This window comes from Oleomonas cavernae, from assembly GCF_003590945.1.
Taxonomy (GTDB): Bacteria; Pseudomonadota; Alphaproteobacteria; order Zavarziniales; family Zavarziniaceae; genus Zavarzinia; species Zavarzinia cavernae.
Genome location: NZ_QYUK01000011.1, coordinates 2,795,390 through 2,902,812, shown reverse-complemented (window position 1 = coordinate 2,902,812; position 107,423 = coordinate 2,795,390). Strand labels below are relative to the sequence as shown.

The window sequence follows — 107,423 nt, the reverse complement described above, 5'->3', positions numbered from 1 at the left end:
CTTCGGGGCGCTCTATTCCGCGACCAAACACGCCGTCGAAGGTTACTCGGAATCCCTCGACCACGAACTGCGCACCAGGGGCATCCGCGTCTGCGTCATCGAGCCTGCCTACACGAAGACGGCGTTCGACGCGAACTTCGTGGAGCCCGATGCCAAGCTCGACGAATACCGCGAGATCCGCGCTGCGTTGAACAAGCTGGTGCAGGTTCTGATGCCAAAGGCAGACGATCCCGGCGTGGTGGCCGAGGTGGTTCTGCGGGCTGCGAAGGCAGCCCGGCCCAAGCTTCGATACACCGCCGGCGTCACCGCCGGCCGGCTGCGCCTGCTGCACAAATTCGCTCCCGCCGGTCTCCTCGATGCCGGCATCCGGAAGGATTTCCAGCTCGACGTGCCGACGGCATCAGCCGTGCGCAAACCGGCCGCAGCCCGATAGTCCGCCCCCGAAACACGCGAGAAACGACCATGCCCGACGCTTCCTCAATGGAAACCAATCTGCTGGCTCAGCCCCTGCGCCTGCCCAACGGCAGCACCATCCGCAACCGCCTTGCCAAGGCAGCCATGAGCGAGACCCTGGCCAGCTACGCCAACCGGCCGACCCCGAAGCTTATCGGGCTTTACCGGCGCTGGGCCTCGTCCGGCATCGGACTGCTCATCACCGGCAATGTGATGATCGACCGCCGCGCGCTGGGCGAGCCAAGCAACGTCGCGCTCGAGGACGAGGCCGACTTGCCGATGCTGCAGCAATGGGCGCGTGCTGCCACCGACCAGGGCGCGGCGATCTGGATCCAGCTCAATCATCCCGGCAAGCAGGCGACCAAGGGGCTCAACGCCGGCACGCTGGCCCCGTCGGCCGTACCGTTTCGCGAGGACATGGCGGCGCTGTTCGAAACCCCGCGCGAAGCCACCCATGCCGAGATCGAGGACATCATCCAGCGCTTCGGGCGCAGCGCGGCCATTTGCAAGAAGGCAGGCTTCAGCGGCGTGCAGATACACGGCGCGCACGGTTACCTGGTCAGCCAGTTCCTGTCACCGCACCACAACCGGCGCAATGACCAGTGGGGTGGCACCCCGGAAAACAGGCGCCGCTTCGTGCTGGCCGTTTATGCCGAAATCCGCCGGCAGGTCGGCAGCGACTTCACCGTCGCCATCAAGCTCAATTCCGCCGATTTCCAGCGCGGCGGCTTCACCGAAGAGGAATCGCTGGCCACGATGCAAGCACTCGTCGACGCCGGCATCGACCTGATCGAGATTTCGGGCGGCACCTACGAGGCCCCGGCCATGTCGGGCGCGATCCAGCAGCCACAGAAAGCCTCCACCGTGGCGCGCGAGGCCTACTTCCTCGAATTCGCTGAGAAGGCGCGTGCCTCGCTGAAGGTGCCGCTGATGGTTACCGGCGGCTTCCGCAGTGTCGCCGGCATGAACGCCGCGCTGCGTTCCGGGGCGCTCGACGTGATCGGCCTCGCACGGCTTCTAGCCATCGATCCGGACGCCCCGGCGACCTTGCTGCGGGGACACGACAGCCCTGTGCGCGTGCGCCCGATCAAGACGGGCATCCCGATGGTGGACCGCGCGGGGATCATGGAAATCTTCTGGTACACGCTGCAACTCGGTCGGATTGCCGGCGGCGGCGATCCGCGTCCCAACGAAAGCGGGCTTTGGGCGTTCCTGAAAGCAGCGACGAAGAGCGGCTGGGGCACCTTCCGGACCCGGCGCCAGCGCGCAAGGGCCTAGAGATTCTTGTCTCGGGGCGATGCCCCCCCTTGCCTTACAGGAGAGCCAAATGAAATGGAAAGATGTACCGACCCGCTCGATCAGCGTTGGCGGGGTACCTTTCGCTTATCGAGAACTCGGCCCCGATTCCGGCGTGCCGGTAATCTTCCTCCATCACCTGATGGCGGTGCTCGATGACTGGGATCCGCATGTAATCGATGGCATTGCTAAACAGCGTCGCGTGATAGCGTTCGACAACCGTGGGGTCGGTGCGTCGGGGGGATCGGTGCCGGACACGGTCGAGGAGATGGGACGCGATGCCATCGCCTTCATTCGTGCCTTGGGACTCAAGAAGGTCGACCTTCTCGGTTTCTCGTTGGGCGGCGGCGTAGCGCAAATGGTCGCGTTACAGGCCCCCGACCTTGTGCGCCGGATGATCCTTGCCGGAACGGGGCCCAGGGGCGGCGGCGGTATCGAGAAGATCACCCGGGTCGCTGTCATGGCCTACCTCAAAGCGGCGCTCACCCTGAGTGACGCGAGGAACTTCCTGTTCTTCCCCCGCACCCCGGACGGCAAGCGCGCCGCACGGGCCTACTTCGCCCGACTGAAGGAGCGCACCACGAACCGTGACACGCCCATTTCGCTGCAGGCTCGGCGTGCTCAGCTGAAGGCCATCAGAGCGGCTGGCTTGAGTGCTCCCGACGACCTCTCGGTCATCACTCAACCCGTCTTCGTGGCGAACGGCGACCGCGACCTCATGGTGGACAGCAGCCATTCAGCAGACATGGCGCGCCGCCTGCCGAATGCCAAGCTCACGATCTATCCAAATTCCGGGCACGGCGGCGTCTTCCAGTACCACGAGGCCTTCGTGACCGAGGTCCTGGACTTCCTCGCCGACTGATCGCAAGGGGATATCCTTATGAAGCAGGGGTGACATTGTTGTTGGAGAAATAACGACGTTATGGCATGACGTTGGCTATGGCAAAGCATCCCGCAGACTCTGATCTTCGCAGCCGGCTGATCGATACCGCCATCGGCCTGCTCGCCGAGCAAGGCCCATCGGCCATTCAAGCCCGCTCCATCGCCAAGGCGGCGCAAGTCTCGACGATGGCTGTCTACAGCAGCTTCGGCGGCATGCCCGAGTTGCTGGGTGCGGTGGCCGATCATGGCTTCCGGGTGTTGGTCGCGGCTTTCGAAAGCGCACCGAAAACGGGTGATTCCGTCACGGATATCTTCACCTTGGCGCTGACTCACCGGGCCGTCGCCAAGCGGAATCCGCATCTCTACGATCTCATGTTCGGCCTATCGACCAGGGGGGCCTACCGGGCAATCGAGCTTGAAACCCCGGCAGGTTCCGATACCCGGTCGGCCGCATTTCAGGCTACCTATGGCCACCTCATCGAGGCGTCCAGACGCCTGGTCGAGGCCGGCCGCGTTCGCAAGGACAATCCGGCTGTCATTGCCGCGCAGCTATGGAGCTTTGTCCACGGGTTCATCAGCCTCGAACTGGCCGGGCACCTGATCCAGTTCGACGACTGTGTTCGCGACGTCCTGCTGCCGCTGGGCATCAACATGGTCGTCGGACTTGGTGACCGTCCAGAACTCGCCCGCAAGTCGATCCTCGCGGCCGCCAGTGCGACGAGGTCAGCGGAGCGCGGCCAGGCAGCCGCGCGCTAACGGTCGCGGCCGCGCCTGGTACTTGCATTCAATGAGGTTGGGCGGCCATCGACAGACCCTTGCGGGCAGATAATAACGATGTTATAGGAGAAATAACGACGTTATAAATAGGAACCAGCATCGCTGCCGCGGTTGCCTGCGGCCGATACATCGGGGGCAAGGGGGATGAGCGCACATGGCACTGATTCCTGACATCGCACTGCGGATCCTGTTGTCATTCCTTGGGCACGGCCTCGCCCTGGGCTCGATCGCCGTGCCCTCGATCCGCTCGCAGATCAGCCGGAGTTTCACCTTCGAAATACGGGCGGGTACGCGGGTTGCGCGGCACTGGCGCTTCGATGCGCCCTCGCGGCGGATCAGTACCCATGCCGGTCCCGCGAAGGTCGTCGATCACGGGCTCGTGTACGCCAGCAGCGCCCGCGCGCTGCGTGCGCTGATTTCCCCGCGCGCCGTGGATCTGATCGTGCACGACGTCCTTCATGGGAAAGCCCAACTGTTGGGAAGCGCGTTCGTCCTGCTGTGGTTCTACGGGCTGACGCGCAAGCTGATCGCGATCGGTCGGGAGCAGTGCCCCAAGACGGCGATACCAGGGGCGTATCTGGCCCCGGATCCCGGCTCGACCGGCGCCGAGAAGATCGTCGTCCTGCCCGCCGTCAATGAACTGGATCCCAAGTGGTCGAACGCCTGGAACGCGCGCGCCACGCTTTGGGTGATCCGCGCCGCCACAGGCGAACCGATGCCGGAGCCATGATGGACATGCATTCTCAAGGCCTCAATGACCGCGCACTGGGCTGGTTTCGCTTCATGTGGGACAAGGCGACGACGGTCGATGACTGGAGCGATCAAGGCGAGCCGCATGCCTGGTGGGACCGCTACAGCGAGCCGCCGATGTGTGCGTTTCCGCGCTTCGACCTAGCGGAGATGGGGTATGTGCTGCCGTTGATGCTGGAGGCGACTCCCGCGTGGCGTGAAGCCTATACGCGCATCCTGGACGAACTGGCCCAACGATATACCTCGTTCTGGGGCGGGATCGACTGGAACACGCTGATCGGCCCCGATCCCAACGTCGATCGGTATCCCCCGAATGGCTGTGCATGATTCCCGAAAAGCTGCGGGGACGGTACGCGATGCCGGGGTGGACAGCCAACGGCGTGGAACCCTGGGGTCTTCAGCCAGACCCGATCGGTTGTGACGGCAACTTGTTCTACCGGGGTTGGCTCAACCTGCTGCTGGGGATGCGGCGCTACGTCTCCGGGGAACATCGCGAGCAGACGAGTTTCGAGGTCAGCGGCTACCAGAATCGCCGGTTCTCCTGGACGCACGAGCGTATGGCGAATTTCCTCTCCGCCCAGTTTGCGGCCAGGCCGCAGGGCCCCCATTGCGAAAACACCAAGATCTGGCCCTTTTGCATCAGCGCGGCCGGGTTGGGTCTGAAGCTTTATGATGGCTTGCTCGGCACGGCGCTGAACGACCCGTTTCTTGGATGGATCGAGTTCGCCAAAAAACACTACATGGGGCGCAACCGGCACGGTGCCATCGATTGGTTCGCGATGTACTACGACCCGATCGCGAAGGCGACCCTCACGCTTCCCGGGCCGCTCAACGCTTACAGCGGAATCTGTGTTCTCCACTACCTCTACCCGCAGGATCCTCAACTCTGCATCGAACTCTACGAGATGGCCATGCGGCAGCTCGGGTGGAGCAACCCCAAGGTCCCCCTCGTCCAACTGGCCGATGATCCGCAGATGCTGTCCACGGCGCTGTGGATGGCCCGAGAGCTGGGCGACGACATCACCGAGGGACGCATCCGCGAGGTCACCGAGACGCAATTCGAGCCGCGTTTCTTCGGCGACGAAAACAGCCGTTTCGCCTTCTGGCTCGGGCTGGAAATGCAATGGCCTCGTGGCCAGATCAACGCAACGATGATGATGACGGAGTGCTCTGAGCCGGGGGCATGGTCACGGGTATTCACCCGTCCAAACGTCGCGATGCACAGCGAACCCTCGGTGCGCAACGTCGACTATCCGAACCTGGGCCTTCGCCTGGCTCGCAACCACATGGACCGGCGCGAACTCGAGATCGTTACCACAGCGGTAACGCCATCGAAGAAAGGAACGCCGACCGAGTTCACCGTCGACCGGCTACCGTCCGGCAAGGTGAAAGTGATCATCGACGGACATGAAACGCCACACTGGCGGGAAGTCGGCACCGATGCGATTGCCATCAGCATCGATATAGACACCCATCACATCCGCGTTGCTTTTTGACCCGGCTTCATTATCGCAAAGAGGTAACGCTCCATGTCTAGAATTGCCGCATTGTCCCAGGATCTTGCCGAGCTTCTCGGGCTCGAGCATCCGCCCGTTGGCGTCTCGCTCTCGAAGACCCTTGTCACGATGCCGGCCGCTGCCGTCGCCGCTCAGCCGGCCGGATGCTGCTTCTGGGCGCCCGCGGAAACCCTGAAACTCCAGACTACCCCTCATGATCACGCGCATTGCAGCGTCGGCAGCTTTACCCACGGTCTGATCAGCCTGCACGCCGCAGCTTCGGCGCAGGATACCGCTGCCTTGGTCGCAAGCGGATGGGTGACCGCCGCCGACCTCGAAAGCACGCCGAGCCTGCCCTTCGCGCCCGCGACAATTACCTACGAGCCGCTGGCACAGGCAGAGGCCCCCGACGTGGTATTGATCCGCCTCACGCCACTGTCGCTGATGACGCTCCAAGCGGCTTGTCCGCGCCTGAGCCTGGTGGCGAAGCCGCAGTGCCAGATCGTCCCGCGGGCGTTTGGCGGCAGGGTGTCGGTCAGCCCCGGCTGCGCCGTGAGCCGTGTTCGCGCCGACCTCCCCGCAGGTGAACTCACCTGCGCCTTGCCTGCCTCCATGCTGGCCTCGATCGTGGACCGGCTCCGGCGCACCACCGGGGCCGACCGCGCCGTGGCCGCATACGCGGCGGCCGACCGGGCGTCGTTCACGGCCGAGCAAGCCTGAATCGGCGGCGACACAGACAGGCTTGCGCTTCAATAATAACGATGTTATTTTCATTATAACGATGTTATTGAAACGTCCTGAAGCATCGAGAGATCACCGATGGAGATCGTGTCCGCTCTCCATGCCCGCCAGCGGAGGAACTGAGAGATGACGAAAAAGCGCGTGTCAGTCGGGCGCATCGATGTGGAAATTCGCGGCCCTGTACTGATTGCACGGTTGGATGGCGGCCCTCTCGCGGAACTGGGCCCCGATATCGCCAGCGGGCTTACCTCACTGGTAGACAGGGTGGAATCCGACCGCAGCATCAAGGCGGTCGTCCTGACGGGAACGCATCCTGGGCGGTTCATCGGCCATGCCGAGCTTCGCTGGCTGCAGGAGGGTGGAAAGGCCACCCCATCCGTCGGGCGCGGCGCCGCATCAGCCATCGTCCGGACCGCCTCCGTTGCCCGCCGGACGCCGGGACTGTCGACCGTGGCGTCCTTGACCCCGCTGGGTGGGGCGATGCAACTCGACCGGCTGCACAACACCTTTGTCCGGATGAATTGCAGTGGCGCCATTTTCATCGCCGCCCTGAACGGGTCTGCGTTGGGCATCGGCAGCGAACTGGCACAGGCCTGCGATGTCCGCCTGATGGCGGATGGGGATTTCTTCATCGGCCAGCCCGAGGTGCTTTTGGGATTCAACCCCGGCGGCGGCGGCACCCAGCGTCTGACGCGGCTGGTCGGCGCCCATCGCGCCCTCATGATCATGCTCGAAGGGCGGCCGTTGCCGCCCAAGAAGGCGCTCGAGATCGGCTATATCGACGAGGTGGTGCCGCCCGAAGAACTGCTCGATCGCGCCATTGCCATGGGCAAGTACCTGGGCGCGCGGTCCCGGGATGCCATCGAGGCCATCAAGCGATCCGTGTACATCGGCGGCTCGATGTCACTGGAGGAGGGGCTGCGCGTGGAAAGCACCGAATTCCTCAAGGTGCTGCCGACCAGGCAGGCGCAGGAACTGATGCTCGGGTACATGGCGCGTACGGACCGCGACGGCGACCTGCCACTGTACGACCCGCGGCCTATGCCGAGGCCCTCGAGCGCGGCTACGTCCCCTCGCAGGGTAACGGGCCTGGGAAGTAGGGGCCATGTCGAAGCCACCCTACAAGTTCACGCGCCGGGATGTTCGCTTCGATTCAGGCGATACCTACTGCTCGGCCTGGCTCTACCTGCCGGTCGGGGTAAAGCGCCCCCCGATCGTGGTCCTGGGACACGGGCTCGGGGCTGTTCGCGAGATGCGCCTGGACGCTTTTTCGGAGCGCTTTGCCGCAGCGGGAATCGCGACCCTGGCGTTTACCTATCGCTTCTTCGGCGACAGCGGCGGAACGCCCAGGCAGCTGATGTCCGTGACACGCCAGCTAGCGGATTGGGAAGCGGCCCTGGATTTCGCTAAAGGCTGTCCCGATGTCGACGGTCGCCGCATCGCCGTCTGGGGCAGTTCGTTTGGCGGTGGCCATGCGATCACGGTGGCCAGCCGCCATCCGGAATTGGCTGCTGCTGTCAGCCAGTGCCCATTCACCGATGGCCTTGCCTCCGCGTCCGCGCTGGGGGTGAGGGAAACGATGCGCATGGTCCCGGTCGTCCTGCGCGACTTCGCGGCCAAGTTTCTCGGCCGCGCGCCGGTGATGGTGCCCATCGCGGCGGCGCCTGGCCAGCCGGCCCTGATGAACGCCCATGATGCCTTGCCAGGCTACCAGGCCTTGGTGCCGAAGGGGGTAAAGTTCGTCAACCATGTAACGGCGAGGGTGATCCCGGAGATCGCCACTTATCGCCCCGGACGCGCGGCCGCCAAAGTCGCGATCCCGATCCTGTTTTGTGTCAGCACCACGGACACCGTGACGCCACCGGATCAGACCATCGCCCTGGCGCGCCGGGCCCCGCGCGGTGAGATCAAACTCTATGCCGCAGGACACTTCGACTTCTACCTGGGCGAAGCCTTCGAACAACTCGTGGCGGATCAGACGCAGTTCCTGTCAAGGCATCTGCTGGGACCCGCCGGCGTCATGGCCTGAACCGGCCCGGTCACTGCATCCAGAGAGTGCCACGATGGGATTTTCAACGCTTCCGGATATGCGCGCGGCATCGGCACCCCACGCGCCGTGCATCGCTGATGCCGCGGCCGCCCTGTCCAACGGCGAGTTTCATTCCAAGGTCCTGGCGGCGGCGGGCGTCTTCGTGGACCTGGGCATCGGCGCCGGTGACGTCGTCGCCATCATGCTGCCCAATCAGGTGGAATTCGTCGTGACGATGTTTGCCGCCTGGCGCCTGGGGGCGGCGGTAACGCCGATCAATCCCAATCTGACCCTCAACGAGGCGACACATCAGATCGAGGATTCCAAGGCCAGGCTGATCGTCAACACCACCGGCGAATCGGTTGTGCCGGCGGTTCGGTCCCTGCCGGCCGGGAAGCTGAGGGAAGGGGCCCGCCATGCCGGCGCGCCTATCGATGACCCGGCCGCACTGGCGCTGCTGATTTACACGAGCGGAACCACCGGCGTGCCTAAGGGGGTGATGCTCGATCACGCCAATCTCGATGCCATGTCAGACATGGGGCGAATGTCACTGAAGATCACGGCGGCGGACCATTGCCTGCTGGTGCTGCCGCTGTTTCACGTCAACGGCATCGTGGTCAGCATCCTGGTGCCATTGTCGGCCGGCGGCCAGGTCACGATCCGCAAGCGGTTCGACATCAACACCTTCTTCGACGATACCGCACGGCTTCGTCCGACCTACTTCTCGGCCGTGCCGACGATTTACGCGATGCTCAACGCCTTGCCGGACTCGGTCCGGCCCGACACGTCGAGTCTGCGCTATGCCATCTGCGGCGCGGCCCCCGCCTCGGCGGAACTGCTGAAAAGCTTCGAGGCGCGCTACGGCTTTCCGCTGGTCGAGGGCTACGGCCTGTCAGAAGGCACCTGCGCATCGACCATCAATCCCATCGATGGCCTGCGCAAGGCCGGAACCGTCGGCCTGCCCTTCGAAGGGCAGCGCATTGCGATCGCCGATCCGCAAGGGGTGCACCTGCCCCAGGGCGAGACCGGCGAAGTGCTGGTTCAGGGGCCCAACGTCATGCGCGGTTACCTGGGCAGGCCCGAGGAGACGGCCAAGACCATCGTCGACGGCTGGCTGCGCACCGGCGATACCGGCCGCATCGATGCGGACGGCTACCTGTCAATCGTCGGGCGGCTGAAGGAAATGATCATCCGTGGCGGCGAGAACATCTATCCCAAGGAAATCGAGGACGTGTTGTGCGCCTACCCGGGCGTCCTCGAGGCGGCGGTAATAGGCGCCCCGGACGAGACGTTTGGCGAGATCGTTATCGCCTATGTCGCATTCCGCGCTGGCAGCACGGCCGTGCCGGCCGCGCTGGACGAGCACTGTGCGGAGCGGCTGACCCGCTTCAAGCGGCCGGTGGCGATCAATGTCGTCGACAGCCTGCCCAAGAATGCCGTCGGCAAGATCGACAAGCTGAAGCTGCGTACTATGCCGAGATCGCAGGGGGCATGAGTTGGAGATGAGAGCTGCTTCAACACAGGGCCGGCCGGCCATCTTCGTGACCGGTGCCGCTTCCGGGATCGGGCGCGCCTGCGCCGAGCTCTTTGCACGGCGCGGCTGGTTCGTCGGGCTCTATGACATCAACGCCCCGGGCGCCGACGCAGTTGCTGCCTCCCTGGGGCAGGGCAATGCGGTCTCGGGCGGTCTCGACGTGAGCGACCCCGCGGCCTGGCAGAGCGCATTGGCGGCCTTTTGGGAACGCAGCGGAAACCGCCTCGACGTCCTGCTCAACAATGCTGGCATCCTCTCGACGGGGTCATTCGAAGCCGTGCCCCTGTCCCGGCACGATGCCATGCTGGCCGTGAACGTCCGCGGGATGATCACCGGCTGCCACAGCGCTTTTCCCTACCTGCAGCGCACCCCGCGTGCCCAGGTGATCAACATGGCTTCCGCCACGGCCATCTACGGCCAGCCTGAGCTTGCGACTTATTCGGCGACCAAGTTTGCCGTCCGCGGCTTCACCGAGGGGCTGGACCTCGAATGGAACCGCTTCGGCATCCGCGTCAGTGCGGTCTGGCCAAGCTTTGTCAGGACGGCGATGGCCGACGACTTCAGGCATATTTCCAGTGCCAGGTCGCTGGGCATCCGCCTGACGCCGGCCGACGTGGCCTCGACGGTGTGGACTTGCGCGACGACGACGCGGCGCCTTCGCAAGACGCACTGGATGGTCGGCCTGCAGGCTGCCGTTCTGTCGCTTGCGACGCGCTTCGCCCCTTCGGCGCTTACCCGCTGGGTTGTTCGGCTTATCGCCAAGTAATTTGCGTAATTACCTGTCAACACCCGCCCGACATCACAGGAGCCGGTCATGGTCGATGCCTTCTACATCCGAAAGTATGGCGGACCCAAAGTACTGGAACGCGGGCAGGTGCCGGCATTGGCACTCGGCCCGCGGGACGTTCGAATCCGGGTCCACGCGGCCAGCGTCAACCCGCTGGATCTCAGGATCCGCCAGGGCGACCTCAAAGTCCTGCTGCCCTACCGCTTCCCGCTGGTGATGGGCAACGACTGCTCCGGCGTCGTGACCGAGGTGGGACAGGAGGTCGGTCGCTTCCGGGTGGGCGATGCCGTATACACCCGGCTTCCGGAAAGCCGGATCGGGACCTTTGCCGAGGAAACCGTGGCCGACGAGGCCGCGGTCGCGCCCAAGCCCACGGCGCTGTCCCATGTCGAGGCCGCCTCCCTGCCGCTGGTCATTCTCACTGCGCAGCAGTTCCTGACCGAGGCAGCGGCGCTCAAGCGCGGGCAGTCGGTCCTGATCCATGCCGGCGCCGGCGCCGTGGGCAGTGTCGCGATCCAGTTGGCAAAACACATGGGCCTGCACGTCGTCACGACAGTCAGCGGCCGGAATGTCTCGTTCGTCCAGGGGGTGGGGGCCGACACGGTGATCGACCGTCAGGCCCGGCGTTTCGAGGACGTGGTGCGGGGCATGGATGCCGTGCTCGATTCGGTCGGCATGGCCAACCTCCTGCGCAGTTTCAACTGCGTGAAGCCCGGGGCCACGGTGGTCTCGATCGCCGACGGGCCCGATGTGGCGCTCGCCAAAAAGCTCCATGTGAGCGCGCTGCTCTGGCCCGTGTTCTGGGCCATGAGCGCACGGCCGAATGCCGCCGCACGGCGGGCCGGCGCGCGTTACCGTTATTTGTTCATGCGCGCCGATGGCCGGCAGCTCGAAAGCCTCAATTCCTTGATCGAGAACGGTTCGGTCCGGCCGCATGTGGACTCGGTTTTTCCGTTCGAGGAAACACCCCAGGCGATCGCCCGCGTGGAAGAGGGTAAGGCCAACGGCAAGGTCGTCATCCGGATGTGCGCGGACTGATCGCGGCCGGCCACCGCAGCGGCGGGCAGGGAGGATTCCAATTGACCAAGGTGCCTTTCGATTTCGACTGGCTGGTGATCGGCTCGGGCTTCGGCGGCAGCGTCTCGGCGCTGCGCCTGGCGGAGAAGGGCCACCGCGTCGGCGTGATCGAGCGCGGCCGGCGCTATCGCGATGAGGACCTGCCCCGGTCTACCTGGCAGTTCCGCAAATACTTCTGGGCCCCGGCGCTGGGCCTGAAAGGCATCATGCGCATGCGGCTGTTCCGCCACGTATTCACGCCCAACCAGATTGCGGTGGGCGGCGGCAGTGTCGTTTACGGCGGTGTGCTTCTTCGCGCCAAGCCGGAATTCTTTGCCGACCCGCAGTGGCGCGCACTTGGCGCCTGGGATCAGGTGCTTCAGCCTCACTATGTCACTGCCGAGCGCATGCTCGGCGTTGCAACGGTACCCTTCGATTCGCCGGGTCAGCAGCTTGCCCGCGACATGGCGCGGCACTTCGGGGGTGAGAACAGGTTCTCACGCCCGCCCATTGGGGTGTTCTTCGGCGAGCCGGGCAGGACCGTCACGGATCCCTATTTCGGCGGTAACGGGCCCGACCGCACCGGCTGTACCCGTTGCGGGGCCTGCCTGGTGGGATGTCGTGTTGGGGCCGTGAACACGTTGTCGAAAAACTATCTCTGGTTTGCCGAGAAACGCGGCGTGGCAATCCTGGCCGAACGCGAAGTAATCGATGTGAAGCCGCTCGGTGCACCCGACGGCAGCGACGGTTACCGCGTCATCACGCAGCGCCCTGGCGCTTGGTTCGCCCGCAGCCGGCAGACGCTCTCCGCGCGCGGCATCGTCTTTGCCGGCGGGGCCCTGGGCACCAACGAGCTGCTCGCCAACTGCAAGCACGGCGGATCGTTGCCGCGGATTAGCGACCGCCTGGGTGAACTGGTGCGCACCAACAGCGAATCCGTGCTGACCGTGCGACTGCCCGAGGACCGCGGAACCTGGAACGACGTCACCACCAGCAGCAGCGTGCATGTCGATCAGGACACGCACATCGAATTCCTCACCTACGGCCAGCGTGCCGACGTCCTGAGCCTGCTCTACACGGTGCTGGTCGGCGACGGCAACCGGGTGACCCGGCCGCTCAAATGGCTGGCGAGCATCGTGCGGCATCCGGCGCAGTGGCTGAAAACGCTGTGGCCGGTCGGTTGGAGCCGGCGCACGGTCATGCTCCTGGTGATGCAGACTCTGGACAACGCGATCGCGCTCAGCGCCCGCAAGCGCTGGTTCGCCCGCGGCTATCGCCTAGTCACCCGCCAGAACCGCGACAAGCCCAACCCGACCTATATCGAGATCGGCAACCAGGCGGCCCAGTGGTTGGCCCGGCACACGGGTGGCATCGCGCAAAGCAATGTGCTCGAGGCGCTGGGCAATATCCCGACGACCGCGCATGTGCTGGGCGGCGCCGTCATCGGCGCCGACACCGCGAGCGGCGTGATCGATCAGCACCTGCAAGTTTTTGGCTACCGCAACATGCTGGTATGCGATGGCGCCGCCATGCCCGCCAATCCCGGCGTCAACCCGGCATTGACGATCACGGCGCTGGCCGAATATGCCATGGCACAGGTTCCGCTTGCTGCTCCTATGTGACGACAGGGACTCTTACTCGCAGGCGGCGTCATAGGGATTGCAGGAACCCGATCAGTGCTCTATTGGCGGCGACTGGTTGCTCCTGCTGGATCCAGTGTCCGCAATTGGGAATGATAACTGTTCCACGGAGGTCGGTGATCACTTCGGCCGCTCGGACAATCGCCTCCTGGCTCCAGATGGTGACGATGTCGCGGTCGCCCCCGATGAACAGGGCGGGTACGGTAAGGGGCTTTCCTTGATACTGCCCCAGGATCTCCCAGTCCCGATCCCCGTTCTTGTAGTAGTTCAAGGGCCCCGCAAGCCCGCCGTATTCAAATTCGGCCACGAAGTAATCGAGCGCATCTTTGTCGAGCCAAGTCGGCAATGTCTCAGGCAGTTCCAGCAGACTGCGCATCCCCTGTGTCCGCGGCACGGACATCGCGGCGCCTACGAATTCGCGGAGCATGGCCTCGGGCAACTTCGTCAGGTCCACACCCGCAAGTTCGGGGGGCGCTGGACGGTCCGCCGACAGGGTGTAGAACGCGCTGGTGAGCCAGCTCCGCAGGTCGCGATCCGCCTCCTCCGCAGCCTGTTCGCTGTGGAGCCCGAAATACTCATGGTAGAACATTCTGTCCGGACCGGCGAGTTGTGCCGCTGCTTCACTCGGCCTGATCTCGCCGAAGGGGCTGCCGGGAAGGCAGCCCAAGCCGCGCGCACCGAAAGGCACGCTCATCCCGACCACCGCCGTGAAAACTTCCGGCCGGGTCCAGGCTGCTGTCCAGGCGACCGGGGCGCCGAAGTCATGCCCGACGATCACCGCGGTCGACTCGCCCAGGGCTTCCACCGTGCCTACACAAGTGGCAACCAGTTCGGTCATCCCATAGGCGGCTGGATCCGATGGCTTCGACGACCGGCCATAGCCGACCATGTCCATCGCCACGGCGCGGTAGCCAGCCGCGGCGAGCGCGGCGAGTTGGTGTCGCCATGAGTACCAGGATTCGGGAAACCCATGGCAGAGGAGCACCAACGGGCCGGAGGTCCCAGCAATCGTTAGATTGATGCGTTGCCCGTTCGCATGAACGGTTCGGCGTTCCCAGACAGGATCTGTCATAACCATCTCCCACCACCAATGCTTCAGGGGCGCCCCCCAGCGCCCAACCGACGACAGTTCAGCTTTCTGATCGATGCATCCTTCGGCACGGCGGCGCGCGCGACTGCAGGGGCAACCGTCGACACGCCGCCGGACACGGCTCGATCGGGAAGTGCTACTTGTCGGTGGTGTATCTCACGGAGCCACCTTGCAGGTAGCGGACCTCGGCGATCCCCTGCCGCTCCGAGCACATTTTGACCAGGTTCTGGACGGTGATGGCGTCAAGGACCGAATGAAACTTTCCCGTTTCGTCGAAGCTGACGTTGGCGCCGAAAACGACGAACAGGACAACCGTCTCCTCGGTGTTCGTTTCCGGAACGCAGAACGTGTGCACGGACGATGCCGGTTCATACAGGTAGGATCCCGGCGTCTGAAGCTGGTCGGGGTATTCCTTGTAGAACCAACTGCCCTTCAGCGTGTAGCCATGCACAGCCCCGGTATGCAGATGGGCGGGCACGTGGGCGCCGGGCGCGAATCTGGTTATCGCAACCAGGAGGCCGGCCTCCGGGTCGGCCAGCAGGGGTTGGAAATTGACCCCTGGCCCGAGCGCATCCTTCATCACCGGAATATCGTCGACATTGAGCGTGAGAAGCCGGTCCTGCGGCAACGAGAAGACAGGCAGCTTCATGAGAGTTTGGTCGTTCATGGGTTCCTCCTTTGAACTTCTTTTCTGGAGTGGTCATCGCCGGGCAAGCAGCTGGCGCCGCTACATGGATCTATGGAACGATGATAACTTTCGCGTCCCGTTCGGGGTCAGCCAGCCGCGCGAAGGCATCGGGGACACCCTCGAGCCCGACATGACCCGTGATGAGCGCCCCGATGTGCACCTCGCCCGCGGCGATATGGGCGAAGGCCTGCGCGAATTCCTCGACCGTGTAGGCGATGCAGAAGCTCATGTCGACTTCCTTGAAGATGCCGAATGCGGGCTGGAAACTGTCGTGTTCCATGCAGAGCCCGGCGACGACGATTTTCGCGCAAGGCGGAGCGCCGGCCAGAACCTGCTGGATGATGCCCGGGACACCGACGCATTCGAAGATCGCAGAGGGTCGGTAGGCGAACTGGGGAAACATGGGCGTCTGGCGGCCGTGACGCGCCGGGTCCGGCGCGGCGGCGACCGACCGCCAGGAATCGTAGGGTGAAGTCTCGCGCGGATCGACCACCAGGTCGGCGCCGAGCCTGGTCGCCATTGCCCGCCGCGACGGCGAGAAATCCGCGGCGACGATGGGGCCGATGCCGCGCATCTTCAGGATGGCGATCACGGTGAGGCCGATCGGGCCGCAGCCGATCACGAGGGGCACGTCATCCGGGCCCAGTTTGCCGCGGTTGACCGCATGCAGCGCGACCGCCAGCGGCTCCGCCAGGGTGGCGATATCGTTGGGCACGTTGTCCGGCACGGGGATCAGAAGGTCTTCCGACAGCACCATGTACTCGGCAAAGCCGCCGGGCGTGTCGAAGCCCCCAAAGCCGATGGTGACGGGCTGGGGCCGCAGCAGGAACGGCACCGAGACGACTCGCATGCCAACGGGATGTGCAACCCGCGTACCGGGGCCGTGCTCGACAACCTGCGCACAGAATTCGTGGCCCAGGATGACGGGCTCCTTGGGATCATAGATATCGACCCCGGTTACGGCACGCGCGCTCGCCAGCAGGCGGTCGCCATGCGCCACGCAGTGCAGGTCGCTGCCGCATATACCTGTGGCCAGCGTCTTGACCAATACCTCGCCGGGGCCTGGCCTGGGGATCGGCGCCGTGGCCAGTTCCAGGGCACCGTTGCGCATGACGACCGCACGCATGGTCATCGCCCGTTTCTCCCCCGCTTTGGGCGCGGAACACGGCAAGATGACCGCCAGCAAGCATGTTCACGACCCCGCTCCGCCGATGAACCGCGCGACTGCTTCCAAACGGGTTGATCGTCATGGTTTCGTTTCTCTCCCTACGGGACTGATGCCCCGCTTGTCATCTTCGCCTTCAGTGTGGCGAGTAACAGCAGAGAAGACTTGACTTTAGGAACACGCGTTTTGTCATTTGACGACTGCGATGGCTTATCCAGGCCTGAATGCAAGGCCGGTTCCAGGGCCCGCTAGCGGTCGACGACCTGGCTGCGGCTTGAGTCTCTTCGGCAACGTGCAATCAGTTGCCGCGGCGATTCGCTGTACCAGCGCCAACAGGCGCGCGTATAGCTGCTCTGTTCGGCATAGCCGAGCATCGCCGCGATTTGCGACACGGGCATTCCTGTCGCCGACAAATGCCGGGCCAGGTCGCGGCGTGCGACGTCGAGAATTCCCTCGAATGACGAGCCGGCTTCGGCCAGGCGCCGTTGGAGTACCCGCGGGTGTATATCCATCGCCTGCGCGATCGAGACCAGATTGGCCCGATTGACCTTGAACATCTGATGGATCAGTTCGCGCACATGCTCGACAAGCGGAAGTGCGGGGCCGATTTGGGCGAGATGGCTTTCCGCCAAAGCCAGCACCGCCGGATCTCGCCCGCGAATGGGCTGGCACAGCGCGTCGGCAGGGAGATGCACGGAGTTCAGTTCGCACCCGAACTCCACCGGTCGGCCGAAATATTTGCGGTAGGTTCCCGGTGGAGAGATGCGGCGATGCTGCATCGTAACGCGCAGCGGCACGAAAGCCTCGCCGAGCATGAGCCGGAACGCTTCCATCGCTATCACCAGTCCTTTCTCGATCCACTGCTCCCGGTAGGCAAGTTGCCGCCGTGCCACCTCAAGGGTGAACACCGCCGATTGCGGGCCCCGCTTCAGTTTCGCAATGTCGGGAGGTGCACAATGGTAGAGAAACCGCGAAACCCCATCTATGGCATCGGCGACGGTCTCCGAATGGCGAATAAGCAAGGCCACGGGGCCCAGGATCTGAATCCCTTGCCATTTGGCGAGCCGCATCCCGAAGTCCGGGCAGTTCAATTCCGCCGCCGCCGAACCGACGAGCGCGGCGGCGGTGGAGAAGCTCATGAGCCGATCGGGATCGCCGACCGAGGTTGGGTCCACGCCGCGCGCGCGGATCAGCGCCTCGGGATCGCCGCCAAGACTTGATACTAGGCTTGCATAGTGGAGGAGCGATGTGCCCCCGATCATGTCCGTCATCGTCGTCGATCGCCAATCAGCAATCCCGCAAAGGCAAATCCGATTGCGCCGCTTGGAAAGGCGGCGGGCCGGCCCTGGAAGGCTCGGCGCGCTTATGCCGCCGCGCAACCGAATATGGTTACCGCCAGCGCGTCAACCTGATGGCGGCAGCCGTTGTCGCGCCGAAAGCCGCCATACCGGCGGCGACCGCGACGAGTACGCCGGCGAGGCCCACATCGAGCCAATGTGTCAGCAAAAACCCGCCGCCGACCGCAATCGCCAGCCGGAGCAGGCCGGCGATGACCGGCCATAACACCCGCCCTGCACCCTGACTGGCGAAGTAGAGTGCCAAGCCGAGCGCGAAGAAGGCGTAGAACGGTGCAACGATCCTGAAGTAGAGACGACCGGCGTCCAACGCCGCCGCATCCGCCGCGTTCAGGAAGCCACCCAGCCACAGGTCGGGGAAGACGGCGAAGGTGATGCCAATGGCGCCCACGATCGTGGCCGCGGCGAGCGACCCGGTCCAGGCGACCGCGAGCGCGCGCTCGTGCTGCCCGGCGCCAATGTTCGCACCGACCATGGCGGTCATCGCGGCGCCGATGCCGAAGACGATGGGAATCATCAGGAATTCGAGCCGCGCGCCAATACCGTAACCCGCCAGTGCGCCTTCGCCGAACTGTCCGACCAGCCCGACCATCACGATGACGGTGAGGACCGTCTGGAGCGATGAAACCGAGGCGGTCAGGCCGACCCCGAGGATATCCCGGAACAGGGCGCCCTCGAGCCGAGACCAGGCGCCACTCCATCCAAGCCCGATCCGGCCGGCGGCGATATAGCCGAGTGCTGTGACCGCCCCGAGCCCGTAAGGGATTACCAAGCCCGCGGCGAGGCCAGCCATGCCAAAGGCTGGAAACACGCCCCACCCAAGCGCGAGCGCGCCCGACAGCGGGATCGCGCTGAGTGTCACGGCGAACAGCACCGTCGAGGGGGCCGCCATGTCGCCCGTGCCACGAACGATACAGAGCGTCGAGTTGCAGAGCCATATTGCGATGCAGCCGGGAAAGAACACGCCGGCGTAAGCAGCGGCGGCGGCCAGCACTTGGCCGCGACCGCCGAGCAGTTCGAGCAGGCCGCGGCCGAACAAGGAAAACAGGATGGCAGAGGCCATAGCGGCGACAATGGAGATTACGACGACATGCAGCATCAGCCTTTCGGCCCGCCCCATGTCGCCCTTGCCGAGCGCGCGCGCAATGGCGGCAGAAATCGCGCCGCCGATCGAGCCGCCGGACAGCATTTGCGTGAGCATCACGAACGGGAATACGAGGGCCAGGCCGGCCAACGCTTCAACGCCCAGCATGCCGGCGTATGCGGCTTCGGCGATGCCGCCTGCCGCCGTCACCAACATCGCGAGTATGTTGGGGACCGCAAGCCGCGCCAGAGTCGAGCCGATCGGGCGTTCCAGCAGGGCTAGAGTCTTCGCGGTGCGCGTCGCAACGGCTACCGGGGGATGCAGTGCGGCTTGGCCGGGTGAGGGCGCGATGGTCGCCACGCCCGCGGCGGAACGAGAGGACCGGCTGTCAGGCATGAAAGATTCTCCCCGGGGGTCGCAGCCTATGCAATTTTGATCACGACCTTGCCCTTTGAACGCCCGGTCTCGACATACGCCAGGGCATCCGCGATCGCAGTGAAGGGGAAGACCCGATCCATAACCGGACGGATTACGCCGGATTCGATGAGGAAGGTGATCTTGCCCAACTGCTGGCCGTCGGCCCTCATGAACAGGAACGAATAGCCGACACGATGGCTTTTGGCCTTGCGCCTGATGCGCGAACTCAGAAGCCGCATGACCTGCCCTACCAGCCAGTTCGCCCCGATGATTTTGGCAAAATCCGGGTCCGGCGGGCCGGAGATCGAAATGAGCTTTCCGCCGGCCTTCAACACGCCCAAGGATTTTTCGAGCGTGTCCGTGCCCAAGCTGTTCAAAACGAGATCGTAACCACTGAGGATGTTCTCGAACTTGTCCTTTTTGTAATCGATAACGACATCGGCGCCGAGACGTTTTACGAGCTCAACATTCGCCGTGCTCGTCGTCGTCGCCACGGTCGCGCCGAGATATTTGGCCAATTGAATGGTGAATGTTCCCACCCCGCCGGAGCCCGCGTGGATCAGGACCTTCTGCCCCTTTCCGAGGTTCGCCTTCTCGATCAGCGCCTGCCAGGCGGTCAGGCCGACCAAGGGTATGGATGCCGCCTCCTCCATCGTCAGATTCTTCGGCTTCAGGGCGACGTCGCGTTCATTCATCGCGATCAATTCCGCAAAGGCTCCGATCCGATTGTGGTGTGGTCTCGCGTAGACTTCGTCGCCGAGCTCGACTCGCTGCACCCGAGGCCCGACCTGGACCACGACACCGGCCACGTCATTACCCAGGATGAGGGGCAGGTGATAGGGCAGGATGAGCTTGAATTCGCCGTCCCTGATCTTGGAGTCCAGCGGGTTCACGCCGGCGGCCTGAACCTGAACCAGGACGTCGTCGTCCCGCAGCAACGGGTCCGGCATGTCGCCGAGCCGCGCGGCATTCCTGGTCTTGTATCGATCGATGATGAATGCCTTCATAGCATTTGTGTCCTTGAGCTTGTCGCCGCGTGCCGCGCTGGCCAAGCGGGGCGATTGCCCTGGCGGTTACGCATTGACGCCGACGACCGTGCGCCCCTGTATCTTCCCTTCGAGGATTCGGCCGGCGACGGCGGGAACCTCTGCGAGGCCGACCATTTGCGTTGTCCGGCCGAGTTTGCGTAGGTCGAGGTCGCGCGCCAGACGCGACCACGCCTGGAGCCGGGTGACCTGCGGGGCATTGACCGAGTCGATGCCTGCAAGGGTGACGTTGCGCAGGATGAAGGGCAGGACCGACCCGGGCAGGTCCATGCCTTGGGCCAAGCCACAGGCTGCCACCACCCCACGGTACTGCGTCTGCGCCAGCACATTTGCAAGCGTGTGGCTGCCGACGGAGTCGATCGCGCCTGCCCATTTCTCGCTGGCGATGGGCGCGCCCGGCGTCGAGAGGACCCGCCGGTCTATGATCTCCGCCGCCCCGAGATCACGCAGATAGTCGGCCTCCTCGGGGCGTCCCGTCGAGGCGACGACGCGGTATCCAAGGCCGGACAGGATTACAATGGCGATCGAGCCCACCCCACCGTTGGCGCCGGTCACGAGGATGTCGCCACGCTCCGGGGTCACGCCGCCGTTTTCGAGCGCCAGGACACTGAGCATGGCCGTATAGCCGGCGGTGCCAATGGCCATGGCATCCTTGGTCGAGAAAGTCTGTGGCAGCTTGACCAGCCACTCGCCGCTCAATCGTGCCTTCTGCGCAAACCCGCCGTGATGGGTCTGGCTCAGCCCCCAGCCGTTGGCGACGACCCGGTCTCCCGCCGCAATGCCTGGATAGGAAGATGCCTCGACCGTGCCCGCCAGATCGATGCCCGGGATCAAAGGAAACCGGCGGATGACATCCGCGCGCCCGGTAAGGGCGAGCGCATCCTTGAAGTTCACTGTCGAATAGTCGACAGCGACGGTGACATCCCCCGGCATGAGATCTTGCTCGTTCATCTCGACCACGCTGGCCGAGACCGATTTCTCTGCCTTTGTTGCGAGCAGTGCCTTGAATGCCATTGCGCGCTCCTCTTCTATTGGTGTGGCGCAACCAGTGCGCGCGCCGCATCCGCCGCCGCGGCCAGGATCCGATCCGACAGTTCTGTCCCTTCCACGGCGCGGGCGAGTTGCAGCGCACCAACGAGGGTCGCCTGAACAGCAAGCGCAATTCCCTGTGCATTCGGGGTCTGCGGCGGCAACGCCGCCGCTATGCGGTCGACCATGGCCGACAGGCGCTCGGCATAGAAGCTGCGGGCCTCAGGTGGCTGACGCGCAAGTTCCGGTAGGAGTGCTGCAAGAGTGCAGCCTGTGCCGGGATTGTCCCGATGTGCTGCGGACAGATAAGTGTCAATGGCGGCCTCAGGGCCGCCGCTGGCGAGGGTTTCCTGCAGTTGCCGGGACTGTTCCGCCAGCGCCGTCCCGACGCTCTCGCGAACAAGTTCCGCCTTCGACTGAAAGTGCGGATAGAGGGCCCCGTTCGTCAGGCCGGCGTCGCTCATGATGGCGGCGACACCGGATGCCGCGATGCCGTCACCCCGAAACCGCGCGGCGGCGGCTTCGACGATCCGACGACGCGATTCATCCTTTCGACCTTTCTCGTAGCGCATTGCCTCTCCCGTGCAGCCGCGTTAAATTATGATCATAATATCATTGAATGATCGTAATGCAATGGGGCGGCACGGTAGTGCTGTGGCGGTCCACGCAGTGGCCGCTAAACAGCCGTTTGGCGGGCAAGCATCAATCTGTCCGCAAACGATGCCGGCGATGACATTCCGGACAAGTTGATTGTCGGACGGGTTTTTGGACGCAGTTCAGCGCTGGCATGGCGGAGGGTCTGACAGTTCGCGCTGCGTCCGACCTAATAAAGGTGGCAAGGCAGATGCGGCGGCGGCGGTCTTCATCATTCGAGGGGTTGCCCAGCCTTTACGCGCAGCGCCCCAGCAAGCTTGCCAATGATGGAGATGCTGGGGTACCTGGCCTCGCGCTCGAGGTCGCCGACAGAGGTCCGGTGCAGCCCGGCCTCATACGCACATTCTTCCAATGACCAGCCTTTGGCTTGCGAAGGCGTCGGAGGCTGCGGGCGAGACGGACCTTGATATCCACCCGCGAGGTCACCCGCCTGTCGACCATCGGTATACAGACGATCAGTGACAGTCGCCTTGATTGCCGGCCCACAGCGAGGGGTCCATTTAAGCCCTGATCATCGACAGGGAGTGCGGGTAACGGCGCTCCGTTGCCGGCCGGCGGACATGGCTCCAAACTGGAAGGTCCCGCACAGGTACAAACACTTCTACGCTGTCTTCGTCCACAGGGCCGACGGCCTTAGACGCCGCGGTTACTCCTTAGGAGCTTCGTCATCCGTCTTTCCCTCGATCGGCTCTGTCAGAGGCTCAAGCCCAAGTTCTTTCCACAGCGCTTTATCGGCCGGGCGTCCATGCCCATCCGACTCAATGAACCGGATTTGTATGCTCGAGGGCAGATCGCTTGCCACCAGCAGGTTCGGCGCGTAGTCCTTCAAGAACTTCAGGAGTTCCGCCATCTCCCGAGGTGACCCGTCCATCGATTTCAGGATGAACTGCCGCGTGTAAGCCTCGATCAAACGGACGTGCCGCACCTGCCCGTTCTGCTTGATCATGACGGCCTCCTGAAGCACCTTTTCCAGGATCGCTGCGATATCCGTCCGCCCCCTGGGCCGGCCCTTGGGGTTGCCTGACTGGCCCTTCTTGAACCGGGTATCTTTGGGCGGCTTCCTGTAGCCGACCTCATAGCTGCGTGACATCTCTGTTCCTCCTACTCCAGTTCGGCCAAGGTCAGGCCGCTATCCGCATGCGCCGGCTCGATGCCGGTCTGGTCACGGAACCGCTTCAGGGTCACGTCGACATAGCCGGGATCGAGTTCGAGGCCGAAGCTGCGCCGGCCTGCACGTTCCGCTGCAATCAACGTCGTGCCCGACCCTGAGAAAGCGTCGAGCACGATGTCGCCCCGCCGCGAACAGTCGAGGATCGCATCCTCGACCAGGGCGACCGGCTTCACCGTGGGGTGCATGGCCAGCGCAGCCTCCCGGTCCTTGCCGAAGGCGTTGACCCCGGGGTAGTCCCAGACATTGGTGCGATAACGCCCATGGGCGCCCAGCGCGACATTGTTGACGTGCGCCGCACGCCCCACCTTGAATACGCCGACCAGCTCATGCTTCGAGCGATAGAGCGATCCCATGCCGCCGTTGGTCTTGTTCCAGACGCACAGGTTCTGAAGGGCGCCGTATACCCGCCGCCCGGCCTTGAGCAGCTCGAAGAGATGGCGCCAATCCATGCAGACGAAGTGAATCGCCCCGTCAGCACTGTGTGATGCCAGCTGCCCCAGCACGGTTTCGAGGAATGCCGTGAACTCGGCCTCCGACATCTCGCCCGACGCCATGGCAAACTCGGCATGCTTCACCGAACCCAGGCCGCAAACATGACCGTCGATGGGCACGTTATAAGGCGGGTCGGTGAACACCATCTGTGCCTGTTCGCCTGCCATCAGCCGCGTATAGGATGTGGCCTGGGTCGCATCGGCGCACAGCAGGCGATGGCGGCCCAGCAGCCACAGATCGCCTATTTGCGTGATCGGCTGTCCGCCGATCGGCGGCAGATTGTCCGCTTCATCCTCGTCGCCGGCGTCGTTCAGACCGAGGATGAGCATGTCGATCTCGGCGGTCTCGAACCCGGTGATCTCGATATTGAAGTCGAGATCGATCTCAAGCAGCCCCTGCAACTCGATCGCCAGGAGATTGTCATCCCAGCCGGCGAGTTCGGCCAGCCTGTTGTCGGCAATGATGTAGGTGCGCTTCCGGGCCTCGGTCATGTTTGCGAGGCGGATGATTGGCACGCGCTCGATACCGAGCTGCTTTGCCGCTTCCAGGCGGCCGTAGCCGGCGATCACCCCGTCCTCGCCATCGACCAGTATCGGATTGGTCCAGCCGAAGGTCCGGATCGACTCCGCGATCTGGCGGATTTGTTTCTTGGTGTGGGTCCGCGGATTGCGCGCATAGGGGCGGAGCGATGAGACGGGAACCATCTCGATCAAAGGATCCGCCGTGGGCGCGGGCATGTCGTCCTCCTGGCTGGTAATCAGCCGGGACGAAGGTAGGCCCGTGCCGCCGCAGGCTCATTCACAACAATTCGAGCGCTATTTCCGGGAAGAGGCGATGTTTTGGACCTGATGCCATGAGGCCTCGCCATTGAGGAACCGCCGGGCCACCAAGCGGGCGGCCAGTTCGGCGGGGGATAATCGAGACTCGTCCAACCGGCCGGATGGCCGTAGCGACGCGCCCGCGCGGCCAGCCAGCCGAGATAACGGTGGTAGAGGTCGGCGATGATCATGTCGCGCTTGCGGCGATCCAGCTCGGGCAAAGGTCTGCGGCCCTTCGGCTTACTGATGGAGCCTTCAAGAAACCGGCACAGGTAGTCGAGCACTGCATCGGGAATGGGCCGGGATCCGTGCTGGCGGAGCACCGCCGCGAGGTCTGGGCCGTCGATCATATCGCCCGCTGCGATACGCTGTTCGAGCCGCGCCATGTGGTTGACCTCCACGACGAACCGGCTGCGCCCTTGGCTGCCTTCCTGGCTGTCGTTCTGCATCAACCTTTGCTCTTGTCCGGCAGGTCTTCCAGCAGGCGCCAGGTGGGCACCTTCAGCGCCATTGCGATCTCCTCCAGGATGACCACGGTCGGGTTGCGGATGCCGCGCTCGACGCCGCTGATATAGGTCCGGTGGATCCCGCACTCGAAGGCGAGCCCCTCCTGCGAGAGCCCGCGCTCCTTGCGAAATCTCCGCACATTGAGGCCGACCCGCTGCTGCACACCCATGCCGCAACAAGGTGCGGCGTGATGATTTTTGGTCTACAGACTATGAGTCTCATTTCTGTGGACTTGGCGTGGAATGGAAGCCATCACTGTCCCCACTCACCGACCCGCAGATGCTCGACAGGGGGATAAGACCATGAACACCGCCACCCATTCTCTCGACTCCGGCCTGCGCGAGAAAATCATCGAGCACCTGTTTGTGGGTGACCTGCTGCGGTGCCTGTGGCGGCGGGGCGTGCGGGACATCGAGGTGCTGCGGGCCGAGGTCGACCGGGCCGGCTACGACATCGTTCTGGCAGTTGGGGACGTCACGCGACATGTCCAGTTCAAGGCGAGCTATCGCGATGCCAAGACCGCGAGGGTTGGGATCCACACGGGCCTCGCCCAAAAAGCCGGTGGCTGCGTGATCTGGATCTGGTTTGATCCTGATACGCTGCAGCTTGGCCCCTTCCGATGGTTCGGCGGCCGGCCCGGCGAGCCGCTGCCGCCGCTCGGGGACCGAATAGCCAAGCACACGAAGGGAAACAGTGCGGGGGTCAAGACCGAACGTCCCAACATTCGCATCGTGGAAAAGGGCCGGTTCTCCTCCGTTCCGACGATAGACGACATCGTCAGGGCGTTATTCGGCGCGGCCGCCGAGCAGGAGATCAATTTGGGTTCTGGCAAAGAGCATGCGGTGCAGAATGGCGTCGCCCTCGATGAGTAGCTGCTGTCATTCGGCTTGGGCGCGCGCTATCAGCTACGCCGGATCCGTGATGAACAGAATCCGCTGCACAAGGGGGCGTGTGTCGTGAAGGGGTATGTCACCTTGGTGGGGCTCTTGCTGGTCCTGGCAGCGTCGCCAGGCCATGCCGACGATCGGGGTCGGCTGGTGGTGCGGGATGCCCGCGGCCGGGTCGTGGAACGCGTGTCGCCGGGTACCGGCGACACGCTGATCCGGCGCGATGCCGAGGGGCGGAGGCTGGGCACCGTCAAACCGGGGGCCGGAGATCGGCTGAGGCTCTATGACCGTGATGGCTGACGTATCGGGACCGTTGAAGAGGGGCCTGGCGGCCGCCAGATCGTGCGCGACGCCGGCGGCCGGCGGACTTACTCCATCAGCCCCGGTATTACCGGTGAGCGCGTGATCCGCGATTCCTATGGGCGCCGGGTCGGCACAATCGAGGAAGAGGACTGATCGCCACTCGCCGATGTATGGCGATGGCCGCAGCTGATCGTGCCTTGGTTTCATCACGGGTGGTGAAACCAAAGCCTGCCTGTTCAACGGGCGTGCTTTCACTGATCAAGGCCAAAAAATTCCCTGTTATGGTTTTTGAAATTCCCTGCAGGTTGACCGCCCGCAACGCCGGGGAAATCCGCTAACTCCCTGAAGATACCGGAGAATTCCTGCCTCGCCCCGAGGTCCGAGGCGGTTTTGGGTGGCAAATTCTCTGATAAATCCCTGTTGATAGGGAATTTGGCCAGAAGCAGGGTTCGCAGGCGACTGCGCACACCGCCACTTCCCGGGCTGGTCGGACCAGCGCCGCGCGGCCTCGCAGCGTGCAGCCTCGCCGAGGGGTGGTCGACAGCCATGCTTACAGGCTCTTGTCATTGCGGCGCCAGTCACTGGACCCTCGTGGGCGATCCCGGATCGGTCACCGCGTGCAACTGCACGCTATGCCGTCGCTACGGCGCGCTGTGGGCCTATGACTACGAGAACGAGCGCATCCCGCGTCTCGGGGCCGAGCACTGCCTACACCCGCGCGGGCAAGGCCGATCCGGCGCTCGAGATCCACTTCTGCCCCACCTGCGGCTGTGTGCTGTGCTGGCGCGGCCGCCGCCTCGATCCGGACGGCCGCCGCCGTATCGCGGTCAATGTCAGGCTCGCGCCGCCGCAAGCGGTGGCGGACCTCCTGATCGACCATTTCGACGGCCTCGACAGCTTCGACGACCTGCCGCGCGACGGCCGCTGCGTGCGCGATCTCTGGTTCTAGCTGGCCCCTATTCGTGAAGGCTCATGCCACCGCCCGCGCCACGGCCAAGACGCCCGAAGGCAGCACGAAATTGTAGGTCACGTCGAAGTACGGCTTGTCCAGGTTGTGCGCCGCGAGATCCTCGTCGCGCTCATGGCGGATCAATTCGGCGATCAGGCCGTCGCGCACGGCATTGGCGCTGTCACTCTCCAGGTAACGGCCGCCTTTGAAATAGATCTGCGAGGTCATTTCACCGACGTCGGGATGACGGATTTTCACGTGCAGGTGGGCCGGCCGGAAGCAGTGACGGCCCAAGGCATCGAGCACCCGGCCGGTCGGGCCACATTTGGGAATCTCGTAGGATTGGGGAACGATCGTCCGCACCTTGTAGCGGCCTTCGGCATCCGTGCGGAAACGCCCGCGCAGATTCCAGGCGGGAACGGACGGGTCGATGTTCGAGTAGCGGCCATCGGCGTCCGCGTGCCACAGGTCGATTTCGGCATCGGCCAGCGGCCTGCCGGCCGTGTCGGTGACGCGCCCCATGAAAAGCAGGACGTCTCCCTTCTCGTCAGCCCGTTGCGTCAGCATGAAGGGGGCTTCGAGTTCAGGCGCGCCGGGCAAATAGAATGGCCCCTCGATGGCTTCCGGGCTGCCATCGCGGCCAGTATTGGCGATATCGGTTACCTCGGCTTCAAAAAAGATATCGTACAAGAGAGACTGTTCACCCGCCTGGATGGTCTCCGCCAGCAGATCGGTGGCCACCCGATATTCGTCATGCGTGACCTTGTGTTCACGCATGAATTCGAAAATGGTCTTCTGCAGGCCTTCCACAAGCTCCTGCGCGCGCGCGTTTGGCATTTTCCCCCTCCTTTTTCTGTCGGTCGCTGAACGCTGAAGAGAACCGACCAGGTCCGTTCTGGACCATTTCGGCCAAGTCAAGCTCGGCCATTCCCCTACGTTAGCATTTGATGCATCGAATGTGAATCGATGCTGCAGGGTGGTGCAGACTCAACTTTGATGAAATCTAGGGGAGATCGGGGTCAAACCCCTATTGGCTCGCCGTGGGGCGAGCGCCACTGCCGAACGATATTTTCGTATGTCGTTTGTACCAGGCCATCTGCATCCTCACTCGCGCAATTCAGGATCCCGAGCGCTGTGTAGAGATCCCGATATTCTGCGACCCTATGCATCCAATCGATGACCTCCTGTACTGGCAACTCCCTCCCTTCGATCATCGCCTCGGCGACACCCACCATCATTTCCAGGAGGGGATGATCGAAGCTTCCGCGCCAGTGGGCCAGAATTTGACGAAGCTTGGTGGGCGTGACGCGCGCCAGATTTGGCGGCCGGCAGATCTCATGGAGGACCATGAAAGCTGCATTGGGCGAAATCCTGACGCCGCGAGCGATGAGCTCGGTCCAACGCGCCTCGTCATTGTAGGGGAAGCAGCAATCGATCTCGTTGATGAACTCGATTTCCGCATCACCGCTCATCGACGTAAATCCGGGTCAGACTGCAGTTGAATAGGCCTTGGACACTCACTTCGTTATTCCAAGGTCGGCGCGCATCGCTTCCTTCATGTCGCGATCGGCTGCCATCCGCAACGGGCGGTCATCGTTGGTTTCGACGATACGGCGGATCGCCTCTCGCACGGCTTCAGGCGCCACCAACTCACATCGCATCTGCCAGTAAGCAAATAGCTTCGACGTTTCGTCTGTCCCTTCAACGGCGGCGCGATGGTAGGTTTCCAACAGGCCGATGTATGCCGTTTGCCTTTCTTGAAAGCGGCGATCGTTGTGCTTTGAGCGCTGGGCCAACCACGATTGGATTAGCGCGGTTGCGATCGATCCAAGACCAAATGCGGTCAAAAGCGGGATAAGTTCGGTCATGCATACATTGTAGCGGCGACTACTGTTGGTTTCATCCCCATTCCCGCTCGACTTGCAATCAGGTTGCGAAGGGCCACGGAACTTATCAGCATCTCGATTTGGAAAAGGTCGGGCGAGAAATCGGATGAAGTTGGAGCGAACCCCCGTAAAATCGCGGAGATTTGGGTCAGACCCTATTCGCTAATTTTTACCGGATTGTTCGAAGGTTGGGGTATGCACGCTACGCTAGCGGTAGCCCACTTCCGTGTGCTAATGCTCGTCATTGCTCTTTTCCGATCCAGGGAGAGTTGAATGCCAGGTAAGATCGGGCGATCAAGCGAGCACGACATCTCGGTTGCAGTGTTGCGCTATCTCTCCACTCTTCCAAAGGGTGAATCTACCACCGGCGTGATTAAGCAGAGTGTCCCTGAGTTTATCAATTTAACGGCTGGCGATCATGAGCCATCGGAGACCCGTCCAAATGAAGAGATGTGGGTTCAGGTGGTTGGAAATATTGTTAGTCACAGAAAGGACTCTCCCGAGAATTTTGTGAATCTCGGCCTACTTTCGTATCGGAAGGGTCATCTGGCCATTACCGACGCTGGCCGTGCTTATCTTAAGCGCAAAGGATTCTAGCTGTAGCGAGCCTTATAGCCTGGCTGGAGCCATTTGAGTTCTGTCTGACTTGGAGCGTCTTTGTCCCAGACGAACCAAGCATATGCTGTTGTGCCAGTGCCTTTTTGCACAGCACCCGCGGGATAGAACGTAATGCGCTCGCTGAACACCCATACACGCGACGGTGGCGCCTCCGTAAATATCGTCCGTTGCCGATTTGCGCCTTCAAGAAAGGCCAATCGCAGCAAGAGTGCAAATTTTCGCTCAGCGGCTTTGAGCCCAGATTGCACGAAACCTTCAGCCGCATTGTATGGCGGATTAGTGACGATATTGGCGGCGCGACGCTTCGGGCGTAGGAAGTCGACCCCAGGCTCACCGTAACCGCGATTGTATAAGTCTGAACTCGTGATTTTCTGGCTCGCGAGTTCAAGAACTTTCGACATCGCGCCATCCCCACATGCGCTTTCCCAGATGTCTCCCTTAAACGGTTCATTGTCGATGAGGGCATGGGTAGCCCAAGCCGGGGTCGGGAAGAAGTCGGGGCCATCAAGATCGGCAAACCGCTTCATGGTCGGCTTAAACCCGCCGTTTAGGTGGTATGTCGTGTCCATGGAGAAAGATTAACAGAATCAGTAGGTTAGTCAAATTTTGCTAAGTGATTCTAATGACTCGTAAATTTGCCTGTTTGGAAAAATTGAGTATCGATTTGCTGGCGCATAGGCATCGAGTTGACCCTAAGCGACAGGCCCTCTTGCTGGTGGGTGGCGACAAGTCGGGGGTGAACGAGAAGCGGTTCTACAAGACGCTGATCGTCAAGGCCGATGCCAGGTTCGACGCGCATCTGGCCGCGCTGGAGAAGGAGAAGAAGCGGTGAAAATACTCAAGGATGTGGTCGCCGGCCTGCCTGTCGCCGAGCGGCGGGCGGTCGAGGCCCGCACCGCCGACCTGATCGCCGAGGAAATGACGCTGCGCGATCTGCGCCGTGCGCTTGCGGTTACACAAGAGCAACTGGCGAGATCCCTGAAGGTGAAACAGGCGAATATTTCCCAGCTCGAGAAGCGCGCCGACCTGCTGATTTCGACGCTGCGCGAGACCGTCGCGGCGATGGGCGGCACGCTCGAACTCGTGGCGACTTTTCCCGATCGGCCGCCGGTCAAGCTCGCTGGACTTGGCGAACTCGACGCCGAGGACTCCGCTGCTTGAACAAGCGGTGATATCAGCCCCTGTTGCCCGCCGGCGCCCCATCGCGCGCGGTGCGGCGGTGGGCGGCGATCGCTATCGCGAGTGCCACGACGATCAGCGCCGCCGCGACGGCGAAGGTCATGTGCATGCCCCAGGCAACCGCCTGCGGCGGGGCCGTGCCCATATCCGTCGCGCCCGCGGCCGCGGCGAACACGGCACCCATCACTGAGGCGCCGGTGACGAGGCCCAGGTTGCGCGACAGGCTGAGCATGCCGGAGACGGTGCCGCGCCGGTCGGGGTGAACATCCCGCATGACGGCCGTGTTGTTGGCCGCCTGGAACAGCGCATAGCCGGGGGTGAGAACGGCGATGGCGCCAATGTAACCGGCAACGCCGAAACCGGCCGGGATCACGGAAAGCGCCAAGGCGCCGGCCGCCATGGCGACGAGCCCGGCGACGACCATGAAGGCCGCGCCGAAACGGTCGACAAGGCGGCCCGCCGGCAGGCCGATCAGGGCGGAGATCACCGGGCCGATCGACATGACCAGCCCGACCAGGGCCGCGTCGAGCCCCAGCGCACGCGAGAGGTGGAACGGGCCGACCACCAGCGTCGCCATCATCACGGTGGAGACCAGCGCGTTCGTGCCCAGGCTGCCGCTCAACGCCCGCTCGCGGAACACCGCCAGGGCGATCAAGGGCGAGGCCACCCGCGCCTCGACCAGCACGAAGAGGCTGCCGCCGACGGCCGCGGCCAGGAGCAGGGCCAGGTTGACCCCGTCGAAGCGGCCGCCCCCCACGGTCATGGCGAGGGCATAGGCCGCGAGCGTGAGGCCCAGCAACAGGGTGCCCGGATGGTCGAAGCCGCTACGCTGGCGCGTCGCCTGTGGTCCGGGCATGCCTTGTCCGGGCGCGGGCAGGGTGCGCCGGGCGAGCAGCAAATTCAGGAGGCCCAGCGGCACCATGACGAGAAAGATCGCGCGCCAGCCGGGGCCGGCGATCAGCACCCCGCCCAGCGAGGGGCCGAGCGCGGTGCCGATCGCCGACATGGTGCCGAGCAGTCCCATGGCGCTGCCGGTCCGTGCCTTGGGCACGATCTCGCCCGCCAGGGCGATGGCGAGGGCCATCATGATGGCCGCGCCCAGGCCCTGCACCGCCCGGGCGGCGATCAGCCAGCCGAGCGTGGGGGCCGCGCCGCACAGGATGGAGGCCGCGGTGAACAGGGCGAGCCCGGCCAACAGCAGCCGCCGGCGACCGATGATGTCGCCAAGCCGCCCGACGCTGACGATCAGGGTGGTGATGGCCAGGAGATAGGCCAGCACGACCCACTGGACCGCCTGGAAGGAGGCGTCGAACGCCTGCGCCAGGGTCGGCAGGCCGACATTGGCGCTGCTGGTGCCGAGCGAGGCCAGCAACATGGCGAGCGAAAGGCCGGCGAGCGCCCATCGCGCCGCCGGTGCCTGCCCCGCCGCTGCGGCGGCCTGGTCTCGCCCGGCAATGATCGGATTCAAGGTGAACTCCTGTTCAGGCGGCACCCGAACCGGTGTCGCCATGAACCATGGTCCTTTGGTCGACATGGCGGAAGATGCATCATTTGCAGTCTATTCGTGCGTCTGGCGCCACATGACGGGCAAACAATGCTAGGCTCGGTCCATGTCCACACCCGATCTCAACCTGCTGGTCACCCTCGACGTGCTGCTTGCCGAAGGCAGCGTCGCGCGCGCCGCCCGGCGCTTGCGGCTGAGCCCGTCGGCAATGAGCCGGGCCCTGGCGCGGCTGCGGGAGACGGTGGGCGATCCGCTGCTGGTCAGGGCCGGGCGCGGCCTGGTGCCCACCCCTCGGGCGCTCGAACTGCGCGAGCGGGCCGGCCAGCTCGTGGAGGATGCCAGGGCGGTCCTGCGCCCGGCGGAAAAGCCCGACTTCAAGCAACTGGTTCGAACCTTCACGCTGCGGACCCGCGAAGGCTTTGTCGAGAACTTCGGCCTGGCCCTCATCGCGCGCGTCCGGGCGCAGGCGCCGGGCGTGCGGCTGCGCTTCGTGCAGAAGTCGAACAAGGACAGCGCACCGCTGCGCGAGGGGGAGGTCGATCTGGAAACCGGTGTCGTGGGCAAGACGACAGGACCGGAGGTGCGGACGCAGGCCTTGTTCCAGGATCGCTTCGTCGGCGTCGTGCGCCTGGAACATCCGCTGAGCCAGGGCAAGATCACGCCTGCCCGCTACGCCGCCGGCGCACATATCTGCGTCTCGCGGCGGGGCCTCGACAAGGGGCCGATCGATGAAGCGCTGGAGCCGTTCGGGCTGAGCCGGGACATCGTCACCATCGTCGGCGGCTTTTCGACCGCGCTGGCGCTGGCCCGGGCCGCCGACCTGATCGCCACGGTTCCCGAGCGCTATACCGGCAACCTGCGCGTCGGCATGCACAGCTTCGCCCTGCCGCTCTCCCTGCCCGAGGTCACGATTTCCCTGCTCTGGCATCCGCGGCTGGATGCCGATCCGGCGCATCGCTGGCTGCGCGGCTGCGTGCGGGAGGTCTGCGCCGGCGCCGGCTGAACGGGGGCGGCATCGAACTGCCGATTTGCGCAGGGTTTGCTATGGTGGCGGCAGGTCACTTCCACTGATCCGCGCGAAAACGGGGCCATGCGACCGGTCGAGACTCGATATGCGAGAAGCGGCGAGACCAGAATCGCCTACCAGGTGATCGGCCAGGGCTCGCTCGACCTCGTGCTGGTGCCGGGTTTCCTGTCCAACCTCGACATTCTCTGGGAGGATCCGGGCTATGCCCGCCTGGTCCGGCGCCTGTCGAGATTCAGCCGGCTGATCCTGTTCGACAAGCGCGGGACGGGATTGAGCGACCCGGTCCCCATGGCGGCCCTGCCCGATCTGTCGGCGCGCAGTGACGATATCCGCGCCGTCATGGACGCTACAGGCAGCACCCGCGCCGCCCTGCTCGGCGCCTCGGAAGGTGCTGCGATGGCCATCGTCTTCGCGGCGACCTGGCCGGCGCGGGTGCGGAATCTCGTGCTCTACGGCGGCTATGCCCGGTTCGACGGGTCGGTCATGGATGCCAGGCGGCGCCGGGCCTTCCTCGACTCGATTGAAACATCCTGGGGCGGCAGCGCAACCCTGGCCCATTTCGCGCCCGGCCGCGCCGACGACCGCCGCTTCGCCGAATGGTGGGCCCGCTTCGAGCGCCTGTCGGCCAGCCCGACCTGCGCGCTCGCGCTGGCCCGGATGAACGGCGCGATCGACCTGGGCGGCCTGCCGTCGGGCGTCAAGGCGCCGACGCTCCTCATCCACCGCACCGATGACGCCTATGCGGACTCCAAGGGCAGCCGAGACCTCGCCCGTGCCATCGAAGGCGCGCGCCTCGTCGAGCTTCCAGGCCGCGAACACCCGATCTGGATGGGCGATGTCGACCAGGTGGCCGCCCTTGTCGAGGAGTTCCTGACCGGGATGCGACCGGTGGCCGACAGCGACCGCGTGCTCGCCATCCTGCTGGTGGCGCGGCTGGCCGAGCTGCCGGGCCGCCCGGTGTCCCGCCCCGGGGCAGCGCACCCGGGCGAACGCTCGGCGCTGTTCCACGAGGCGGTGCCCAAGGTGATGGAACGCTACAGCGGCCATGCCGAATGGCTCGGCGCCGACAGGATCGCCGCGCGCTTCGACGGGCCGGCCCGGGCCGTCGGCGCGGCCGTCGCCCTGCGCGAGGCAGCCGTCGCGCTGGGGCTTGCGATCGCCCAGGGCATTCATGTCGGCGAGATCGACCTGTCGCTTTCGCCGCTGGCCGGCGCCCCGGTCGACATCGCCGAGAGGATCGCGGCGTCCGCCCGGGCGCCCGACATCCTGCTGTCGCGGCTGGCGAGCGATCTGGTGTCCGGCGCCGGCATGCAGTTCATCGACCGCGGCCCTCTCGCGGGCGAGGAGGGGCACGATCCCCTGCGGGTGGTGGCGCTGGCGACGGAGCGGCACCTCGAGCCGGTCGGCCGCAAGCCTCGCGCACCCGATCCCGGCATTCTCACCCCGCGCGAACGGGAAGTGCTGGCCCTGGTGGCGGAGGGGTCGAGCAACACCCACATCGCCTTGCAGCTCGGCCTCAGCGAGCACACGGTCAAGCGTCACGTCGCCAACATCCTCCTGAAACTCGATCTGCCCACCCGGACGGCCGCCGCCGGGCTGGTCGCCCGCCAGCCGGCACCCTGAGCCGGCGCTGGCTCGAACGGGCCATTGCCGGCGTGGTGCTTTCGAGGGAAGCGCCCGTCCGCACCACCGCGCTAGGTTGCTTCCGTCATTGCGCACCGCCGACAGACCGGAAGAATGGGGAGGCTTCGATGCAAAAGCTCAGGGGAACCATCGCGACGCTCGCATTCGTCGCCGGATTCGGCACACTCGTCTGCGGCATGCCCGCCGCTCTGGCCGAGGATGCGTCGGCCGAGGCGACGTACAAGGATATCGAGCAGACGCTCGGTTCCGTGCCCGGCATGTTCAAGGTCTTCCCGGAGATCGGCATCGCCGGCGCCTGGGCGGAATTCAAGTCCGTCCAGCTCAACCCCGGGACCGCGCTCGACGGCAAGACCAAGGAGTTGCTGGGGCTTGCCGTCGCGGCGCAGATCCCGTGCGAGTACTGCGTCTATTTCCATACCGCGGCGGCGAAGCTGAACGGCGCGACCGACGAGGAGATCCGCGAAGCCGTCGCCATGGCCGCCATCGTCCGGCACTGGTCGACGGTGCTGAACGGCATGCAGGTCGATCCTGCGACGTTCAGGCAGGAGACCGACGCTGTACTCGCGCGCGCCGCGGAAACGGCCAAGGCCAGCGCCAAGTAACGGCGGGGCCGGGCGAACAGGAGGGGGCATGATTACCAAGACGAAACCAGTGACGGGCGCTGCGATCAAGCGCGCCATCGAGACGCGCGACGGCCAGGCGCTCGCCGGCTTCTATGCCGATCATGCGGTGACGCGCATCGTCGACCGCAACAATCCCCCTAGCAGGCCCCGGGAGATCAAGGGGCGGGCGGCGATTGCGGCGTTCTGGGGCGACATCTGCGGCCGCGCGATGACGCATCGCGTGGACACCACCCTCGCCGACGGCGACCGCGTGGCCTTCACCCAGGCCTGCGTCTATCCCGACGGCGCCAAGGTCTTCTGCATCGCCCTGCTCGAATTGAAGGACGGGCTGATCGTCGACCAGACGATCGTCCAGGCCTGGGACGAATAGCATTACAGCGCCGAACTGTTCGGCAACCGGTCACGGCCAGGAGGAGAATATCGATGTCCGACAGCACCCTCTACCACGACGGCAACCGCGCCTTGCAGGACCGCTTCGAGAGCCGGCGCATCGCCGACCGTCTGGAACAGCTTGCGCGGCCAGCCTTCACCGACGAAGACAAGAGCTTCATCGAGAGCGCCATCTACTTCTTCCTCGCCACGGCGGATGACGAGGGGCGCCCGGATTGCTCGTTCAAGGGCGGCCCGGCGGGCTTCGTCCGCGTCACCGGGCCGTCCGAACTGGCCTTCCCCGATTACGACGGCAACGGCATGTTCAAGAGTCTCGGCAATCTCGCGCTCAACCCCAACGTCGCCCTGCTGTTCATCGCCCTGCACGGGACGCCGCGGCGCCTCAGGGTGAATGGCACGGCGCGCATCGACCGGGCCGACCCGTTGCTGAACCAGACCGTCGGGGCGCAGATGATCGTGCGGGTGGAGGCGCGCGTCATCTTCCCCAATTGCCCGCGCTACATCCCGACCATGCAACTCGTCGATCCGTCGCCCTACACGCCCCGGCCGGGCGAGGAGCCCATCGAGCCGGCCTGGAAGAGCTTCGACGTCTTCAAGGACGACATCCACCCCCGCCAGCCGACGTGGAAGGGCTGAGTAGGCCTGGGACTTTTCCCTAATTCAGCTTCATGCTCGATGCTTGATCGATCGTGGAGGGGCGGCATGAGCGGGGTAGGGACGCTGGCCTGGGCGCGCGAGACGGGCGGGCGGATCGATTTCAAGGATCGTCTGGCGCTGACCAGGCTCGCCGCCGTCTCCTTGTTTGCCGAACTGCCGGACATGGCGCTGTACCGGTTGGGGCTGAAGCGGCGGTTTCCGGCGGCGGTGGGTTTTGCGGCGCTGAAGGCGCCGGACACCGCGGCGGCGCGCGCGGCCGAGACCCTGCTCGGCGAGCTGACGCCGCCGTTCATGGTGAACCATTCCCTGCGCACCTACTGGTTCAGCCGGCTCATCGGCTTGGCCGCCGGCCTCCCGTTCGATGACGAGATCCTGTACCTGGCCAGCCTCACCCACGATCTGGGCTTCTATGGGCCTTACGCCGCAGCGACGCCGGATGCCGCCTGCTTCACGATCCGCAGTGCCCGCTGCGCCTGCGACATCGCCCACCAGGCCGGCTGGGATGCAGCGCGCAAGCACCGGGTGGCCGAGGCCGTCATCCTCAACACCAATGGCCACGTGCCGCAGGCTCAAGGGGTGGAGGCCCATCTGATGATGCGGGGCGTGCTGATCGATGCCACCGGCATGCACGCCTGGCGCCTCAACCCGGCCGAGCTATCGGCGGTGTTCGAGCGCCTGCCCCTGCTCGACCAGCAGGAGCAATTGTGGCCGACCTTCAGTGCCGAGGCGGATCGTCAGCCCCGCTGCCGCGGCCATTTCGCCAAGCGCTATCTCCAGTTCGGCCTGATGGTGAAGCTCTCGCCCTGGAATCGCTAGGCCCGGCCGCGCCGTCACGAGCGCGTATCGATGGATAAACGTCGAGCCGGCGGCATGAAACCAGGCGTGTTACCTGATTCCACGCCCCGAAAGCCGCCCGGCCCGATGTGCCGGCACGGTCGGGCGGGCGCTACCGGGTGGTGTTGCGTTCGACCGCGCCCAGCTTGTGGCGGGCGTCGAGCGTGTTCTGCTCGATCGCCCCCAGCTTGTCGCGGATTTCCAACTGGGCCACCAGCACCTCGGCGGCCAGGCGCAGAACCACGAAGCCGCCCAGCAACACACCGAGGTCTTGCAGCAGGGACATGACGGGATCGCGGGCGACCTCAGGGGGGGCGATGCTACCAGCTGAGCATAGAGATCATGCACAACATAGGCGGCGAGCAGGGCAAGGCCGGCCAGATAGAACAGCCGGACGATCATGATGCCCATGGGCTTGGTCAACAGAAACAGTCGTCCCATCAGTGACCCCCAGAAAGCAATACAGTTGTGCTGCGGTGCAAAAAAATTGCCTGCGATCGACCTGTGAGTCAAGGCGCTCCGAGCATCCCCAGCCAGCCGGAGAAGTTTTGATTCTCAGGGCCGACACTCGGCCGGCCGTATCTTCTCGCATCTGCGGGACTATTGTGCGTTGCCGCACGCTTTGCGCGAGGCTGCCTGAAGCAATTCACGTTTTGTAAGGAAATTCGTGTCACGCTTTGTTCATGAAGCGGACGGACGTGAGTGATTCTCAGGAATCGACTTGTCAACAAGATCCGCTCTGGACGCGGAAGGAACGGGTATGTTTGGCTTGATCGTCCTGGGCTTTGTCGCCACGGTCGGCGTCTTCGTCGTCGGTATCGCCGCTGGTTCCCGCCTCACGCGCGGTTCCGCCCAGATCACCGAGAGCGAACACGACCCCTACTGATCGCGGCCCGGTCGCCCCGACCGTGCCGCGCCAGCATCGCCGTCCTTACACCGGCGGCGGATTCAGCCGGGCGAATCCCGCCTGGCGGCGATAGGGGAAATAGGGATAGGCGGCGGTAACAGTGCTGGCGTCATCGAGCCGGGCGATCTGGTCGGCAGCAAGCGACCAGCCCACGGCACCCAGGTTGTCCCGCAGTTGCGCCTCGTTGCGGGCGCCGATGATCACCGAAGAAACCGTCGGCCGTGCCAGGAGCCAGTTCAAGGCGACCTGGGGGATGGTCCTGCCCGTTTCGCGGGCGATCTCGTCTAGCGCGTCGACCACACGATAGAGCTGCTCGTCATCGACCGGCGGGCCGAAATCCGCGGTCTCGTGAAGCCGGCTCTGCGTCGGCAGGGGTTGGCCGCGCCGCAGCTTGCCCGTCAGCCGGCCCCAGCCCAGCGGGCTCCACACCAAGGCCCCCACGCCCTGGTCGAGGCCCAGCGGCATCAATTCCCATTCATAGTCGCGGCCCACCAGCGAGTAATAGGCCTGGTGCGCGATATAGCGCGGGTAGCCGTGCCTATCGGCGATCCCGAGCGACTTCATCAGTTGCCAGCCGGAGAAATTGGACACGCCGACATAGCGCACCTTGCCGGCGCGCACGAGCGCGTCGAGCGTCGACAACACCTCCTCGATCGGCGTGGCGGCGTCGAAGGCGTGTAACTGGAGAAGATCGATATAGTCGGTGCCCAGGCGGCGCAGGGCATCCTCGGTCGCCTTGATCAGGCGGCTGCGCGAGGTGCCGGCGTCGCCCGGACCATCGCCCATCGGCAGCCCGGTCTTGGTCGAGAGCAGCACCTGGTCGCGGCGGCCCTTGATGGCCGCGCCCAACACCTCCTCCGAGGCGCCGCCTGAATAGACGTCGGCGGTGTCGAAGAGGGTGACGCCGGCCTCCAGGCAGATGTCGACGAGGCGGCGCGCCTCGGCCGCATCGCTGTTGCCCCAGGCGCTGAACAGCGGTCCCCGGCCGCCGAAAGTGCCGGCGCCGAAGCTCAAGGCGGGCACCTTCAGGCCCGATGCGCCAAGCGGTCTGTAGTCCATGGTCGTGCTCCCGTCTGCGATCACCACAAGGTGGAGGCGGGCAGGCTCATGACTAGACTGTGCGGAGACAATTCATTGATGAATTAAATGCACGAGCGGCCTCAGGCCAGCGCCGACAGGTTCGTCGGCAGCATGCGCTTGCGCAGGGTTCCGTGCCTCCGGGGGCGCCAGGGTGGTGATCGCATGGCCTATACGAGATAGTCTCGTGGTGGCTGCCACGACCGTTCCGATCAACGGCGGCACCGACTAGAGCGGCGCTTGGAGGGCCTGACCGTGACCCAGTCCATCATCACGACCCTGCTGTGGTTTTCCGCCCTGGGCTGCGGCCTGCTGGCCGGGCTCTATTTCGCCTTCTCGACCTTCATCATGACGGCACTGGGGCAGATCGGGCAGGCGCCCGGCATTTCGGCCATGAACGCGATCAACGCGGTGATCCAGCGCTCGCTGTTCATGCCGTTCTTCTTCGGCACGACGCTGGTCAGCCTGGCGCTCGCGGTCCTGGCGCTGTTTCGCTGGGGCGAGCCCGGCACAGCACTGATGCTCGCCGCCGGGGTCGTCTATGTCCTGGGCATGTTCGTATGCACGGTGATCTTCAACGTGCCGCTCAACAATGCGCTCGACGCCGTCGATCCGGCCAGTGCCCAGGCCGCACCCGTCTGGGCGCGCTACCTGCAGGACTGGACTTTGTGGAACCATGTGCGCACGGCGGCGTGCCTTGCCGCCAGTGCGCTCTATATCGCCGCCATCGCGGCCCGATAGCTTCAGAGCGGTTCCAGCACCTTGCGGTAGAGGTGCCAGGTGGCATGGCCCAGCACGGGCAGGACGACGACCAGGCCGATGAACACGGGGATCGAGCCCAGCACGAGGCTGCCGGCGACGATCAGGCCCCAGGCCGCCATCGGCACAGGGTTCGCGGCCACGGCCCGGATCGAGGTCCAGGCGGCCGTGTCGGCCCGGACCTTGCGCTCCAGCAGCATGGGGAACGAGACCACGCTGATCGCCAGCACGACCACGGCGAACACAAAGCCCACCCCGGTGCCCACGCCGATCATGGTCCAGCCGGCGCTGGTGGTGAGCAGGGCGCTGATAAAGGCTTCGATCGACACGGGCGGCAGCGGCCCCAGGGTCTGGTCGTAGATCACCTGGGCCAGGTACAGCCACAGGGCAAACAGCGCCACGAGTGTCGCGCCCAGGAGGGCGATCGCGGCAAAGGATGGCGAGCGCAGCACGGCGAAGGCCTGGAGCCAGTTCACCGTGGCGCCGTGTTCGCGTTGCCGGCTCATTTCATAGAGGCCGACGCCGGCCAGGGGGCCGATCAGGGCGAAGCCCGAGGCCAGGGGGAAGACCAGCGGCAGCATGTTCTGCGTCACCGCCGCCCGGCCCAGGACCAGGCCGATGATGGGGTAGACGACGCACAGAAAGATGACATCGGTGCGGTAGGCGCCGAAATCCGCAAAGCCCTTGCGCAAGGCGTCGCGCAGATCGGCGAGACCGATTTTCCGGATCGCCGGGGCGGCCAGGTTCGCGTCTTCCTCGTCGTGATAGATGGCGTGACTCGCCGAGCCGACGGCACGCGACGTCTGGGTAAACAGATCCGCCCCCCACTCGACCGGATTTCGGATGGTCATGACTTCGTCCTCCCGAACAAGGTTACGGGGGCACGGGCCAGTCGTGGCGGTAAGCCCAGTACGACCGCCAGCCACGAGAGAGCCGCGACCCGCCGGGACCGAGCATAACGCCTTTGGGGTGCGGCGTCCTGTCGCATCTTCTGCCGCCCATACCAAATCCGGCGGTCGGTCATGCGTCCGCGCGCGCTTGACCGTTGTTGGCGGAGGTGGCCACGCTGCCATCTCGTCCTGGGGTACGCGAGGTAGTACAGTTATGGCGCGTCAATTACGCTTGGGCGCCTTCATGCGCCCGACCACCATCCACACCGGCGCCTGGCGCTATCCGGGCGCCTGGCCGGACGCCAATTTCAACTTCGAGCATCTCAAGCGCCTGGCCCAGACCCTGGAGCGCGGGCGCTTCGACGCCTTCTTCATGGCCGATCACCTGGCCGTGCTGAACATGCCGATCGACGCCCTGAAGCGCAGCCACACGGTGACCTCCTTCGATCCGCTCACCCTGCTGCCGGCGCTGGCCACGGTGACGCAGCACCTGGGCCTGATCGCCACCGGTTCCACCACCTACGACCTGCCTTATCACGTGGCGCGGAAATTCTCGTCGCTGGATCATATCAGCGGCGGGCGCGCCGGCTGGAACATCGTCACCACGTCGAACCCCGACGCGGCGGCGAATTTCGGCCACGACGAGCACATGGAACATGACGAGCGCTATGTCCGGGCGCGGGAGTTCTATGACGTCGTCACCGGCCTGTGGGATAGCTGGGCCGACGATGCCTTCATCCGCGATGTCGACGGCGGCATCTATTTCGATCCCGCCAAGCTGCATGTCCTCGACCACAAGGGCAAGTACCTGTCGGTGCGGGGCCCGCTGAACATCGCCCGGCCGGTCCAGGGCTGGCCGGTGATCGTGCAGGCCGGCGCGTCGGAGGCGGGCCGGCAACTGGCCGCCGAAACCGCCGAGGTCATCTTCGGTGCGGCGCCGAATTTGAGCGAAGGCCAGCGCTTCTACGCCGACGTGAAGGGGCGGATGGAAAGACTGGGCCGCGACCGCGACCACATGAAGATCCTGCCGGCCGCCTTCGTGGTGGTGGGCGATACGGTCGAACAGGCCCGGGCCAAGCGCGCCCATCTCGACAGCCTGGTGCATTACGAAAGCGCCATCGCCTCGCTCTCGGTCTGGCTGGGCCACGATGCCTCGGGCTTCGATCCCGACGCCCCGCTGCCCGAAATCCCCCTGACCAACCAGAGCCGCAGCGCCCAGGAACGGGTGATCGCCCTGGCCCGGCGCGACAACCTCACGGTGCGTCAACTGGCCCAGCGCCTGGGCGGTTACGCCGGCCTCGCCTTCGTCGGCACGCCCCAGACGATCGCCGACGAAATGGCCGAATGGCTGGAAACCGAGGCCAGCGACGGCTTCAACATCATGTTCCCCTATGTCCCCGAGGGCCTGGACGATTTCGTCGACAAGGTGGTGCCCGAGTTGCAGCGCCGCGGCCTGTTCCGCCGGGCGTACGAGGGCAAGACCCTGCGCGAGAACTTAGGGTTGCCGCGGCCGGATAACCGCTTTTTCGCTTGAAGGGTGGGAAAGGCTTGGCCTGCCGCGGGCAGGCGCTTAACTTCCGAACTCTCAGGGATTTTTCGATTCTGCACGGTGAACCATGGCTGGAGGCCATCTGCTCGGCGGCATCATCAAATGGGCCCAGCGAGAGGAGTGGCGCGAAGCGCTGGCCGAGGCGCTCGAGCGGCATCTCGGTGATGCCTGCGCCGAAAACGAGGTCGATTTCGAGGAGCTTCCCGAGCTTGTCGGCGAGCATTTCGTCGCGACTCTCTGGGGCTGCGCCTTCGAGGATTTTCTGACCGTCGAGTTCGACGACGGTGCCAACATCGTCGACGATTATCTCAAACGCCGCGGCTGGAAGGAGACCGCGCGCATCCGCGACTATCTCGCCGCCTTGCGCCGCTCGGTGATGAGCCTCTATGAAGTCAGCGACATCCTGCCCGGTCAATCCTTCCTCGCCCGCGATCTGGTACGCGGCGGCGAGCCGGTACGCGTTTCCGAAGTCTCGGCAACCAAGGCCATGCGTCAATGGGATCGACTCGCGGCCCGCTTGGTGACGGTCGGTGGCAAAACGATCATGGGCGGCGGTGCCCTTCGGTTCGAACATCGAACGGCGACGGAGGTTCTGGATGCGCTGGCCCAGCTAAGGCGCCAAGCACAGGAATACATCAAGAATCTGGCCGAGGAGGAGGGCGTGGCACCCCAATCGGCCGCGCTTGGCGAACTGCTGTCGGGTGATGCGTCGCTCGCCGCTGCGGCATCGCTGTTTACCAATATCTGGTTGGGTGCCCTGCTCGACAAAGTGCTGGGCGATGCCGAGCCGCAACTGAGCAATACCGATGGCGATCCGCTGGAATTTACCATCGTGCGCTTTCCCCTGGCTGAGGGAGTGTCGGTAGTCGAGATTGGCGATCGGCTCGACGACCTGCCTGGGCTCCAGCCCGCGGGCGACCAGATCTGGGACTGGTTCGATGTCGGCCCAGTGCCTTCCCCCGCGATCCAAGGGGTTCGATATCTTTCGCTGAACGATAGTGGGGCCACCCTGCACGGCAGCATCGAACTGACAGGGCAAACCCTGACCCTGCGCGTCAATTCCATACGGCGCAGCGATGCCGGGCGGCTGATGCTCGAACAGGCATTGCCTGGCCTGCTGGGACAGGCAGTGACCGCGCCCGACGTACCGGACCCGGCATCGCCCGGCCGGCCAGTGACAACCGGCCTCTCGCCCGAGGCCGAGCGGGAGATCATCTGGCAAACGCTGGATGCGCACTACCGGAGCGTGATGGACCAGCCGGTCGCGATGATCGGCAATGAGGCGCCACGCGAGGCAGTGCAGACGGCCGAGGGGCGCGAGCGCGTCGTGGCGTGGCTCAAGTATCTCGAGAACCAGTCGGCAGCGCACCCCAAGGGGGAGCCGCTGGCCGACTACGATTTCACCTGGCTGTGGCAGGAACTGGGATTGCTCGCCTCTCGCCGATGATGCCCGGACAACCGGTTCTTCGCCTGAGAGGCAGACATAACTTACCTCGTCATCCCGGCGAAGGCCGGGATCCACTGTTGTGGCTACGTCTAGCGGCAGATCATCGGCACGATCGAGCGGGCGAAGGCCTTGAGCTCGTCGGGTGGGCTCCCTAAGCGGGCACGGATCGCCAGGGTGTCGAACATGGCGCTCCCTAAGCGGGCGCGGATCGCGGGCGAGGGCTCGGCCGAGAGTTCGCCCGCCGCCACTGCCCGGGTGAAGGCGCCGGCCAGGGCGGCCTCGAAACTGCCCAGGATCTCGGCGGCCGCGGCGGCGATCGCCGGGCGGGTGGGGGCTTCGACCGCGGCGGTGCCGATGATCATGCAGCCGGTCGCCGGGTGCGGCGTGCAATAGGCGTCGATCGCCAGTGCGTAAAGCAGGCCCAGCCGCTCGGCGATCGGCCCCGTGCCGGCGCCCAGGACCGCGTCGATCGCCGCGGCCGCCTGCGTCCCGTAATCGCGCAGGGCAGCGAGGTAGAGCTGTTCCTTGTTGCCGAAGGCGGCATAGAGGCTGGGGCGGTTGAGCCCGGTCGCGGCGGCCAGGTCGTCGAGCGAGGTGGCGGAGAAGCCGCTCATCATGAAGACGCGGCGCACACGGTTCAGGATCTCGGCCTTGTCGAAGCCGCGGGGGCGCCCGGGCGCGCGCTTCGTTGATTCTGTACTGTTCCGCATAATATCCGTTGACACGCCGCCTTTCGTCTATTTCTGTACTGTATCGCATAAAACCTGGGAGGGTGTCATGGAACTTTACGCTTCGCCGATGGCCTGTTCGCTGGCCTCGCACATCACCGCGCTCGAAGCCGGCCTGCCGGTCACCGTGCATTACGTCGAAGGGGCCAAGACCGCCGATGGCCGCGACTACCGCGAGATCGCGCCCAACGGCTATGTCCCGGCCCTGGTGCTGGCCTCGGGCCAGGTGCTGAACGAAGGCCCGTCGGTGCTGCAATACCTGGCGGACCAGAAGCCCGAACTGGGCCTGGCGCCGGCCTGGGGCACGACCGAGCGCTACCTGCTGATCGACACGCTCAACTATCTCTCGACCGAGGTGCACAAGCGCCTGTTCCAGCCGATCTTCTCGGGCACGGCGGCAGAGCCGACCAAGGCCGCGGCGATGGCGGCGTTGGAGCCGACCCTCGACTACCTGTCGCGCCGGCTGGGCGAGCGCGCCTATCTGGTTGCCGACGGATTCACGGTGGCGGATGCGTATTTTGTCACCCTGTTGAACTGGTTCCGCTTCATCGGCACCGACATTGCGCGCTGGCCCAACATCAATGCCTATTACCAGGCCCACCTGGCGCGGCCCGCGGTTGCCCAGGCCATGGCCGAGGAGATGAGCGAGCGGGCCAGGCGCGCGGCCTGAATCGTGGCAACCGCGGACGGGCCGGCAATTTTCCGCCGGCCCGTCTGTCGGTTCCCGCTCAAGCGGCCACTGCCGCCTTTCCTGGACAGTTTCCCGCGCTAGACTGCGGCCCATGTTTGATCTCGACGACAAGGTGGCGCTGGTCACCGGTGCTGCCCGGGGGCTGGGCCTGGAAATCGCCAAGGCGCTGGCCGCTGCCGGGGCCCATGTTCTGGTGCATGGCCGGGACGGGGCGACGGTGGGTGCGGCGGTCGAGCTGATTCGCGCGGCCGACGGGGAGGCTTCGCCGCTCGTCTTCGACCTGACAGATGCGGCGGCGGTCGATGCCGCGATCGAGGATGTCCGCGCCCGCCACGGCCGGCTCGACATCCTGGTGAACAATGCCGCCAGGCGTGATCGCCGGGGTCTCGACGCGATCGACCTGGCCGCCGTGCGCGACCTGCTCGAGGTCTCGCTGGTGGCGCCCCTGCATCTGGCGCGGCGGGCGGCGGCGCTGATGCCGGCGGGCGGGCGCATCATCAACATCACCTCGATCGCCGGGCCGATCGCCCGTTCCGGCGATCCCGCCTATACCGCGGCCAAGGGCGGGCTGGACGCCCTGACCCGGGCGCTGGCCGCGGAACTGGGCGTGCGGGGCATCACCGTCAACGCGGTGGCGCCGGGCTATTTCGCCACGCAGGCGAATGCCGAGATGGTCGCCGATAAGGAAGTGGGCGCCTGGCTCGCCCGGCGCACCTCACTGGCGCGCTGGGGCGCCCCGCACGAGATCGCCGGCGCCGTGGTGTTCTTCGCCAGCCCCAGTGCCTCCTATGTCACCGGCCAGACCCTGGCGGTCGACGGCGGCTACCTCGCCCATTTCTAGTGGACGGGCTCTGACGCCCTGTCCCCGTGAAGGCACCAGGATTATCGCGTCATTCCGGCGAAGGCCGGAATCCATTGCGACGTCGCGCGCTGCCCCGGAATGGATCCCGGCCTCCGCCGGGATGACGATGGGGGTGAGATCCACAGGCTCACAAACAGGGGGCCATCGGTAACATTCTATCCGCTAGGCCGACTTGAACCGCCGGAAGCCTTCGGCGCGCAGCAGGCAGGCCGGGCAGGTGCCGCAGCCGTAACCCCAAGGGTGGCGCATCTCGCGGGTGCCCAGGTAGCAGGTGTGGCTGTCCTCGACGATCAGGTCGACCAGCGCGTCGCCGCCCAGGGAGCGGGCCAGGGCCCAGGTCTGCGCCTTATCGATCCACATCAGCGGCGTGTGCAGCACGAAGCGGCTGTCCATCCCTAAGTTCAGGGCCACTTGCAGGGCCTTGATCGTGTCGTCGCGGCAATCGGGATAGCCCGAGAAATCGGTCTCGCACATGCCGCCGACGATGTGGCGCAGGCCCCGGCGATAGGCCAGCGCCGCGGCGAAGGTCAGGAAGACGATGTTGCGGCCGGGCACGAAGGTGTTGGGCAGGCCACCCTGGGTCATCTCGATGGCGACGTCACGGGTCAGCGCGGTGTTGGAGACCTCGCCCAGGGCACTCAGGCCGATGGTGTGGTCGTCGCCCAGCTTCGCTGCCCAGTCGGGCCGCATCCGCCCAAGGCCCGCGCGCAGGGTGGCGCGGCAGGCGAGTTCGACCCGGTGGCGCTGGCCGTAATCGAAGCCGACCGTCTCCACCCGCTCGAAGCGGTCCAGCGCCCAGGCCAGGCAGGTGGCCGAATCCTGGCCGCCGGAAAACAGCACCAGGGCGCCGCCGTCAGCCATGATCGGGCCCGAAGTAACTGCAGGCATCGCCCAGGGAGTCGCGGTAGATCGTGACCCGGGCCAGTTGCGGGGCATCGGCCGCCAGCCGGCGCCAGATCCAGGCCGAGAGGTTCTCCATGGTCGCCGGCCCCAGGTCGGGCAATTCGTCGAGCAGGCGGTGGTCCAGGGCATCGCGCACCATCGCCAGCGAACGCTCGAACAGCCCTAAGTCGATCACCATGCCGGTGACCGGGTCGGCCGGGCCGCGCAGGATCACCTCGGCGCGGTAGGAATGGCCGTGAATGCGCCGGCTGGGCTCGGCATCGACCGCGCGGTGCAGGGTGTGGGCCGCCTCGAAGCGAAACTGCTTGGAGAGTTCGAACATCAGGGAATTCCGATAAGCTTGTGCGTCTGCAGGCTCAGGCGCCAACGCGGATGATCCAGGCAATAGGCGACGGCGGCGGCGGTATTGGCGAGGCGGTCGGGGCCGTCCATGGGCTGGAGCCAGAAATGCTCGAAGGCCAGGTCGGCAACCTGCGCCGGGTCCAGCCCCGCCTGGGGGTAGACCAGCTTCATCTCGTCGCCCTGGTCGAGCTTCAGGGGCGCGCCGGCCTTGGGGCTGACGCAGACCCAGTCCAGCCCCGCGGGCGCTTCCTGCGTGCCGTTGGTCTCGACCGCGGCGGCAAAGCCGCGGGCATGAACGGCCTCCAGCAGCGCTTCGTCGAGCTGCAGCAGCGGCTCGCCGCCGGTGAAGACGATATAGCGGCGCTCGTGCGACGCGTCCGCCCAGGCCCGCTCGATCGCCGCGGCCAGGTCCTGCGCCGTCTCGAAGCGGCCGCCGCCGTCGCCGTCCATGCCGACGAAATCGGTATCGCAGAAGGTGCAGACCGCGTCCGCGCGGTCCGCCTCGCGGCCCGACCACAGGTTGCAGCCGGCAAAACGGCAGAACACGGCCGCCCGGCCGGCCTGGGCGCCTTCGCCTTGCAGCGTCTTGAAGATCTCTTTCACGGCATAGCCCATGGCCAAGCCTAATCCCGTTCAAACCGCCGGCCCCAGGCCGGCAAAGCGGCACAAGATGTACGCAAAGCCGGCTTTGACCAGCAAAATTTCAGCAAGGCTGCACAGCACGATGTCGCAGAAGGTCCGGAACCCCTTGCAGCGACGCCCTTGATCTTGGGCCAATAGGCGCGGATCGTCAGGGAAATGGTTCAAGGGCGATCATGACCGATCCGATGATTCCGCCGGTCGAACCCGGCAGCACAAGCCCCATCGCCCGCCAGTTTCGCGAGATCCTGATCTGGCCGGTGCAACTGATGCCGCTGCCGGGCGGCGGCGCCATCCAGAACCATTGGGAAAAGCTGGGCGGCGACAATTGCGCCTGGACCGAACTGACCGACGAATTCACGGCCGACTGCCAGGAATTCAAGGAACGCCATTACGTCGAATTCGTCGCCTTCATGCCCCATGTCCAGCGCTTCCTCTATGGCGAGGGCACCACGGACCCCAAGCGCGCGGGCTACGGCGCCTCGCCGATCAAGGTCTATCGCCGCAAGGATGTGGCGCAGGCCCGGGTCCAGGGCCGGGCCGACGGGCCGGTGATCGGCTTCGAGATCGCCCATGTCGACCTTTATTTCTTCTACGATATCGACGTCGCCTTCCTGGTGATCGAGCTTTATGCCGACGATCTTCCCCTGGCCGAAGTCCAGGATGTGCTGTTCCGTTTCGGCCGCGCCTATCCGACCTCGTGGAATCCCGACGGCAGCGCCGTCTACTGCTGCCACAAGATCGAATGGCTGGGCCACGACGGTACGGTGCTCGCCGCGTCGGACTACGAGCGGCGCGCGCAGTACATGGAATTCGTCTGCACCAACAAGGCGCCCTATATCGCCGCCCACTGGGCCTATCTGCTGCGCCCCATGGTGTTGCATCATTCGGGCGAGGCGGGGGCGATCCGCTACCGCCAGCTCGAATACCAGCGCATGCCGCTGCTCGCCTATCTCGCGGTCGACGATCCCGCGTCGCTGTCGCGCAGCGACTGGATGCGCATCGGCCTGGCCTCGCCGCCGGGGCCGCCCGGGCAATTGCCGTTCTCGCGCCGCTTCATGGCCGATTTCGAGGCCCGCTTCTGCTACGACCGCTTCTGGGACGAGTTGGGCGGGCACGACGGCACGCCCCTGCGCATCATCTGCTCGCGCCATTCGGTGACCATCGTCGGCAATGTCGCCGATCCCCATTACACCGACCCGGAAGTGGGCGGGCTCAGCCTGTTTCGCCATCAATACTTCCTGATCGGCCTGATCGCCCACCTGCACCGGGCGGCCCTGCTCATGTTTTCCGACCGGCTGGTGACGGCGATCAGCGACCTCGACGTCTCGGATGTCGACTCGATCAAGCGCTTCAAGCGCGACATCCGGCGCATCCGCGAGAACTTCCTGCGCTTCACGCACCGCTACTGGTTCCACGAAGTCTCGAACCAGTTGGCCGCCGCCGACCTGTTCCGCCGCACCAGCGACCATCTCGACACCGATCGCCTGTTCGAGGAGGTGCGCGCCGAGGTCGAGGACATGAGCAACTACCTCGATTCCGACAGCCAGCGGCGCCAGTCGAATTCGGTGCTGCGCCTCACCGTGGTCACCATCTTCGGCCTGGTCGGCACGCTGGCCACCGGCTTCCTGGGCATGAACCTGATCGCGGCGGCGGACGAGCCGATCTGGATGCAGGTCTTCTACTTCCTGATCGTCTTCCTGCCCACGGTCTGGCTGATCCTGTTCACCATCATGAAGTCGCGCAAACTCTCGGATTTCCTGGAATCCCTGTCCGACGAGCGGCTGCCCATCCGCCACAAATTCGCCGGCCTCTTGCGCAATAAAGACAAGGCCGGTTGAACCGGCGAGGAGCCTGATTTGGACGGCAATACCGAAACCGCGGCGGGCGCCAAACCGAGGCTGGAAGCGGGTGTGGTCGCCGCCGGGGTCTATGCCGGCGGCCGGCGGATCAACGACATCGCGATCGACGAGGCCGGCCAGTGGGCGAGCCGCCCCGATCACGTCGTCTGGATCGGCCTGTTCGAGCCGAGCCAAGCCCTGCTGCGCCGGGTCCAGGCCCAGTTCCACCTGCACGACCTGGCGATCGAAGACGCGGGCAAGGCCCACCAGGCCCCCAAGCTGGAGCAATATGGCGACGGGATCTTCGTGGTCGCGCGCACGGCGCAGATGGTGGACGGGCAGATCGCCTTCGGCGAGACCCACCTGTTCCTGGGCCGGGGTTACGTCGTCTCGGTGCGCCACGGCGCCTCGGTCTCCTATTCGGCCGTGCGCGAGCATACCGAAGCCTGTCCCAAGGTCCTGGCCCATGGCGAGGACTACATCCTCTATGCGATCCTCGATTTCATCGCCGACAATTACCAGCCGGTGCTGGCCGCGATCCACGCCGAGGTGGAGGGGATCGAGGACACGGTCTTCGGCACGCCGCCCGGGCAGACCGACGTTCACCGCCTCTACCTGCTGCGCCGCGACCTGCTGCGCCTGCGCAATGCCGCGGTGCCGCTGATCGATGTCTGCAGCCGCCTCGAGCATGCCGAGGTCGTCGCCATCGACGCGGCCATGCAGCCCCTGTTCCGCGATGTCGGCGATCACCTGAAGCGCGCGCGCGAGGATATCGACGCCCTGCGCGAGGTGCTGGCCTTCGCCTTCGAGGCCAGCCTGATGACCGGCCAGGCCGAGCAGAACGTGATCACCCGCCGGCTGGCCGCCTGGGCCGGGATACTGGCGGTGCCCACGGCCATCGCCGGCATCTACGGCATGAATTTCGAGCACATGCCTGAACTCGGCTGGAAATACGGCTATTTCCTCGTGCTGGGCCTCATCGCCGGGGTCTGCGGTGCGCTTTACTACCGCTTCCGCAAGGCTGGGTGGCTTTGACCGAATGGCTTTGATGGGGCGGCTTGTGGCAGGGTGGCCGCGATTTCCAACCGCGGCTGTTTTCCGATGACCACCGACCTGCACCTTCTCGGCCACCACGCCAATCTGCCGGCCTCGCCAGGCGAGGCGGTGCTGGAGCGCATTGCCAACCCGCACCCCGAGACCGACTATCTGGTGCGCTTCGTCTGTCCGGAATTCACCTCGCTGTGCCCAGTCACCGGCCAGCCGGATTTTGCTCATCTGGTCATCGACTACGTGCCCGACGGCTGGCTGGTCGAGAGCAAGGCGCTGAAACTCTACATGGGCAGTTTCCGCAACCACGGTGCCTTCCACGAGGATTGCACCGTGGGCATCGGCAAGCGGCTGGTCGCGGAACTGGCGCCCAAGTGGCTCAGGATCGGCGGCTACTGGTATCCGCGCGGCGGCATCCCCATTGATGTCTTCTATGCGACCGGCCCGGCGCCCCAGGGGCTGTGGCTGCCCGACCAGGGGGTTGCCCCCTATCGCGGGCGCGGTTAGGCAGATCGGAAGGAGCGTTGAGGTGAGGCGGTTGGGACAAGCGAGCGCCCTGGCCCTGGGCCTGGCAATGGCCGGGTGCGGTACGATATATGTGGCGGCGCGGCCGGCCGGTGCCGGGCTTGCCGGCGTCGACTGGGTGGCCGACGAGATGACGCTGGGCCCGATCGTCAAGGGCCGGGCGCCGACCATGACGATTGCCGCCGACGGCCGCGTCTCGGGCCAGGCGGGCTGCAACAGCTATGGCGGCACGGCGCGGGTCGAGGGCGAGACGATCGATTTCGATCAGGTCTTCGCCACGCGCATGTTCTGCGAGGATGCCATGGCCCAAGAGACGGCCTTCCTGCAAAGCCTTGAGCAGGCGACGCGCTATGCCTTCGATGGCGACAGGCTGCTGCTGCTGGACGCGCGCGGCGGCAGGCTTGTGGTGTTCCACCGGAAGACACCCTGACGGGCGCCGCCTCAGCGGCGGTCGGCCGGGCGCACGACAGTGACCGTGCAGGGCGCTTCGGCCGCCACCTCGGCGGAGACGCTGCCCAGCAGGCTGCGCATCAGCGAACGGGTGCGTGCGCCCATCACGATGTGATCGACCTGGTTGGCGCGGGCATAGTCCAGCAGGGCGGCGGCCGGCGAGGTCGCCTCGAGCACGTGGAAGGTGATCTTGTCGGCCGGCAGTTCCAGGGGCCGCGCCCAGTGGCGCAGTTCGACCAGGCGCTGGACGTGCTTGCTCTCGCCCTCGTCGTCCAGGGTCGTGTCGAGGCCGATGCGACGTGTCTTCAGGATGTTGACGCAGGCGAGGCGGGCGGCGGGAACGGCATCGATCATCCGCCGGATCATCGCGCGCATGGCATCGGCCAGCAGATCGGTGCTGTCGCCCAGGTCGATCGCGGCGACGACGATGGGCGCCGCCTGGCCCGCGGCGGGCGGGGCGGTGTCGCCGGCCATCCCGGCGAGGGGATCGAAGCGGCGTTTCAGCACGGTCCAGAAGCCGTCCCGCCGCATCCGCGCCGCCCGTGCCGTCAGGGCCACCTGGTCGGGATTGCGCAGATCGAAGGCCAGTTGCGCCGCGGTCGGATGACGCCGCGACGGATCGACCTCCAGGCAGCGCAGGATCACCTCCTGCAGCCAGGGGGGCAATCGGGCCTCTTGGCGCGCGGCGGCACCGGATCGCGCCACAACCGGCGTTTCAGCCCCTTCAAGCCTTGCGGATCGCCGAAGGGGCGCTGGCCGGTGACGAAGAAATACAGCAAGACGCCCAGGGCAAAGAGGTCGCTGCGCGGGTCGTCGCGGCGGCCCAGGACCTGTTCGGGGGCCATGTAGGGGGCGGTGCCGTAGGGCAGCCTGAATTCCTCGTCGAGCAGGTCGGGTAACTGCAGGTGTCGCGACAGGCCGAAATCGATCAGCACGATCTCGCCGGGCTTGCGCCACATCAGATTCGAGGGCTTGACGTCCAGGTGGACGACATGCTGCCGGTGCAGCGCGTCCAGCGCGGTCGCCACCGCCGCGCCGATGCCGGCGACCTCGGCCGGGTCCAGCGGCAGGTCGGGCAGGCGGGCGTGCAGGGCCGGCCCGGCGATGCGCTCCATGACGATATGGGGCTGGGCGGCGAAATCGCCGGCGGCGATGAACCTGGGCACATGCGGGCCGCTCAGGCGCGGCAGGATCATCTGCTCCATCTCGAAGCCCACGATGGCGGCCGGGTCTTCGCCTTCGCTCAGCCGGGGCACTTTCATCGCCAGCGGCAGGTCGATATCGGGACGGGTTACCGACCACAGGACCGCCATGCCGCCCATGTGGATCCGCTCGCCCATCAGAAAACCGTCGATGACCTTGCCCGTGGCGATACGCGGCTCGCCCATGATCGCCGCTCAGCGCCCGCGATAGAGGCGTGCCGCCAGCGCTTCCGGCAGGCCGGCCTCGCGGATCTTCCTGGCCGTGCGGTCGATGTCATAGGCGACGCGGTGACAGGTAAGCTCGGCACGGTCGGGATCGTAGGTGGCGTAGCAGGCGGCCGGATCGCCGTCGCGCGGTTGCCCGACCGAGCCGATCACCGCCAGCCAGCGCCGCTGGACCAGCAGGGGAACGGCGATGCCGGGCTGCGGCTTGAAGGGCGTCAGCTTGCCCAGGCCCGAGAGGCCGTAGATGCCGGGGACATGGACATGGCCGCAGAAGGTCAGCCGCGTGTGGGTCGCTTCCAGGCTGTGGCGGGCGGCTTCGCCGTCGCTGACGTAGAGCCAGCGCTCGGGCTGGGACGCGTCGGCGTGGACATAGAGGCGGTCGTCTTCCTCGACCGTCATGGGCAGGGTGTCGAGCCAGCGGCGGGTTTCCGGGGGCAAGCGGCCGCGCGTCCATTCGACGGCAACGGCGGCGTCGCTGTTCATCGTGCCGCTGTGATGCGACACCGCCTCGTCATGATTGCCGCGGATGGCGATGGCACCCCGGGAGATGAGCTCGGCCAGGGTCTCGACGGTCCATTCCGGGTCAGCGCCATAGCCGACGTAGTCGCCCAGGAAGACGAAGCGGTCGACGCCCTGGGCCCGGGCATGGGCGAGGCAGGCGCTGAACGCCTCGCGGTTGGAATGAATGTCGGCCATCAATGCGATCGGCAAGGCGCTCTTCCTGGCTGCGGGCCATGCCCGTTCTGCTTGGGCTGACCCTAGCGGCCGAACGCCGGGCGGGGCAACACCGGCTTTGGTCGTAGCAGGCGGCGCCGGCCCCGTCACCCTGGCATCCGCCTGGGCGCTGGGCCATGATCCACCGCCCAACCCGCCCCTGACCGGAACGATCGTGGACAATTCCATCGCCAAGCACATCATCACCGCCGGGCCGTGGACGGCGACGATCGCCGCCCGCGGCGCCGAGTTGTGCTCGCTCACCCTCGATGGCCAGGGCGAACTGATCTGGCAGGCGGGGGCGGTATGGCCGCGCCATGCGCCCAACCTGTTTCCCATCGTCGGGCGCCTGGCGGGCGATGCCCTGGTCCACCGCGGGCGATCCTACCCCTGTCGCAGCACGGTTTCGCCCGCGACCTCGATTTTGCCTGGGTGGAACTGGGGGCAGGCTTCTGCCGCGCGGTCCTGACCGACAGCGCGGCGACCCGGGAACACTATCCCTTCGCCTTCAACCTGGAGGTCATCTACCGGCTGGATGCCCAGGCGGGGCTGAGCCAGACCTATCGCCTGCGCAATGGCGGGCACGAACCGCTGCCCGCCAGTATCGGCGCGCACCCTGCGTTTCGCTGGCCGCTGGACCTCGACGCCCCCAAGACCGCCCATTGGCTGCGCTTCGACCGGCCGAGCCGGCCCCGGCCCGCCGCCTGAAAGGCGGCCTGCTGGCGCCCGAGGTGGTTGAAAGCCCGATCGAGGGCGATCTGCTGGCGCTGGATGATGCCTTGTTCGACGCGGATGCACTCATCCTGGACCGGGTGGCGAGCCGGGGGCTGGTCTACGGCGGGCCGGCCTTCGCCCTGCGGATCGGCTGGGAGGGCTTCGATCAACTGGGCCTGTGGTCCAAGGGCGGGGGCGAATTCCTGTGCATCGAGCCCTGGTCCGGCTTTGCCAGCCCGGCGGGTTTTACCGGGGAATTCAAGGACAAGCCGGGTGTCTTCAACCTGGAACCCGGCGCCGTGCGCCAGTTCACGCTAAGGGTGGGGGCGGTGTCCTAGCGGCACCTATGCAGCCGTTTCCAGGGGCTATGGCGCAGGCCGCCCTTGCGGAAGCGGGCGGGCGAGCCGATAAAGGCGCCAATTAACCGTTTCCCTGAGAATACAGTCATGTCCACTACCGCCGCCGCGATCAAGGCCGCTCCCAAAGTCGGCCTGGTCAGCCTGGGCTGTCCCAAGGCCCTGGTCGATTCCGAACAGATCGTCACCCAGCTCAAGGCCGAAGGCTACGAGATCAGCCCGGACTATGCCGGGGCGGATGTGGTCGTGGTCAATACTTGCGGTTTCCTGGATTCGGCCCGCGCGGAATCGCTCGAGGCGATCGGCGAGGCCCTGGCCGAGAACGGCAAGGTCATCGTCACCGGCTGCCTGGGGGCGACGCCGGACCTGATCATGGACAAATATCCCAGCGTCCTGGCGGTGACCGGCCCGCATCGCTACGAGCAGGTGATGACCGCCGTGCACAAGGTCGTCGCGCCCCGGCACGACCCCTTCCTGCACCTGGTGCCGCCGGCCGGCGTTAAGCTCACCCCCCGGCATTACGCCTATCTGAAGATCTCGGAGGGCTGTAATCATCGCTGTTCCTTCTGCATCATCCCGCAGTTGCGCGGCGACCTGGTCTCGCGCCCGGTGGACGAGGTGCTGCGCGAGGCGGAAAACCTGGTCAAGGCCGGGGTACGCGAGCTCCTGGTAATCAGCCAGGATACCTCGGCCTATGGTGTCGACGTGCGCCATGCCGCAGCGCCCTGGCGCGGCCGCGACCGCCGCGCCCACATGACCGACCTGGCGGCCAGCTTAGGCGAACTGGGCGCCTGGGTGCGCCTGCACTATGTCTATCCCTACCCGCATGTCGACGACGTCATCCCGCTGATGGCGGAAGGCAAGATCCTTCCCTACCTGGACATCCCGTTCCAGCATTCGGCGCCCAAGGTCCTGAAGGCCATGCGCCGCCCGGCCAACCAGGAGAAGGTGCTGCACCGCCTGGCCGCCTGGCGCCGCGACGTACCCGATATCGCCATCCGCTCCACCTTCATCGTCGGCTTCCCCGGCGAGACGGACGAGGATTTCGAGCATCTCCTCGGCTGGCTGAAGGAGGCCCGGCTCGACCGGGTCGGCTGCTTCCGCTACGAGCCGGTGGACGGTGCCCCGGCCAATGCGCTGGACGGCGCGGTGCCCGAGGCGGTGAAGGACGAGCGCTGGAACCGCCTGATGGCAGTTCAGCAGGAAATCAGCGCGCAGAAGCTGGACGAGAAGGTCGGCCGGGTGATGGATGTCATCGTCGACGAGATCGACGCCGAAGAGGGGGCCATCTGCCGCTCCTATGCCGATGCGCCCGAGATCGACGGCAATGTCATCATCGAGGCGCCCGGCCGCCTGCGCCCCGGCCAGATGGTAAAGGTCAGGATCGACGCCGCCGGCGACTACGACCTGTGGGGCATCCCGGTCGAGGGCTGACGCCGCCTCCCTTGCCCCCGCGGGCGCAAGCGTGCAGCCTGCGGGTCGAAGCCGTGCGACGGGGAGACCATGATGCGGGCGCCGTACCTATTTGCCCTGGCGATGGCCACCGCCGTGCCGGCCCTGGCGCAGGAAACGACGCCGGCCCCGGCGGCCGACGCGCCGACCGCGCAGGTCCTGCCAGCGGATGCGCCGGCGCCACCCGCCGCCGGTGCGGCGCCGGCCGAATGGTATGTCGAGGATCCCGCCACGCCCCGGCCCAGGAGAGCCAGCCCGCCGAGCGGCCGGCCCTGCATGATGTGCTGCGCGGCAAGGCGGTCGGCGCCCGCTACCCGCAGCCGCTCGAGTTCGTCGTCGATCTGCACCGCCAGCCGGGCTACGAGCCCGACCGCTTCGATGTCTCGGGCTGGATCGCCTCGCTGGCGCCGACGGTCGGCTTCGGCGGGCTCAGCGGCAGTTGCCTGGCCACCCTGTGCGTGATCACCGCCGATCTTAGCGATCGCGGCCGCCTGACCCTGCGGCTCGATTTCGCCGGCGCCGCGGTCAAGGGCACCTTTACCGTGGCGCCGGACACCTGGTCGGCGGCCGATGTCGAGGGCACGGTCGAGTTGACCGCCCTGGCCGGCGAGGACGTCGACCTCGGCCTGGCCGGCAAGCTCGACGCGGCCGGCCTGGGTCAGGCCTTGTCCCTGGCCGGGTTCATCCCGGATCAATATGCCGAGGAAGGCACGCCGCCCTCCGCCTCTGAACGGACGGCCTTCGCCGCCTGGCAGCGGGCCCACGACAAGCACCCCACCGGCCTGGTCGCCGCCGCCGACTGGGCCCTGCTGCAGCAGGAGGCGGACACCGCCGCCCAGGCTGCCGGCTGGACCACGCTGGCCGACGACAAGGCCGGCTGGTCGCTGTCCTATCCCGCCAACGTCCTGACCGAGAGCGCCAAGATCAAGGGCGGGCGCCGCCTGCTCGGGCCAACGGCTTCTTCAGCCTGGAGATCACGGTCAAGCCGCCGCTGGGCGACGAGGCCTTCGACGTGATGTGGGAAAGCCTCAAGGCCGAGACCAAGACCCGCTCGGTCGGCAGCTACAGCCGCAGCAACCAGGATCTGTGGCTCCAGGCCGAGGAGAAGGGTCAGCGCGAGACGGTGGTGGTTCACGGCCGGCCGGGCGGCCTGTTGCGGCTGACCATCCGCTATCCCGCCGACCGGGTGGACGAGTTCACCCTGTACGAGGAACTGATCCGCGCCAGCATCAAGGTCAGCGACGACCTGAAGCCCTGAGTGCTGGATATGCGACGCCGGCATGCCTGGCCGGTGCTTCCCGCGCAATGGCAAGCGTGGGTTTGATCTTATATTAATAATCATTCGCAACTAAGATGCAGGGATTATCATGACCCGTGATCTGTTGAAGACGGCCACTTTCGCGGCGCTGCATTTCACCGTCGGCTTTGCTGTCACCTATGCCTTCACCGGCTCGGTCTCGATCGCGACCGGTGTGGCCCTGGTGGAGCCGGCCGTGAACACCGTGGTGTTCTTCTTCCACGAGCGGGCCTGGCGCCGGGGCGGTGCTGCCGTTGTGTCCGGCCACTTGCACGCGGCATGAGAAGTCATTTCTAAAGATTTTTATCGTCATCCCGGACGAAGCGCAGCGCAGATCCGGGATCTTTTGACCAGTGTTTCCGGCGTGTGAGCGTCACAAGATCCCGGCTCAAGGCCGGGATGACGAGTTTTGAGATGGTCTCTATGCCGACCTACCAGGTCGGCGAGGGCGCCGCGCCCGTCAGATGCTCGTCGAGGCGGCGCCTTGTGGCGGCGGTCGTGCCCTCGGGCAGGGCAGCCAGGGGAAAGAAATCGACGGCGACAATTTCGTGGTTGGGCTTGGGCAGCGCCGGCAGCGTCCAGTCGGTCACATGGTAGAGCGCGATATGGTCGCGCGCGGCCATTTCGCGATTGAAGAACAGGCCGGCCAGCACGGGCGTGCCGGTCACCGTGAGGTTTGCCTCCTCGAGCAATTCCCGGCGGATGGCGTCGACCGCGGACTCGCGGGGTTCCACCGCGCCGCCGGGCAGGTACCAGCCCGGCACATAGGAATGGCGGACCAGCAGCACGCGGTCACCGTCGAGCACCAGGCCGCGCACCCCGAAGGTGATGCCCTTGGACAGCCGCCCCATCACCGACAGGGTGGCAACGACCAGCGGCTTGGTCCGGTGCAACAAGGACATGCGACTCTCCCGCCTGGGCCAGGCGGGGTCACTATACGCCGGGCGGCACCAGGGGCCAGCTACGCCGGCGCGGCGCTCGCAGCAGCAGCCACATCGCCCGGACCCCGATGAAGCTGAGCAGGCTGAACGCCACCGCCACGATCGTGATGATCGTGGCGCCTTCGTTCGGCGGGTTCTCGCTCAGCACGTCGACATCGTCGAAAATGTCGTTGACGGCAAACATCTCGCCGATGGTCGCGGCCAGCGATCCGGCGCTCTCGACCAGGCGCAGGGCAGTCTCGTCGGCGGTGGCGGCCGGCGCCTCGACCGTGGCGAAGGCCAGCGCCATCCCGGCGATGTTGACCAGGGCGGTGACCTTCAATTGGGCCGGCGTCATGCTCGCCTGGATGAAGTAACGCGGCGCTTCGATCAGCAGGGCCGGTTCGCCGCTGCCGGGGGTGGCGGCGATCTCGGCGGCGGAATGCCGGGGCAGGCGCTCCTTGACCCCGTCGATATAGCCGCTGCCCCAGGCCCCCTTCATGCTGTCGACTGCCACGTCGGGCAGGCCCAGCCAGCCGACACGGCCGAACCGGGCCGGGCCGCCGGCACGCCAGGCTTCCAGGGCCTGGCAATCGACGAAGGTGAGAAAGGGCCGCCCCGGCACGGCGTGGTCCCGGGCGATCGATTGGGTCAGGGCCGCCTCGCGCGGGATGGCCGGGTCCAGCCGACAGAAGCCCTGCGGCACCGACAACTCCAGCGGGCGGCCCAGGACGACGATGGTCTCGGCCCGGGCCGATCCACCCCACCCGGCCACCAGCAACAGGCAGCAAAGCACCGCCAGGCACCAGTTGCGCCCGCCGTGGCCCGGCCCATGCCCTCGCTTGCGTTCTCGCACCGTCCAACCCCGGTCTTGCCGCCCCCAAAGCCTGCGGCTCGGCGGTATAGCGACACAAATCCAACCGCTCCTCCTGGGAAAGAGTCTCCAGATTGGTTGTATCCTCGGGGTCATCGGCGATGAGTCGCACTCTTGCAACAGGGCACCGACCTGCCATCCTGGGGCCAACAAGGGAGGATCAATGGCGCTGACGATGCCGCTGCCGGACCGCGCCGTGCTCGATCGGCGCGACGATCTGGTCGCCGCGCTGCGTGCGCTGTTGCCCGCCGACGCGGTCATCTCGGCGCCCACGGCGCTGGGCGCCTATGAATGCGATGCCCTGACCGCCTATGCCCAGCGGCCGCTGGCGGTGCTGCTGCCGCGCGATACGGCGCAAGTCTCGAAAATCCTGGCAGAGTGCCATCACCGGCGGGTGAAGGTGGTGCCCCGCGGCGCCGGCACCTCGCTCTCGGGCGGGGCGCTACCGCTGGTCGACGGCGTGGTGCTCAGCCTCGCCCGCTTCAACAGGATCCTGGACATCGACCTTCCCAACCGCTGCATGGTCGTGCAGCCCGGCGTGACCAATCTGGGCCTGACCAAGGCGGTGGAGGCCGACGACTTCTTCTATGCCCCCGACCCGTCGAGCCAGATCGCCTGCACCATCGGCGGCAACATCGCCGAGAATTCGGGCGGCGTGCATTGCCTGAAATACGGCCTCACCACCCACAATGTCCTGGCGCTCGAGCTGGTCCTGATGGACGGCACGGTGGTTCGCGTGGGCGGTGGCAAGGCGCTGGACGGGCCGGGCTACGACCTGATGGGGGTCGTCACCGGCTCGGAAGGCCTGCTGGGCGTGGTCACCGAGGTAACGGTGCGCATCACGCCAAAGCCCCAGGCGGCGGGTGCCCTGCTGGCCGGCTTCGGCACGGTCGAGGCGGGCGGCGCGGCGGTGGCCGCGATCATCGCCGCCGGCATCGTGCCGGGCGGGATCGAGATGATGGACAATCTCGCGATCAATGCCGCGGAAGCCTTCTGCGCGCCCGGCTATCCTTGCGATGCCGCGGCCCTGCTGATCGTCGAACTGGACGGCCCGGCCGGCGAGGTCGAGGCGCAGATGGACCGGGTCGCCGGCATCCTGACCCAGGGCGGCGCCACCAGCCTGCGCCGCACCCGCGACGAGGCCGAGCGCCTGGGCTTCTGGGCCGGGCGCAAGGCGGCCTTCCCGCGGTCGGCCGCATCTCGCCCGACTATCTGTGCATGGACGGCACGATCCCGCGCGGCCGCCTGGCCGAGGTGCTGACCCACATCACCGAACTGTCGGCCCGATACGGCCTGCGCTGCGCCAATGTCTTCCATGCCGGCGACGGCAACCTGCACCCGCTGATCCTCTATGATGCCAACCGGCCCGGCGAATTGGAGCGGGCGGAGGCTTTCGGCGCCGATATCCTGCGCCAATGCGTGGCCGTGGGCGGTGTCTTGACCGGCGAGCATGGCGTGGGCATCGAGAAGCGCGACCTGATGGGGACGATGTTCGACGACACCGATCTGGCCGTGCAGCAGCGCCTGAAATGCGCCTTCGACCCCGCCGGCCTGCTCAACCCCGGCAAGGTCTTCCCCACGCTCCATGCCTGTGCCGAACTGGGCCGTGTCCATGTCTCTGGGGGAAAATTGCGCTTCCCCGACCTGCCGAGGTTCTGATGGAACGCCTGGCGCCGTACACGCTTCCCGATCTGGCCGCCCTTGTGGGCGAGGCCGCCGCGCACAAACGCCGGCTGCACCTGGTCGGCCGGGGCACCAAGGCGGGCCTGGGCCATGTGGTGCAGGCGGACGCCGTGCTCGACCTGTCGGGCTTTGCCGGTATCGAGGTCTACGAGCCCGACGAGCAGATCATTACGCTGGGCGCCGGCACGCCGCTTGCCACGCTGGAGGCGGTGCTGGCCCGGCACAACCAGCGCCTGGCCTTCGAGCCGCCGGACCTGGGGCCGCTCTACGGCGAACCGGCCGGCCTCGGCACCATCGGCGGGGTGATCGCGGCCAACCTCTCGGGCCCGCCCCGCCCGCGTGCCGGGGCGGCGCGCGATCACCTGCTGGGGGTCGACGGGGTGACCGGGCGGGGCGAAATCTTCAAGGCCGGTGGCCGGGTGGTGAAGAATGTGACCGGCTACGACCTGCCCAAGCTGGTCGCCGGATCCTATGGCACGCTGTTCGCGGTCACCCGCCTCACCCTGCGGCTGGCCGGACAGGCGACGGCGTCGGTCTCGGTCCTGCTGCTCGATCTGGATCCGCTCGCGGCGGGCGGGCTGATGCAGGAAATCGCCGGCAGCGCGCTCGAGCCGGTGGCCATCGCCTATCTGCCGGCGGATGTCGCGGTCCATGCCGGCCATCCGCAGGCCGCGGCCACGGTGCTGGTGCGCTTCGACGGGCCGCCCGACGCGCTGGACGAGCGCATCGCCGATCTCGAGGCCCTGGTGGGCGCGCGGGCGCCGGTCGAACTGGTGGAGGATCCGGTCTCGGCCGAGTTGTGGAAATCCGTGCGCGATGTCGCCGATCTGCTGAACGGCAACGAGCGGGCGATCTGGCGCCTGGTGGTGCCGCCTGCCGCCGGCACGCCGCTGGCGGCGGACTTGTGCGGCAAGCTGCATGGCTGCCACTGGTTTGCCGATTGGGCCGGCGGCCGCCTGTGGCTGGCAGTGCCGCCCACCGGTGACGCCGGTGCCGCCGCGATCCGGGCCGCCACCGCCCGGGCGGGTGGGCACAGTACCTTGATGCGGGGGCCGGCGGCGCTGCGCCAGCAGGTGCCGGTGTTCGAGCCGCTGTCGCCGGCCCGCGCCGCGCTGGATGCCCGGGTGCGCGAAGCCTTCGATCCGGCGGGCGTCTTCAACCCGGGCAAGCTCGGCTGATGCGGACCAGTTTTTCGCTCGCGCGCCTGGCCGATCCGGCAATTGCCGAGATCGACTCGATCCTGCGCAAGTGCGTCCATTGCGGCTTCTGCACCGCGACCTGTCCCACCTATCTTCTGACCGGCGACGAACTCGACGGGCCGCGGGGCCGCATCTACCTGATGAAGGAGATGTTCGAGGCCGATGTGCCCGCCGACGAGACCGTGCGCGACCACCTGGACCGTTGCCTGGGCTGCCTCAACTGCATGACCACCTGCCCCTCGGGCGTCGACTACGGCCGCCTGGTGGAACATGGCAAGGCCCATGTCGAGGCGACGGCGCCGCGTGGGGCGGTCGACCGCCTGATGCGCACGGCCATCGCCCGGCTGCTGCCCGGCCGGCGCCGCTTCCGCCTGGCCCTGCTGGCGGGTGTCGCCTTCGGCGCCATCGCCCGTCGCCTGCCCGGGCGCCTGGGCGCGCTGGGCGCCCTGGTGCCGCACCGCCTGCCGCCCCCGGCCACGATCAAGGCGGGCCAGGTGTACCCGGCGCAAGGGCAGCGGCGGGCCCGGGTGGCCCTGGTCATCGGCTGCATCCAGCCGGTGCTGCGGCCCCAGGTCGATGCCGCGGCCGTGCGCCTGCTGACCCGCCACGGGGTCGAGGTGGTGGTGCCGCCGGCGGCCGGCTGTTGCGGGGCCCTGCCCCTGCACATGGGCAAGGAGGCACAGGCCCAGGCCATGGCCGCGAACCTGGTGGACGCGCTGGCGCCCTATCTCGACACGCTGGATGCGATCATTGTCACCGCGTCGGGCTGCGGCACCACGCTGAAGGACTACGGGCACCTGTTGAAGGACGATCCGGCGCGGGCGTCGGCGGCGGCGCGGCTGGGCACGCTGGCCCGCGACGTCAGCGAGGTGCTGGACGGCCTGGCCCTGAAACCGGCGCGCGACGTCTCGGGCGTCTCGGTCGCCTATCACGATGCCTGTTCGCTGCGCCACGGCCAGCGGGTCACCGCGCCCAAGCGCCTGCTGGCCCAACTGGGCTTCACCGTGACCGAGCCCAAGGATGCGCACCTGTGCTGCGGCTCGGCCGGCACCTACAACATGCTCCAGCCCGCACTTTCGGCACCGTTGGGCCGCAACAAGGCGGCGGCCCTGGCGGCGACCGGCGGCACCGTCATCGCCGCCGGCAACATCGGCTGCCTGACCCAGATCGAGACCCATGGCGACCTGCCGGTGGTGCACAGCGTGGAACTGCTGGACTGGGCCACCGGCGGGCCGGCACCGGCAGGGATGTCTATCAACTCGGTCGTGTAATTCCTAGAGTGCTATGATCTCGTCATCCCGGCGCAGGCCGGGATCCATTTCGATGCAACGCAGGACATATCTCGTTTGGATCTCGCCTGTCGGAGCAATGGATCCCGGCCTGCGCCGGGATGACGATTGGAGGAGATGGCGTTGGGCCCTATCGCTTCTTCAGATGGTAGGTCAGGGCGAGTGCGATGCAGTGACGCAGCGGCACTTCCGGGACTGCCCGCTTCACATCGAAGAGCAATGCGCGGTTGGCGCCGAAGCTGAAGTCATCGGGATAGAGGTGGCGGAAGGTTTCCACCAGGTCGGTCTGGCAATGGAAATACATCGCATATTGCCCGGGCAGCGCCTTCACCTGGTCGATGCGCACCGTGCTGCCGCTCTTTGACGGGGTGAGGTAGCTGGGCTGGCCCATTTCAGGGTTTCGTCCAACGGCCCCACGCCAGCGGTGGCAGCGGCGGTTTCCAGGATCAGCCGGCGCAAGGATAGCAGCCGCAGGCGAAGCGCTGTCGGGTAGGTCTCGAACACCGCCTGGACGGCGGCAGGGGTGGCGGCACGGCCTTCATGTGCCCCGCCGGGCGACCATGATGCCGGCCAGGATCAGCAGGCCGCCGGTGGCTTCGACCAGCCCCAGCGCTTCGTCCAGCACCAGCCAGCCCAGGATCGCCGCGGCCACCGGTTCGACCAGGATCACCAGCGACGAGAAGCCGGCGGGCAGGTGGCCCATGCCCTCGGCGATCAGGCCCTGGCCGGCGGCCTGGCTGACCCAGGCTAGGGCGACCAGCACGGCCAGGCCGTGCCAGGAGGTGGGCAGGATGGTCTCGCCGGCGGCCAGGGCAATCGGCAGCAGGGCGATGGCGGTGACCAGGCTCGACCACAGCATGATGCGCGGGGCGTCGACCCGGTCGCGCAGATCCTTGATCGCCAGCAGATAGGCACCGAAGAACACGGCGGTGACCAGGCCCAGGCCGTCCCCAGGGCATGGTCGGCGCTGATGGTGAAGCTGCTGCCGATCAGGCTGGCGGCGCCCAGCACGGTCAGCGCCAGGCCCGCCAGGAAGACCGGCTTGGGCTTGTCGCCGAACAGGGCCCAGGCGCCGAAGACGACGAAGACCGGGGCGAAATTGGCGAACAGGGTCGAATTGGCGACGCTGGTCAGGTGGATCGACCAGTGCCAGGTGGCGAGATCGCCGGTGAACAGCAGGCCGGCCAGAATCAGGCGCCGGCGCGAACCCGGCGGCAGGGGCTGCGGGGCCCTGGCGCGGCGGGCCGAAACCGCGGCCCAGGCCCAGAACAGCGGCAGGGCCAGGGCCAGGCGCCAGAAGGCGGTGGCGATCGGCCCCAGTTCCGACAGGCGCACGAAGATCGGCGAACAGCCGATGGCCGCTGCCCCGAGAATCAGGGCGGGCAAGGCCCAGGTGGGGGCGGCGGGCTTGGGGCTGGCGAGGGCGGGCGCGGTCATGATCCGCTTATAGCCGAGGGGCGTGCCCGCCAGACAGGCACAAATCGGAAATGCGGACTTGTGCCGGGCGCCGGCCTCGCTACCCTCTGCGCCGGTGTTCCTGCGGGGAGAGTGGCGTGACGACGGCCCTGGCGACGGCGGCGGCCCCGGCCGGTGTATGGTGCCTGACCGAGGGCCATGCCGGCATGGAGACGCAGGTGGTGGGCCTGGCCGAGGCGCTGGGCCTTGCCTATACGCTGAAGCGCGTGCGCGTCCGCCTGCCCTGGGACTGGCTGCCCGGCCGCCTGTGGCCCTGGCCCCTGCGCGCGCCTACCGCCGACAGCGACCCCCTGGTGCCGCCCTGGCCCGACTTGATCATCTCGACCGGCAATGTCGCTGCCCCTTTGGCCGTGGCGATCAAGCGCGCCAGCGGGGCAGGACCCGGCTGGTCCATCTCCAGAACCCCAAGATGAACCTGGGCCTGTTCGATGCGGTCATCGCGCCCCGTCACGACCGCCTGGCCGGCCCCAGCGTGATCGAGACCCGGGCCGGCCTGCACCGGGTGACGGTACAGAAGATCGCCGCCGGGGCCGATGCCTGGGCCGACCGCCTGGCCCATCTGCCCCGGCCCTTGGTGGCGCTGCTGCTCGGCGGCTCCAACCGGCGCTATCGCCTCGACGGCAAGGTCGGCGCGGCGCTGGGTGCCGAGGTCGCGGCAGCGGTCCGGGCGCTGGACGGCGGCCTGGCGGTGACGCCGTCGCGGCGCACGGCGCCGGCCACGCTGGAGAGGCTGCGCACGGCCCTGGGCGATGTGCCGCGTTTCATCTGGGATGGCAAGGGTGACAACCCCTATTTCGGCCTGCTGGGGCTGGCGGCGCACCTGGTGATCACCGCCGACTCGGTGTCGATGATTTCCGAGGCGCTGATGACTGGCCGGCCGGTTCACGTGGTGCGCCTGCCCGGACGCTCCCGCCGTCTCGGCCGCTTCGTCGACGACCTGGTCGCCGATGGTTATGTCCGCTGGTTCGACGGCCGCTTCGACACCTGGTCCTACCCGCCGCTTGATGAGATGCCACGGATTGCAGAACAAGTCCGCCGCCGGCTGACGGCGAATAGTGGCGGAAGTTGCATGCATTGCGCGAATTCGCCGCCGGCAATGCCCCCGGAATGACCCTATCGCCTGCTGCCCGCCCCCGGTGAATCTGGTAATACTTCTGTGAAGTTTGCGTAGCCGTTCGCTCTGCCCCGGGGGGGAATCATGGCGATCATCTACGGCACGAACGGTTCCGACAATTTCGTCGGCACCGCGAACTCCGACGAACTCTACGGCAACGCCGAAGGCACCGACCCGGCGCTCGATACGGGCGTCGACACGATCTCGGGCCTCGATGGCAACGATACGATCGCCGGCTACGGCGGCACCGACACGCTGACCGGCGGGGCGGGCGACGACCTGATCTATGGCGGCGACGGCAACGACACGATCGACACGGGGCTGGGCAGCCCGACCGCCTATTTCTTCGGGCCCCATCTCGCGGAATACGCCTACGGCGATGCCGGCAACGATGTGCTGACCGGCGGCGATGGCGGCCAGCTACTGGAAGGCGGTGACGGCGACGACACGCTGAATGGCGGACTCGGCGACGATATCCTGCTGTCGGGCTTCGGCGTCGATCACCTCGACGGCGGTGCCGGCTACGATTTCGGTACGCTCGACCGCAGCAACCTGACGACGACCTTCATCTTCGACATCCTGGCCGGGCCGGCCAACGACGGCACCACGGTGGCCGGGATCGAGAATCTCACCGTCCAGGGCGGCAGCGGGGCGGACCAGATCACGGCACTGGAGACGGCGGACGAGATACGCGGCAATGACGGCGACGATACCCTGAACGGCCTGGGCGGCGGCGACTCCATCTACGGCGGCGACGGCACCGACACGATTGATGGCGGCGCGGGCGGCGACTATCTGGATGGCAGCAGTGGCGACGACACGCTGAGTGGCGGGGATGGCGACGACACGATTTACGCCGGCACGGGCCTGGGCGACCGGATCGACGGCGGCGACGGCTTCGACTACGGCAATTTCGAGCGTGGCGACATGGTTGCCGGCTTTGCCTTGGATGCAACCGACGGCATTGCGGTGCTGGGGATCGAGGAACTCTTCGTGGGTGGCGGCAGCGGTGCCGACCACGTCACCGGCGGCGGTGAAATCGACCGTTTCTATGGCCTGGACGGCAATGACGTGCTGCGCGGTGGCGGCGGTGGCGACGAACTGCGCGGCGAGGTCGGCAACGACGTCATCGAAGGCGGTGTGGGCGACGACCTCCTGGTGGGTGGCGACGGCAACGACCGCCTCTATGGCGGTGACGGCAACGACACCATGCTCACCGAGTACGGCGCCAGCGACCGGATCGACGGCGGCGACGGCGTCGACTACGGCACTTTCGACCGGTCGGCCAGGGTTTCCGCCTTCACGCTCGATGCAACTGATGGCATTACGGTAGTGGGAGTCGAGGATCTGACCGTCGATGCCGGCGCGCGCGGGGACCATGTTATTGGTGGCGGGGAAGTCGATCGGTTTTATGGCCGCGACGGCAACGACACGCTCGAAGGCGGCGCCGGCGGTGACGAGTTGCACGGCGATGCCGGCAACGACACGCTGGACGGGGGCGCCGGCGACGACTTCTTGGAGGGCGGCGCCGGCGACGATGTCTTTGTTGTCGACTCGACCGGCGATGCCGCGTACGAGAACGATGGGGAAGGGACCGAACTCGTCCGCGCCAGCGCGTCCTGGGTGCTGGGCAGCTTCTTCGAGAACCTGACCTTGACCGGGCTTGCCGACATCGACGGCACCGGCAACGACCTTGCCAACATCGTCATCGGCAATGACGGCGCCAATGTTTTGAGCGGCGGGGCCGAGAATGACACGATCGCCGGCGGTGCCGGAGCCGATACGATCAACGGCGGCGATGGCGACGACCTGCTGTCGACAGGCGGCGGCGCCACGGAAGGCACCACCGGGCTCAACACGGTCGACGGCGGCGACGGCACGGACACGCTCGACTACACCGACGCCTCGACCGGCGTGACCGCAAATCTGGCGACGGGCAATGTGCTTCTGGGCATCACGGCGATCGCCAATGTTAGCAACGTCGAATTCCTGGTCGGCTCCGCCTTCGGCGACAGCCTGACGGGCAATGACGGGGCCAATACGCTGAAGGGGCTCGACGGCAACGACACGCTGGACGGCGGCCTGGGCGACGACCGGCTGGAGGGCGGCAAGGGCGATGACACCTTCGTCGTCAATGCTGCCGGCGACGTGACCGTGGAGGCTGGCCGGGCCGGCACGGATACGGTTCTCACCGTTCTGGGCAGTTTCACCCTGGGCAGTAACTTCGAGAACCTCGGCTATCTCGGCGGTGGCGATTTCGTCGGCACCGGCAACACGGCGGCCAATGCGATTGCCGGCGGCGGTGGCAACGACACGCTGACCGGCGCCTCGCGCAACGACACGCTGACCGGCAATGGCGGCGACGACACACTGCTGGGCGGGCGCGGCGCCGACGTGATGCGCGGTGGAACCGGCAACGATACCTACATGGTCGACCACCTGAGCGACGTGGTCGACGAGGCCGGCGGCAGCGGCACCGACTTGGTGCAGACGAGCGCCACCCACACCCTGTCGGCCGGGGTCGAGAATCTGCAGCAACTGGGCAGCGCCACCACCACAGGCACGGGCAACGGCCTCGACAACGCCATGACCGGCAACAATGCGATCAACCGCCTCTACGGCATGGCCGGCAATGACACGATCGGCGGCGGAAACGGCGGCGATACATTGGATGGCGGCGACAACAACGACACGCTGAGCGGCAATGCCGACGACGACACCCTGCTGGGTGGGGCCGGCAACGACAGTCTGGACGGTGGCGCCGGCAACGACGATCTGCGCGGCGGTACCGGTGACGATACCTATATTGTGGATGCGGCAGGCGACACGGTCAGCGAGGCGGGCGGCGGCGGCATCGATACGGTGCGCAGCGCCGTCGCCTTCACCCTGGCCAACGGTTTCGAGAATCTGGTGATCACTACCAGCGTCGCGGTTGCCGGCACCGGCAATGCCTCGGCCAACACCATAATCGGCGGCGGCGGGGCCAACGTCTTATCGGGGCTGGGCGGCAACGACACGCTGAGCGGCCTGGGCGGCGGCGACACGCTGAATGGCGGCGCTGGGGTGGATAGCCTGACGGGCGGCGGCGGCAACGACATCTTTGTCTTTGCCGCGGGGCAGGCCCAGGGCGATACGGTGGGCGATTTTACCGGCAACGGCGCATCGGCAGGCGATCGCTTCAACTTCAGCGGCTATGGTACGGCGGCGGCAGGGGCCACGTTCGTCCAGGTCGATGCCACCCACTGGCAGATCAACTCGGCCGACGGCACGATCCACAATACGATTATCCTGGCCAACGCCGCCGCCGTTCACGCCAGCGACTACGCTTTCATCTGAACGCTGGCGGTGCCGTGTTCCTCGGCCAGAAGGTCGAGGCGGCGCAGGGTTGCCGCCACCATAGCGTCATAGGACTCCAGCCGCTCGGCAAGCGCCGCGCCGTTGAGGGCCCCGGCCCCGTCGATGCGGATGGTGCGCGCGATGTCGGCGACGCCCCGGGCGCCCAGCTCCGCCGCCATGCCCTGGATCGCATGGGCGGCCTCGCGCACTTCCCGGGCCGCCTGGCCGGCGGCGGCGGCATGCAGTTTTGCGCCCTCGTTGGCCAGGGTGGCGCGGAACGCGGCGATAAGATCGACCATGCCACCGTCGCCCATCACCTGGCGCAGGCGCGCAATCGTCTGGGTGTCCACTTGCGAGTCGACGGCCTGGCCGGGCGGGCGCGGCGGCAGGACCGGCGCCTTCGGCCGGCTGCCGCCGTCTTCGAGGAAGCGGCGGATGGTGAGGTCCAGGCTGTCCCAGTCGATCGGCTTGGTGTGCAGGGCATCGATTCCCGACCGTAGGTAGCGCTGGGCGTCGTCGCGCATGGCATCGGCGGTCAAGGCGATGATCGGGACGTTGCAGGCGGGTGGCGGCAGGGCGCGGATGCGCTTGGTCGCAGTCGGGCCGTCCATCACCGGCATGCGCATGTCGAGCAGGACGATGTCGAACGCCTGTGCCCGGTGGGCTTCGACCGCGGCCCAGCCGTGTTCGACCATGGTGACGTCATAGCCTCGCCGGCGCAGATGCTCCTCGATCAGGAAACGGTTCACGTCGTTATCCTCGGCCACCAGCAGGCGGCCGCCCGCGGGCCGGGCTTGCGCCGGCGGCGGCGTGGCGCGCTCGGGATCGGCCTCCTCGGCCAGGGAAGAGTCGACCGCCGCCTCCAGGCCGGGTTCCGTCGTGATCGTGAACCAGAAACAACTGCCCAGGCCGATGGCGCTGGTCAGGCCGATGCGCCCGCCCATGGCCGCGGCGAGGCGCGAGCAGATGGCAAGGCCGAGGCCGGTGCCGCCGAAGCGGCGCGAGGTATGGGCGTCGGCCTGGACGAAGGGCTGGAACAGGGCAGCCTGCTTCTCGCTGGAGATCCCGACGCCGGTGTCCTGGATTTCGAAGCGCAGGCGCAGGGGCGATTCCCCGGTTTTGACGACGCGCACATCCACCTGGCCCGAATCGGTGAACTTCACCGCGTTGCCGATCAGGTTGGTGAGGATCTGGCGCAGGCGGGTGGGATCGCTCCTGATGACCGGCGGCACGTCGGTCGCGATTTCGCCGACAAGCCGGATCCCTTTGCGCTCCGCCTGGGCGCGGAACAGGTTGAGGGTGGCGCCGAGGCTGTCGCACAGGCGGAAATCGAGCGTCTCGATCTGCAGCATCCCGGCTTCGATCTTGGAGAAGTCGAGGATGTCGTTGAGGACGGTGAGCAGGGCGGTCGAGGACCCGGCCAGGGTTTCGGTCAGGCGCCGTTGCGCCGGGGTGAGCGAGGTTTCCCGCAGCAGGTCGAGCGTACCGATCATCCCCGTCATCGGGGTGCGCAACTCGTGGCTCATGACCGCCAGAAACTGGGATTTGGCGCGGTTGGCCTCGTTGGCCTGGGCGCCGGCGCGGGTCAGGGCCTGGCGCCGCCGTTCGATTTCGCCCATATGGTGATGGACGGACAGGGCCCCGAGGACGATCACGGCGGCCGCGGCCAGGCCAAACGCCAGGGCCATCTGGAGATCGAAGAACAGGTCGACGATCAGCAGGGCGAAGGCCATCAGGAAGCCGGCCATCGGCCACAGCAGCGCCCGCAGGCGCCCGGGCACATTGTCCTCGCCTTCCTGTGCTCTCGCCACTGCCCGGTCACGGCGCGTCGCCTCGGCGGGCGGCGGCTGGACAGGGTCGACCGTTCTGGTCATGCCTGTTCCTCGTGGATTAACGCCTGCATTCTGCGGCCAGAAGCGTTAATCAACCTTGAGCATCGGCCGGCAAGGGAGACCAAAAATGGACGAGGAAACCAGAACAAAGCTCGAATCAGCCGCCTTTCGCCGGCTGCTGGACCACTTGCGCGAGCGCCATGACGTGCAAAACATCGATCTGATGAATCTGGCGGGCTTTTGCCGCAACTGCCTGTCCAACTGGCTGAAGGACGCGGCGGATGCCCAGGGCGTGCCCCTGACCAAGGACGGTGCGCGCGAGCAGGTCTACGGCATGCCCTATGACGACTGGAAGGCGCTGCACCAGAAGGAGGCCAACCCCGACCAACTGGCCAAATTCGCGGCCGCGCCCAAGGCCTGATTTCTTATTCGCCGATGCGATTGCCAGCGCTGCCGTGCCCGGCTAACGTCCGCCCCCGCATTCAATCTCAGTAAAGGGTCGGATCATGGCCGAAGTGGTCGGCATCGCCGGCGAACAGCTCCGTCAGTTCGTTGCGCGTATCGAGCGTCTGGAAGAAGAAAAGGCGGCCCTGACCGCCGATATCCGCGAAGTCTATGCCGAGGCCAAGGGCAATGGCTTCGACACCAAGGTGCTGCGCCAGGTGATCAAGCTGCGCAAGATCGACAAGGCCGAGCGCCAGGAAATGGACGCGATTCTCGAGCTTTATCTCGAGGCGCTGGGCATGATGGCCGGCGGCGGCGGCGAGGAGTAGTCGCCGGCGGACGACGTCCCTTCGGGCGGGCGTCGTCCGGTGGACGGCGCGGGCCTGTCAGGCCGCTTCTTCGAGCGTCGCGATCGGGTCGCCGATTTCCTTGGCAACGACCGTCGCCTCGTCGCGGTAGTCCGCCAGGGTCTGCTCAACGAAGGCCGTCTGTTCCTTCAAGACGGCGGTGGCATCCCCGCTGCCCGCCAGCAGGGCCAAATGATCGGCCTGGGCGCGCAGGCGCCTGGCGCTGAAGCGCAGGCCCTCGATGGCGATGGTCAGCGGAAGATTGGTCGCTTGACGCCAGAACTCGATGATCTGTTGCGAGGCCTCAAAGGCATCGAACGGCGGCGTGAACTCGGTGTTTGGTTCATCGATCATTGTGGCCTCCCTCGGCATGGGACGGCGGGCAACCGCCTGCAAGTCCGACTGCCATCTGCGCCCGGGCGGGTTCCCGTGTCATTGCGTCAGGTCAAAAAACCCGCCGCGGCCGATGGTTGCGAAGCGGGGGCGGTTCGGGCACAAGGCAAAAGGCCCGAAACAGCCTTTCGGCCTCGCCAGGATATCGATTGGCGGCGGACCGCCGTCGCCCCATATGATCGCAGACATGAGTTTCCAAGGAAGGTCTCGATGAGCGAAGCCAAGCGCAGTGACGAACTGGGGCGCCTGCCCGAATGGGACCTGAGCGACCTCTACCCCGGCCCCGATTCGCCCGAACTGGCCGCCGCCTTCGAGACCGCCACCGCGCAAGCCAAGGCCTTTGCCGCGGCCTATGAGGGCAAGCTCGAGGCGCTGCCGGGCGAGGCGCTGGGCGAGGCGCTGGAGAGCTACGAGAGGATCCAGGACCTGCTGGGGCGCATCGGCTCCTACTCAGGCCTGGTCTATTCGGCCGACATGGCCGACCCCAAGATCTCGCAGTTCAACCAGACCGCGACCGAGCGGCTGACCGATATTTCCAGCATCATGCTGTTCTTCACGCTGGAGCTGAACAAGCTGGAAGACGCCGTGCTGGAAGCCAAGCTGGCGCAGTCGCCGCGCTTTGCCCATTACCGGCCGTGGCTGCGCGACCTGCGCGCCTTCCGCCCGCACCAGTTGCCTGACGAGATCGAGAAGCTGCTGCACGAGAAATATGTCGCCGGCCGCGCCGCCTGGACGCGCCTGTTCGATGAGACCTTTGCCGGCCTGCGCTTCACCATCGACGGCAAGGAGGTGACCAGCGCCGAGGCTCTGCACCTGCTGTCAGACCGCCAGAGCGCGGTCAGGGCCAAGGCCGCCGCCGCCCTGTCCGACGTCTTCGCCAGGAACATCCGCCTGTTCGCCCTGATCACCAACACGCTGGCCAAGGACAAGGAGATTGAGGATCGCTGGCGCAAGTACCCGACCCCCGCGTCGTCGCGCCATCTCTCGAACGCGGTCGAGGCGCCGGTGGTCGATGCCCTGGTCACGGCCGTGCGTGCAGCCTACCCTAAGCTCAGCCATCGCTATTACGCCCTGAAGGCCAAGTGGTTCGGCGTCGAGGCGCTGGATTTCTGGGACCGCAACGCGCCGCTGCCCGACGACGGCGACCGGGCGATTTCCTGGGACGAGGCGCGGGAAACCGTGCTGGGCGCCTATGGCGACTTCTCGCCGGAACTCGCCGCCATCGGCAAGCGCTTCTTCGACCAGGCCTGGATCGATGCGCCGGTGCGCCCGGGCAAGTCGCCGGGCGCCTTCGCCCATCCGACCGTGCCCTCGGCCCATCCCTATCTGCTGCTGAACTACCAGGGCAAGACCCGGGATGTGATGACGCTGGCCCACGAGCTGGGCCACGGCGTGCACCAGGTGCTGGCTGCGGGCCAGGGTGCCCTGATGGCGGATACCCCGCTGACCCTGGCCGAGACCGCCAGCGTGTTCGGCGAGATGCTCACCTTCCAGGCCCTGCTGCGCAAGGAGGTTGACCCCAAGCGCCGCAAGGTCCTCCTCGCCTCCAAGGTCGAGGACATGATCAACACGGTGGTGCGCCAGACCGCCTTCTACGAGTTCGAGCGCCGCGTCCATGACGAGCGCCGCCAGAGCGAGCTGACGGCCGAGCGCATTGGCGAAATCTGGCTGGACATCCAGCGCGAGAGTTTAGGGCCGGCGATCCGCCTGGGACCGGGGTACGAGACCTATTGGTGCTACATCCCGCACTTCATCCATTCACCCTTCTACGTTTACGCCTATGCCTTCGGCGACTGCCTGGTAAACTCGCTCTACGCCGTCTACCAGGGCGCCGAGGCGGGCTTCCAGCAGAAGTATTTCGACATGCTGAAGGCCGGCGGCACCCTGCGCCACAAGGAGCTGCTGGCGCCGTTCAACCTCGACGCCTCGGACCCGACCTTCTGGTCCAAGGGCCTGGGCGTGGTCTCGGGCTTCATCGACCAGCTCGAGGCGATGTAATCTGATGAGTGACGAGCCGGACGCGGAAGGCAATCGACTTGGCCGCCGCGTCCGGCGTTACGCGCAGGTCTCGGGCGCCGTCGGCGGCGTCGCCCTGCGCGAGGCCGGCCGGCGGCTGATCGGCGGCGCCGTCGACAATGCCCAGATGGCGGGCGAGATGCGCCGCATCCTGGGCGGCCTCAAGGGGCCCTTGATGAAGGTCGCCCAGATGCTGGCGACCATTCCCGAAGCGGTGCCCGAGGAATTTGCCAAGGAACTGGCGACGTTGCAAGCCAACGCCCCGCCCATGGGCTGGCCCTTCGTGCGCCGGCGCATGAGCGCCGAACTGGGCCCCGACTGGCTCGGCCGCTTCGCCGAATTCGGCCACGAGGCGGTGGGTGCCGCCTCGCTGGGCCAGGTCCACCGGGCGACGGGCCACGACGGCGCGGCCCTGGCGGTCAAGCTGCAATATCCCGACATGCTCTCGGCGATCGAGGCGGATCTCAAGCAGTTGAAGCTGCTGCTCTCCCTGCACAAGCGCATGGACGGGGTGATCGACACCAGCGAGATCTATGACGAGGTCGCCGCCCGCCTGCGCGAGGAACTCGACTACGGCCGCGAGGCGGCGCACATGCGCCTCTACCACACGGTGCTGGGCGACCAGGCCGGGATCCGCGTGCCGCAGCCGGTGATGGACCTGTCCAGCCGGCGCCTGCTGACCATGACCTGGTTGGACGGCACCCCGATCCTGGACTGGAAGAGTGCGGCGCCCGAGGTCCGCAACCATCTGGGCGCCACCCTGTTCCGGGCCTGGTGGCTGCCTTTCACCCGCATCGCCGTGATCCATGGCGACCCGCACCTGGGCAATTACACGGTGCGGGCCGGCGGCGAGGGCATCAACCTGCTCGACTACGGCTGCGTGCGCATCTTCCCGCCGCGCTTCGTCGCCGGCGTGGTCGACCTGTACCGGGCGCTGGAGACGGGCGATGAGGCCCGCGCGGTCCATGCCTACGAGACCTGGGGCTTCAAGAACCTCAGCCAGGAACTGATCGACACGCTCAACATCTGGGCGCGCTTCATCTATGGCCCGCTGCTCGACGACCGGGTGCGCTCGATCGCCGACGGCATCAGCCCGGCCAAATACGGCCGCAAGGAAATGGCGCTGGTCCACGGCCGCCTGAAGGCCCTGGGCCCGATCCGCCCGCCGCGCGAATTCGTCTTCATGGACCGCGCCGCGATCGGCCTGGGCGCCGTCTTCCTGCATCTCGACGCCCAGCAGAACTGGTACCGCCTGTTCAACGACGCCCTGGCCGACTTCTCGGTCGACCGCATCGGCCCGGCCCAGGCGGCGGCGTTGGCGGCGGCGGGGGTACCGCCCGGATAACACTCCCCTTCTTGCGTCATCCCGGCCGAAGCGCAGCGCAGAGCCGGGATCTTGTGACAATCATGCACCGAGAACCCTGGTGGAGAGATCCCGGCTCAGGGCCGGGATGACGAATCTAGAGTGGCAAAAAAATGGCACTTAAAGATATCAAAGGGTTACCGACCCATATGTCGAAGAAAGTGGATTTTTTCGACACGTTTTCGGGACATGCTTAAGACGTCAACATATCGCCCGATTTGAAACGGGATGAACTCGCCCGAAGGGGCATGAGCATAGGCATGAGCAATCTCATGAGCAGTGATTCCCTAGCCGACGCCGACATCCCCGAAGGCTTCCGCCGCCTGAAATGGCGCAGCGGCTACGGCGCCACGGTGGGGCCTCTGTACGAACGCGATACGCCCGACGGCGGCTTCGTGCGGGCGTTCAAGGTGGGCGAGCACCAGACCAACATGCTGAAGAACTGCCACGGCGGCATGCTGATGGGCTTTGCCGACATGACCTTCGGCCATGTCATCTCCCACGGCAACCGGCGCAACTGGATCACCGTGCGCCTGCTGGTCGATTTCATCGCCGGCGCCAGCCTCGGCGAATGGGTCGAAGGGACCGGCAAAGTGACGGGCATCGACGGCTCGTTCTACACCGTCCAGGGCCGCATCTGGGTCGGCGAGCGCACCGTGGCCACCGGTTCGGGCGTCTTCAAGGTGCTCGAACAGCGCTGACCCTGCGCGCGCGGCGCAACGGCTGCTCCTCGGTGAAGATGTTGTGGTTGCGGAACTCGGCCGGGCTGGCCCAGGCGAGATAATTCTTCATGCCCGGGCTGTCGACGGTGGTCGTGAACCAGGGCTCGACGAGACGGCGCGAAGGGTGGGCGATCCAGGCAGGGACGGTGGCCAGGCAAAGCTGGCGGGCCAGGTATTCGGCGATCGCCGCCGCCAGGGCATTGAGCCGTTCGTCGCCTGTCATCGGCGGCTCGTCCACGATCATCGCCAGGCGGGCATCGTCCGATGCCGCGCCGTAGAGCGCATCCAGGAAGCCGGCGAACACGAGGTCGCGCGCCTCGCCGGCAGCGATGCGCTCAATCGCCTGCGACAGGGTAGCGGGCGGCATCGGTCTCCTCATCTGCCGTCAACGACGGCCAAATATGGCGCAGCAAAAATCGCTGCTTGTCGGCATCGGCGGCGCTGCGCGGGAAGTATCGCCCCAGCACGGCCACCGCGTCATCCACCGATGCGACGTTGGCTGCCCGCAAGAGGTGGCGGATGTCATCGATCTCGACCGGGCCCTTGACCGGGTCAGACACCCGCATGGCCTTCAGTTTCAGCGCCAGCATGTAGTCGGCGCTGGGCACGAAAACACGCAAGCCCGGGGTGCCCCGCCCCGCGGGAATGTGCCAAGGGCCACGTGGTCCTGCGCCAGCGTCGCGAGCGGGCTCAGATGAAACTGTACCGCTTCGTTCAGCCATGCCGCGCCCCAGCCATTGGCGTTGGCGATCCTGGCGACAGCGTCGCTCAGCCAATCCGGCCAGGGAGAACCGATTTCGGCGATATCGACATCTTCGGAACTGAAACGGAAGCGGCTGGCGAGCATCAGCGCCGCGCCGCCATAGACCGCGATGTCCAGGCAGGTCTGCGCCGCGACGGCGGCGCGGCCGATTTCATCGAACGCGGCACGAAGTTCTTGGGTCGTGAAGGCGGCGGACATGGCTCATTGATGCCTCGGCCCGGCGATGCCGGCAAGCGGGTTGCCGGGATTGAAGCGCAAGATCGGGGCAGTACGGCCCCGGCCCGTCCGGCATCCTCGGTTGCAACACAGGAGATGCGAGCCATGTATGCTGTTGCCATGAAAGCCCTTGCCCCGCCCCGATGACGCTGGACGCCGATGCCTGCTGGGCGCGGCTGGTCGAGCCGGCCCTGGAGGGGCCCGATTTCATCGTCGGCGTGGTCACCACGGGGATCGCCTGCCGCGTCGGCTGCCCGTCGCGGCGGCCCAAGCGGAAGAATGTCCGCTTTTTCGCCGAACTGGCGGATGCGCTGGCCGCCGGTTTCCGGCCGTGCAAGCGCTGCCGCCCCGACCAGGCCCAGATGGCCGCCGCCGGCCGCGCCCGCAAGGCGGTGGAGAAGGCCTGCGCCCTGATCGAGCAGGCCCTGGCTGACGGCGAGGCGCCGCCCACCCTGCCGGGCCTGGCCAGCGCGGTGAACCTGTCGCCCTTCCACTTCCAGCGCCTGTTCAAGCGCCTGACCGGGGTTTCCCCGCGCGACTATGCCGCCGGCCTGAAGCAGGGGCGGCTGGTGGCCGCCCTGGCCCAGGGCGACGGCGTCGCCGGTGCCTTGTACGAAGCCGGCTTCGGGGCGCCCAGCCACGCCTACAAGGCCGTGAAGAGCGCCACCGGCACCACGCCGGCCCGCCTGAAGGCGAGTGATGTCGAAATCACTTACGGCGTCGTCGAGACGATTCTGGGCCGCACCCTGGTCGCCGCGACCGCCCAGGGCATCGCCGCCCTGCTGATGGGCGACGAGGACGGGCCGATGGTGGGCGACCTGGCCCGCCGCTTCCCCCGGGCCCGAATCGTCCGTGACGATGCCCGTCTGGCGCCGATCCTGGCGGCGGTGGCGGCCAGGGCGGCGACCCCGGCGGCGGGCGGCGAGTTGTCCCTGGACCTGCGGGGGACGGCGTTCGAAATCGCCGTGTGGAATGCCCTGCGCGATATTCCGGTGGGCGAAACCAGGACCTACGGCGCCCTGGCAGCCGCGATCGGCAAGCCGGGCGCGGCGCGGGCGGTGGGCCGGGCCTGCGGCGCCAATCCCGTTTCGATCCTGGTGCCCTGCCACCGGGCGGTGGGGGCCGACGGTGCCCTGACCGGCTATCGCTGGGGCACCCAGCGCAAACGCCGGCTGCTGGAGCTGGAAGCGGACGCGACCGGCTGACGCAGGGGCCGGCAAAGCCGCCGGTTCCGGCAACTTTCCCCAAGCGCCCAACCGCGCCGCGCAACGAGACAATGCTTGTTTGACCGTTTCCCTTTTGTAATAGTGCGCGCGCAATAAGGGGTCGGGTGTGGTTGGTGGGGTATCCCCGCCCGTCGTGCCGGGCACCCAAGAAATCGTAAACTTGGATCTGCTGCCGGTGGTCCCTTTCCGGGCCAAAATGGAAAGAGGATCGCCGGGGCCTCGGGACTTACGCACATGATGGACATTACCGAACAGCGGAAGACTTACGGCCTGTTCATGAGCCTCACCAAATGGGGCATCATCGGCACGATCGGCCTGGTCATCCTGATGGCGATCTTCCTGCTTTAATTTTCGATCGGGCTCCTGCCGTCGGCGCTGGCGGCCGGGGCCTGTTCATTCTCTAGTGTCAAGTCTGGGGGCCAGATGAGGATTGCCATTCCAAAGGAGCGGCGGTCGAACGAGAAGCGCGTCGCCGCATCTCCTGAAACCGTCAAGAAGCTGATCGCCTTGGGTGCCGAAGTGGTGGTCGAGGCCGGTGCCGGCCTCAGTGCCGCCGTCACCGACGAGGCCTTCGCGGGTGCCGGCGCGACCATCGCGCCGGATCTTGCCAGCACCTTGTCGGGCGCCGACGTGGTCTTCCACGTGCAGCGTCCCGTGGCCGAAGAACTGCCGCTGATGAAGCGTGGCGCCGTTCTGATCGCCGGCCTCAATCCTTATGCGGACCGCGACAGCGTGAAGGCCTATGCCGATGCCGGCATCGATGCCTTCGCCATGGAATTCGTGCCGCGCATCACCCGCGCCCAGTCGATGGACATCCTCTCCAGCCAGGCCAACCTCGCCGGCTACCGGGCGGTCATCGACGGGGCCGCGGAATATGCCCGCGCCATCCCGATGATGATGACCGCGGCCGGCACCGTGGCCCCGGCCCGCGTCCTGATCATGGGCGTCGGCGTCGCCGGCCTGCAGGCCATCGCCACGGCCAAGCGCCTGGGCGCCATCGTCTCGGCCACCGACGTGCGCCCGGCGACCAAGGAACAGGTCGAGTCCCTGGGCGGCACCTTCATCGCGGTCATGGACGAGGAGTTCAAGAACGCGCAGACGGCCGGCGGCTATGCCAAGGAAATGTCCAAGGAGTATCAGGCCAAGCAGCAGGCGCTGACGGCCGATACCATCAAGAAGCAGGACATCGTCATCACCACCGCCCTGATCCCGGGCCGGCCGGCACCGGTGCTGGTCACCCCGGAAATGGTGGCGAGCATGAAGCCGGGGTCGATCATCGTCGACCTGGCGGTCGAGCAGGGCGGCAACTGCCCCCTGTCCAGGCCGGGCGAGATCGTCGTGACGGCCAATGGCGTGAAGATCGTCGGGCACCTCAACGTGCCCAGCCGCACCGCGGTTGACAGTTCGCAGCTCTACGCCAAGAACCTGCTCAATTTCATCACGCCGCTGGTCTCCAAGGAGACCAAGCAGCTCGCGATCGATTGGGAAGACGAGATCATCAAGGCATCGATCCTGACCAAGGGCGGTGCGGTGGTCCATCCCGCCTTCGCTTCGGCCTGAGGAGACAACCATGGTCGATGATTTCGTTTTCTTCCTCTCGATCTTCGTGCTGGCCGTCTTCGTCGGCTACTACGTGGTCTGGAGCGTCACCCCCGCCCTGCATACGCCGCTGATGGCCGTCACCAACGCCATCTCGAGCGTGATCATCGTCGGCGCCGTCATCGCGGTCGCCGTGCCGGCGATCACGGCCGAGAACTGGTTCTCGAAGGTGCTGGGCTTCGTTGCGGTGGTCTTTGCATCGGTGAACATCTTCGGCGGGTTCCTGGTAACCAGCCGAATGCTCGCCATGTACAAGAAAAAAGAGAAGAAGTGAGGGGCGGGCGATGACTGATATGGCCTTGAACCCGAATATCGCGGCGCTTCTCTATCTCGTCTCGGGTATTCTCTTCATCCTGGCGCTGCGCGGCCTCTCGTCGCCGGCGACCTCGCGCACCGGCAACCGCTACGGCATGATCGGCATGGCCATCGCGGTGGTGACCACCCTGGTCTCGCCGTCGGTCCTGCCCGGCCTCGACCCGGTCACCGTCGCCATGATCCTGGTGGCGATCGCGATCGGCGGCGGCATCGGCGCGGTGATCGCCCGCCGCGTCGCCATGACCGCGATGCCCCAGCTCGTCGCAGCCTTCCACAGCCTGGTCGGCATGGCGGCGGTGCTGGTCGCCTTCGGTGCGCTCTATTCGCCCGACAACTACGGCATCGGCACGGCCGGCCACCTGCATGCGCAGAGCCTGGTCGAGATGGGCATCGGCGTGGTGATCGGCGCGATCACCTTCTCGGGCTCGATCATCGCCTTCGCCAAGCTGAACGGCAACATGTCGGGCGCGCCGATCATGCTGCCCGCCCGGCACCTGCTGAACATCGCGCTCATTGCCGCGATCGTCGGCCTGATCGCCTTCTTCATCGTCACCGGCGGCGAGGCCCTGTGGGCGTTCTGGGTGGCGACGGGGCTGGCCTTCGTGATCGGCATCACCCTGATCATCCCGATCGGCGGCGCCGACATGCCGGTGGTCGTCTCGATGCTGAACAGCTACTCTGGCTGGGCGGCGGCGGGCATCGGCTTCACCCTGCAGAACACGGCGCTGATCATCACCGGCTCGCTGGTGGGTTCGTCGGGTGCGATCCTGTCCTACATCATGTGCAAGGGCATGAACCGCTCGTTCATCAGCGTCATCCTGGGCGGCTTCGGCGGCGATTCGGCGGCTGCTGCCGCCGGCGGCACCAAGGAAGCGCGGCCGGTGAAGCAGGGTTCGGCCGACGATGCGTCCTTCATCATGAAGAACGCCGGCTCGGTCATCATCGTGCCGGGCTACGGCATGGCGGTGTCCCAGGCCCAGCATGCGCTGCGCGAAATGGCCGACCTCCTGAAGGAGGAAGGCGTGAAGGTGTCCTACGCCATTCACCCGGTGGCGGGGCGCATGCCCGGCCACATGAACGTGCTCCTGGCCGAGGCCAACGTGCCCTATGACGAGGTCTTCGAGCTCGAAGACATCAACTCGGCCTTCCCCCAGGCCGACGTCGCCTTCGTCATCGGCGCCAACGACGTCACCAACCCGGCGGCCAAGACCGACAAGGCCTCGCCCATCTACGGCATGCCGATCCTCGAGGTCGACAAGGCCAAGACGGTGCTGTTCGTCAAGCGCGGCATGGCGTCCGGCTACGCCGGCGTCGAGAACGAGCTGTTCTTCCGCGACAACACCATGATGCTGTTCGGCGACGGCAAGAAGATGGTGGAGGAGATCGTCAAGGGCCTCGGCCACTGATCCTTTGACGCCGGACTGAACAAAGCCGCGCAGGTAACCCTGCGCGGCTTTTTCTTTATCGGGGCTCAACGGCCCGGGCAGTAGGCGGCAAGTTCGCCCGCGTCGAGCTTGCCGTCGTGATCGCGGTCGAGGCGGGCAAAGCGCTCGGCGACCTTGGCCGCCAGTTCGTCCGGGCTTACGCGGAAGTCGAGGTTGCCGTCGGCGGCCATGATCGGATCAGGCTCGCCGCGCAGGCCGACGTCATGGGTGGCCGGCAGCGTCTTCTTTTTCTGGCTGTCGCTGTCGGCGGTGTTGTGGCTGGCCAGCGAAACCGCCCGGTCCGCATAGGCGGCCGGGGCCACCCTGTCGCGATAGGCGGCCAGCTCGCTGGGGCTCAGGAAACGATCGCCGTTGCGATCCAGCAGGGCGAAGAGGCGGGCGGCATCGGCCTGCGCCTCGTCCAGTTCCAGCAGGCCATCGCCATTGCCGTCGGCGCTGCTCGACCATTGCGCCATGAGGGTGGGGCAATCGCCCTCGTGGCCGGCATTGAGGAGGTCGCCGGCCAGCGTGGTCGCCGGCGCCGTGGGCAGGGCGGCAAGGGCCACCATGCCGGCGGGCCGGCCGTCACCGCAGGCGCCGAGCGCCGAGATCAGACATGTTGCAAGGAGCAGAGAACCCGGCCGGGTGTCGAGCCGCCGAAGTGTGGGCATGGAGATGCGACCTCGATAGTGATCTGCCCTCACTATTCGGGTGGACAGTAGGCCGCGAGTTCCGCGCTGTCGAGCGCACCGTCCTGGTTGGTGTCCAGCTTGGCAACCCGGCTCTTCACGCGGTCGGCCAGTTCTTCCGGGGTCACCCGGAAGTCCAGATTGGTGTCGGCGGCCATGACCGGGTCGGGCTGGGCCAGCAGGCCGCTGTCCCGCCGTTCCGTCCGGCTGCCGGGTGGCGGGGCGCTGCCCGGGCTCGGCGGCTGGTCGGCGGTCATCGGCGAGTCGCCCGCGCTGCGGCGGGCCGGGGGCGCCGGCTGATCGCGATAGGCGCTGGGCGCTGCGGCCTCGCGGTAGGCGGTCAGTTCGCTCGACGTCAGGGCATGATCGCCGTTGGCGTCGATCCTGGCGAAGAAGCGGGCGCTGTCGGCCTGTATCTCGGGCAGTTCCAGCTTGCCGTTGCCATTGGTGTCCGTTGCCTTGAACCAGGCATGGGTGGCGGGCCAGCAGGCAACGTCAGGCGTCGAATCGAGCACCTCGCCGGCCAGGCTGACCGGCGGCGGCCGCAGCGGTGGCGGCGACAGCACGGTCCTGGGCGGTCCGTGGCGGGTGGAAGAGGGGGAGTCGCCCCCGCAGGCCGTCAGGCCCCCGAGTGTCAGGAAGCCGGCGAGCAGCGCGCCGGCAACCGTCGAGGACCTGATGGTCATGATAAGAAACACCCCGCGATCGAACCTGCACATCAAAATACGAAAAAGGCCGCCCCGTCACCTTAAGGACGGGGCGGCGCGTGGCCAAGGGATCAGGGCAATGCCGGGGGTGGGAGTGGCGTGGGTGCCCCGCCGGGGCCGCGACTGGAGTCGCCGTGGCGGTCGTGCTGCTCGAAGCGGGCGCGGGTCATCCCGCCATGGCGGCCGTGCCGAGGTGGCTGGTCGATGATTTCCTGCTGCTTGGCAGTCAGCGTCGGGTAGAGCGCGGCCAGGGCCGGCTGGGTCGCCTTCAGATTGGCCAGCTCGGCTTCCAGCCGCTGGATCTTCATGGTTTCACGGTCGACGATCGTAGTCTTGTCCTCGGCCTCCGCCTTGGCGGGGACCGCGGCGACGCAGTCGTCCCGGGTCTTGGCGTCGGCTGTCGCGGCTGCCGTCTTATAGGCATCCCACAGCGGCTTTTGCGCCGGGGTCAGGTCCAGCCGCGCCTCGAGGAAGGCGAGCCGGCCGGCCTCGAAGGCAAAGCGGGTCTGGCAGCGGTCGGCCATGCGGTCGGGATCTTGCGCCCGCATGGCATGGGCGGGCTTGCCGCCTGCCGCGGGCGGGGTGGTTTCAGCAGCGCTGATGCCGGCGCCCAGGGCAACGGCGCCAACCGTCGCCAGCAGGCCGAGGGTCGCAAGAAAAGGCGTCTTCATCGGGGTCGTGTTCCTTCACGTTCATGTTCCAGCTACAGGCATGAACGTGCGACCCCTGAGGCTTCCTGCGATGCGGTCAGCTCACAGCGCGCCAGAGCACCAGGAAGATGATGGCGCCCAGCACCGAAATGCCGATCGAGCGCAGGTCCAGCGCGGTCGCCTCGCCCCAGCCGACCTGGGTGCCGATGTAGCCGCCGATGAAGGCGCCGACGATGCCGACCACGGTGGTCCAGATCAGGCCGCCGCCGTCATAGCCGGGGACCAGGAACTTGGCGATCAGGCCGGAAATCAGGCCGAGCACGATCCACGAGAGCCAACCCATCGCTTTCACTCCTCCGTCGGTGGCGCCGTCTGTCCGCGGCCCCTCGTTCCAACGCCAGCATAGTCCCACGGTTCCGCGACAGAACAAGCATCGGCCCATCAAGACGGTTGCTTAGGGAGCGGGCTGCGCCATATTCGGGCCATGAGCATCCGCCCGATCCTGCGCATGGGGCATCCCGTGCTGGCCCGCGTGGCCGATCCGGTTCCCGATCCTCGGGCGCCGGACATCCGTGCCCTGGTCGACGACATGGGCGAAACCATGCGCGCCGCCGGCGGCCGCGGCATTGCCGCGCCCCAGGTCGGCGTGCCGCTGCGCCTGGTGATCTTCCATGCCCCGCTGGAAGACGAGGAGTCCCGCAGCCTCGACGGCGCACCACTGACCGTGCTGGTCAACCCGGTGGTCGAGGTGGTCGACCCGGCCATGACCACCGACTGGGAGGGCTGCCTGTCGCTGCCCGGCCTCAAGGGCGCGGTGCCGCGGCCCGTGGCCGTGCGCTATCGCGGGCTCGACCTCGATGGCCAGCCGATCGACCGGGTGGCCCGCGGCTTCCATGCCCGGGTGGTGCAGCACGAGTGCGACCATCTGGACGGTATTCTCTATCCGCAGCGTATGGCCGATCTGTCGACCCTGGCGTATCTAGAGAACGAGCCCTTCGAGGACTGATCATCATGGCCGACACCGCCACCGACGACCTGCGCGACCGCCTGCTGGACGCCATGCTGCCCAACGTGCCCTTCGATGGCTGGTCGGTGAACTGCATCAACCATGCCGCCAAGGCGCTGGAGATCGATCCGGCGCTCGCCCGCAATGCCCTGCCCCGCGGCGCGATCGACGCCATCGCCCTGCATTCGACCCGCGCCGACCAGCGCATGGTCGAAGCCCTGGCAGCCAGGGGCTGAGCGACATGAAGATCCGCGACCGCATCACGCTGGCCGTGCGCCTGCGCCTGGAGCAGAACGAGGGCGAACGCGAGGCGGTGCGCCGGGCGGTGCAGTTCCTGGCCCTGCCGCCGGGCGGGCCGCTGGCGGCCAAGCTGATCTACAAGACGGTCGACGCCGTCTGGCACGGCATCGGCGATACCTCGACCGATTTCAGCTTCTATACCAAGCGGGCGATCCTGGCCGGCGTCTATTCGGCGACCCTGGCCTTCTGGCTCCAGGACGACAGCGAAGGCCGGGCCAAGACCTGGGAATTCCTCGACCGGCGGATCGGCGATGTCATGAACATCTACAAGGTCCGCGCCCGGGTGGAGCCGTTGCTCAAATCGGTGCCGTCGCCCTTCGCCGCCCTGATGCGCCTGCGCGACGCCGTCAGCAACCGCAAGGGGTAAGGCTGGCACAATTGCCGTGCGTCCTTCGAGACGGCCCTTCGGGCCTCCTCAGGATGAGGAAAATCTTTTTGGCACAAAGACTTACCTCATCCTGAGGAGCCACGGCACGTGGCGTCTCGAAGGACGCACAATGCCTGTCCAAAGCGAGCCTATTCCCCGTCCACAGCCCGGCGCAGAACGGCGATGGCGTTCTCGCTCACGGTGCTGCCCAGAGGCAGGATCCGGGTGACATGGCCCATCTTGCGGCCCGGCCGCGCTTGCGCCTTGCCGTAGAGGTGCAGATGGGCGCCTTCGGCCAGCAGCAGGCGGGCCCAGGCGCGGACATCGTCGCCGATCAGGTTCAGCATCACCGCATCGCCCCGCCGCAGGGGACAGCCCAGCGGCAGGCCCAAGGCGGCGCGCGCGGTCTGCTCGAACTGGCTGGTCTCGGCGCCCTCGATGGTCCAGTGGCCGGAATTGTGGACGCGGGGCGCCATCTCGTTGACCAGCAGGCGGCCGTCGCGGGTCACGAACAGTTCGATCGTCAGCACGCCCACATAGTCGAGCGCGATGAGGAAATCATGGGCGATGGTCTGGGCCTGCAGGGCCAGGGCCGGATCGAGGCCCGGCGCCGGGGCCAGGGTCACGTCCAGGATATGATGGCGGTGGCGGTTCTCGACCACGTCGAACACCGCGACATCCCCGGCCACGCCGCGCGCCGCGATCACCGAGACCTCTGCGACGAAATCGACGAAGCCTTCCAGGATGGCCGGCGCGCCCTTCATGGCGGCGAGCGCGGCGTCGACATCGGCCGCCGTGCGGATGGTCGCCTGGCCCTTGCCGTCATAGCCCAGGCGCCTGGTCTTCAGCACCGCGGGCAAGCCGACGGCGGTGATGGCGGCGTCGAGGTCGGCGCGGCTGTCGACCGCCCGGAAGGGTGCGGTGCCGGCGCCGTTGGCCTTGGCGAAGGTCTTTTCCGCAACCCGGTCCTGGGCGACCGCCAGGGCCTTGGACCCCGGGCGGACCGGCCGGCGCGCCTCGAGAAAGGCGACGGCCGCCGCCGGGACATTCTCGAACTCGTAGGTAATGGCATCGACCGACTCGGCGAAGACCGCCAGGGCGGCCTCGTCCTCGTAGGGCGCGATGGTGGTGGCCGCGGCGACCAGGCCGGCCGGCGGGTCGGCCTCGGGACCGAAGATATGGCAGCGATAGCCGAGGTTGGCCGCGGCCAGGGCGATCATGCGACCCAGTTGCCCGCCGCCCAGGATGCCCAGCGTGCTGCCGGGAGGCAGGGCGTCGTCGGTAACGGGGGCGGGGCGGAGCGTGCCCGTCATTCCGCCGTCTCCGGCACGTCGGCCGTCTGCTTGGCGCGGAAAGCGGTCAGGCGGGCATCGAGTGCCAAATCGCCCAGGGCCAGGATGGCGGCCGCCAGGATCGCGGCATTGATGGCGCCGGGCTTGCCGATGGCCAGGGTGCCGACGGGAATGCCCCCGGCATCTGCACGATCGACAGCAGCGAGTCCTGGCCCTTGAGCGACTGGCTCTCCACCGGCACGCCCAGTACCGGCAGGGTGGTGAGCGAGGCGGTCATGCCCGGCAGGTGGGCGGCCCCGCCGGCACCGGCGATGATCACCTTGATGCCCCGGCCCTTGGCCGCCTTGGCATAGTCGAACATGCGTTCGGGCGTGCGATGGGCCGAGACCACCTTGACCTCGTGGGGCACCTCCAGGCGGGTCAGGATCTCGGCGGCGTGTCCCATGGTCGGCCAGTCGGATCGGCTACCCATGATGATGCCGACGAGCGGCGAAGAATTTGCCATGAAACGTAAGCCTTTACGCCCTGTCAGGCGATGATGTCGGGCAACAGCTGGCTGTTGATCTTCAAGATCAGGTCCTTGAGCTGCAGTTTGCGCTTTTTCAGGCGCTGCACCTGGATCTGGTCGAAGGGCGGCTGGGTGGAGAGAGCGTCGATGGCGGCATCGAGATCGCGGTGTTCTTGTGTCAATTCCTTCAGCTTCCGCTGCAGCTCGTCCTCGTCCACCATGCCCGCCGACATCCCCACACGCAAAAGAGGGGTTTTTATAGCACGACTGTCCGTGCCGATGAATTCTAACTGACGCACAGATGCAGCAGATTCGCCAGCCGGGCGATCGGATTTTGCGCATCCCGCTACCGCAGTGCCGTGACCGGTCTCGCACCTGCCGAATCGATTCACTGCACTGCATGACAGATTGAAGGCTGACGTGTCCCTTCCTACATGTTTTACTGTCAACCCCAAGCAAGGGAGGATTGTGCGAATGAGCCTTGAAGCACGTAGCGCCAGCCTATCCCAACGCCACGCTTCGATCGATCGAGAGCTCGAAGCCGAGGCCCATCGGCCTCAACCCGACCCGGCCGTCATCGCCAAACTGAAGCGTGAGAAATTGCGCATCAAAGACGAGCTGAAGCGTCTCAGACCCCACTGAACTACGTAACTTGATAACGCCCGGCGTATCGCCAGGCTGATCGTCGTCGTCCAGGGCCGCCATGATCGGGCATTGTCCCGGCCATGGCGCTCTGTGACCTCAGCGGTTGCCGGAGCGCTCCAGCTCGATGAAGGGCAAGGCCCCGCCGGGGACCATGGTGCCGGGCAGCTTGCCGTCCCAGCGTTCGGCCCTGATCAGGTCGATCAGTTGCGGGTTGGTGTTCATCGCCTCGGCCTTGGCCTTGATCGAGGCCGCTTCCGCCTCGCCTTTCAGGCGCAGGGCGTCGGCCTCCGCCTTGGCTTGAAGGGCGCGCGATTCGGCCTCGGCGCGGGCCTGGACGACAGTGGAATCCGCCTGGCCTTGGGCGGCGGTGCGGCGAATCTCGGCCTGCACCTTCTCGCGTTCCAGGTTCTGCTTCAGGCGGGTCACCTCGACCTCCGCCTGCATGCGCTGTTCGATCGCCTGCTCGAAGGCGTCGGAGAAGTCGATATTCTCGATCTGCACGCTTTCGATGATGATGCCGTTGTCGGCCACCGCCTGGCGGATCGAATCGGTGATCTCGGCGACCAGGCGCGTCCGCTCGCTGATGATGGTCGGCGCGTTGAAATGGCCGAATACCGCCTTGGTGCGGTCGAGCAGGGTGGGGAGGAGCACGCGGTCGGCGAAATTCACGCCCAGGGTCGCGTAGATCTCCTTGGCACTGCCCGCGACGATGCGGTAGTTGACCGACATGTAGAGTTCGGCTGCCTGAATATCCTGCGAATAGGCGGCAACCTGCGGCAGGTCCAGTTTCTCGGTCCGGGTGGACATGGTAACGACGTCGTCGATGAGCGGCGTCTTGAAGTGCAGGCCGGGGCCGGCAACATCCTGCACCGCGCCGTTGCGCAGCACCACGCCCACTTCGCCCTCATCGATCGTGTACCAACTCGACAGCACCACGATGAGGCCGAAGAATATCACCAGACCAACACCGATGCGCCGCAGGACGCGGCCCGGCCCGCGCGATTGATCAACCATGGACATTGCTTCCCCTCCCCCGTTACGAAAGGGCATGGGCGGCGAGGGCGGCTCTTGGCGCCCCTCTCCGATGCGACGTGGTCGCTTTTTCCCCATGCCCCCGCCCCGTCACCGAAATGACCGGGGCAAAGGCTACTGTAGTGATCGGGTTCGATGGAGCGAAAAATGACAATGGCTGCATTTGATCTCGCGATCGTCGGGGCCGGCATTGTCGGCCTGGCCCATGCCCTGGCCGCCGCCCGGGCGGGCAAGCGGGTGATCGTGATCGATCGCGACGCCCAGGCCAACGGCGCCTCGATCCGCAATTTCGGCTTCGTCACGGTGACCGGCCAGCAGGCCGGCACGGTCTGGAACCGGGCCATGCGCAGCCGCGACATCTGGGCCGAGGTGGCGCCCAAGGCCGGCATTCCGGTGGTTCACCGCGGCACCGCCGTGCTGGCCCACCGGGTGGAAGCCGCGGCCGTGATCGAAGCCTTCCTGGCGACGGACATGGGCGAGCAATGCTCGATGCTGACCCCGGCGGAGATCGCCGCCCGCCTGCCGCTGCTGCGCCACGAGGATGCCAAGGCCTGCCTGTGGAGCCCGCATGAATTGCGCATCGAGCCGCGCCTGGCCATCCCGCGCCTGGCCGCCTTCCTGGAGGAGGCGCTGGATGTGGTCTTTCTCCGCGGCACGCTGGTGAAATCCATCGATCTGCCGGTGCTGGAGACCACGGCGGGCCGGATCGAGGCGGGGCAGGTGGTGGTCTGTCCCGGCGCCGATTTCCTGACCCTGTTCCCCGAACTGTGGGCAGGGCGGGGGCTCGACCTGTGCAAGCTGCACATGCTGCGCCTGGGGCCGCAGGGGCCGGGCTGGGTCCTGCCCGGGTCGGTCATGTCCGATCTGTCGCTGGGGCGCTACCTGGGCTTTGCCGAACTGGCGGCGGCCGAACCCTTGAAGGCGCTGCTGGCGCGGGAGGAGGCGCCCAGCCTGCGCCACGGCATCCACCTGATCGTGGTGCAGTCGGCCGACGGCTCGCTGGTGGTGGGCGATTCCCATCATTATGGCGCAACACCCGATCCCTTCGCGCCCGAGGACGTCGACGGCCTGATCCTGGGCCACGCCAAACGCGCCCTGAAACTGGGCAACGAGACGGTGGTCGAGCGCTGGATCGGGATCTATCCCCACTCCGCCACCGACACGGCGCTGATCGAGGAGCCCGTGCCGGGGGTGCGGGCGGTGATGGTGACCAGCGGCACCGGCATGTCGACCGCCTTTGCCCTGGCCGAGGATGCCCTGGCCGGCTGGCTGGCCTGAGCGATTTTTTGGTGGCATGAGCCGGCCCGGCAGCCTATGTGATTAGCGCTGGCGATCAATCGGTTGCGGTCGTTCGGCGAAGAATTCTAAAAATCTCACCGACGCAGGCGTTCCGCCGCTCACGAGAGGAAAGCGATATGGCCTTCAAGCTTCCTGCATTGAAATTCGACCCGGGTGCTCTGGCGCCGGCCCTTTCGGCCGAAAGCTTCTCCTTCCATCACGGCAAGCACCACCAGGCCTACATCACCGTCGCCAACGAGATCGTCGCCGCGACCCCCGCCCTGCAGGGCAAGTCGATCGAGGAAGTGACCAAGATCGCCGCCGCCGATCCGGCCCAGAAGAAGCTGTTCAACAACGCCGGCCAGCATTTCAACCATTCGCTCTACTGGCTGTCGCTGGCCAATCCCGGTACGGTCAAGCCGTCGGCCGCGATCGCCAAGCTGATCGATGCCTCGTTCGGCGACTTCGCCGGCTTCAAGACCGCCTTCGTCAATGCCGGCATCGGCCAGTTCGGCTCGGGCTGGGTCTGGCTGGTGGCCGACGGCGACAAGCTGGCGATCACCACCACCGGCAATGCCGAAACCCCGTTGACCGCGGGCAAGAACACGCTGGCGGTGTGCGACGTGTGGGAACACGCCTACTACATCGACTACCGCAATAACCGCAAGGGTTTCATCGAGACCTTCGTCGACCAGCTGATCGACTGGAGCTTCGTCGAGCAGCGCCTGGAAGCCCCCGGCCAGTCGCTCGACACCGGCGCCTGATTCGCAAGCGCCCCCTCTCCGCCGGATGCGGCGGAGAGGGGCTTGCATAGAGGGCGTGCGTCCTTCGACAGGCTCAGGATGAGGCGTGTCTTTGTGGCAAAAAGACTTTCCTCATGGTGAGCTTGTCGAACCACGCAACCAAGGCGGTCCCGGCCATCGGGCCGAAATAACCCATCACTTCCGCGGTCTGCTGGTGCTGCCGCCCAGGGCCAGGAACGCCGCCATCTCGGCCGGCATCGGCCCGTCTTCCGACAATCTGCTGCCCAGTTCGGAACCCGACAGGATGCGGGTGAGCTGCGCGCGCGCGCGCGACACCCGGCTCTTGATCGTGCCGACGGCGCAATTGCAGATCTCGGCCGCCTCCTCGTAGGAGACGCCGCTCGCGCCCACCAGGATCAGCACTTCGCGCTGCTCCTCGGTCAGGCGCCAGAAGGCGCGGCGGAAATCGTCGAACTCCAGCCCGGCTTCCTGGGTCGGCCCCATGGCGTGCTGGTTCGCGGTGACATCGTCCAGCGGATCCAGCTTCACCTTGGTCTTGCGCCCTTCGTTGTAGAACAGGTTGCGCAGGATGGTGAACATCCAGGCCTTGAAATTGGTCCCCGGCTGGAACTGGTGCGCGGCGGTCAGGGCCCGCACCACGGCATCCTGTACGAGGTCGTCGGCGCGTTCGCGGTGACCGGTCAGGAAGCGGGCGAAGGCGCGCAGATGGGGCATCACCGCGATGACTTCGACGCGAATGTCGAACTTGGCGGCCGCGGCGGCGTCGACGGGCAACGGATTGGCCCCGCCGGCGGAGGATTTGGGTGCGCTCACGACTATTTGCCCCCGCGGGAGGGATCGTCGAGATCGATCTTGTTCAACAGGTCCAGCAGATCCTGGGGCAGGGGCTCGGCCGCGATATCGTCGTAGAGCTGGCGCAGCTTGTCGTCCACCCACCGATCGGGCGTCGCCTTCGGCGCCTCGGCGCCGGCCTGACGCGGCTTCGACCCCTTCGGGTTGTTGGTCCCTTTGCTTTTTTCCGGCATGACTCGTCCTAGCTGCGGCCCCTACACGCTACCGGCCATGGAACCAACGGTGAAGGGGCGACATTGGTTCCTTGGGGCTTTTGTGGCACGGTGCGCCGCATCACGCGGCCGAATGACTGGTTCGAGGGAAAATTCAATGACCGACTGGAAGCAGGAGATCGCCCGCCACCTGCCGTTTCTGCGCCGCTATGCCCGGGCCCTGACCGGTTCCCAGGCCGCCGGCGACGGCGTCATTCGGGCCGGGTTGCAGGCCCTGGCGAGCGGGGGCGCCAGGCTGGACACGGGCAAGAACCTGAAGATCCAGCTCTATGCCCTGGTTCACGCGGCCGCCGACGCGGTGCCGGCCTCCGCCGGCGCCGCAGCGGATGCCGAGGCCAAGCTGCAGGCCCGGCTGGGCAGGCTGCCTTCGGCCGCGCGGCGGGCCCTGCTGCTCTCGTCCCTCGAGGGCCTGACCTATGCCGAGATTGCCGGCGTGCTGGCAATCGACGACGGCGCGGTCGATGGCCTGATCACCCAGGCGCGCGATGAACTGCGTCGCCAGGGGGCGGCTCGCGTCCTGGTGATCGAGGACGAGCCGGTCATCGCCCTGCACATCGCCGAGATCGTGCGCGAGGCCGGGCACGAGGTCGTCGGCATCGCCACCCGCAAGAGCGAGGCGGTGGAACTGGCCGCCCTTCACCGGCCCGGCCTGGTGCTGGCCGACATCCAGCTCGACGACGGCTCGACCGGCATCGAGGCGGCGCAGGAGATCCTCAAGTCGCTGGACGTTCCGGTGATTTTCGTCACCGCCTTCCCCGAGCGGTTGCTGACCGGCGAGCGCATGGAGCCGACCTATCTGATCTCCAAGCCGTTCGAGCCGGAGACGCTGGTGGTGACCATGGCACAAGCCCTGTTCCATCACCCGGGGCGCGACTGAGCGATCGTGGCGCAGGGGCCGACAGCCATGCCTGACGGCGCGCCGGTGGCCGGCCGGCGCGGCTGGCTGGCCCGCCGGATCGGCCCCTTGCAGGCGCGCCTGACCCTGCTGATGCTGCTGGTGCTGGCCGCCCCGACCGCCGGCGGCGTGGTGGTCGCGATCCAGGCCTATGACGAGCAGACCGAGCGGGCCGAGACCCTGGTCCACCAGTTCGCGGCGCTGGCCGCCAGCCACGAACGCGACTTCTTCTCCGATACCTGGCGCCTGCTGGTGGGGCTTGCCACCGACCTGCGCCTGCCCGAACCCGGCGGCCGCTGCCCGCGCCTGTTCGGCGCCTTCCTCGGCATCTATCCCGAATACGGCAGCCTGGCCCTGGTCGATCCGCAGGGTGTCCAGGTCTGTACCACCGACAAGGAAGCGGCGGGACGTCCGGGTTCAGTCAAGTTCGACGAGACCGACTGGTTCCGCCGGGTCTCGGCCCTGCGCGACTTCACCTTGTCGGATCAGGTCGTGGGCCCGGCGGACAGCAACCCCACCATGATCGCCGCCATGCCCATCATCGGCGACAATGACACCTTGCTGGGCGTCATCGCGGTGTCGATCAAGCTGGACCGGCTGGAACAGGTCGCGCGCGATGCCGGCCTGCCGGCGGACGGGGTGGTCTATGTCCTCGACCGCCGGGGCGAGGTGCTGACCCGGCGCACGGAAGGCACGGCGGGCGACGGCGGCCTGCCCCAGCCCGACATCGTGGCCAAGGTGGTGGCGGACGAGGTGCTGGAATTCCGTGCCGACAGCCTCGACGGGCGCGAACGGGCCTATTCCGTGGTGGTCCTGCAGGGCGGTGCCGTCCACGTGCTGTTCGGCCTGCCGGTCGCCGACACCTTCAAATGGATCGAGCGGGATCTCACCTCGCGCCTGATCATGATCGGCCTGACCATCCTGGCGGCATTGATCGCCGCCTTCGTGGGCGGGCACTACCTGGTTACCCGCTGGGTGCGCAGCCTGCGCCGTCTCGCGGGCGACTACACGGCCGGACACCTGGACGCGCGGCCGGACCTGCACGGTGCCCCGGCCGAACTGCGCGAACTGGGCGACGGCTTCGCCACCATGGCCCGGCGTGTCGCCCTGCGCGAGGCAGATTTGAAGCGCACCATCGGCGAGAAGGACATCCTGATCCGGGAAATCCACCACCGCGTGAAGAACAACCTCCAGACCGTCCTCTCCATGCTGTCGCTGCGCCTGCGGGGCGCCCGGGAGCCGGCCGCGCGCCAGGCCCTGGGCGACATGGAGATGCGGGTCCGCGCCCTGGCCCTGGTGCAGCGGCACCTCTATCTCGACGATGCTTCGAGCCTGGTCGACGTTGCCGCCCTGCTGGCGGAATTGGCGCAAAGCCTGGTGACGGCGGTGCCGGGGGCTGCCGAGCGGATTCAACTGGCGCTGGAACTGCCGCCCCTGGCGATCGAGCAGGACCGGGCGACCCCGCTGGCCCTGCTGGTAACTGAACTGATTACCAATGCCATGCGCCACGGCTTTGCCGATGGCCGGCGCGGCAGGCTGATCCTGCAGGGGCGGCGCGACGGCGACATGGTCACCGTGGAAGTGGCCGATGATGGCGCTGGCTTCGATCCGGCGATCACCGGCGGCCTGGGCCTTGCCCTGGTGCCGGGCCTGGTCAAGCAACTGGGAGGAGAGAGTACGCTGGAAACAGCGCCGGGCAGGGGAACGATCTGGCGTCTCAGGTTCCGGGCGGGGGCGCCGCCGCCGGCATGAGGAAGGCCAGGCGGCGCTCGAGGATGCGGAAATTCAGCGGCGGTTCGACATAGCGGATTTCGCCGTCGATGGCGATGCGCAGGCGCCGGCGGCGCGAGGCGACGGTCAGCGAGCGGCAGGCGATGAAGTGCAGCCCGGGGGCGCTTTCCCAGCGACCGGCCGCCACCGCGATGGCGATGCGCAGCAGGGCCATGGGGCCGGCCGCCTCGGCGACATAGACCGCCAGTTCCCCATCCATCAGGCTGGCCTTGCTCGGCACCGGCCCGGTCCCCTCGGCGAAGCGATTGTTGGCGACCACCAGCAGGGGGGTGCGCATGCGTGAAACCTCGCCGGTGTCGGTGTCCAGCGCCAGCTCGACCTCGATCTCGTGACGGCGGAACAGGGCGCGCCAGCCGGCCCTGGCCATCGCAGCCCATTTCGGCAGGCCCTTGCGCCGCTGCGCCCGCTCCCGGTCCATGACCATCCAGGGATAGAAGCCAAGCACCGCGGCATTGAGGAAGCGGATGTCGCCCAGGGCGGCGATGTCGACTTGGCCGATCGTGCCGGCGCCAGCGCCTTGGCGGCCTCGACCGGGTCGATTGGCATGCCGACATCGCGGGCGGTCAGATTCATGGTGCCCAGGGGCAGGATGCCCAGGGCCATGTTGGTATCGCCGATCTGGTTGATCGTGTTGTACAAGGTGCCGTCGCCGCCGCCCACGACCAGCGCCTCGGGCGGGCGTTCACGCCGCGGCGAATCGCCCCCTCCATCTCGCTCGGGCGCACCAAGGTAACGGTCACCGTATGGCCGGCGTGCGCAAAGGCCGTCCGCACAGCCGACGCGACCGCATGGGGGTCACGATTCGCCAGCGTGCCGGCCTTCTCGTTCATCACGACGACGACGCGCATCGGCATTACCTCTTCCTTGCAAACCCAAATGGTCGGCAAGGGAACGCGCCGTGGCAAGCTGGGATCCCCAGTGATTGAATTATCCGCCACGCCGCCATCCCGGCAGGGACCGGGAATGGCGGAAAGCGGGGCCTATTCGGCCGCGGCGGCCTTTGGCGTGACCAGGCGGGGCAGGCGGGCGATGACCGCTTCGGCTTCCGCCACCGTGCGGCGGACGATTTCGCCGGCCGGCAGGATCTCGTGAATGCCGCCCGCACCCTGGCCGGCGGCGAGGCACGAACGGTCGGCGTCGATGTCCTGGGTCACGCCCATCAAGGTCAGGTTGGCACCGACCTGGGCCGAGACCATGGCCTGGATCGGGAAGGGCTGGATCTGGTCCTGCTTGCTCTCCCATTCCGTGGTGTAGCTGTTCTTGATCGCGCGCAGGGTCTTGCCGGTGAAGCACCTGGTGATCAGCGTATCCTCGTCGCGGGCGCCCAGGATCGCGTTCTTGTAACCTGGCGCGGCATTGGCCTCGACCGAGGCGATGAAGCGCGTGCCCATCCATACGCCCACGGCACCGAAGGCCAGGGCGGCGGCCAGGCCGCGGCCGTCGATGATCGAGCCGGCGGCGACCACCGGGATGTCCAGGGCGTCGACCATCTGCGGGATCAGGGCCATGCCGGCGACCTTGCCGGTGTGACCGCCGCCCTCTGTCCCTTGCGCGATGACCGCGTCGCAGCCGGCATCCTGCGCCTTGCGGCCGTGGTTGACCGTGCCGCACACCGCCATGACCTTCAAGCCGGCGTCTTTCAGCTTCTTCATGATCGGCGCAGGCACGCCCAGGCCGGCGACGAAGGCGCTGGCGCCTTCGTCGATGATGATGTCGACGGCGTTGAGCAGGGTCTCGGGCAGGGCGGTCAGCAGGTCGACCGCGAAGGGCTTGCCGGTCAGCGCCTTCACCTTGCGCATTTCGTCGCGGATCTGCTCGGGCGGCAGCGCGGCCATGCCCAGGCAGCCGTAGCCGCCGGCCTCCGACACGGCGGCACAGACTTGGGCAAAGGCGACGCCGCCCATGCCGGCCAGCAGCACCGGATGCTCGATACCCAGAAGATCACAGATGGGTGTGTGAAGGGCCATGTCTCTCTCCCTGACTTCTTCTTTTTCGTCATCCCGGACTTGATCCGGGATCCATCGATGGGGCGGGCGGGCGTTACTCCCCGGTCCAGTTGGGCTTGCGCTTCTCGGCGAAGGCGCGGGGACCTTCGCGGAAATTCTTGGACCGGAACATGTTGCCGATCTCCTTGTAATTGCCCAGCATCGCTTCCTCGACGCCAGCCTTGTCCAGGCCCTTCATCACCGATTCCTTGGTCGCCTTGATCGAGGACGGGGCGCATTCCAGGATCAGGTTGGCCCAGCGTTTCGCCGCTGCCAGCAGCTCGGCCTGCGGCACCACCTCGTTGACGAAGCCCAGTTCCTTGCCCTCGGTGGCGGAGACGCGGCGGCCGGTCAGCATCAGCCCCATGGCAGCCTTCAGGCCGATCTGGCGCGGCAGGCGGTGCATGCCGCCGGCCAGTGCCGCCAGGCCCACCCGCGGTTCGGGCAGGGCGAAGACGGCATTGTCGGCCGCGACGATCAGGTCGCAGGCCAGGGCGATCTCGAAGCCGCCGCCCATGGCATAGCCGTTGACCGCCGCGATCACGGGCTTGGTCAGGTCGAAGCGGGAGGTCAGGCCGCCGAAGCCGGTGGGGGGCACCTCGATGGTGCCGCCCTTGGCCTGGAACACCAGGTCGTTGCCGGTGCAGAAGGCGCGCTCGCCGGCGCCGGTGATGATAGCGACCCACAGGTCGGGATCGGCCGCGAAGCTGTCGAAGGCCTCGTGCAGCTCGAAATTCGCTGCCGGATGGACGGCGTTCATCACTTCGGGGCGGTTGATGGTGACGATCAACAGATGCCCGTCACGCTCGATCTTGCTGAACTCGGTCATGCCACTCCTCCCGCCGCATTTCATCAGGCTTGGGCGGGAGGATGCATGGTTGACGCACGCGTCACAAGCGGGGCGCGGAGCCCGGCTTGGACGCGACGTCAGTTCTGGCCGGTGTCGATCTGGCCCTGGAGATAGAGCCGGCATTTGCCGGCGATGGTCACCCGGCTGCCGTGATCTTCGACCGACAGAAAGCCGCCGCGGGCCGAGATCTGGCGCGCTTCCAGCTTGGCCTTGCCCAGGCGCCCGGCCCAGAACGGGGCCAGGGTGCAATGGGCCGAGCCGGTCACCGGATCCTCGTCGATGCCGGCCGCCGGGGCGAAGAAGCGCGAGACGAAATCGACGCCGTTGCCGGCATCCGCCGGCGCGGTGGCAATCAGGCCCAGTTCGGTCAGGCCTTTCAGGGCCTTGAAGTCGGGCGTCAGGGCGGCGACCTCGGCCGCGCTGGCAAACTCCACCATGAAGTTCTCGTCCGACTTGTAATAGGCGATCGGCTTGGCCCCCAACACCTCGGCCAGGCCGGGGATGGGGGCGATTGTCTCGCTGGTCCGGGCCGGGAAATCCAGTGCCAGGACATCATCCGACTTTGTCACCGCCAAAAGGCCGGAGGCCGAATCGAATGTCACCGCCGGCAGGTGCGGCTCCAGGATTGTCATGATGACAAAGCCGGTGGCCAGGGTGGCGTGGCCGCACAGTTTCACCTCGACCGCGGGCGTGAACCAGCGCAGGCGCAGGGTGCCCGAGGCGGGATCGGGCGCGAAAAATGCGGTTTCGGACAGGTTGTTCGCCGCCGCGATGGTTTGCAGAATCGCATCATCGGGGAAGCTGTCGAGGGGCACGACGGCAGCGGGATTGCCCTTGAAGGCATGCCCGCCGCCGAACGCCTCGACCTCATAGATATTCAAGGTCGGCATGGGGTTTGTACTCGCGTGGGATCAGGGCTTCCAGAACGGCTTGGCGGTCTCGTGAGCGACATCGGCCCGGGACAGGCCCATGTCGCGCAACAGATACTCGTCCAATTCCGCAAGGTGGCGACGCTCGTGTTTGCGGCGCTGCCATTCCAGCGCCACGGTGACGGCGCGATTGACGAGCATCCACACGGTCGTACGGCCGGTGGTCGGGGCCTTGGACAGGACGGGGGAATTTGTCTCGATGCAATCGGTCATGGCGCGCCTCCTCAAGTACGCATTGTCTCTATATCTTGACAAGGCAATGGTGACAACAATATTATTGTCCTCATGACAATGACCGCATCCGCCGTTGCCCGTCTGACACAGCCCGCCCGCCGCGAGGCGGAAAGCTGGACCCCAATCTCGGCAATCACGAGGGGCCGCTCTATCTGGCGATTGCGGATTCGCTCGCCGCGGCGATCGCACAGGGGACGATGGCGCCCGGCACCAGGCTGCCCACCCATCGCGACCTGGCGATCCGGGTCGGCTGCACCATCGGCACCATCACCCGCGCCTATGCCGAGGCGACCCGCCGGGGCCTGGTCGACGGCACGGTCGGGCGCGGCACCTTCGTGCGCGGGCCCGAGGTGAAGCCGGGGCTGGGCTCGGGCGGGCTCACCGGCATCGATCACGATCGCCCGGCGCCGGGCAGCAATGTCATCAACCTGTCGGTCAACCGCCCGGCCATGGGGCCGCAGGTGGAAGCGCTCCAAACCGCCCTGACCGAGATCGCCGTGCGCGGCGACATTCTCAGCACCACCATGGGCTATCAGTTCCCGGCCGGTTCGCCGGCCCACCGGGCCGCCGGCGCGCAATGGCTGCGCCTGGCGGGGCTCGAGACCACGCCCGACCGGGTGATCGTCACCGCCGGCTGCCAGAATGCCCAGACGGTGGCCCTGATGACCGTGGCCCGCCCCGGCGACGTGCTGCTGACCGAGGCGCTGGCCTATCCCGGCCTCACCTCGCTGGCGCGCCGCTTGGGCCTGACGCTCGAACCGGTGGCGATCGACGACGAGGGCATGCGGCCCGACGCGCTGGAAGCCGCCTGCCGCGGCGGCGGCCGCCGCTTCGTCTACCTGACGCCGACCATCCAGAACCCGACCACCGCCGTGATGAGCGAGGAACGCCGCCGCGCCATCGCCGCGGTCGCCGAGCGTTACGATGCGATCCTGATCGAGGATGACGTCCACGGCTTCCTGGCTGCCGGCAAGACGCCGATCGCCATGCTGGCGCCCGAACGCACGATCTTCGTGACCTCGGTCTCGAAAGCCCTGATGCCCGGCCTGCGGGTGGGTTTCATGGGCCTGCCCCAGCGCCTGGTGGCGGCCGCGACCGAGACCATGCGCGCCACCACCTTGATGGCGCCGCCGCTGATGGCCGAAATCGTCGGCCGCTGGATCAACGACGGCACCGCCCAGCGCCTCACAAGGTGGCAACTGGGCGAAATCGCAACGCGCAACGAAATCGCGGAGCGGATCCTGGGCCTGCCTTCCACCGGCGGTGCCAGGAACCGCTCTTTCCACGTCTGGCTCCCCGTCGAGGATGGCCGCCGCGCCAATGACGTGGCCGACGCCGCCCGCAACGAAGGCGTTCATGTCGCGCCCGCCTCGGCCTTCCAGGTCGGCCGCGGTGCGGCGCCCGAGGCGGTGCGCGTCAGCCTCTCGGCCGCGGCCGATACCGCCGAACTGACCGACGGCCTGAACCGCCTGGCCCAGGTCCTGCGCTTCTGCCCGGTCGAGCCGGCGCTGATCTGATTTTTTCGGCCATCATCCCGGCGAAGGCCGGGATCCATCGTCGTGTAAGGGCTGGGACGGCGATCGAGTGAGGCTTGTCCCGTTCCGCGTGCCGTGCCGATGGATTCCGGCCTCCGCCGGAATGACGCGCCGGGGGGTGCGCAGTGTAATCACAGCAATGTCATTGCGGCGGTAATTCGCTTCGACTCTCGATCGTCATCCCGGCGGAGGCCAGGATCCATTGTGACGACGGGCGAGTTGCCGACGGCAGCGGCCTATCGGGGCAATATCCCTAGGGAGCGCATGAAGGCCTCGACCGCGTCGGTATAATCTCCCGGGAGGCCGAGTTCCTGGTTGATCGCGCCGTGAGACAGGTCGACCGGCAGGACGGTCGCGCGGGCACCCATCGAGGTTACCTTCTCGGCGAAGCCGCGCGCCTGCGCGCAGGAGACGGCGCGGCGGCTCGAGCAGACCAGCAGCAGGGGCGCCGGCCGGCCGGCGAGGCGGTGAAATGGCGACGCCTGCTGCCAGAACGCGGGATCGTCGCCGAAGGCCCGGTCATAGAGCTTGAAGTGGCGCGCGTTCATGATCCGCGCCACATCGTAGGCGGCACTGTCGAGCGGGATGGTGCCCAGCCACGGCCGGGCGCCCCGGCGCGCGGCGATGGCCGGATCGGCCGCCAGCAGGGCCACCAGATGGGCCCCCGCGGAATGCCCCATCAGGACAAAGCGCGCCGGGTCGCCGCCCCATGACGGCGCCCGGGCTTGGGCAAAGGCCAGCGCCAGGGCGATGTCATCGGCCTGCTCGACCGGGTCGGCCTCCGGCACCAGGCGATTGTTGACCGAGATGACGATGATGCCCTGGGGCAGCCAGCGGGCGACCTTGTTGGCCACGACGTTGCCCATGGCCTTGTCGCCCCTGAACCAGCCCCCGCCATGGACCATGAGCAGGACCGGCGCCTGTCGCGGCCGGGCCGGCAGGTAGATATCCATGCGTTGCGCCGGGTCGGGGCCATAGGCGACATCCCGCTCGACCCGGCTGCCCGGCGGCAGGTCCGCGGCGGCACCGGCCGGCCCGCCTGCCAGCAGGCTGAAGCCGAGGATGGCCAGGGCGAGTGCAAGCGCTGCGAAAGACTTCATGCCGGGGATCTCCTCACCCACCGGCATGAGGCTAGCACGGCGGCGCCCACCGGGTTTTGCCGCCGTGCAACGTTTCACGACGATTCGTGAACGCCGTGTAACCGTTTGTGTCCGGGGCGGAGGTGTTCGGTCAGGAACTCGATCTGGTCCTTGACGATGCGCTCGACCAGCGGCGGGTGATAGACGCTGAAGTGGCCGGCCGGGTAGTGGCGGGCGATGCCGCGCGGGGCCGCGCGCGCCACCCGGGCCGCGATGGCCGGATCCATGAGTTCCTCCTGGTCGCTGACGCAGACCAGCAGGGGGCAGGTCACGCGCCGGGCCATGGCGGCGGCATCGTAGAACAACAGGCCGAGGCCCGAGGCCGCCGGCACCCGGTTGTCGAAACGGTAGCCTGCCGGCATCACCGAATGCCAGCCTTCCAGGGCGCCGGCAGCGGTGACGAAGGCCAGGTCGCCCGGCCGCCCGACAAGCTGGACATAGCGCCGGCCCAGGCCAAGGGCGGCGCGCAGCAGGTCCGACAGGATCGGCCCGGTCATCCGCAGCAGCGGCCCCAGGCCGGCGCTCAGCGCCGGGGCGCGGCCCTGGAGGATCGGGCACTGCACCACGGCGGCGGCGATATCGCGGCGCCGGGCCGCCGTCGCCACCACATGGCTTGCCCCGAACGAGGTGCCCCACAGGGCGATGCGGCGGGCGTCCAGTTCCGGCCGGGTGCGGATGAAGGCCAGGGCAGCCTCGATGTCTTCGAGGTAGCGGCGCAGGTTCATCAGTTGCCGCGGCTCCCCGCCCGATTCGCCCAGGTGGCGGAAATCGAAGGCCACCACCGCCAGCCCTGCGGCCGAAAACCAGCGTTCGTACTGGCCCAGGGCCATGTCATGGGTCGCCCCGCCGCCGTGGACCAGCAGCACCACGGGATGGGGGCCTTCGCCCTGTGGCAGGGTCAGCCAGGCGGCGCATTGATCGGCACCGGAAGGAAAATTCGTGCGTGTTGTCATGGCGAGGCTCCATTGAGTACGATGTACGCAATACAGCGATACTCAAACACGTACACTGTACGTAGTCAATGGAGCAATCATGCCGCCAAGGGCCAAATTCAATCGCGAGCAGCTCCAGGGGGCGGCGCTGGCGATCGTCGATGCGCAGGGCCTCGCGGCACTGTCGATGCGCAGCCTGGCGGCGGCCCTGGGGACCGGGGCGATGACGATCTACAACTACCTGCGCGACCGCGACGAACTCGATGCCCTGGTGGTCGAGGCGGTGCTGGCCCAGGCGCGCTGGCCGGCGGTCGCGGGGGAGGACTGGCAGCAGGATGTCCGCCTGATCGCGCGCGGCTTCTGGCAGGCGATCAGGGCCCATCCCGATGTCATCCCCCTGATCCTGTCCCGGCGCAGCCTGCACGAGGCGACGGTCGAGGGGGCGGAAGCGCTGTTGCGCGCGCTGGCGGCCAGCGGCCGGTCCGGCCTCGCCCTGCTCGCGGCCTTCCGGATCGTGATGGGTTTCATCCTAGGCCTGGCGCAGGCCCAGCTTGCCCGGCCGCGTGCGGGCGACGAGGCCGCCGCCACGATCGAGCGCTTCCGCAGCCTGTCCCCCGCGCAATACCCCCGGCTGATCGAAATCGCCGCGGTCGCGCAGGCGGAGGATATCGATCAGGAATTCGAGGCGGGCTTGGAGATCATTTTGGTCGGCTTGGCTATACGCGTTGCATAGGCAGCCTGCGTCCTTCGAGACGGGCGCTTCGCACCCTCCTCGGGATGAGGAAAATCTTTGTGGCAAAAAGATTCGCCTCATCCTGAGGAGCCACCAAAGGTGGCGTCTCGAAGGACGCACGATGTCACACCGGGACCTTACGGCGTGTTGACGCGGTCGAGCGGGAAGATCGGGCGGCGCAGGTCCATGTAGCTGAGCTGGGTATTGTCCGAGGTGGTGACGCCGTAACCATCGAGGGTGATGGTCGCGCGAGCGAGGCCGGCGAAACCGGCGCGGTAGTGGATGCGGGACTTGAGCAGCAGGAAGCGCTTGGCCTCCGGCACGATGCCGACGCTGGTGAACACCCCCAGGTCCCACGGCTCGTGATGGTGGGAGGTGACGACGATCTCCACCCGGCCGTCGCCCACGCTGAACACGGCGGTCGGGCCCATGTCGACGGTGACGCCGGTATACATCGGCCCGCGCACCACGAAGCGGCCGTCGGTCAGGGCTTTCACCTTGCCGGTCAGGATCAGCGGCTCGCCGCCCAGGCCGACCGAGGGCATGGGCGTGCGCCCGCCCAGGGCCAGGGTCACCGTGGCGTCGACCCCGGCCGCGGCCATTTCCTTGACCGCGACAGGGTCCCACACCGCGCCCACGGCGACATCCGTCAGGCCCCGGTCGATCACCGCGCCGATCACGCCCATGACGTCCTGCGTCCCGCCCGAGCCGCAATTGTCAGCATGGTCGAGCAGGATCACCGGCCCGCCCTGCGCCCCGGCCGCCAGGGCATGGTCGAGGGCATCGGCGATCGGCACGTGGCGGTAGAGGAAATCGTCGCGCCGGGCCCAGGCCATGGCGGCCAGTTCCTCGCTGGCGGCGGCGGCCTCGGCGGGGTTGCGGTTGGCGATCGTCACCGTCGACAGGCCGGCATGGGGGACGTCGGCCATGGGGAAGCCGCCGAACACGGTGGCGGCCAGCAGGCCTTCCGCCTCCATGGCGCGGGCGCGGGCGATCAGGCCCTTCATCGGCTCGTCGTCGGTGCCCATGGCCAGGGTCTGGGCCAGCAGCGGGACCGAGGTCCAGTTCATCACCGGCCAGGTCTTGCCGTCGATCTTGTCGAACAGGATGCGGGCGACCTGGTCGCCGACCTGCGCCATGTCGACATGGGGATAGGTCTTGTAACCGATCAGGGCATCGCAGTTCTCGATCATGATCTGGGTCAGGTTGCAGTGCAGGTCGCAGGTGGCGGCGATCGGCACGTCGGGCGCCACTTCGCGCAGCCGGCGCAGCAATTCGCCTTCGCCGTCGGCCTCGTGCTCGGCGACCATGGCGCCATGCAGGTCGAGCAGGACGGCGTCGCAGCCTGCCGCGACCGCGTCGACGATCAGGCCCGCGAGGGTCTCATAGGCTTCGCGGGTGACGATGCCGCCGGGCATCGCCTCGGCCGCCACGGGCGAGACGATCTCGGCCCCGCGCGCCTGGCACAGGCGGATATAGGCGCCGATCGGCATGGCCGTGGTGGCATAGGCGTCGATCACCGCGGGGCCGCGATGGAGGCCCCAGGCCTCGAAACGCGCAAGATCGGTGGCGAGCGGCGAAAAAGTGTTGGTCTCGTGCTTCATCATGGCGACGACGACCTTCATGATTCCCCCACCCTCTGCATCCGGCCCCAGACTCAGTCAGGCTACATTTACAAAGCGCTACCTGGGCAAATTTGTGGCAGCGCCCAAACGAAAACACCCGGCGGTTGGTACCGCCGGGCGTCGTATCGCCGGAAATGGGGTGGCTGCTATTCGCGCTGGCCGAACAATTGGATCAGCATGATGAACAGGTTGATGAAGTCCAGGTACAGGCGCAGGGCGCCGAACACGGCCTTCTTGGTCGAGACTTCGCCCGAATCGTCGGCCGCGTACATCTCCTTGATCTGCTGGGTGTCGTAGGCGGTGAAGCCGGCGAACACGATCACGCCGATCACCGAGATGACCCAGTGGACCATGGCCGACCCTAGGAAGATGTTCACGAGCGAGGCGACCAGGATGCCGATCAGGCCCATGAACAGGAACGAGCCCATGCCGGTCAGGCTGCGCTTGGTGGTATAGCCCCACACGCTCATGCCGCCGAACATGGCGGCGGCGATGAAGAACACCCGGGCGACGCTTTCGCCCGTGAAGTTCAGCAGGATCGAGGCGATCGAAATGCCGGTCAGCGCCGCATAGGCCCAGAAGACCCCCTGGGCGGACGAGGCGCTCATCTTGCTCAGGCGGAACGAGAACAGCAGCACCAGGCCGATCGGCGCGAACATCGCGATCAGGCCCAGGCCGGTGGCGCCCCAGGCGCCCACCGCCGGGTTGTAGGCGAAGAACACCTCGCGCAGGCCGGTGTTGGCAACCAGCCACGCGGTGACGCCCGACAGGCCGGTGGCCACCATCATGAATTGATAAACGCGCAGCATATAGCTGCGCAGGCCGGCATCATAGCTGGCGGCGGCGGTCTGGCTGCCGGCAGCGGCGGTGCCGTAGGGATAACGATTGAGGTCGGCCATGGTACTCCCCTTGGTCGCGCGATTCCCGTTAGATATCGGGACCGGGCCGGCCCGATTCAAGCAAATCCGGCTGTCGGCCTATCAGATTCGGCGCAGCATCGGCGCCGGCCGCTCGGCCAGGGCGCCCCAGGTGCCGGCCAGGCCCAGGCCCACGGTCAGGACGATGCCGGCCGCGGCCGCGACCAGCGCCGTGGTGATGTCGAAATACCACTCGGCCTTCATGATGCCGGTCACCACACCGTAGGCGGCACCCGTCCCGGCCCCCAGGGCGACCAGGCCGGTGGCGAGGCCCAGGGCCGCATATTCCAGGGCGAAGGCGCCAAGTACCTGGCCCCGCGAGGCCCCAGGGTCTTCAGGATCACGGCATCGTAGAGGCGCTGGCGGTGGCCCGCGGCCAGGGCGCCGGCCAGCACCAGCAGGCCGGCGACCAGCGTCACCGACGCGGTCGCCTCGATCGCCAGGCCCAATTGCCGCAACATGCCGTCGATGGTCTCCAGTGCCTCCTTCATGCGGATCACCGAGATATTGGCAAAGCGGTCTGTGACCGCCTTGAAGACGATCGGTTCGGCCGCCGGCGTCGCCCGGACGGTCGCCAGGTAACTGTGCGGCGCCCCTTCCAGCGTGCCCGGCGCAAAGACCATGGCGAAATTGATGCTGAGGCTGGTCCATTCGATGCGGCGCAGATTGGCGATGGTCGCCTCGATGTCGCGGCCCAGCAGGTTGACGGTGATCTTGTCGCCGACCACCAGGCCCATGGCATTGGCCAGTTCGGTATCGAAGGACAGCAGGGGCGGCCCCTTATAGTCGGCCGGCCACCATTCGCCGGCGACGATGGTGCTGCCTTCGGGCGCGGTTGCCGAATAGGTCACACCGCGGTCGCCCCGCAACGCCCAGCGGCCTTCCGGTTTCACCGGGTACTCGTCGGCCGCCACGCCTTTGATTCGGGCG

The 107,423-nt window shown here is 66.7% G+C and carries 127 protein-coding genes and 5 pseudogenes (2 of these 132 running past the window's edge); 72 read left to right on the top strand and 60 right to left on the bottom strand.

Translation table 11 applies throughout. From position 1 onward, the window contains the following. The 14 genes and pseudogenes from D3874_RS17855 to D3874_RS17795 all read left to right on the top strand — a co-directional run. On the top strand, positions 1–433 hold the 3' portion of the coding sequence (locus D3874_RS17855; protein ID WP_119779260.1) for an oxidoreductase. It extends 422 nt beyond the left edge of the window; 433 of the gene's 855 nt are visible here — the last part of the coding sequence; its start codon lies off the left edge, out of view; it ends in the stop codon at positions 431–433. A 29-nt stretch (positions 434–462) separates the two neighbouring features. Then, positions 463–1,731: an NADH:flavin oxidoreductase/NADH oxidase family protein gene (locus D3874_RS17850; RefSeq protein ID WP_199699132.1), complete on the top strand. Its 1,269-nt coding sequence runs from the start codon at positions 463–465 to the stop codon at positions 1,729–1,731. 49 nt (positions 1,732–1,780) lie between these two features. Beyond that, the gene (locus tag D3874_RS17845; protein ID WP_119782360.1) at positions 1,781–2,611 is read left to right on the top strand and encodes an alpha/beta fold hydrolase; all 831 of its coding nucleotides are present in this window, start codon (positions 1,781–1,783) and stop codon (positions 2,609–2,611) included. A 77-nt stretch (positions 2,612–2,688) separates the two neighbouring features. Next, the gene (locus D3874_RS17840; RefSeq protein ID WP_119782359.1) at positions 2,689–3,387 is read left to right on the top strand and encodes a TetR/AcrR family transcriptional regulator; all 699 of its coding nucleotides are present in this window, start codon (positions 2,689–2,691) and stop codon (positions 3,385–3,387) included. Between the two features lie 175 nt (positions 3,388–3,562). Beyond that, positions 3,563–4,138: a hypothetical protein gene (locus D3874_RS17835; RefSeq protein ID WP_119779258.1), complete on the top strand. Its 576-nt coding sequence runs from the start codon at positions 3,563–3,565 to the stop codon at positions 4,136–4,138. Next, positions 4,135–4,485 (top strand): hypothetical protein, encoded by a 351-nt coding sequence (locus D3874_RS29435; protein ID WP_199699131.1) that lies wholly within the window; start codon positions 4,135–4,137, stop codon positions 4,483–4,485. Before D3874_RS17835 ends, D3874_RS29435 begins: the two co-directional genes overlap by 4 nt. Continuing rightward, the gene (locus tag D3874_RS17830; protein WP_199699130.1) at positions 4,482–5,654 is read left to right on the top strand and encodes a hypothetical protein; all 1,173 of its coding nucleotides are present in this window, start codon (positions 4,482–4,484) and stop codon (positions 5,652–5,654) included. Before D3874_RS29435 ends, D3874_RS17830 begins: the two co-directional genes overlap by 4 nt. A gap of 33 nt (positions 5,655–5,687) precedes the next feature. Further along, positions 5,688–6,374 (top strand): DUF169 domain-containing protein, encoded by a 687-nt coding sequence (locus tag D3874_RS17825; protein ID WP_119779257.1) that lies wholly within the window; start codon positions 5,688–5,690, stop codon positions 6,372–6,374. 147 nt (positions 6,375–6,521) lie between these two features. Then, positions 6,522–7,382: pseudogene (locus D3874_RS31645) on the top strand (enoyl-CoA hydratase/isomerase family protein); the annotation flags it as partial. Between the two features lie 118 nt (positions 7,383–7,500). Further along, entirely contained in the window at positions 7,501–8,424 is a 924-nt protein-coding gene (locus D3874_RS17815) for an alpha/beta hydrolase (protein WP_119779256.1), read from the top strand. 58 nt (positions 8,425–8,482) lie between these two features. After that, positions 8,483–9,919 (top strand): class I adenylate-forming enzyme family protein, encoded by a 1,437-nt coding sequence (locus D3874_RS17810; RefSeq protein WP_199699128.1) that lies wholly within the window; start codon positions 8,483–8,485, stop codon positions 9,917–9,919. A 7-nt stretch (positions 9,920–9,926) separates the two neighbouring features. Further along, entirely contained in the window at positions 9,927–10,724 is a 798-nt protein-coding gene (locus D3874_RS17805) for an SDR family oxidoreductase (RefSeq protein WP_119782358.1), read from the top strand. Positions 10,725–10,772: 48 nt separating this feature from the next. After that, on the top strand, positions 10,773–11,783 hold the full coding sequence (locus tag D3874_RS17800; RefSeq protein ID WP_119779254.1) for an NADP-dependent oxidoreductase: 1,011 nt from the start codon (positions 10,773–10,775) through the stop codon (positions 11,781–11,783). A gap of 50 nt (positions 11,784–11,833) precedes the next feature. Further along, positions 11,834–13,423, top strand: coding sequence for a GMC oxidoreductase (locus D3874_RS17795; protein ID WP_119782357.1), 1,590 nt, complete (start codon positions 11,834–11,836; stop codon positions 13,421–13,423). 28 nt (positions 13,424–13,451) lie between these two features. On the opposite strand, the gene D3874_RS17790 is transcribed toward D3874_RS17795, so the two are convergent. The 13 genes from D3874_RS17790 to D3874_RS17735 all read right to left on the bottom strand — a co-directional run bounded on the left by D3874_RS17790 (position 13,452) and on the right by D3874_RS17735 (position 25,126). Beyond that, positions 13,452–14,426 carry an alpha/beta fold hydrolase gene (locus tag D3874_RS17790; protein WP_408899994.1) on the bottom strand — a complete coding sequence of 325 codons (975 nt, stop codon included), beginning with the start codon at positions 14,424–14,426 and terminating at the stop codon, positions 13,452–13,454. Between the two features lie 241 nt (positions 14,427–14,667). Further along, entirely contained in the window at positions 14,668–15,198 is a 531-nt protein-coding gene (locus tag D3874_RS17785; protein ID WP_119779253.1) for a 2,4'-dihydroxyacetophenone dioxygenase family protein, read from the bottom strand. 70 nt (positions 15,199–15,268) lie between these two features. After that, on the bottom strand, positions 15,269–16,351 hold the full coding sequence (locus tag D3874_RS17780) for a zinc-binding dehydrogenase (protein ID WP_199699125.1): 1,083 nt from the start codon (positions 16,349–16,351) through the stop codon (positions 15,269–15,271). A gap of 281 nt (positions 16,352–16,632) precedes the next feature. Continuing rightward, positions 16,633–17,655, bottom strand: a complete 1,023-nt coding sequence (locus D3874_RS17775) for an AraC family transcriptional regulator ligand-binding domain-containing protein (RefSeq protein WP_119779252.1) — start codon at positions 17,653–17,655, stop codon at positions 16,633–16,635. Positions 17,656–17,773: 118 nt separating this feature from the next. Then, on the bottom strand, positions 17,774–19,219 hold the full coding sequence (locus tag D3874_RS17770; protein ID WP_119779251.1) for an MATE family efflux transporter: 1,446 nt from the start codon (positions 19,217–19,219) through the stop codon (positions 17,774–17,776). Positions 19,220–19,245: 26 nt separating this feature from the next. Beyond that, a complete protein-coding gene (locus D3874_RS17765) occupies positions 19,246–20,247 on the bottom strand; it encodes an NADP-dependent oxidoreductase (protein ID WP_119782354.1) in 1,002 nt (333 codons plus the stop codon). A gap of 66 nt (positions 20,248–20,313) precedes the next feature. Further along, entirely contained in the window at positions 20,314–21,300 is a 987-nt protein-coding gene (gene acuI / locus D3874_RS17760) for an acrylyl-CoA reductase (NADPH) (RefSeq protein WP_119779250.1), read from the bottom strand. Positions 21,301–21,314: 14 nt separating this feature from the next. Further along, positions 21,315–21,887 (bottom strand): TetR/AcrR family transcriptional regulator, encoded by a 573-nt coding sequence (locus tag D3874_RS17755; protein WP_119779249.1) that lies wholly within the window; start codon positions 21,885–21,887, stop codon positions 21,315–21,317. Between the two features lie 293 nt (positions 21,888–22,180). Next, on the bottom strand, positions 22,181–22,420 hold the full coding sequence (locus D3874_RS32065; protein ID WP_408899993.1) for a helix-turn-helix domain-containing protein: 240 nt from the start codon (positions 22,418–22,420) through the stop codon (positions 22,181–22,183). Positions 22,421–22,615: 195 nt separating this feature from the next. After that, complete coding sequence (locus tag D3874_RS17745) at positions 22,616–23,059, bottom strand: DUF5681 domain-containing protein (RefSeq protein WP_119779247.1); 444 nt, start codon at positions 23,057–23,059, stop codon at positions 22,616–22,618. Positions 23,060–23,070: 11 nt separating this feature from the next. Then, entirely contained in the window at positions 23,071–24,369 is a 1,299-nt protein-coding gene (locus tag D3874_RS17740) for a site-specific DNA-methyltransferase (protein WP_119779246.1), read from the bottom strand. Between the two features lie 20 nt (positions 24,370–24,389). Continuing rightward, the gene (locus D3874_RS28075; protein WP_147385709.1) at positions 24,390–24,899 is read right to left on the bottom strand and encodes a hypothetical protein; all 510 of its coding nucleotides are present in this window, start codon (positions 24,897–24,899) and stop codon (positions 24,390–24,392) included. Further along, positions 24,899–25,126 carry a helix-turn-helix domain-containing protein gene (locus tag D3874_RS17735; RefSeq protein WP_119779245.1) on the bottom strand — a complete coding sequence of 76 codons (228 nt, stop codon included), beginning with the start codon at positions 25,124–25,126 and terminating at the stop codon, positions 24,899–24,901. Before D3874_RS17735 ends, D3874_RS28075 begins: the two co-directional genes overlap by 1 nt. Positions 25,127–25,259: 133 nt before the next feature. Between D3874_RS17735 and D3874_RS17730 the strand changes: the two genes are divergently transcribed. The 5 genes and pseudogenes from D3874_RS17730 (at position 25,260) to D3874_RS17720 (ending at position 27,096) form a co-directional block, all read left to right on the top strand. Continuing rightward, positions 25,260–25,829: a hypothetical protein gene (locus tag D3874_RS17730; RefSeq protein WP_199699124.1), complete on the top strand. Its 570-nt coding sequence runs from the start codon at positions 25,260–25,262 to the stop codon at positions 25,827–25,829. 84 nt (positions 25,830–25,913) lie between these two features. After that, positions 25,914–26,144, top strand: coding sequence for a hypothetical protein (locus tag D3874_RS28070; protein ID WP_147385708.1), 231 nt, complete (start codon positions 25,914–25,916; stop codon positions 26,142–26,144). A 179-nt stretch (positions 26,145–26,323) separates the two neighbouring features. Then, positions 26,324–26,485 carry a hypothetical protein gene (locus D3874_RS28620; protein WP_158596089.1) on the top strand — a complete coding sequence of 54 codons (162 nt, stop codon included), beginning with the start codon at positions 26,324–26,326 and terminating at the stop codon, positions 26,483–26,485. A gap of 208 nt (positions 26,486–26,693) precedes the next feature. After that, positions 26,694–26,780 (top strand): annotated as a pseudogene (locus tag D3874_RS32490) (GFA family protein); the annotation flags it as partial. A 28-nt stretch (positions 26,781–26,808) separates the two neighbouring features. After that, on the top strand, positions 26,809–27,096 hold the full coding sequence (locus tag D3874_RS17720; RefSeq protein ID WP_199699123.1) for a GFA family protein: 288 nt from the start codon (positions 26,809–26,811) through the stop codon (positions 27,094–27,096). 21 nt (positions 27,097–27,117) lie between these two features. On the opposite strand, the gene D3874_RS17715 is transcribed toward D3874_RS17720, so the two are convergent. The 3 genes from D3874_RS17715 to D3874_RS17705 form a co-directional block, all read right to left on the bottom strand. After that, entirely contained in the window at positions 27,118–27,933 is an 816-nt protein-coding gene (locus D3874_RS17715; RefSeq protein ID WP_119779243.1) for a dioxygenase family protein, read from the bottom strand. Positions 27,934–28,115: 182 nt separating this feature from the next. Then, positions 28,116–28,568 (bottom strand): hypothetical protein, encoded by a 453-nt coding sequence (locus D3874_RS17710; protein WP_119779242.1) that lies wholly within the window; start codon positions 28,566–28,568, stop codon positions 28,116–28,118. A gap of 45 nt (positions 28,569–28,613) precedes the next feature. Next, the gene (locus D3874_RS17705) at positions 28,614–28,964 is read right to left on the bottom strand and encodes a hypothetical protein (RefSeq protein ID WP_119779241.1); all 351 of its coding nucleotides are present in this window, start codon (positions 28,962–28,964) and stop codon (positions 28,614–28,616) included. A 291-nt stretch (positions 28,965–29,255) separates the two neighbouring features. On the opposite strand from D3874_RS17705, the gene D3874_RS28065 reads away from it, so the two are divergent. Next, on the top strand, positions 29,256–29,579 hold the full coding sequence (locus D3874_RS28065; protein ID WP_147385707.1) for a hypothetical protein: 324 nt from the start codon (positions 29,256–29,258) through the stop codon (positions 29,577–29,579). Here the strand turns inward: D3874_RS28065 and D3874_RS17700 are convergent. After that, the gene (locus D3874_RS17700; protein ID WP_199699122.1) at positions 29,576–30,127 is read right to left on the bottom strand and encodes a hypothetical protein; all 552 of its coding nucleotides are present in this window, start codon (positions 30,125–30,127) and stop codon (positions 29,576–29,578) included. The genes D3874_RS28065 and D3874_RS17700 overlap by 4 nt on opposite strands. Before the next feature lie 182 nt (positions 30,128–30,309). On the opposite strand from D3874_RS17700, the gene D3874_RS31270 reads away from it, so the two are divergent. Beyond that, entirely contained in the window at positions 30,310–30,432 is a 123-nt protein-coding gene (locus D3874_RS31270; protein ID WP_274380591.1) for a hypothetical protein, read from the top strand. Continuing rightward, positions 30,429–30,761: a helix-turn-helix domain-containing protein gene (locus tag D3874_RS17690; protein WP_119779238.1), complete on the top strand. Its 333-nt coding sequence runs from the start codon at positions 30,429–30,431 to the stop codon at positions 30,759–30,761. The genes D3874_RS31270 and D3874_RS17690 overlap by 4 nt, the downstream gene beginning before the upstream one ends. Before the next feature lie 13 nt (positions 30,762–30,774). On the opposite strand, the gene D3874_RS17685 is transcribed toward D3874_RS17690, so the two are convergent. Further along, on the bottom strand, positions 30,775–32,289 hold the full coding sequence (locus D3874_RS17685) for an MFS transporter (RefSeq protein WP_119779237.1): 1,515 nt from the start codon (positions 32,287–32,289) through the stop codon (positions 30,775–30,777). A 100-nt stretch (positions 32,290–32,389) separates the two neighbouring features. Here D3874_RS17685 and D3874_RS17680 point away from each other — a divergent pair, with 100 nt between their 5' ends. The 6 genes from D3874_RS17680 (at position 32,390) to D3874_RS17655 (ending at position 37,440) form a co-directional block, all read left to right on the top strand. Then, positions 32,390–33,286 carry a LysR family transcriptional regulator gene (locus D3874_RS17680; protein ID WP_119779236.1) on the top strand — a complete coding sequence of 299 codons (897 nt, stop codon included), beginning with the start codon at positions 32,390–32,392 and terminating at the stop codon, positions 33,284–33,286. An 87-nt stretch (positions 33,287–33,373) separates the two neighbouring features. Next, positions 33,374–34,933 carry an alpha/beta fold hydrolase gene (locus D3874_RS17675; protein ID WP_119779235.1) on the top strand — a complete coding sequence of 520 codons (1,560 nt, stop codon included), beginning with the start codon at positions 33,374–33,376 and terminating at the stop codon, positions 34,931–34,933. A gap of 128 nt (positions 34,934–35,061) precedes the next feature. Next, entirely contained in the window at positions 35,062–35,556 is a 495-nt protein-coding gene (locus D3874_RS17670) for a carboxymuconolactone decarboxylase family protein (protein WP_119779234.1), read from the top strand. Positions 35,557–35,584: 28 nt separating this feature from the next. Next, positions 35,585–35,947: a nuclear transport factor 2 family protein gene (locus tag D3874_RS17665; RefSeq protein ID WP_119779233.1), complete on the top strand. Its 363-nt coding sequence runs from the start codon at positions 35,585–35,587 to the stop codon at positions 35,945–35,947. 53 nt (positions 35,948–36,000) lie between these two features. Continuing rightward, on the top strand, positions 36,001–36,603 hold the full coding sequence (locus D3874_RS17660; RefSeq protein WP_119779232.1) for a pyridoxamine 5'-phosphate oxidase family protein: 603 nt from the start codon (positions 36,001–36,003) through the stop codon (positions 36,601–36,603). A 66-nt stretch (positions 36,604–36,669) separates the two neighbouring features. Next, positions 36,670–37,440, top strand: coding sequence for an HD domain-containing protein (locus tag D3874_RS17655; protein ID WP_119779231.1), 771 nt, complete (start codon positions 36,670–36,672; stop codon positions 37,438–37,440). A gap of 130 nt (positions 37,441–37,570) precedes the next feature. Here D3874_RS17655 and D3874_RS28615 read toward each other — a convergent pair whose 3' ends face one another. Further along, entirely contained in the window at positions 37,571–37,744 is a 174-nt protein-coding gene (locus tag D3874_RS28615) for a hypothetical protein (RefSeq protein ID WP_158596087.1), read from the bottom strand. Positions 37,745–38,218: 474 nt separating this feature from the next. Between D3874_RS28615 and D3874_RS31265 the strand changes: the two genes are divergently transcribed. Then, positions 38,219–38,344 carry a hypothetical protein gene (locus tag D3874_RS31265; protein WP_274380590.1) on the top strand — a complete coding sequence of 42 codons (126 nt, stop codon included), beginning with the start codon at positions 38,219–38,221 and terminating at the stop codon, positions 38,342–38,344. Positions 38,345–38,389: 45 nt separating this feature from the next. On the opposite strand, the gene D3874_RS17650 is transcribed toward D3874_RS31265, so the two are convergent. Beyond that, the gene (locus tag D3874_RS17650; RefSeq protein ID WP_119779230.1) at positions 38,390–39,424 is read right to left on the bottom strand and encodes an aldo/keto reductase; all 1,035 of its coding nucleotides are present in this window, start codon (positions 39,422–39,424) and stop codon (positions 38,390–38,392) included. 273 nt (positions 39,425–39,697) lie between these two features. On the opposite strand from D3874_RS17650, the gene D3874_RS17645 reads away from it, so the two are divergent. Continuing rightward, a complete protein-coding gene (locus tag D3874_RS17645; protein WP_119782353.1) occupies positions 39,698–40,183 on the top strand; it encodes an anthrone oxygenase family protein in 486 nt (161 codons plus the stop codon). Between the two features lie 2 nt (positions 40,184–40,185). Here D3874_RS17645 and D3874_RS17640 read toward each other — a convergent pair whose 3' ends face one another. Further along, the gene (locus tag D3874_RS17640; RefSeq protein ID WP_119779229.1) at positions 40,186–41,052 is read right to left on the bottom strand and encodes a DUF2189 domain-containing protein; all 867 of its coding nucleotides are present in this window, start codon (positions 41,050–41,052) and stop codon (positions 40,186–40,188) included. A gap of 283 nt (positions 41,053–41,335) precedes the next feature. Here D3874_RS17640 and D3874_RS17635 point away from each other — a divergent pair, with 283 nt between their 5' ends. Both D3874_RS17635 and D3874_RS17630 read left to right on the top strand, forming a co-directional pair. Next, positions 41,336–42,625 (top strand): LLM class flavin-dependent oxidoreductase, encoded by a 1,290-nt coding sequence (locus D3874_RS17635; RefSeq protein ID WP_233559996.1) that lies wholly within the window; start codon positions 41,336–41,338, stop codon positions 42,623–42,625. A gap of 82 nt (positions 42,626–42,707) precedes the next feature. Further along, positions 42,708–44,087 (top strand): hypothetical protein, encoded by a 1,380-nt coding sequence (locus D3874_RS17630; protein WP_119779227.1) that lies wholly within the window; start codon positions 42,708–42,710, stop codon positions 44,085–44,087. 89 nt (positions 44,088–44,176) lie between these two features. On the opposite strand, the gene D3874_RS17625 is transcribed toward D3874_RS17630, so the two are convergent. Beyond that, positions 44,177–44,797: a TetR/AcrR family transcriptional regulator gene (locus D3874_RS17625; protein ID WP_119779226.1), complete on the bottom strand. Its 621-nt coding sequence runs from the start codon at positions 44,795–44,797 to the stop codon at positions 44,177–44,179. A 67-nt stretch (positions 44,798–44,864) separates the two neighbouring features. Here D3874_RS17625 and D3874_RS17620 point away from each other — a divergent pair, with 67 nt between their 5' ends. Together D3874_RS17620 and D3874_RS17615 are read left to right on the top strand one after the other, a co-directional pair. After that, on the top strand, positions 44,865–45,485 hold the full coding sequence (locus tag D3874_RS17620; RefSeq protein ID WP_158596086.1) for a glutathione S-transferase C-terminal domain-containing protein: 621 nt from the start codon (positions 44,865–44,867) through the stop codon (positions 45,483–45,485). A 112-nt stretch (positions 45,486–45,597) separates the two neighbouring features. Then, the gene (locus D3874_RS17615) at positions 45,598–46,347 is read left to right on the top strand and encodes an SDR family oxidoreductase (RefSeq protein WP_119779224.1); all 750 of its coding nucleotides are present in this window, start codon (positions 45,598–45,600) and stop codon (positions 46,345–46,347) included. A 183-nt stretch (positions 46,348–46,530) separates the two neighbouring features. On the opposite strand, the gene queC is transcribed toward D3874_RS17615, so the two are convergent. Genes queC through queE form a run of 3 tightly spaced genes read right to left on the bottom strand, consistent with a single transcriptional unit; the run spans position 46,531 to position 48,228 of the window. Then, positions 46,531–47,229 (bottom strand): 7-cyano-7-deazaguanine synthase QueC, encoded by a 699-nt coding sequence (queC, locus tag D3874_RS17610; protein ID WP_199699121.1) that lies wholly within the window; start codon positions 47,227–47,229, stop codon positions 46,531–46,533. Then, entirely contained in the window at positions 47,222–47,593 is a 372-nt protein-coding gene (locus tag D3874_RS17605) for a 6-pyruvoyl trahydropterin synthase family protein (protein WP_119779222.1), read from the bottom strand. Before D3874_RS17605 ends, queC begins: the two co-directional genes overlap by 8 nt. Beyond that, a complete protein-coding gene (queE, locus tag D3874_RS17600; protein ID WP_119779221.1) occupies positions 47,593–48,228 on the bottom strand; it encodes a 7-carboxy-7-deazaguanine synthase in 636 nt (211 codons plus the stop codon). Before queE ends, D3874_RS17605 begins: the two co-directional genes overlap by 1 nt. Before the next feature lie 200 nt (positions 48,229–48,428). Between queE and D3874_RS17595 the strand changes: the two genes are divergently transcribed. The 4 genes from D3874_RS17595 to D3874_RS17580 all read left to right on the top strand — a co-directional run bounded on the left by D3874_RS17595 (position 48,429) and on the right by D3874_RS17580 (position 52,095). Continuing rightward, positions 48,429–50,093 (top strand): CorA family divalent cation transporter, encoded by a 1,665-nt coding sequence (locus D3874_RS17595; RefSeq protein ID WP_233559994.1) that lies wholly within the window; start codon positions 48,429–48,431, stop codon positions 50,091–50,093. A gap of 18 nt (positions 50,094–50,111) precedes the next feature. After that, positions 50,112–51,128 (top strand): magnesium and cobalt transport protein CorA, encoded by a 1,017-nt coding sequence (locus tag D3874_RS17590; RefSeq protein ID WP_233559992.1) that lies wholly within the window; start codon positions 50,112–50,114, stop codon positions 51,126–51,128. Between the two features lie 66 nt (positions 51,129–51,194). Then, positions 51,195–51,647 carry a preQ(1) synthase gene (queF, locus tag D3874_RS17585; protein ID WP_119782350.1) on the top strand — a complete coding sequence of 151 codons (453 nt, stop codon included), beginning with the start codon at positions 51,195–51,197 and terminating at the stop codon, positions 51,645–51,647. Between the two features lie 31 nt (positions 51,648–51,678). Then, complete coding sequence (locus tag D3874_RS17580) at positions 51,679–52,095, top strand: META domain-containing protein (protein WP_158596085.1); 417 nt, start codon at positions 51,679–51,681, stop codon at positions 52,093–52,095. An 11-nt stretch (positions 52,096–52,106) separates the two neighbouring features. Here D3874_RS17580 and D3874_RS29430 read toward each other — a convergent pair whose 3' ends face one another. From D3874_RS29430 to D3874_RS17570, 3 genes are read right to left on the bottom strand one after another with little or no spacing between them, the layout of a single operon-like run. Beyond that, complete coding sequence (locus D3874_RS29430; RefSeq protein ID WP_199699120.1) at positions 52,107–52,781, bottom strand: universal stress protein; 675 nt, start codon at positions 52,779–52,781, stop codon at positions 52,107–52,109. Then, positions 52,757–53,503 (bottom strand): serine/threonine protein kinase, encoded by a 747-nt coding sequence (locus D3874_RS29425; protein ID WP_199699119.1) that lies wholly within the window; start codon positions 53,501–53,503, stop codon positions 52,757–52,759. The genes D3874_RS29430 and D3874_RS29425 overlap by 25 nt, the downstream gene beginning before the upstream one ends. A 9-nt stretch (positions 53,504–53,512) precedes the next feature. Continuing rightward, on the bottom strand, positions 53,513–54,253 hold the full coding sequence (locus tag D3874_RS17570) for a metallophosphoesterase family protein (protein WP_119782349.1): 741 nt from the start codon (positions 54,251–54,253) through the stop codon (positions 53,513–53,515). A gap of 82 nt (positions 54,254–54,335) precedes the next feature. Between D3874_RS17570 and D3874_RS30565 the strand changes: the two genes are divergently transcribed. The 7 genes from D3874_RS30565 (at position 54,336) to D3874_RS17540 (ending at position 58,358) form a co-directional block, all read left to right on the top strand. Further along, positions 54,336–54,725, top strand: coding sequence for a hypothetical protein (locus tag D3874_RS30565; RefSeq protein WP_233559991.1), 390 nt, complete (start codon positions 54,336–54,338; stop codon positions 54,723–54,725). Then, on the top strand, positions 54,689–54,964 hold the full coding sequence (locus D3874_RS30560; RefSeq protein ID WP_233559990.1) for an aldose epimerase family protein: 276 nt from the start codon (positions 54,689–54,691) through the stop codon (positions 54,962–54,964). Before D3874_RS30565 ends, D3874_RS30560 begins: the two co-directional genes overlap by 37 nt. Beyond that, positions 54,919–55,308 (top strand): aldose epimerase family protein, encoded by a 390-nt coding sequence (locus tag D3874_RS30555; protein WP_233559989.1) that lies wholly within the window; start codon positions 54,919–54,921, stop codon positions 55,306–55,308. Before D3874_RS30560 ends, D3874_RS30555 begins: the two co-directional genes overlap by 46 nt. Before the next feature lie 108 nt (positions 55,309–55,416). Next, the gene (gene rimO / locus D3874_RS17560) at positions 55,417–56,760 is read left to right on the top strand and encodes a 30S ribosomal protein S12 methylthiotransferase RimO (protein ID WP_119779219.1); all 1,344 of its coding nucleotides are present in this window, start codon (positions 55,417–55,419) and stop codon (positions 56,758–56,760) included. A gap of 227 nt (positions 56,761–56,987) precedes the next feature. Next, positions 56,988–57,794 carry a hypothetical protein gene (locus D3874_RS17550; protein WP_147385705.1) on the top strand — a complete coding sequence of 269 codons (807 nt, stop codon included), beginning with the start codon at positions 56,988–56,990 and terminating at the stop codon, positions 57,792–57,794. Then, entirely contained in the window at positions 57,791–58,036 is a 246-nt protein-coding gene (locus tag D3874_RS17545; RefSeq protein ID WP_147385704.1) for a hypothetical protein, read from the top strand. The genes D3874_RS17550 and D3874_RS17545 overlap by 4 nt, the downstream gene beginning before the upstream one ends. Before the next feature lie 109 nt (positions 58,037–58,145). After that, the gene (locus D3874_RS17540; RefSeq protein ID WP_119779215.1) at positions 58,146–58,358 is read left to right on the top strand and encodes a DUF2061 domain-containing protein; all 213 of its coding nucleotides are present in this window, start codon (positions 58,146–58,148) and stop codon (positions 58,356–58,358) included. Between the two features lie 148 nt (positions 58,359–58,506). Here the strand turns inward: D3874_RS17540 and D3874_RS17535 are convergent, their stop codons facing one another. Both D3874_RS17535 and D3874_RS17530 read right to left on the bottom strand, forming a co-directional pair. After that, entirely contained in the window at positions 58,507–58,977 is a 471-nt protein-coding gene (locus D3874_RS17535; protein ID WP_199699118.1) for an NUDIX domain-containing protein, read from the bottom strand. 31 nt (positions 58,978–59,008) lie between these two features. After that, positions 59,009–59,851, bottom strand: coding sequence for a hypothetical protein (locus tag D3874_RS17530; RefSeq protein ID WP_147385703.1), 843 nt, complete (start codon positions 59,849–59,851; stop codon positions 59,009–59,011). Positions 59,852–60,032: 181 nt separating this feature from the next. Between D3874_RS17530 and D3874_RS17525 the strand changes: the two genes are divergently transcribed. From D3874_RS17525 to glcF, 4 genes are read left to right on the top strand one after another with little or no spacing between them, the layout of a single operon-like run. Further along, positions 60,033–61,130 (top strand): FAD-binding protein, encoded by a 1,098-nt coding sequence (locus D3874_RS17525; RefSeq protein ID WP_456306424.1) that lies wholly within the window; start codon positions 60,033–60,035, stop codon positions 61,128–61,130. After that, positions 61,088–61,528 (top strand): FAD-linked oxidase C-terminal domain-containing protein, encoded by a 441-nt coding sequence (locus D3874_RS32485; RefSeq protein WP_456306423.1) that lies wholly within the window; start codon positions 61,088–61,090, stop codon positions 61,526–61,528. Before D3874_RS17525 ends, D3874_RS32485 begins: the two co-directional genes overlap by 43 nt. Continuing rightward, complete coding sequence (locus D3874_RS17520; protein WP_119782347.1) at positions 61,528–62,730, top strand: FAD-binding protein; 1,203 nt, start codon at positions 61,528–61,530, stop codon at positions 62,728–62,730. Before D3874_RS32485 ends, D3874_RS17520 begins: the two co-directional genes overlap by 1 nt. After that, the gene (gene glcF / locus D3874_RS17515) at positions 62,730–64,022 is read left to right on the top strand and encodes a glycolate oxidase subunit GlcF (RefSeq protein ID WP_119779213.1); all 1,293 of its coding nucleotides are present in this window, start codon (positions 62,730–62,732) and stop codon (positions 64,020–64,022) included. Before D3874_RS17520 ends, glcF begins: the two co-directional genes overlap by 1 nt. A 148-nt stretch (positions 64,023–64,170) precedes the next feature. Here the strand turns inward: glcF and D3874_RS17510 are convergent, their stop codons facing one another. The 3 genes and pseudogenes from D3874_RS17510 to D3874_RS30545 all read right to left on the bottom strand — a co-directional run. Further along, entirely contained in the window at positions 64,171–64,431 is a 261-nt protein-coding gene (locus D3874_RS17510; RefSeq protein ID WP_199699117.1) for a hypothetical protein, read from the bottom strand. Positions 64,432–64,578: 147 nt separating this feature from the next. Then, positions 64,579–64,965, bottom strand: a complete 387-nt coding sequence (locus tag D3874_RS30550) for a DMT family transporter (RefSeq protein WP_233559988.1) — start codon at positions 64,963–64,965, stop codon at positions 64,579–64,581. Between the two features lie 80 nt (positions 64,966–65,045). Continuing rightward, positions 65,046–65,477 (bottom strand): annotated as a pseudogene (locus D3874_RS30545) (EamA family transporter); the annotation flags it as partial. Between the two features lie 116 nt (positions 65,478–65,593). Here D3874_RS30545 and D3874_RS30540 point away from each other — a divergent pair. The 3 genes from D3874_RS30540 (at position 65,594) to D3874_RS17495 (ending at position 69,966) form a co-directional block, all read left to right on the top strand. After that, positions 65,594–65,929, top strand: a complete 336-nt coding sequence (locus D3874_RS30540) for an ELM1/GtrOC1 family putative glycosyltransferase (RefSeq protein ID WP_233559987.1) — start codon at positions 65,594–65,596, stop codon at positions 65,927–65,929. Beyond that, the gene (locus tag D3874_RS17500; protein WP_233559986.1) at positions 65,926–66,627 is read left to right on the top strand and encodes a mitochondrial fission ELM1 family protein; all 702 of its coding nucleotides are present in this window, start codon (positions 65,926–65,928) and stop codon (positions 66,625–66,627) included. Before D3874_RS30540 ends, D3874_RS17500 begins: the two co-directional genes overlap by 4 nt. Before the next feature lie 87 nt (positions 66,628–66,714). Beyond that, positions 66,715–69,966 carry a beta strand repeat-containing protein gene (locus D3874_RS17495; protein ID WP_119779212.1) on the top strand — a complete coding sequence of 1,084 codons (3,252 nt, stop codon included), beginning with the start codon at positions 66,715–66,717 and terminating at the stop codon, positions 69,964–69,966. On the opposite strand, the gene D3874_RS17490 is transcribed toward D3874_RS17495, so the two are convergent. Next, positions 69,951–71,840 (bottom strand): ATP-binding protein, encoded by a 1,890-nt coding sequence (locus tag D3874_RS17490; RefSeq protein ID WP_119779211.1) that lies wholly within the window; start codon positions 71,838–71,840, stop codon positions 69,951–69,953. The genes D3874_RS17495 and D3874_RS17490 overlap by 16 nt on opposite strands. An 85-nt stretch (positions 71,841–71,925) precedes the next feature. Here D3874_RS17490 and D3874_RS17485 point away from each other — a divergent pair, with 85 nt between their 5' ends. Next, positions 71,926–72,219 carry a DUF1244 domain-containing protein gene (locus D3874_RS17485; RefSeq protein WP_119779210.1) on the top strand — a complete coding sequence of 98 codons (294 nt, stop codon included), beginning with the start codon at positions 71,926–71,928 and terminating at the stop codon, positions 72,217–72,219. An 85-nt stretch (positions 72,220–72,304) separates the two neighbouring features. Then, the gene (locus D3874_RS17480) at positions 72,305–72,571 is read left to right on the top strand and encodes a DUF2312 domain-containing protein (RefSeq protein WP_119779209.1); all 267 of its coding nucleotides are present in this window, start codon (positions 72,305–72,307) and stop codon (positions 72,569–72,571) included. Between the two features lie 57 nt (positions 72,572–72,628). On the opposite strand, the gene D3874_RS17475 is transcribed toward D3874_RS17480, so the two are convergent. Beyond that, the gene (locus tag D3874_RS17475; RefSeq protein ID WP_119779208.1) at positions 72,629–72,943 is read right to left on the bottom strand and encodes a phasin family protein; all 315 of its coding nucleotides are present in this window, start codon (positions 72,941–72,943) and stop codon (positions 72,629–72,631) included. 249 nt (positions 72,944–73,192) lie between these two features. On the opposite strand from D3874_RS17475, the gene D3874_RS17470 reads away from it, so the two are divergent. The 3 genes from D3874_RS17470 (at position 73,193) to D3874_RS17460 (ending at position 77,062) form a co-directional block, all read left to right on the top strand. After that, positions 73,193–74,980, top strand: coding sequence for a M3 family oligoendopeptidase (locus D3874_RS17470; RefSeq protein ID WP_119779207.1), 1,788 nt, complete (start codon positions 73,193–73,195; stop codon positions 74,978–74,980). Positions 74,981–74,984: 4 nt separating this feature from the next. After that, entirely contained in the window at positions 74,985–76,343 is a 1,359-nt protein-coding gene (locus tag D3874_RS17465) for an ABC1 kinase family protein (RefSeq protein WP_119779206.1), read from the top strand. A 290-nt stretch (positions 76,344–76,633) separates the two neighbouring features. Then, on the top strand, positions 76,634–77,062 hold the full coding sequence (locus D3874_RS17460; RefSeq protein WP_119782346.1) for a PaaI family thioesterase: 429 nt from the start codon (positions 76,634–76,636) through the stop codon (positions 77,060–77,062). Here the strand turns inward: D3874_RS17460 and D3874_RS17455 are convergent. From D3874_RS17455 to D3874_RS29415, 3 genes are read right to left on the bottom strand one after another with little or no spacing between them, the layout of a single operon-like run. Beyond that, a complete protein-coding gene (locus D3874_RS17455) occupies positions 77,040–77,450 on the bottom strand; it encodes a hypothetical protein (RefSeq protein WP_119779205.1) in 411 nt (136 codons plus the stop codon). The genes D3874_RS17460 and D3874_RS17455 overlap by 23 nt on opposite strands. After that, entirely contained in the window at positions 77,419–77,673 is a 255-nt protein-coding gene (locus D3874_RS29420) for a hypothetical protein (protein WP_199699115.1), read from the bottom strand. The genes D3874_RS17455 and D3874_RS29420 overlap by 32 nt, the downstream gene beginning before the upstream one ends. Then, the gene (locus D3874_RS29415) at positions 77,661–78,044 is read right to left on the bottom strand and encodes a hypothetical protein (RefSeq protein WP_199699114.1); all 384 of its coding nucleotides are present in this window, start codon (positions 78,042–78,044) and stop codon (positions 77,661–77,663) included. The genes D3874_RS29420 and D3874_RS29415 overlap by 13 nt, the downstream gene beginning before the upstream one ends. A gap of 161 nt (positions 78,045–78,205) precedes the next feature. Here D3874_RS29415 and D3874_RS31260 point away from each other — a divergent pair, with 161 nt between their 5' ends. The 5 genes from D3874_RS31260 to D3874_RS17425 all read left to right on the top strand — a co-directional run bounded on the left by D3874_RS31260 (position 78,206) and on the right by D3874_RS17425 (position 82,608). Beyond that, complete coding sequence (locus D3874_RS31260; protein ID WP_119779204.1) at positions 78,206–79,267, top strand: methylated-DNA--[protein]-cysteine S-methyltransferase; 1,062 nt, start codon at positions 78,206–78,208, stop codon at positions 79,265–79,267. Between the two features lie 255 nt (positions 79,268–79,522). After that, positions 79,523–79,636: an aa3-type cytochrome c oxidase subunit IV gene (locus tag D3874_RS17440; protein WP_119779203.1), complete on the top strand. Its 114-nt coding sequence runs from the start codon at positions 79,523–79,525 to the stop codon at positions 79,634–79,636. A gap of 75 nt (positions 79,637–79,711) precedes the next feature. Beyond that, entirely contained in the window at positions 79,712–80,848 is a 1,137-nt protein-coding gene (locus tag D3874_RS17435) for a Re/Si-specific NAD(P)(+) transhydrogenase subunit alpha (protein ID WP_119779202.1), read from the top strand. Between the two features lie 10 nt (positions 80,849–80,858). After that, positions 80,859–81,161 (top strand): proton-translocating transhydrogenase family protein, encoded by a 303-nt coding sequence (locus D3874_RS17430; protein WP_119779201.1) that lies wholly within the window; start codon positions 80,859–80,861, stop codon positions 81,159–81,161. Between the two features lie 10 nt (positions 81,162–81,171). Then, the gene (locus tag D3874_RS17425; protein ID WP_456306422.1) at positions 81,172–82,608 is read left to right on the top strand and encodes an NAD(P)(+) transhydrogenase (Re/Si-specific) subunit beta; all 1,437 of its coding nucleotides are present in this window, start codon (positions 81,172–81,174) and stop codon (positions 82,606–82,608) included. Between the two features lie 65 nt (positions 82,609–82,673). On the opposite strand, the gene D3874_RS17420 is transcribed toward D3874_RS17425, so the two are convergent. The 4 genes from D3874_RS17420 to D3874_RS17405 all read right to left on the bottom strand — a co-directional run bounded on the left by D3874_RS17420 (position 82,674) and on the right by D3874_RS17405 (position 85,015). Next, positions 82,674–83,297: an EF-hand domain-containing protein gene (locus D3874_RS17420; RefSeq protein ID WP_119779200.1), complete on the bottom strand. Its 624-nt coding sequence runs from the start codon at positions 83,295–83,297 to the stop codon at positions 82,674–82,676. Positions 83,298–83,329: 32 nt separating this feature from the next. Continuing rightward, positions 83,330–84,001, bottom strand: coding sequence for an EF-hand domain-containing protein (locus D3874_RS17415; protein ID WP_158596084.1), 672 nt, complete (start codon positions 83,999–84,001; stop codon positions 83,330–83,332). 92 nt (positions 84,002–84,093) lie between these two features. Next, positions 84,094–84,693: a Spy/CpxP family protein refolding chaperone gene (locus tag D3874_RS17410; protein WP_119779198.1), complete on the bottom strand. Its 600-nt coding sequence runs from the start codon at positions 84,691–84,693 to the stop codon at positions 84,094–84,096. Between the two features lie 76 nt (positions 84,694–84,769). Beyond that, on the bottom strand, positions 84,770–85,015 hold the full coding sequence (locus D3874_RS17405; RefSeq protein ID WP_119779197.1) for a GlsB/YeaQ/YmgE family stress response membrane protein: 246 nt from the start codon (positions 85,013–85,015) through the stop codon (positions 84,770–84,772). 141 nt (positions 85,016–85,156) lie between these two features. Between D3874_RS17405 and def the strand changes: the two genes are divergently transcribed. From def to D3874_RS17390, 3 genes are read left to right on the top strand one after another with little or no spacing between them, the layout of a single operon-like run. Next, on the top strand, positions 85,157–85,678 hold the full coding sequence (gene def, locus D3874_RS17400) for a peptide deformylase (protein WP_119779196.1): 522 nt from the start codon (positions 85,157–85,159) through the stop codon (positions 85,676–85,678). A 5-nt stretch (positions 85,679–85,683) separates the two neighbouring features. Then, positions 85,684–85,914, top strand: coding sequence for a ubiquinone biosynthesis protein COQ9 (locus D3874_RS17395; protein ID WP_119779195.1), 231 nt, complete (start codon positions 85,684–85,686; stop codon positions 85,912–85,914). Positions 85,915–85,919: 5 nt separating this feature from the next. Next, the gene (locus D3874_RS17390; protein ID WP_119779194.1) at positions 85,920–86,345 is read left to right on the top strand and encodes a COQ9 family protein; all 426 of its coding nucleotides are present in this window, start codon (positions 85,920–85,922) and stop codon (positions 86,343–86,345) included. 149 nt (positions 86,346–86,494) lie between these two features. On the opposite strand, the gene D3874_RS17385 is transcribed toward D3874_RS17390, so the two are convergent. From D3874_RS17385 to D3874_RS17375, 3 genes and pseudogenes are all read right to left on the bottom strand, one after another. Next, positions 86,495–87,658 (bottom strand): 5-(carboxyamino)imidazole ribonucleotide synthase, encoded by a 1,164-nt coding sequence (locus D3874_RS17385; RefSeq protein ID WP_119779193.1) that lies wholly within the window; start codon positions 87,656–87,658, stop codon positions 86,495–86,497. Continuing rightward, positions 87,655–88,142 (bottom strand): annotated as a pseudogene (purE, locus tag D3874_RS17380) (5-(carboxyamino)imidazole ribonucleotide mutase). Before purE ends, D3874_RS17385 begins: the two are co-directional and overlap by 4 nt. A 23-nt stretch (positions 88,143–88,165) precedes the next feature. Beyond that, the gene (locus D3874_RS17375) at positions 88,166–88,366 is read right to left on the bottom strand and encodes a YdcH family protein (RefSeq protein ID WP_119782344.1); all 201 of its coding nucleotides are present in this window, start codon (positions 88,364–88,366) and stop codon (positions 88,166–88,168) included. 253 nt (positions 88,367–88,619) lie between these two features. Between D3874_RS17375 and D3874_RS17370 the strand changes: the two genes are divergently transcribed. Beyond that, the gene (locus tag D3874_RS17370; protein WP_119779192.1) at positions 88,620–88,787 is read left to right on the top strand and encodes a YdcH family protein; all 168 of its coding nucleotides are present in this window, start codon (positions 88,620–88,622) and stop codon (positions 88,785–88,787) included. A gap of 99 nt (positions 88,788–88,886) precedes the next feature. Here the strand turns inward: D3874_RS17370 and D3874_RS17365 are convergent, their stop codons facing one another. Beyond that, the gene (locus D3874_RS17365) at positions 88,887–89,810 is read right to left on the bottom strand and encodes an SPFH domain-containing protein (RefSeq protein WP_199699113.1); all 924 of its coding nucleotides are present in this window, start codon (positions 89,808–89,810) and stop codon (positions 88,887–88,889) included. Positions 89,811–89,975: 165 nt separating this feature from the next. Here D3874_RS17365 and D3874_RS17360 point away from each other — a divergent pair, with 165 nt between their 5' ends. Together D3874_RS17360 and D3874_RS17355 are read left to right on the top strand one after the other, a co-directional pair. Beyond that, complete coding sequence (locus tag D3874_RS17360; RefSeq protein ID WP_119779191.1) at positions 89,976–91,100, top strand: TIGR03364 family FAD-dependent oxidoreductase; 1,125 nt, start codon at positions 89,976–89,978, stop codon at positions 91,098–91,100. Between the two features lie 137 nt (positions 91,101–91,237). Next, the gene (locus D3874_RS17355; RefSeq protein ID WP_119779190.1) at positions 91,238–91,864 is read left to right on the top strand and encodes a superoxide dismutase; all 627 of its coding nucleotides are present in this window, start codon (positions 91,238–91,240) and stop codon (positions 91,862–91,864) included. A 174-nt stretch (positions 91,865–92,038) separates the two neighbouring features. On the opposite strand, the gene D3874_RS17350 is transcribed toward D3874_RS17355, so the two are convergent. Continuing rightward, entirely contained in the window at positions 92,039–92,677 is a 639-nt protein-coding gene (locus D3874_RS17350) for a sigma-70 family RNA polymerase sigma factor (RefSeq protein ID WP_233559985.1), read from the bottom strand. 2 nt (positions 92,678–92,679) lie between these two features. Next, on the bottom strand, positions 92,680–92,889 hold the full coding sequence (locus tag D3874_RS17345) for a NepR family anti-sigma factor (RefSeq protein ID WP_119779189.1): 210 nt from the start codon (positions 92,887–92,889) through the stop codon (positions 92,680–92,682). A gap of 136 nt (positions 92,890–93,025) precedes the next feature. On the opposite strand from D3874_RS17345, the gene D3874_RS17340 reads away from it, so the two are divergent. Both D3874_RS17340 and D3874_RS17335 read left to right on the top strand, forming a co-directional pair. Next, positions 93,026–93,805 carry a response regulator gene (locus D3874_RS17340; RefSeq protein WP_119779188.1) on the top strand — a complete coding sequence of 260 codons (780 nt, stop codon included), beginning with the start codon at positions 93,026–93,028 and terminating at the stop codon, positions 93,803–93,805. 27 nt (positions 93,806–93,832) lie between these two features. Then, on the top strand, positions 93,833–95,575 hold the full coding sequence (locus tag D3874_RS17335) for a histidine kinase dimerization/phosphoacceptor domain -containing protein (RefSeq protein ID WP_119779187.1): 1,743 nt from the start codon (positions 93,833–93,835) through the stop codon (positions 95,573–95,575). On the opposite strand, the gene D3874_RS30525 is transcribed toward D3874_RS17335, so the two are convergent. The 6 genes and pseudogenes from D3874_RS30525 to D3874_RS17305 all read right to left on the bottom strand — a co-directional run bounded on the left by D3874_RS30525 (position 95,541) and on the right by D3874_RS17305 (position 99,591). Further along, on the bottom strand, positions 95,541–96,059 hold the full coding sequence (locus tag D3874_RS30525) for a diacylglycerol kinase family protein (RefSeq protein WP_233559984.1): 519 nt from the start codon (positions 96,057–96,059) through the stop codon (positions 95,541–95,543). The genes D3874_RS17335 and D3874_RS30525 overlap by 35 nt on opposite strands. 71 nt (positions 96,060–96,130) lie before the next feature. Continuing rightward, positions 96,131–96,280, bottom strand: a pseudogene (locus D3874_RS32060) (diacylglycerol kinase family protein); the annotation flags it as partial. Between the two features lie 314 nt (positions 96,281–96,594). Next, entirely contained in the window at positions 96,595–97,581 is a 987-nt protein-coding gene (locus D3874_RS17320) for an NAD(P)H-dependent flavin oxidoreductase (RefSeq protein ID WP_119779184.1), read from the bottom strand. 73 nt (positions 97,582–97,654) lie between these two features. Next, complete coding sequence (locus tag D3874_RS17315) at positions 97,655–98,428, bottom strand: enoyl-CoA hydratase-related protein (RefSeq protein WP_119779183.1); 774 nt, start codon at positions 98,426–98,428, stop codon at positions 97,655–97,657. 98 nt (positions 98,429–98,526) lie between these two features. Further along, the gene (locus D3874_RS17310; RefSeq protein WP_119779182.1) at positions 98,527–99,339 is read right to left on the bottom strand and encodes a PhzF family phenazine biosynthesis protein; all 813 of its coding nucleotides are present in this window, start codon (positions 99,337–99,339) and stop codon (positions 98,527–98,529) included. Between the two features lie 21 nt (positions 99,340–99,360). Next, positions 99,361–99,591 carry a DUF1127 domain-containing protein gene (locus tag D3874_RS17305; protein ID WP_199699112.1) on the bottom strand — a complete coding sequence of 77 codons (231 nt, stop codon included), beginning with the start codon at positions 99,589–99,591 and terminating at the stop codon, positions 99,361–99,363. A gap of 86 nt (positions 99,592–99,677) precedes the next feature. Here D3874_RS17305 and D3874_RS17300 point away from each other — a divergent pair, with 86 nt between their 5' ends. After that, on the top strand, positions 99,678–101,129 hold the full coding sequence (locus D3874_RS17300; RefSeq protein ID WP_338016759.1) for an aminotransferase-like domain-containing protein: 1,452 nt from the start codon (positions 99,678–99,680) through the stop codon (positions 101,127–101,129). Positions 101,130–101,383: 254 nt separating this feature from the next. On the opposite strand, the gene D3874_RS17295 is transcribed toward D3874_RS17300, so the two are convergent. Together D3874_RS17295 and D3874_RS17290 are read right to left on the bottom strand one after the other, a co-directional pair. Then, complete coding sequence (locus D3874_RS17295; RefSeq protein ID WP_119779180.1) at positions 101,384–102,247, bottom strand: alpha/beta hydrolase; 864 nt, start codon at positions 102,245–102,247, stop codon at positions 101,384–101,386. Between the two features lie 74 nt (positions 102,248–102,321). Beyond that, on the bottom strand, positions 102,322–103,239 hold the full coding sequence (locus D3874_RS17290) for an alpha/beta fold hydrolase (protein ID WP_119779179.1): 918 nt from the start codon (positions 103,237–103,239) through the stop codon (positions 102,322–102,324). Between the two features lie 79 nt (positions 103,240–103,318). On the opposite strand from D3874_RS17290, the gene D3874_RS17285 reads away from it, so the two are divergent. Continuing rightward, entirely contained in the window at positions 103,319–103,951 is a 633-nt protein-coding gene (locus tag D3874_RS17285; protein WP_119779178.1) for a TetR/AcrR family transcriptional regulator, read from the top strand. A gap of 137 nt (positions 103,952–104,088) precedes the next feature. Here D3874_RS17285 and D3874_RS17280 read toward each other — a convergent pair whose 3' ends face one another. From D3874_RS17280 to D3874_RS17270, 4 genes are all read right to left on the bottom strand, one after another. Continuing rightward, positions 104,089–105,576, bottom strand: coding sequence for a M81 family metallopeptidase (locus D3874_RS17280; protein WP_119779177.1), 1,488 nt, complete (start codon positions 105,574–105,576; stop codon positions 104,089–104,091). 146 nt (positions 105,577–105,722) lie between these two features. Next, positions 105,723–106,475 (bottom strand): Bax inhibitor-1/YccA family protein, encoded by a 753-nt coding sequence (locus D3874_RS17275; protein WP_119779176.1) that lies wholly within the window; start codon positions 106,473–106,475, stop codon positions 105,723–105,725. Between the two features lie 81 nt (positions 106,476–106,556). Next, entirely contained in the window at positions 106,557–106,697 is a 141-nt protein-coding gene (locus tag D3874_RS30520) for a hypothetical protein (RefSeq protein ID WP_408899969.1), read from the bottom strand. An 8-nt stretch (positions 106,698–106,705) separates the two neighbouring features. Further along, positions 106,706–107,423, bottom strand: the end of a protein-coding gene (locus D3874_RS17270) for an ABC transporter permease (protein ID WP_233559983.1). Its footprint extends 1,085 nt past the window's final position; 718 of the gene's 1,803 nt are visible here — the last part of the coding sequence; the start codon falls outside the window, past its right edge — the gene reads right to left on this strand; its stop codon occupies positions 106,706–106,708.

Excerpts from the sequence above, each read along its gene's own strand:
- D3874_RS17850 (WP_199699132.1), top strand. The coding sequence starts at position 463 with ATGCCCGACGCTTCCTCAATGGAAACCAATCTGCTGGCTCAGCCCCTG.
- D3874_RS17845 (WP_119782360.1), top strand. The coding sequence starts at position 1,781 with ATGAAATGGAAAGATGTACCGACCCGCTCGATCAGCGTTGGCGGGGTA.
- D3874_RS17840 (WP_119782359.1), top strand. The coding sequence starts at position 2,689 with ATGGCAAAGCATCCCGCAGACTCTGATCTTCGCAGCCGGCTGATCGAT.
- D3874_RS17835 (WP_119779258.1), top strand. The coding sequence starts at position 3,563 with ATGGCACTGATTCCTGACATCGCACTGCGGATCCTGTTGTCATTCCTT.
- D3874_RS29435 (WP_199699131.1), top strand. The coding sequence starts at position 4,135 with ATGATGGACATGCATTCTCAAGGCCTCAATGACCGCGCACTGGGCTGG.
- D3874_RS17830 (WP_199699130.1), top strand. The coding sequence starts at position 4,482 with ATGATTCCCGAAAAGCTGCGGGGACGGTACGCGATGCCGGGGTGGACA.
- D3874_RS17825 (WP_119779257.1), top strand. The coding sequence starts at position 5,688 with ATGTCTAGAATTGCCGCATTGTCCCAGGATCTTGCCGAGCTTCTCGGG.
- D3874_RS17815 (WP_119779256.1), top strand. The coding sequence starts at position 7,501 with ATGTCGAAGCCACCCTACAAGTTCACGCGCCGGGATGTTCGCTTCGAT.
- D3874_RS17810 (WP_199699128.1), top strand. The coding sequence starts at position 8,483 with ATGCGCGCGGCATCGGCACCCCACGCGCCGTGCATCGCTGATGCCGCG.
- D3874_RS17805 (WP_119782358.1), top strand. The coding sequence starts at position 9,927 with ATGAGAGCTGCTTCAACACAGGGCCGGCCGGCCATCTTCGTGACCGGT.
- D3874_RS17800 (WP_119779254.1), top strand. The coding sequence starts at position 10,773 with ATGGTCGATGCCTTCTACATCCGAAAGTATGGCGGACCCAAAGTACTG.
- D3874_RS17785 (WP_119779253.1), bottom strand. The coding sequence starts at position 15,198 with ATGAACGACCAAACTCTCATGAAGCTGCCTGTCTTCTCGTTGCCGCAG.
- D3874_RS17780 (WP_199699125.1), bottom strand. The coding sequence starts at position 16,351 with ATGACCATGCGTGCGGTCGTCATGCGCAACGGTGCCCTGGAACTGGCC.
- D3874_RS17775 (WP_119779252.1), bottom strand. The coding sequence starts at position 17,655 with ATGACGGACATGATCGGGGGCACATCGCTCCTCCACTATGCAAGCCTA.
- D3874_RS17770 (WP_119779251.1), bottom strand. The coding sequence starts at position 19,219 with ATGCCTGACAGCCGGTCCTCTCGTTCCGCCGCGGGCGTGGCGACCATC.
- D3874_RS17765 (WP_119782354.1), bottom strand. The coding sequence starts at position 20,247 with ATGAAGGCATTCATCATCGATCGATACAAGACCAGGAATGCCGCGCGG.
- acuI (WP_119779250.1), bottom strand. The coding sequence starts at position 21,300 with ATGGCATTCAAGGCACTGCTCGCAACAAAGGCAGAGAAATCGGTCTCG.
- D3874_RS17755 (WP_119779249.1), bottom strand. The coding sequence starts at position 21,887 with ATGCGCTACGAGAAAGGTCGAAAGGATGAATCGCGTCGTCGGATCGTC.
- D3874_RS17745 (WP_119779247.1), bottom strand. The coding sequence starts at position 23,059 with ATGTCACGCAGCTATGAGGTCGGCTACAGGAAGCCGCCCAAAGATACC.
- D3874_RS17740 (WP_119779246.1), bottom strand. The coding sequence starts at position 24,369 with ATGCCCGCGCCCACGGCGGATCCTTTGATCGAGATGGTTCCCGTCTCA.
- D3874_RS28075 (WP_147385709.1), bottom strand. The coding sequence starts at position 24,899 with ATGCAGAACGACAGCCAGGAAGGCAGCCAAGGGCGCAGCCGGTTCGTC.
- D3874_RS17735 (WP_119779245.1), bottom strand. The coding sequence starts at position 25,126 with ATGGGTGTGCAGCAGCGGGTCGGCCTCAATGTGCGGAGATTTCGCAAG.
- D3874_RS17730 (WP_199699124.1), top strand. The coding sequence starts at position 25,260 with ATGAACACCGCCACCCATTCTCTCGACTCCGGCCTGCGCGAGAAAATC.
- D3874_RS28620 (WP_158596089.1), top strand. The coding sequence starts at position 26,324 with ATGGCCGCAGCTGATCGTGCCTTGGTTTCATCACGGGTGGTGAAACCA.
- D3874_RS17720 (WP_199699123.1), top strand. The coding sequence starts at position 26,809 with ATGACTACGAGAACGAGCGCATCCCGCGTCTCGGGGCCGAGCACTGCC.
- D3874_RS17715 (WP_119779243.1), bottom strand. The coding sequence starts at position 27,933 with ATGCCAAACGCGCGCGCGCAGGAGCTTGTGGAAGGCCTGCAGAAGACC.
- D3874_RS17710 (WP_119779242.1), bottom strand. The coding sequence starts at position 28,568 with ATGAGCGGTGATGCGGAAATCGAGTTCATCAACGAGATCGATTGCTGC.
- D3874_RS17705 (WP_119779241.1), bottom strand. The coding sequence starts at position 28,964 with ATGACCGAACTTATCCCGCTTTTGACCGCATTTGGTCTTGGATCGATC.
- D3874_RS28065 (WP_147385707.1), top strand. The coding sequence starts at position 29,256 with ATGCCAGGTAAGATCGGGCGATCAAGCGAGCACGACATCTCGGTTGCA.
- D3874_RS17700 (WP_199699122.1), bottom strand. The coding sequence starts at position 30,127 with ATGAAGCGGTTTGCCGATCTTGATGGCCCCGACTTCTTCCCGACCCCG.
- D3874_RS17685 (WP_119779237.1), bottom strand. The coding sequence starts at position 32,289 with ATGGCGACACCGGTTCGGGTGCCGCCTGAACAGGAGTTCACCTTGAAT.
- D3874_RS17680 (WP_119779236.1), top strand. The coding sequence starts at position 32,390 with ATGTCCACACCCGATCTCAACCTGCTGGTCACCCTCGACGTGCTGCTT.
- D3874_RS17675 (WP_119779235.1), top strand. The coding sequence starts at position 33,374 with ATGCGACCGGTCGAGACTCGATATGCGAGAAGCGGCGAGACCAGAATC.
- D3874_RS17670 (WP_119779234.1), top strand. The coding sequence starts at position 35,062 with ATGCAAAAGCTCAGGGGAACCATCGCGACGCTCGCATTCGTCGCCGGA.
- D3874_RS17665 (WP_119779233.1), top strand. The coding sequence starts at position 35,585 with ATGATTACCAAGACGAAACCAGTGACGGGCGCTGCGATCAAGCGCGCC.
- D3874_RS17660 (WP_119779232.1), top strand. The coding sequence starts at position 36,001 with ATGTCCGACAGCACCCTCTACCACGACGGCAACCGCGCCTTGCAGGAC.
- D3874_RS17655 (WP_119779231.1), top strand. The coding sequence starts at position 36,670 with ATGAGCGGGGTAGGGACGCTGGCCTGGGCGCGCGAGACGGGCGGGCGG.
- D3874_RS28615 (WP_158596087.1), bottom strand. The coding sequence starts at position 37,744 with ATGTCCCTGCTGCAAGACCTCGGTGTGTTGCTGGGCGGCTTCGTGGTT.
- D3874_RS31265 (WP_274380590.1), top strand. The coding sequence starts at position 38,219 with ATGTTTGGCTTGATCGTCCTGGGCTTTGTCGCCACGGTCGGCGTCTTC.
- D3874_RS17650 (WP_119779230.1), bottom strand. The coding sequence starts at position 39,424 with ATGGACTACAGACCGCTTGGCGCATCGGGCCTGAAGGTGCCCGCCTTG.
- D3874_RS17640 (WP_119779229.1), bottom strand. The coding sequence starts at position 41,052 with ATGACCATCCGAAATCCGGTCGAGTGGGGGGCGGATCTGTTTACCCAG.
- D3874_RS17635 (WP_233559996.1), top strand. The coding sequence starts at position 41,336 with ATGCGCCCGACCACCATCCACACCGGCGCCTGGCGCTATCCGGGCGCC.
- D3874_RS17630 (WP_119779227.1), top strand. The coding sequence starts at position 42,708 with ATGGCTGGAGGCCATCTGCTCGGCGGCATCATCAAATGGGCCCAGCGA.
- D3874_RS17625 (WP_119779226.1), bottom strand. The coding sequence starts at position 44,797 with ATGCGGAACAGTACAGAATCAACGAAGCGCGCGCCCGGGCGCCCCCGC.
- D3874_RS17620 (WP_158596086.1), top strand. The coding sequence starts at position 44,865 with ATGGAACTTTACGCTTCGCCGATGGCCTGTTCGCTGGCCTCGCACATC.
- D3874_RS17615 (WP_119779224.1), top strand. The coding sequence starts at position 45,598 with ATGTTTGATCTCGACGACAAGGTGGCGCTGGTCACCGGTGCTGCCCGG.
- queC (WP_199699121.1), bottom strand. The coding sequence starts at position 47,229 with ATGGCTGACGGCGGCGCCCTGGTGCTGTTTTCCGGCGGCCAGGATTCG.
- D3874_RS17605 (WP_119779222.1), bottom strand. The coding sequence starts at position 47,593 with ATGTTCGAACTCTCCAAGCAGTTTCGCTTCGAGGCGGCCCACACCCTG.
- queE (WP_119779221.1), bottom strand. The coding sequence starts at position 48,228 with ATGGGCTATGCCGTGAAAGAGATCTTCAAGACGCTGCAAGGCGAAGGC.
- D3874_RS17595 (WP_233559994.1), top strand. The coding sequence starts at position 48,429 with ATGACCGATCCGATGATTCCGCCGGTCGAACCCGGCAGCACAAGCCCC.
- queF (WP_119782350.1), top strand. The coding sequence starts at position 51,195 with ATGACCACCGACCTGCACCTTCTCGGCCACCACGCCAATCTGCCGGCC.
- D3874_RS29425 (WP_199699119.1), bottom strand. The coding sequence starts at position 53,503 with ATGGGCGAGCCGCGTATCGCCACGGGCAAGGTCATCGACGGTTTTCTG.
- rimO (WP_119779219.1), top strand. The coding sequence starts at position 55,417 with ATGTCCACTACCGCCGCCGCGATCAAGGCCGCTCCCAAAGTCGGCCTG.
- D3874_RS17550 (WP_147385705.1), top strand. The coding sequence starts at position 56,988 with ATGGTATGTCGAGGATCCCGCCACGCCCCGGCCCAGGAGAGCCAGCCC.
- D3874_RS17540 (WP_119779215.1), top strand. The coding sequence starts at position 58,146 with ATGACCCGTGATCTGTTGAAGACGGCCACTTTCGCGGCGCTGCATTTC.
- D3874_RS17535 (WP_199699118.1), bottom strand. The coding sequence starts at position 58,977 with ATGTCCTTGTTGCACCGGACCAAGCCGCTGGTCGTTGCCACCCTGTCG.
- D3874_RS17525 (WP_456306424.1), top strand. The coding sequence starts at position 60,033 with ATGGCGCTGACGATGCCGCTGCCGGACCGCGCCGTGCTCGATCGGCGC.
- D3874_RS32485 (WP_456306423.1), top strand. The coding sequence starts at position 61,088 with ATGGACGGCACGATCCCGCGCGGCCGCCTGGCCGAGGTGCTGACCCAC.
- D3874_RS17520 (WP_119782347.1), top strand. The coding sequence starts at position 61,528 with ATGGAACGCCTGGCGCCGTACACGCTTCCCGATCTGGCCGCCCTTGTG.
- glcF (WP_119779213.1), top strand. The coding sequence starts at position 62,730 with ATGCGGACCAGTTTTTCGCTCGCGCGCCTGGCCGATCCGGCAATTGCC.
- D3874_RS17510 (WP_199699117.1), bottom strand. The coding sequence starts at position 64,431 with ATGGGCCAGCCCAGCTACCTCACCCCGTCAAAGAGCGGCAGCACGGTG.
- D3874_RS17500 (WP_233559986.1), top strand. The coding sequence starts at position 65,926 with ATGAACCTGGGCCTGTTCGATGCGGTCATCGCGCCCCGTCACGACCGC.
- D3874_RS17495 (WP_119779212.1), top strand. The coding sequence starts at position 66,715 with ATGGCGATCATCTACGGCACGAACGGTTCCGACAATTTCGTCGGCACC.
- D3874_RS17490 (WP_119779211.1), bottom strand. The coding sequence starts at position 71,840 with ATGACCAGAACGGTCGACCCTGTCCAGCCGCCGCCCGCCGAGGCGACG.
- D3874_RS17485 (WP_119779210.1), top strand. The coding sequence starts at position 71,926 with ATGGACGAGGAAACCAGAACAAAGCTCGAATCAGCCGCCTTTCGCCGG.
- D3874_RS17480 (WP_119779209.1), top strand. The coding sequence starts at position 72,305 with ATGGCCGAAGTGGTCGGCATCGCCGGCGAACAGCTCCGTCAGTTCGTT.
- D3874_RS17475 (WP_119779208.1), bottom strand. The coding sequence starts at position 72,943 with ATGATCGATGAACCAAACACCGAGTTCACGCCGCCGTTCGATGCCTTT.
- D3874_RS17470 (WP_119779207.1), top strand. The coding sequence starts at position 73,193 with ATGAGCGAAGCCAAGCGCAGTGACGAACTGGGGCGCCTGCCCGAATGG.
- D3874_RS17465 (WP_119779206.1), top strand. The coding sequence starts at position 74,985 with ATGAGTGACGAGCCGGACGCGGAAGGCAATCGACTTGGCCGCCGCGTC.
- D3874_RS17460 (WP_119782346.1), top strand. The coding sequence starts at position 76,634 with ATGAGCAGTGATTCCCTAGCCGACGCCGACATCCCCGAAGGCTTCCGC.
- D3874_RS17455 (WP_119779205.1), bottom strand. The coding sequence starts at position 77,450 with ATGCCGCCCGCTACCCTGTCGCAGGCGATTGAGCGCATCGCTGCCGGC.
- D3874_RS29420 (WP_199699115.1), bottom strand. The coding sequence starts at position 77,673 with ATGCTGGCGCTGAAACTGAAGGCCATGCGGGTGTCTGACCCGGTCAAG.
- D3874_RS29415 (WP_199699114.1), bottom strand. The coding sequence starts at position 78,044 with ATGTCCGCCGCCTTCACGACCCAAGAACTTCGTGCCGCGTTCGATGAA.
- D3874_RS31260 (WP_119779204.1), top strand. The coding sequence starts at position 78,206 with ATGACGCTGGACGCCGATGCCTGCTGGGCGCGGCTGGTCGAGCCGGCC.
- D3874_RS17440 (WP_119779203.1), top strand. The coding sequence starts at position 79,523 with ATGATGGACATTACCGAACAGCGGAAGACTTACGGCCTGTTCATGAGC.
- D3874_RS17435 (WP_119779202.1), top strand. The coding sequence starts at position 79,712 with ATGAGGATTGCCATTCCAAAGGAGCGGCGGTCGAACGAGAAGCGCGTC.
- D3874_RS17430 (WP_119779201.1), top strand. The coding sequence starts at position 80,859 with ATGGTCGATGATTTCGTTTTCTTCCTCTCGATCTTCGTGCTGGCCGTC.
- D3874_RS17425 (WP_456306422.1), top strand. The coding sequence starts at position 81,172 with ATGACTGATATGGCCTTGAACCCGAATATCGCGGCGCTTCTCTATCTC.
- D3874_RS17420 (WP_119779200.1), bottom strand. The coding sequence starts at position 83,297 with ATGCCCACACTTCGGCGGCTCGACACCCGGCCGGGTTCTCTGCTCCTT.
- D3874_RS17415 (WP_158596084.1), bottom strand. The coding sequence starts at position 84,001 with ATGACCATCAGGTCCTCGACGGTTGCCGGCGCGCTGCTCGCCGGCTTC.
- D3874_RS17410 (WP_119779198.1), bottom strand. The coding sequence starts at position 84,693 with ATGAAGACGCCTTTTCTTGCGACCCTCGGCCTGCTGGCGACGGTTGGC.
- D3874_RS17405 (WP_119779197.1), bottom strand. The coding sequence starts at position 85,015 with ATGGGTTGGCTCTCGTGGATCGTGCTCGGCCTGATTTCCGGCCTGATC.
- def (WP_119779196.1), top strand. The coding sequence starts at position 85,157 with ATGAGCATCCGCCCGATCCTGCGCATGGGGCATCCCGTGCTGGCCCGC.
- D3874_RS17395 (WP_119779195.1), top strand. The coding sequence starts at position 85,684 with ATGGCCGACACCGCCACCGACGACCTGCGCGACCGCCTGCTGGACGCC.
- D3874_RS17390 (WP_119779194.1), top strand. The coding sequence starts at position 85,920 with ATGAAGATCCGCGACCGCATCACGCTGGCCGTGCGCCTGCGCCTGGAG.
- D3874_RS17385 (WP_119779193.1), bottom strand. The coding sequence starts at position 87,658 with ATGACGGGCACGCTCCGCCCCGCCCCCGTTACCGACGACGCCCTGCCT.
- D3874_RS17375 (WP_119782344.1), bottom strand. The coding sequence starts at position 88,366 with ATGGTGGACGAGGACGAGCTGCAGCGGAAGCTGAAGGAATTGACACAA.
- D3874_RS17370 (WP_119779192.1), top strand. The coding sequence starts at position 88,620 with ATGAGCCTTGAAGCACGTAGCGCCAGCCTATCCCAACGCCACGCTTCG.
- D3874_RS17365 (WP_199699113.1), bottom strand. The coding sequence starts at position 89,810 with ATGTCCATGGTTGATCAATCGCGCGGGCCGGGCCGCGTCCTGCGGCGC.
- D3874_RS17360 (WP_119779191.1), top strand. The coding sequence starts at position 89,976 with ATGGCTGCATTTGATCTCGCGATCGTCGGGGCCGGCATTGTCGGCCTG.
- D3874_RS17355 (WP_119779190.1), top strand. The coding sequence starts at position 91,238 with ATGGCCTTCAAGCTTCCTGCATTGAAATTCGACCCGGGTGCTCTGGCG.
- D3874_RS17345 (WP_119779189.1), bottom strand. The coding sequence starts at position 92,889 with ATGCCGGAAAAAAGCAAAGGGACCAACAACCCGAAGGGGTCGAAGCCG.
- D3874_RS17340 (WP_119779188.1), top strand. The coding sequence starts at position 93,026 with ATGACCGACTGGAAGCAGGAGATCGCCCGCCACCTGCCGTTTCTGCGC.
- D3874_RS17335 (WP_119779187.1), top strand. The coding sequence starts at position 93,833 with ATGCCTGACGGCGCGCCGGTGGCCGGCCGGCGCGGCTGGCTGGCCCGC.
- D3874_RS17320 (WP_119779184.1), bottom strand. The coding sequence starts at position 97,581 with ATGGCCCTTCACACACCCATCTGTGATCTTCTGGGTATCGAGCATCCG.
- D3874_RS17315 (WP_119779183.1), bottom strand. The coding sequence starts at position 98,428 with ATGACCGAGTTCAGCAAGATCGAGCGTGACGGGCATCTGTTGATCGTC.
- D3874_RS17310 (WP_119779182.1), bottom strand. The coding sequence starts at position 99,339 with ATGCCGACCTTGAATATCTATGAGGTCGAGGCGTTCGGCGGCGGGCAT.
- D3874_RS17305 (WP_199699112.1), bottom strand. The coding sequence starts at position 99,591 with ATGACCGATTGCATCGAGACAAATTCCCCCGTCCTGTCCAAGGCCCCG.
- D3874_RS17295 (WP_119779180.1), bottom strand. The coding sequence starts at position 102,247 with ATGAAGTCTTTCGCAGCGCTTGCACTCGCCCTGGCCATCCTCGGCTTC.
- D3874_RS17290 (WP_119779179.1), bottom strand. The coding sequence starts at position 103,239 with ATGACAACACGCACGAATTTTCCTTCCGGTGCCGATCAATGCGCCGCC.
- D3874_RS17285 (WP_119779178.1), top strand. The coding sequence starts at position 103,319 with ATGCCGCCAAGGGCCAAATTCAATCGCGAGCAGCTCCAGGGGGCGGCG.
- D3874_RS17280 (WP_119779177.1), bottom strand. The coding sequence starts at position 105,576 with ATGAAGGTCGTCGTCGCCATGATGAAGCACGAGACCAACACTTTTTCG.
- D3874_RS17275 (WP_119779176.1), bottom strand. The coding sequence starts at position 106,475 with ATGGCCGACCTCAATCGTTATCCCTACGGCACCGCCGCTGCCGGCAGC.
- D3874_RS30520 (WP_408899969.1), bottom strand. The coding sequence starts at position 106,697 with ATGAAGGCCGAGTGGTATTTCGACATCACCACGGCGCTGGTCGCGGCC.